We start from the raw sequence: 115343 nt of genomic DNA, 5'->3' as shown, positions 1-115343 counted from the left end.
ATCCGCCGGTGGGGAAGCCTCCCGCGGCCAATGCGGCTTCCCGGCGCGCCTCGGAGCAGCTGACGGGCATGTTCGATGCGCCCGATGACACCGTCCAGGAAGACACAGGGCTCCCGCCCGGCGTCCTCGTGCTCACCGTGCAGGACGCGGATGGGAACCCCGTCCCTCGCATCTCCGTCGACATCGACATCATGCAGAGCTCGGTGACGAAGGGCGACTCGCGCGAGCGCATCAGCCGAGAGACGGACGACGCGGGCACCGTCCGGCTCGAGAACCTCGCGATCGCCGGCGGCACGAGCTACGGCATCTCGGTCACGCGCGACGGCGGAACGTTCTCGATCCCGCATTTCGGGCTCAGCGCCGAGGCCGGAAAGCGGGCCGTGCTCCACATCTACGACGCCACGCCGAACGTGAGCGGCCTGATGGTCGGGACGCAGGGCATCGTCTACCTCCAGCTCCGGCAAGACGCGATCTCGGTGGAGCAGCTGTTCCAGGTCTTCAACCTCGGCCGCGTCGCCTGGCTGCCCAACGAGACGTTCGCGCTCCCGCGCGACTACAAGGCCTTCAACAAGACCGAAGGCATGGGCGAGGAGATGCGCTTCGACGAGGTGAAGGGCACCGGCGCGGCGCTGCGCGGCACCGTGAGCCCTGGCCGGCACGAAGGGCAGTTCCGCTGGCAGGTCCCGCTCCATGGCGAAGAGCGCCAGACGATCCGCATCGAGCTGCCGCCGCGCATCGCCCAGATGCGGGTGATGGCCGAGGCGTCGAGGTCGATGACGCTGAACGTCGCCGGCTTCCCCGCGGCCCAGCGCACCCAGAACCGGGACGGGAAGAAGATCCTGATCACCGAGATGCAGGGCACCCGCATGGAGGGCGGGATGAAGGTCATCGAGATCACGCTCGGCGGTCTGCCGACGCCGGGCGTGGGCCGGTGGATCGCGCTGGTGCTGGCCGGCGCGACCGTGATCGGCGGGGCCGCGCTCAACCTGGTCCGGCGGCGCGACCAGGACCGCGGGCCCGACGACGAGGAGCGGCGGGAGCTGCTCGAGGCGCGCAACGCGCTCCTCGACGAGTTCGTCGAGCTCGAGCGCGCGCGGAAGCGGGGCGACGTCGGCCCGAAGACGTACGATCGCGTCCGTGCGGCGCTCCTCGACGCGCTCGCGCGCATCGTGGCCATGATCGAGGCCAGGCCGGCGCGCGGGAAGGCCGCTGGCGCGCGCGGGAAGGTTGCTGGCGCGCTCAAGGCCGACGCCGCCGGATCGCCGCGCTCCTGAGGGGTGGGGGCAGCACCGGACGTCGGGCGGATGCCGCGGTGGAAGGCCGGCCTCGCCGCGGGCGCGGCCCTCCTGATCGGCGCCATCGTCGCGCTCGCGCTCCATCGCGCGGAGCCGCCGGCGCGCTGCGCGCCGGGGATGGTCGCGCTCGGCCCGCGGTGTTGCGGCGAAGGCCAGCGCCTCGACGACGCCGGCCGCTGCGCAGGCGCGCCGGCGCGATGCAGCGCCGGCCTCACGGTGACGGCCGCTGGCTGCGTCGCGCCGGGCGCGGCCGTCCGCATCGCCGCCGGGACGCTGCGCCTCGGGCCAAGCGACTGGGAGGCGCAGGGCATCGTCGACCCGCGCGCTGTGTTCGTCCCGGCGTTCTCGCTCGACGCGTTCGAGATCACCGAGCAGCGCTACGCCGCTTGCGTCGAGGCCGGCGCGTGCGCCCCGCTCCCGCTGCGCGGCGAGCCCGGGGTCCCCGTCACGGGCGCCACCCTGGCCGAGTCGGCTCGGTATTGCGCCTTCGCGGGCGGGGCGCTCCCCTCGCGCGATCAGCTCGCCTTCGCCGCGGCGGGCGACGCGGGCCGGCGGTACCCGTGGGGAGACACCGGCGCGGTCTGCCGGCGCGCCGCCTTTGGCCTGCGCGCGGGCCCGTGCGGCTGGGGCGCGACGGGCCCCGAGCTCGCCGGCTCGCGCCCCGACGGCGCCGCCGTGCACGCGGGCGGTCGGGTGTTCGATCTGGCCGGCAATGTTGCCGAGTGGGCGGCCCCTGATCCGCTCGAGGGCGAGTTCTCTGGAACTCACGGCGGATCCTGGATGGATGGGGCCGCGGCGGCGCTCCGCACCTGGAATCGTCGCCTTGTCCCGGTATCCACCCGAGCGCCGGATCTCGGCTTCCGGTGTGTCTATCCACCGTAGCGCTCGCAGGCGCGCCCCGCTCGGCGGCGGGCGGGTGGGGGAGGGGATGGCGGACAAGATCACCCCGCTTTCCGACCGCAAAACAATCCGGAAACGCGCTCCGGCGGCGCCGGATGGAGTTAGAGTCCCAAGTCCCAATGGCTGTCGCGCTTCTCTCGATCGGGACCGAGCTCACCCGCGGCGAGATCATCAACACCAACGAGGCCTGGCTCGCTGCCGAGCTCACCGCAGCGGGCTTCACGGTCAGCGAGTCCAGCACCGTCGACGATGACGTCGATCGCATCGTCGCCGCGGTCCGCCGGCTCGCGAGCGCGCACCGGCTGGTGATCGCCACCGGCGGCCTCGGCCCCACGACCGACGACCTCACCGCGCGGGCCGCGGCGCGCGCGATGGGCACCGACCTCGTGCGCGACGAGAGCACGCTGCTCGCCATTCGCCGGCGCGTCGAGAGCCGGGGCAAGACGATGAACGCGGGCCACGAGAAGCAGGCCGAGGTCCCCGCCGGGTCGGAGATCCTCCCGAACTCCGCCGGCAGCGCGCCCGGCTTCGGCATCCACCTGGGCGAGTCCACCGTGTTCTTCCTCCCGGGTGTGCCGCGGGAGATGAAGAGCATGTTCGCCGAGCAGGTGCTGCCGCGCGTGCGGCCGGCCGCGCCGAACAACACCTTTCAGGTCCGCCTCCGCACCTACGGCCTTCCCGAGTCCACGCTGGGCGAGCTCCTGAAGGGCGTGGAGGAGGCCTATCCCGGCATCACGCTCGGCTACCGCGTTCACTACCCGGAGGTCGACGTGAAGGTCCACGCCCGCGCCGCCACGCAGTCGATGGCGCACGACCTGGCCCTGAAGGCGACGGCCGATGTCCGTGGGCGGCTCGGCACCGCCGTGTACGGGGAGGGGGGCGACGCCTTCCCGGAGATGGTGGGGCGCTCCGTGCGCGCCCGTGGCTGGAGGCTCGCCGTGTCGGAGTCGTGCACGGGCGGCCTGATCTCCCACCTGCTCACCAGTTATCCGGCGAGCGACTACCTGGTTGGCGCCGCGGTCACCTACGCGAACAGCGCCAAGACGCGGCTGCTAGGCGTCGCGGAGGACACCCTGCGCGGCCACGGCGCCGTGTCGGCCGAGGTCGCCGCCGAGATGGCGCAGGGCGTCCGCCGCCTCTGCGAGGTCGACGTCGCCATCTCCGTGACGGGCATCGCCGGCCCGACGGGCGGCACGGCGACCAAGCCGGTGGGCCTCTGTTACTGGGCTGTGTCGCACCCCGGCGGCCTCGTCGTGCGCGACCGCGTGTTCTCGGGGGATCGCGAGGAGGTCCAGCTCGGCGCCGCCTACGCCGTCCTGGACCTCCTCCGCCGCATCGCCGGCAATCTCCCTGAGCGCTCTCCCTGAGCGCTGACGCTGGCCGAGCGCTGACGCTGGCTGGCGAGCGTCAGTTCGGCGCTGCGCGCGTGAAGGTGAGCCCGCCGGCCCCGCGCTCGATCCGCACCGTGTCTCCCTGCTTGAACTCGCCGGCGAGGATCCGCTTCGCGAGCTCGTCCTCGATGCTCCGCTGGATGGCGCGCTTCAGCGGCCTCGCGCCGTACTGCGGATCCCACCCCTGCTCGATGAGGTAGCCCTTCGCCTCCGACGAGATGGTGAAGAGCAGCCCGCGTCGATCCAGGCGCTTTCGCAGCAGATCGAGCTGGATATCGACGATCTGCTCCATCTGCTCGCGCGCCAGCCGCCGGAACACGATGAGATCGTCGAGGCGATTCAAGAACTCCGGGCGGAAGTGCTTCCGCACCTCCTCGATGACGGCCCTCCTCACGAGCTCGGCCTTCTCGTCCGCCGGCAGGTTCGCTCGCTCCTCGATCGCCGCGGCCGCCGGCGTCCCGAGGTTCGATGTCAGGATGATGATCGTGTTCTTGAAATCGACCGTGTGCCCCTGGCCGTCGGTCAGGCGTCCGTCATCCAGCACCTGGAGGAGCGTGTTCCAGATGTCCGGGTGGGCCTTCTCGATCTCGTCGAACAGCACCACGCTGTAGGGCCTCCGGCGCACCGGCTCCGTGAGCTGGCCTCCCTCCTCGTAGCCGACGTAGCCGGGCGGCGCGCCGATCAGCCGGGCCACCGCGTGGCGCTCCCCGTACTCGCTCATATCGAGCCGCACCATGGCCCGCTCGTCGTCGAAGAGGATCTCGGCGAGCGCGCGCGCGAGCTCGGTCTTGCCAACGCCGGTCGGCCCGAGGAACAAAAACGATCCGATCGGCCTGCGCTCGTCGCCGAGCCCGGCCCTCGAGCGCCGGATGGCGTTCGACACAGCGCGGAGCGCGTCCTCCTGCCCGACGACGCGCCGGCGCAGCTCCTCCTCGAGGCGCAGCAGCTTCTGCATCTCGCTCTCGAGCATCTTGGAGACGGGGATCCCGGTCCATTTCGAGACGACCGCGGCGATGTCCTCGTCGGTGACCTCCTCCTTCAGGTAGCTCTGCTTCGACTGCACCTGGGAGAGGGTGGCGCGGATCGACTCGAGCTTCTTCTCGATCTCCGGGATCTTGCCGTAATGGATCTCCGCGGCGCGCCCGAGGTCGCCCGCGCGCTTCAGCCGCTCCTCCTCGAGCCGGAGCTCCTCGATCTGCGGCTTGAGCCGGCGCAGCTCGGAGATGAGCTCCTTCTCGCGCATCCACTGCGCCCGCATCGCGTCGCGCTGCCCCTGGAGATCGGCGATCTCGCGCCGCACCTCGTCGAGGCGGACCTTGCTCGCCTTGTCGCTCTCGCGCTTGAGCGCCTGTTCTTCCATCTGCAGCTTGAGCAGATCGCGCTCGACCTGATCGATCGGCGTGGGCAGGCTGTCGATCTCCATACGGATCTTCGAAGCCGCCTCGTCGACCAGATCGATCGCCTTGTCGGGCAAGAAGCGCTCGGTGATGTACCGGTTCGACAGGACGGCGGCCCCGACGAGCGCCGCGTCCTGGATGCGGATCCCGTGGTGGACCTCGTACTTCTCCTTGAGGCCTCGCAGGATGGCGATCGTGTCCTCGACGCTCGGCTGCGTGACGAGCACCTGCTGGAACCGCCGCTCCAGCGCCGCGTCCTTCTCGATCCGCTTGCGGTACTCGTCGAGCGTGGTCGCGCCGATGCACCGGAGCTCGCCGCGCGCGAGCGCCGGCTTCAGCATGTTGGCCGCGTCCATGGCGCCCTCGGCCGCGCCGGCGCCCACCAGCGTGTGGAGCTCGTCGATGAACAGGATGATGCGGCCGTTCGAGCCCTCGATCTCCTTGAGCACGGCCTTCAGCCGGTCCTCGAACTCCCCGCGGAACTTCGAGCCTGCGACCATGGCGGCGAGATCGAGCGCCGCGATGGTCTTGTCCTTGAGCGACTCCGGCACGTCGCCCGCGACGATGCGCTGCGCGATGCCCTCGACGATCGCCGTCTTGCCGACGCCGGGCTCGCCGATGAGCACCGGATTGTTCTTGGTGCGCCGCGAGAGCACCTGGATGACGCGCCGGATCTCCTCGTCTCGGCCGATCACCGGATCGATCTTGCCCTGTCGAGCGAGCTTCGTGAGATCCCGTGTGTACTTCTCGAGCGCCTGGAACTTCCCCTCCGGGTCCCGGTCCGTCACGCGCTGATTGCCGCGCACGGCCGCGAGCGACGAGAGGAGCTTGTCGTACGAGAGCCCCGCTCGCTCGAAGATCGATTGGATCTCCTTGTCGGCCTTGATGCCGGCGAGCAGGACGTGCTCTGTCGAGATGTACTCGTCCTTGAGCGCCTTCGCCTCGTCTTCGGCCTTCTGCAGGACCGTGAGCGCGCGCCTCGACAGGTTCGGCTCGGCGCCGCCGCTGACGCGAGGGTAGGTGTCGATCTTCGCGTCGAGGAGGCGCAGCACGCCTGCCGGATCGGCGCCTGCCTTCTGCACCAGAGGCGCGCCGACGCCGCCGTCCTGGCTGACGATCGCCCGCACAAGGTGCTCGGGATAGAGCTCGGGGTTTCCCCGACGGCTGCCGAAATCGACAGCGTCTCGTATGGCCTCTTGGGCCTTCGTCGTCATTCGGTCGATTTTCATGGCCCCTCGAAGCTAAGGCGGGTGCCCCGCCTAGCAAGGGGACAGCCAGGCAAGCGGCTTGCCGCGCCGCACGCCCGGGCGCGGAGCCGGGGCCGCCGCGCGGGGCGCCGCGGGGCGCGCAGACGCCGCGCCGGGCGCGCAGGAGCCGCGCGCCGGCGACGCGGGAGACGCGGGCTCAGATATCGAGGTTCTTCACGTTGAGCGCGTTCTGCTCGATGAAGTTGCGCCGCGGCTCGACCTGATCCCCCATCAGGATCGTGAAGAGCTCGTCCGTCTTCACCGCATCGTCGATGCGGACCTGGAGGAGAGTCCGGGCGTCCGGGTTCATCGTCGTCTCCCAGAGCTCGTCGGCGTTCATCTCGCCGAGGCCCTTGTAACGGCTGATCGAGATGCCCTTCTTGCCGCGCTCCTCGATGTACTCGACGAGCGCCTCCCCGTTCTCGATGGTCTCCTCGCCGCTCGAGGTGCGCGCCCGGTACGGGGGCGCGCCGATGGACCGGAGATCCTGCTCGATCGACCAGGCTTCCTGGTACTCCGGCGAGTTCACGAGATCCCAGTCGATGACGCTCTTTCGCGCGCTCGCGCCCGGGCGCGGCACGACCTCGATCCGGCTCGTCCCGTGCTCCGTGTCCCGGGGCGTCGACAGCGTGAGCGGGAACAGGTCCGGATAGCGCTGCTTCAGGTAGGCGCGGAGCTCGTCGGCGGCCTCGGCGACCTTCTTGGTCTCGCGCAGATCGTCGCGCCCGAGCCCGCTGGACCGCAGCAGCGCCGCCACGATCCGCGCGTCACAGCGCTTGTCGATGTTGGAGAGCACGGCGCGGAACCGCTTCAGCCGCTGCGCCAGCCGGTAGAGCGGCTGGCCCGCGATGCCCGTCTGGGCGCCGCTGGCGACGATCTCGAGCCCGTCCACGGCGTTGCCCACGAGGAACTCGTCCAGGGCGCCCTGGTCCTTCAGGTACAGGTCCCGCTTGCCCTTGCGCACGCGGTAGAGCGGCGGCTGCGCGATGAAAAGGTACCCCTTCTCCATGATCTCCGGCATCTGCCGGAAGAAGAAGGTCAGCAGCAGCGTGCGGATGTGGGAGCCGTCGACGTCGGCGTCCGTCATCAGGATGATCTTCTGGTAGCGGAGCTTGTCGATCTCGAAGCCGCCGGCGTCGTTGATCCCGCAGCCGAGGGCGGTGATCAGCGTGCCGACCTCGGCGGAGCTCAGCATGCGGTCGAGCCGCGCGCGCTCGACGTTCAGGATCTTCCCCTTCAGCGGGAGGATCGCCTGGAAGTGCCGGTCGCGCCCCATCTTGGCGCTGCCGCCGGCGCTCTCGCCCTCGACGATGTAGATCTCGCTCTTCTCCGGGTCCTTGGACTGGCAGTCGGCCAGCTTGCCCGAGAGCGAGGTCACGTCGAGCGAGCCCTTGCGGATCACCTCGCGCGCCTTGCGGGCCGCCTCGCGCGCCTTCGCGGCGACGACCGCCTTCTCGATGATCTTCTTCGCGCTCTGGGGGTTCTCCTCGAAGTACTGCCCGAGCTTGTCGCTGACGGCGGCCTCGACGATGCCCTTGACCTCGCTCGACACGAGCTTGGATTTCGTCTGCGAGTCGAACGACGGGTCCGGGTGCTTGATGCTGAGCACGCACGTCAGGCCCTCGCGCGCGTCCTCGCCCTGAAGGCCCTGCTTCAGCTCCTTGAAGAGGTTGTGCGCGCTCCCGTAGTTGTTGATCGTCTTCGTGAGCGCGGCGCGGAGCCCGGTGAGGTGGGTGCCGCCGTCCTTGTTGTGGACGTTGTTCGTGTAACAGAAGATGGCTTCCGTATAGGAGCCATTCCACTGCAGCGCGACCTCCACGCCGACCGGCGGAGCCGCGCTGCCGCGGCCGTTCGCGCCGTCGCCCGTGGCGCCGACCTCGTGCTGCGACACGAAGCTGATCACGTCGTCGTGAATCGGCTCCTTGGTCTTGTTAAGCAGCGACACGAACTCGGAGATGCCCCCCTTGTACTCGTAGATCTCCGCTCTCCCGTCGGGGCGCTGGTCGTGGAGGTGGATGATGAGCCCGGCGTTCAGGAACGCGAGCTCGCGCAGGCGGCTCGCGAGGATGTCGAAGCTGAACTCGACCGTGCTGAAGACGACCGGATCGGGCTTGAAGGTGAGCTTCGTCCCCGTCTTGTCCGTCACGCCGATCCCCTTGAGCGGCGCCTTCGGCACGCCCCGGGCGTACTCCTGAAACCAGAGCTTTCCTTCGCGCTTGATCTCGAGCTTCAGCCACTCGGAGACGGCGTTCACGGCGCTCACGCCGACGCCGTGCAGGCCCGCAGAGACCTTGTAGCTGGAGTTGTCGAACTTGCCGCCGGCGTGGAGGACGGTCATGACGACCTCTGCCGCGCTCACGCCCTTGGCGTGCATTCCGACAGGGATCCCGCGGCCGTTGTCCTCGATCGACACCGAGCCGTCGAAGTGGACGGTGACCCTGATCTCCGTGCAGGCGCCGGCGAGGTGCTCGTCGACCGCGTTGTCGACGGCCTCCCAGACCAGGTGGTGGAGCCCCGATCCGTCGTGCACATCGCCGATGTACATGCCGGGTCGCTTTCGCACCGCTTCAAGGCCTTCGAGCGCCGTGATGCTGTGGGCGTCATACGACGCCTTGGTGAGGTCGGTCGGCTGGCTCAGGGTGGGTTCCGTCATCTCGGTCCTGGTGGCGCGCCCGCCGCCTCTCACCGGGGGCGCAGAGCGGCGGAGGCCGCTCGGATTGCCGGAGTTCTTGCAGTGGAGGGGCCGGCTCGATGGCAGCTCGTCTGGTGAGATCCGGGCGCCGCGGCCGCGGCGTCGGATCGACTCCGGGGCCATGAGCGTTCACGCGCGGACCGCTCGTCGATGCCCCGTAAAGACTGCGGAAATGTAGCCGAAATCAGGGGCTCGGGCAAGCGTTTCGCCGGGTCCGGAAGGCTCGTAACACCGTATTTTCGGTGCCCGTCGCGGGCGCGTCCGAAGCATCCCAACTCGCGCGCTCCGGGGCCGGGATCAACGCGTTTGACGGCGGTCGCGGCGCGGTCGGCGGACGTTCGTCCATCGCGCGCGCCATGCGCCGCGCGCCGCGGCGTCCGGCAGCCGGCGCGCCCCCGACGAACGTCAGCCGACCGCGCCGCCTTCGACGTGGAAATCGCGCCGCTCCGAGGAAGGTACGCCCGGCGTGACGATGAGATCGCGCCGCGTGGTCGTCAGGAATACCTGTCCGCGCGCCATTCCGAGGAACATGAACAGCGCCGCGGTCCGGTCGGGATCGAGCTCGCTCGACACATCGTCGAGCAAAAGAATGGGTTCTACGCCCCGGACGGAAGCGATGGCAGCGGTCTCTGCTGCTTTGAGCGCGAGCGTGAGGGCCCTGTGCTGGCCCTGGGAGGCGACGACGCGGGCGGGGTGGCCGTCGAGCTCGAGCAGCAGGTCGTCTCGGTGGGGGCCGTAGCCCGCGCTCGGCCGGTGCGCGTCGCGGCGGCGCTGCTCCCGCAGCGCCTCGCGCGCCTGCTCGGCGTCGCCGCCGCCGCCCGGCGCGTACCGAGCGGCCAGGGTCAGGTCGGGCGCGGCGATGCGGGCGAAGGCGTGCGTGAGCTCCGGCGCCAGCGCCTGGACGGCGGCCTCGCGGGCGCGGGTCAGCGCCGCGCCATGGAGGGCGCAGAGCGCCTCGAACGCGTCGAGCTCGGCGCTCGCCTGGGCCGGCGCGCCCCCGCCGCGGTGGAGCAGCTCGTGGCGCGCGCGGAGCGCCTGCGCGTAGCGGGCCCGGTGGTCGGCGCTCTGCGGGTCCATGAAGAGCGCCAGGCGATCGAGCAGCGTGCGCCGCGCGCTCGCGGGCCCGGTGGACAGCGCGAGCTCCTCCGCGTGGAACGCGACGACCGGCGATCGCGTCGCGAAGCTCGCCAGGCTCGGGGGCCGGTTGCCGTCGATGCGCACGACGCACCGCTTGTGCTCCACGGCGGCCGTCTGCTCGCGCGCGAGCGGCTGCAGCGCGCCCCGGCGCTCGACGAAGCGCGCCCGCGCGCTCGCGATGGGGGCGCCGTGGCGGACCAGCTCGGCCAGCCGGTGGGTGCGGAAGCTCCTCGAGGTCGCGGCGAAGTAGATCGCCTCGAGCAGGCTCGTCTTGCCCTGCCCGTTGTTGCCCGCGATCACGTTGATGCGCGGCGCGGGCTCGACGTCGACGCGGCCGAGGTTCCGGAACTCGCGGATGTGGAGCCGCTCGAGGAGGAGGCTCGGGGAGGGCCCCTCCCGCTCGTCGGGGGGCGCGCTCAAATCCGCATCGGCATGATGACGGCGACGTAGCTCTGCTGGTTCGACTCGCTGCCGGGCCGGATCACGGCGGGGTCGAGCTCGCCGGAGATGCCGAGGATGACCTCCTCGTCGTCGATCGAGGCGAGCACGTCGAGGAAGTACTTCGCGTTGAAGCCGATGGTGACCTCGGGGCCGCTGTAGTCGACGGCCACCTCGTCGAAGCCGGCGCCGGTGTCGGGGCTCTCGCTGGTGATCCGGAGCGTCCCCGGCGCGATCGACAGCTTGACGCCGCCGGTGCGGTCGTTGGCGGCGAGCGCGATGGCGCGCAGGGCCTCGGCGAACGCGACGCGGGGGGCGCGGACCGAGCGCTCGGTGACGGACGGGATGACCTGCTGGTAGGGCGGGAACTGCGCGTCGACGAGCTTCACCGAGAACTGCATCCCGGCGATGTTGAAGAAGGCGTTCGGCCCGCTCTGGGTGATGGCGACCATCGGGGTCTCCTTCTCGGCGCGCGCCTCCTCGGCGAGGCGGCGGAGCTCCGTGATCGCCTTGAGCGGGATGAGCATGGTGGCCGTCGCGGAGCTGCCCGACACGGTCGCCTCCATCTTGGAGAGGCGATGGCCGTCGGTCGTCACCATCCTGACCCGATCGCCGGCCCACTCGAACAGGGCGCTGTTCACGTGGGCGCGGGTCTCGTCGGTGGAGATCGAGAAGTGGGTCCGGGTGATCAGCAGCGCGAGCTGCTCGACGGGGAGCTCCAGCGAGGGCGCGTCCACCGCCGGGGCGGGCAGCTGCGGAAACTCCGAGCCGGGGAGGCCGGGGAGCGTGTAGCGCCGGGGCGATCCCACGGCCTTGAGCGACGTGTGCGCGCCCTCGGTGGTGGTGATCTGGATCGGGCCATCGGGCATGGCCTTCACGCGCTCCAGCAGGTCCCTGGCCGGGACGGCGACGGTGCCGCCGGTCTTGATGTCCGCGTGGGTCTGGCCGGTGACGCCGAGGTACAGGTCGGTCGCGGCGACGCGGACCGCGTTGCCCTCGGCGGCGAGCAGGACGTTGGCGAGCGCGGGCATCGCGCTCTTCTTGTCCGCCACGCCTTGGCAGCGCGCGACGAGGCGAAGCAGATCTTTCTTGGGGATCACAAGGTCCATAGCCGACTCCGGAGCCGCTCCCTTTAGCAGGGTTATCGCCCGGGGGTGCGCTGGAAATGAGGGCTCGCGTGACCTTGCGCAACGCCTCTTCTTTCCATGAAATAGATAGATAAAGACATCGTCTTCGTCGTAGGCGCTGTGGAGGGCGGGGATAACTCAGAATGCGCAACGAATCCAATGAGTTAGAAGCGGACGCCCTGGGGTAAATGGACCGTCCTCAGGGGTAGGTGGACAGGGGAGAGCTGGCCGATGGCCGATCTCCCCCGTTTTGCCCCCAGGGTTGCCGGCGGGGTTATCCCCAAGGATCCCCCAGGGGGCGTGCGGGGTGATGTGGAACCGAGCGTCGCCTGCGTGCTCTTCCCCGATGCGCTGTGCAGTTCCGAGCAGCACCTGGATGGAGTATTTCAAATTGTACGGACTTGAGTTCGGTGCGGTGCATCCACTGCGGTAGCCACCACGATCTCGCGGTGGTCGTATGTCCGGCGACCGGGCTGCTCGTGGCTCCGAGCGATCCGCCGTCCTCCCGCGCGAGCGCTCGCGCTGGCGTGGCTCCGTTGCAGCCGATCCATCGGCCACCGGCGCATCCTGCCTCGAGGGTGGCGCCACCGTTGCTGCGGTGGCCGGCGGGTGTGGCGCCGGGCTCATCGGTACGTGGCGCGCTGGCGCCAGGCGCGGAGCCGCGTGCCTTCGCGTCACGCGCTCCGTCGTCTGCCGCGGCGGGCTCGCGGACGCCGGCGTGGCCCGGGGGCCGCGGCGTGAGCCCGACCTCTTCCGGGCGCTCGCTGCTCGGCCACGTGATCGGCGACAAGTACGCGGTCACCGCCATCATCGGGGAGGGCGGCATGGGCGCGGTGTACGAGGCGGAGCACCTCCAGATCGGGCGGCTGGTCGCTGTCAAGGTGATGCATCCGCGGGAGACCCAGAAGCGCGAGGCCATCTCGAGGCTGGAGCACGAGGCGCGGGTCGCTGGGCGGATCGGTCATCCCAACATCTGTGAAGTGTACGATATGGGGTGGCTCCCTGACGGCAGTCCCTACCTCGTGATGGAACGTCTCCACGGGGAGACGCTGGCGCAGCGGATCGAGCGCTGTGGTGTCGTTCCGCCGAACGAGCTCGTCGACATCATGCTTCAGGTGCTCTCGGCGCTGGTGACGGCACATGATCGCGGGGTCGTCCACCGTGATCTGAAGCCGGAGAACATCTTCCTCTCGGAGCGCGCCGGCATGTTGCCGGTGGCCAAGCTGCTCGATTTCGGCATCTCCCAGGCCTCGGGCATGGATGGGTCGATGACGGATCCGACCCGCACCGGCATGGTGATGGGCACGCCGTTTTACATGGCGCCCGAGCAGGCACGGGGGGACGTGGAGCTTGACCGCCGGCTCGATCTATGGGCTGCGGGCGTGATCCTGTACGAGGCGCTGACGGGCCAGCGCCCGTTCGTGGCCCGCAATCACAACGCGTTGCTCGTCCAGATCCTCACGCTGTGGCACCGGCCGATGACGGAGCTCGATCCGACGATTCCGCCCGGCCTCTCGCGCCTCGTGGATCGCGCTCTGGCGAAGGCGCGGGATGAACGATTCCAGAGCGCGCGGGAGTTCCTGGAAGGGCTGCGGCGGTTCAAGAACCAGGTGCCTGTGTCACAGAAGCGCCGGCTGGAGCGCGCTGCCGTTCAGAAGTTCGTCGACGAACAGGCCGGCGGCGGCGCTGTGTGTGGACCGAGCGAGCCGGTCGCGGAGACGGATGACGGGCAGCCTCGAGACGATGAGTCGGAAGATCGACCGACGATTCCCTCGCTGAGCCCGCTCGAAGCGGAGGCGGAGCTCTCCGACGATTCCGAGGCGACTGTCGTTGATCCGCCGGCGTTCCCGGAGGACATCACCGCGGTCGTTCAGGGCGAGGGTCGCGCTCGAGGCGGCGACAAGGGCTGACGGGAACGCGAGCGCAGGAGCGAGGTGAGCGCTGTGAGGACGATCGAGCGCGTGGTGGCCCGTGGCGTCGTGAAGACCTACGGGGCGACGGCGGCATTGCGTGGGGTGAACGCGACGATCGAGGCAGGGCGATTGACGCTCATCGAGGGGGCGAACGGGTCGGGCAAGTCGACGCTGCTCGGGATCCTCGGGACCGTGATCCGTCCCACGTCGGGCGCGGTGGACTACGAGCCGCTGGGCGACGATGTCGGGACGGCGCGCGGCACCATCGGCTGGCTGTCCCACGAATCGCTGGCGTACCCGGACCTCTCCGGTCGGCAGAACGTTGAGCTGGCGGCCGGCTTCCACGGGCTCGACGCGCACGAGGCGTGGCGTCATGCGGAGGAGCGCTTCGAGCTCGGGAGCTTTGCGCTAAGGCCGCTCCGCACGTGTTCGCGCGGCCAGCGGCAACGAATCGCGCTCGCGAGGGCCCTGGTGCACCAGCCTTCGCTGGTGCTGCTGGATGAGCCGACCACGGGCCTGGACCGCGCGGGGGTGGCGCGGCTGCTCGCGGTGGTGGACGCGGAGGTGGCGCGAGGCGCCGCGGTGGTCGTGGTGTCCCACGAGCCAGAGGTCTTCCGGGAGCGAGCGGCCGCCCGTCTGGTGCTGGAGCGGGGTCGCGTCGTCACCGGCGCTTCCTGACGGGTCGGGCCGGTACTTCGGAAGGCCTGCGAGCCCGCCGAGCGGATCTCCTCGACCGGAGCTCAGGCCTCGAGCACCGATCACGTTGAAACCCGGAGAATTTTCACAGGGAGGCGAGGAGGCAGGGAGGAAGAAGAAAATGAACTTCTCCCTCTCGCCGTCTCTCGCTCCCCGCCTCCCCGCCTCCCTGTGAAATTCCTGTTCTTTTCTGGGGTTCAACCCCGGTCTCGGGGCTGGCCATCCCTCGAACGCGATGACGTCCCGCTACGAAAGTGCGAGGCGCACCAGGGCGAGCTGGGCTGCGGCGAGCGATGCCGGCGCGGTCGGGGCGGAGCGCGGCATCACGACGGCGCCGGAGGCAATGCCGAGCGCAGCGAGCTCCCCCGCGTTCGTGCCGGTCGATGCGTCGGGCATCGCCGGCGGGTTCAGCACGATCAAGGCCGGCGGAAGACCAGGGGCGAGCACGCGGAGGGCGAGCGTGCAGCAAGCGATCTCGTGAAGGATGCCCAGCCTGTCGAGGCCGACCAGGACGACGGCACCGGGAGAGAGCGCGCGCACGAGATCTGCGTTCGTCAGTCCTGGTCCGAGCGGGGAGAGGAGCGCGCCGGCGCTCTCCACGATCGCGAGGGGAGCGGACTGCCTGTCGACCCACGCGGTGGCGACGTCCAGCGAGATGGCGCGTCCGCAACGGCGCGCTGCCAGGTGAGGGGAGAGCGGTTCAGCGAAGCGGTAGGGTGCTGGCTCGGGCTGGACCGAGCTGACGAGCGCCAGCTGCTCGGCGTCGGTCGTCGAGGTGCCGTCGATGCCCGATTCGATGGGTTTCAGGCCGCAGACCTTGTCACCGCGAGCTGCCAGCGCTGCGACCAGCGCGACCGACACGTGCGTCTTGCCCACCCCGGTCCCGGTTCCGACCACGGCGACCCGGATCCGTCCTGTTTCACGTGAAACAGGATCTCCTCTCATCGCATTGCCTCCCGGAATCCTGCGAGGGCACGCTCGACGTCCGACTCGGAGAGCGACGCGTTCGCCACGATGCGGAGCCGCGACGTACCTGCAGGCACCGTCGGCGGCCGGATCGCCTGGACGAGGACGCCCTCGCTCGCGAGGCGCCGAGACATCTCCACCGCGGCCCCCGGCGACTTCAGAAGCCAGGGGAGGATCGGGCCCGAGGAGCCAGGAAGCAGCTCGGCTCCCAGCGCCAGCAGACCGGAGCGAAGCCGGCGGGTGATCCTCGCCAGGCGCGCCCGAGCCGGGTCGTCCGCGGCGGCGCGGCGGACCCGCTCCACCGCAGCGAGCGCCACCACGGGGCTGATGCCGGTCGAGTAAACGAAGCTCCTGGCGCGGTTCCACAGGTAGGTCCGCAAGGTCGACGAGCCAGCGACGAAGGCGCCGTGGAGCCCGAGCGACTTGCCGAGCGTGCCGATGAGCGCGTCGGGGCGAACCCCGGCCTCGGCGCAGAGGCCGGCCCCGCGCGGTCCGAAGACACCGAGGGCGTGCGCCTCGTCCACGATCAACGCGGCATCGTGACGATCGCAGAGCTCACGGAGGCGGTGGAGGTCGGGGGTGTCGCCATCCATGCTGAAGAGCGATTCGGTCACCACCCACCGGCGGCGCGCGCCCCTGGCCCGCACGAGGGCGCTCTCGACCGCCTCCACGTCGACATGGCCCACCACCTCGACCGTCGCCCCCGAGAGACGACATCCGTCGATGAGCGACGCGTGGTTCAGCGCGTCCGACACCACGACGTCTCCCGGCCTGGCCAGCGCAGCGACGGTGCCGACGTTCGCCGCATACCCCGAGGAGAACAGCAGCGCCGCTTCCACGCTCAGCCAGGCGGCGATCTCCCTCTCGGCCATCAGGTGGGCCTCGTGGGTCCCGCTCACCAGGCGGGACGCCCCCGCACCACTCGCGGTCCCGACCTCGGAAGGCAACGCGAGCCCGGCGTAGCCGAGGTAGTCGTTGGAGCAAAGGACCAGCAGCCGGTCGGAAGCCGGGGCAGCAGGGGGTGTGCGCAGCAAGCCCGCGCGCTCCATCTCGGAGAGCTCGTCCTGGAGATGGCGAAGGGCGCTCACGCCTCCAGGCGTGGGGTCGAGGGCCTGGAAAGCTTCATCCATGGGTGCAGGCATGCCATCTCCAGTCAGCGGCAGGGCCGCTCAGCGGGATCCCGCCAGGTACGGGCGCTCCAGCTCAGCGCGTGCTGTCGTTCGCTCCGCTGGACGAGGGCGACTCGGGACCGGCGCCGAGGACCGCGTCGACCCGCTGCAGGATACGGCCAAATGCGTCCCGCGCGCGCCCCGCGATGACCGACGCCCGGGTCCGCTCCTGCTCGAGATCGTGCGCGAGCGCGATGGCGGCGAGCAACATGGCCTGGGGGGTCACGGCGCGGCCGGCGGGCACAACGGTAGCGAGCTTCTGATCGACGACCGCGGCGAGCCGCTGGAGCTCTTCGTCGCTCGCAGACGTCACCACGCGGTAGGTCTGACCTCCTACCCGCAGCTGCACTGTGCGTCGCGCCATGGCCCCCGGACGCTACCATGAACGCTAGCGGGCGCGCAGGGCGGGCTGCGCGGTGCGAACGGAGGGACTCACCGGCGACGGACGCAACGCACGCGACACACGCGATGCAGCGAAGACGAGCTCCGGAGAGCCCCACGCAGGGCGGAAGCGCCGTGCAGCCGAATTCAGGCGCGCTCCCCGCCGGCGCCCTGTAGCATCGTTCCATCATGGCCACCGCGGGCCGCCCAGCTGCCTTGGTTGCCGCGCTCCTCGGAGCCGTTCTCCTCCACGGCACAGCCCGCGCCGAGCCCCAGGCGAGCGCAGGCGTCACCGTTGGCCTGGCCGGCGTCGGCCTCGATCGCCAGCTGTGGGACTCCACGGTCTTCCACCTCGGGCTGCGCGGGGATGTCCTGTTCGGCCGCGCTGCCAACGACGACTTCGGCGTCGGTCCCTACGCCGAGGTGCTCACCCACGCGTTCGACGAGATCCAGACCGGCGCGGGCGTCTCCGTGCTCGCGCCCATCCACGACTCGTTCCCTCTGGTCCTCTCCACCGGCGCCTACGGCCGGTGGAGCGACGACGCCCGCGGCGTGGAGCCAGGGATCGCCGCCACCATCTTCTGGGGCGGACGCAGCTACAACTTCCACTCGCGCTACGGGATGAGCACAGGGCTGCTCGCCCAGGGGCGGTTCGGGCTCGGCGGCTCGAAGGAGACGGCGGTCGTCCTCGCGGCGCAGCTCGATCTCGCGCTGCTCGCCCTTCCGTTCGTCTACCTCTTCGAGGCTGCGAAAGGGCCGTCGCCCGAAGCAGCCCCCGTGCACCGCGCCCGACCGGCGCGGTGACGGCGGCTCGGGCCGGGGCCTGCGGGGAGCGCTCTACAGGCCGAAGCTGGCGATGTGATCGGCGCAGGGCTGACCGAGGTCACGACAGTCCTGAGGGCCCCGGGCGCCAGGGCAGGTGCCCTCGAGCTCCTTGGCGTCCTCGCACTCCTCGTTCGCGGAGCTGGAGCAGCAGTCCAGCGGAGACGTGTCGACGCACCGGCTGCAGCCGAAGCAGACCCGGACGGGGTAGGTCCACTCCGTGGTCTCGACCTCCTGGCCGCCCAGCGTCCTGCCGCGCAGCACCACCGTCGCCCACACCTGGATATCGCGCCGGAGCTGCGCGGCCTGCCCGCGCAAGGTGTCCATCGTGGCGCCGTCGATCAGGAGGACCTCGGCGCAGTTGTAGCCCGGGTCGCCGGACGAACCCGGGTCGACCGTGCCGGTGATCGGAACGACGTAGCCCGGCGTCACGTCGTTGCCCTCGATGTCGACGACACGGACCTCGGCCTCGTAGAGCTGGACGCGGGACGTCTCCGTCCGGAGGACGTCGGGGTCGCCGCGCTGCACGATCTGGTTGCCCACCAGGAGCATCGCGCTGTGGCTGCCCGCATAGGCCGAGTCCACCGCGTCCTCGGTCCAGAACGGTTCACCGGGGCCGCAGCTCACGGTGCAGTCCCCCGTCTCCGCCATCCGCATGCGGATGAACAGGCTGCTCTCATTGTCGGCGCATGCAGACCCGAGCAGGCCACCCGACGTCGCGAGCAGCGCGAGCGCGCACAACCTCCTCGCGAGGCCGGGCGTTGCGTTCACGGACCCTTCTCCTTCATCAGTCATGTCCAACGCCTCCACCGCGGAAATGAACATCGGCAGCGAACAACGAGCGCCGCGGATGCAAGTCGACCTGCCGGATCGTACTGCGCGAGCCGACCCACGGCCGGGGCGAAAAGAGTAGCGGGTCAGGCCGCCAACCGGCAAATTCGCGATGGCCGTCGCCGTCCGAAGAGCGACATCACCGCGCCTCGCGGGAACCACGCGTGAGCTCCAGATACGCTACGATGCCGCCGGCCAGATGAGCAAACCCGAGGAGAGCGGCGCCGTCGGCGAGTGGAGTCGCCTCGCGATCACCGAGCGCGCCGAAGGCGTCCGCATCTCGGTCCAGGTGCGCCCGAGGTCGTCGCGCTCGGCCATCGTCGGGGTGCGCGAGGGCGCGCTCGACGTGGCGTTGACCGCGCCGCCCGTGGAGGGCGCCGCCAACGCGGAGCTCGTCAAGCTGCTCTCGCGCGCGCTCGACGTGCGTCAGAGCGATGTCCAGATCGCCCTCGGCGCGAGCGGCAGGAGCAAGGTCGTCGCCGTCCGTGGGCTCAAGGAAGCCGAGGCGCGAGAGCGGCTCGCCGGGGCGAAGCGATGAAGGAAAACGTCGTCCGGTTCGAGAAGTGGGAAGGTCTTGGCAACGACTTCATCCTGGTCGAGGCGGTCCCGATGACCGCCGAGGCGGCGCGGCGCCTCTGTGACAGGCGGTTCGGCATCGGCGCCGACGGCGTGCTCGTGATCGAGCGCGAGCAGCCGCGCATGCAGGTCTGGAACGCCGACGGGAGCCGCCCCGAGATGTGCGGCAACGGGATCCGCTGCGTCGCGGCCTACCTCGTCTCCCGCGGGACCCCCCAGAAGGCGCTCACCATCGCGACCGACGCCGGCGACAAGCGGTGCGAGGTCACGCGGGCGGGCGATCGCTTCGACGTGCTCGTCGGCATGGGCCAGGCCCGCATGGGCGAGACGCTCGTCGTCACAGCGCTCGGCGCGGAGCACCGGTTCGCCTGCGTCGACGTCGGCAACCCGCACGCGGTGACGTTCGATCCCTACACGGAGGACGCGATCGACGAGCTCGGGCCGATCGTCGCGACAACGCCGGCCGAGGGCGTCAACGTCGAGTTCTGCCGCGTTCGACCGGCCGACCACGGCGAGGCTGCGCGCATCGACGTGACCGTCTGGGAGCGCGGGGTGGGCCGCACGCTGGCGTGCGGCACGGGCGCCTGCGCCGTGGCGGCCGCCGCGTGCGCGCAGGGCCGCGCGCCGTACGGGGCGCCTCTCCGCGTGGCGCTGCCGGGCGGCTCGCTGCGCATCACCGTCGCCCCCGGATCCCTGGAGCTGCTCATGCAAGGCCCGGCGCGCCGGGCGTTCTCGGGCGAGGTGGTGATCGCGTGACCGCCTCGCTCGAGGGGGTCTGGGGTCCTGGCCGGGCGCCGGCCCACGAGTTCTCGCTCAAGGTGCTCGCCGTCATCGCGGACGAGGCGACCCGCACGCTGTTCTCGCGGGTCATCACGTCCGATGAGCTGATGCTCGCCGGCGATCTCGCCGAGGGGATCGTCCTCGCCGAGACCGCCGCGCCCGACGTCGCCTTCATCGATGTCGGGCTCGGGGACGGGGCCGGCCTCGCCATGGTCCACCACCTGAAAGCCCTCGCCTCCGAGGCCACCGTCTTCGCGCTGGCGACGAGGGCGGAGCTCGAGGCGGGCGCCCATGCGGTCGCGCTCGGCGGCGCCGGGCTCTTCCTGCTGCCGCTCGGCGGGGACGAGGTGCTGAACGCCGTCGGCTCGGTGCGCCTGCGCTTCGCCGAGCGGGCTCTCCGGATGCAGCTCGAGCAGGAAGCCGCGCGCAGCGCGCGCGCTGCCGGGTGGATCGCCCGCGTGGCCGAGCTCGCCGATGCGCGCGACCGCAACGCGGCGGCCCAGCAGCTCGCCGAGGTGTTCGTCGAGGCGACGGGCGCGGCGGCGGCCGCCGTCTACCTGGCCGCCGGAGAGCGCTCCAGCGAGCTGGTCCGCGCCGCGGCGATGGGGCCGCTCGACCGCGCGCCCGCCTACGGGACCGAGACCGACATCCTCGATTTCGCCCGGCGCGAGCAGCTCATCGTCGTCCCGCTGGCGCTCCGCAAGCTCGCCGCGGGGCATCTCGTTCTCCAGAAGGAGCCCGGCCGCAGCTCCGCGTTCCCTTCGGTCAGGCGCCCGGACAGCGCGGCCTCGACCCCGCGGCGCGCCCCGCTCCTCGACGGCCTCGTCAAGCTGCTCGCCACGCAGGCGACGACGGCGCTCGCCCTCCTCGGCGAGCGCGAACGCTCGGCGGGCGGCGCTGCGATGAAGGATCCGGCGTCGAGCGCCTACTCGTTCGCCTACTACGTCGACGTCGCCGGCCGGGAGATCGACAAGGCCAGGCGGTACGGCCGCCGGTTCACGATCGCGACCATCGTGATCGAGCCGGATGCGGCGGCCGCGCCGGAGCGCCCAGGCGACCTCGCCTTCTGGAGGACCACGCCGGCGCCCCCGGCGAACACGCACAACCCGGGTCAGGTCGTCGAGCACCTGCTCCGCGCCGTGCGCGACACCGACATCCTGGCCCGCGTCGACGAGAACGAGTTCCACCTGCTCATGCCCGAGACGGCCGCCCTGGAGGCCCACGCCTGCCATCGGCGGATGCTCTCGCACGTCGCCGAGAGCGAGAAGCGGGCCGGGTACCTGCCGAAGGGGCTGCTCGTCGGGGTCGCCACCTTCCCCCATGACGGCCAGAGCCTCGCGCAGCTGCTCCGCATCGCCCGGCGGCGCGCCGACGCCACCAAGTCCTCGATCGTCCACCGCGTCCCTCAGGACCGGCGGAGCATCGGCGAGATCGTCAGCCTCCTCGTCCGGGAGCCCCCCGCGCCCGGCGGAGCTTCCGCCATCTCGGCGCCGCGCGCGCTCGATCTGCCGGTGTCCGATACGATCCTGCTCGCGACGTCGGTCGTCAGGAACGCGCTCCGCGGGGGCGCCGTGTTCCTGCTCGTCGCGCACCACGACGGGCTGAGCCTGGGAGCGCAGGTCAAGGCGCAGCTGGCCTCGCCGCGCGACGACGTGGTGGTGCACACCGTCGACCTCCGCTCCTCGCCAGGGTGCGACGACATCGAGGCGCTCTGCGTCCTCGCGGAGCACGGCGCGTATGCCCTGGTAGGGCGCAATCAGGGGGGGTTCGTGAAGGGTATCCACGCCGCCGATCCGCTGCTCGCGGACTTCCTCGCCGAGCGGCTCGGCCGCGCGGCCGGGCTGCGGGTCTTCGGCTGACTCGGAGGGCGCCGTTCCAGTGTCTCGCAGGGTGCTGCTGGTTGATTCGGACGTGGACGCGCTCGGCGCGCTCGCGTCGGCGCTCAGGGCGCGTGGTCTCACCGTGACCAACGCGAACGGCGCGTTTGAAGCCGTGGAGCAGGCGTTCAAGCGCCGGCCCGACGTCGTGCTCGCCGCCAGGGTGCTCGACGAGGACAACGCGCTCGCGGACGCGTTCGCCGCCGTCCCCGACCTCGCCGATACCCCGATCCTCTTCCTCGTCGACGGCGCCGAGGGCGAGCTGGGCTTCGACGAGGTCCTGCGGGGCGACGTCGATCACATCGTCTCGCGGATCACCGAGGCGTCGCCGCGCGGCTCCAAGCCGACGGTGCCGCAGGAGATCCGCGGCGACCTCCAGCAGGTCCCGCTCGTCGACCTGCTCCAGCTGCTCGCGATGAACCGCCGGAGCGGCACCCTCGGCATCACCACGCCGACCGGGGCAGGGGAGCTGCGGCTCCTGGCAGGGGAGGTGATCGACGCCGTCTACCGCCGCCTCGAGGGGGAGAAGGCGCTTTACCGGCTGCTCGGCGAGCGGGACGGGCACTTCGCGTTCTCACCCGGCGAACCGGCGAGCGTGCGCCGCATCATGGCGCCGACCTCGCGTCTCCTGATGGAAGCGCTCCGCCAGGTCGACGAGGTCCAGCGCCGGCGATCCGAGCTCGCGCCGGCCGGTGAGGCCTTCCTGGTGACCGAGCCCGCGAGCGACGACCTCGACCTGTCCCCGCTCCCGGACCACGAGACGTTCAGCGTCGACGCGACCTTCGGCGACAGCGCCGCGGCGGACCGAGGGAGCGCCGCGCCCCCGGCGAGCGCCATGACCTCGCTGCCCGACTTCACCGCCGCGCCGATGCCGGCGAGCGACGTGAAGGGCAACCGCGGCGGGTCGATGCCGCCGCCGCCCACGCTCCGCGCCGCGGAGCCGGCCGCGTTCAGGCTCGAGGCGCTGCGCACCCCGACGACCTCGCCGCCGGCGCCCCTCGGGGAGCCGGCGGAGCGCGCGGCCGTGGCCGAGAAGCTGACGGCGCTGCTCCAGATGCCGCACAACCTCGACGAGCTGCTCGACGAGATCAGCGGGCCGGATCTCCTGATCCTCGAGGTCCTGATGGAGCTCACGGCCTCCGGGAAGATCCGCCGCATCTCGCTCGCCGACCTCACGACGCCGTTCGCGCCGTCGGAGCACCTTCCCGTCCTCCGGTCCCTGGTGACCCGCCTGGCCCGGCCCGGCTTCGCGCCGCCGCCCCACCTCGTCATCGCCGCCAGCACGCGCCGCATGGCGACGCTCTCTCATGCGGTCCGCCGCATCGGGGACGCCATCGTCCCCGCCGAGCCTCCGCCGCAGGCGGCGATCCCGAGGCCGCTCGGCGTCATCCGGCTCGGCGACGGCGTCGAGCTCGCGCTGGTCGGCCTCCCCATCGAGGAGAGCTTCGCGCCAGCCTGGCCGCTCGCCCTGCACGGCGCGGCCGCGGTCGTCCGGCTCGGCGACGGCGGTGAGGACGCGCTGGCGGCGCACTGCGAGGCCCTGGAGCTCCTGCTGCTCGACGCAGAGGCCATGATGGGGCCGCTCGATCTCGCCTCGCCGGGACAGATCACATTGCTCGTCCGCGCCGCGCTCGAGGCCGCCGCGGGCGTCTGACCGGCCGACAAAAACGTCGCTTCAGAACGGATCTTCCGGGTTTCTCGCCTCGGAAACAGGCGTTCGACGCGGTGGCTCACGGCGTTGCGAGGGCAGGTTTCTGCTATCGTCGCACACGCCTCGCTTCAGCAGTTCGGCGAGGAGAGGAGCGCGATCGTGCTTATCGGAGTCCCCAAGGAGATCAAGACACGTGAGTACCGCGTCGGCATGACGCCCGCGGGAGTCCGGGCCCTGGTCGGGCACGGGCACAAGGTCCTCGTGGAGTCCGGCGCCGGCGAAGGCAGCGGGATCTCCGACGAAGCCTACGGACGCGCGGGCGCCCTCATCGCGCGATCGGCAGCGGAAGCGTGGAGCGCCGACATGGTCGTGAAGGTGAAGGAGCCGCTCCCCGCAGAGTACGGCCACTTTCGCCCGGGTCTCCTCCTCTATACCTACCTGCACCTGGCCGCCGAGCCGGATCTCACGCGGGAGCTCGCCAGGCGAGGCGTGACCGGCATCGCGTACGAGACCATCCAGCACGAGGACGGCTCGCTGCCGCTGCTGCGGCCCATGAGCGAGGTGGCCGGCAGGATGGCCGTTCAGGTCGGCGCCTCGTGCCTGGAGAAAGAGCGGGGCGGCAAGGGCGTGCTCCTCGGCGGCGTGCCGGGGACGCGGCGCGGCCGCGTGGCGATCCTCGGCGGCGGCGTTGTCGGCCGGAACGCGGCGACCATCGCGGTCGGGATGGGGGCGCAGGTCACCGTGCTCGATGTCCGCGCCGAGACGATGAGCTACCTCGAAGACGTGTTCGGGGGCGCGATCGAGACGCTCTACTCCAACGCGGAGAACATCGAGATGGTGTGCGAGCGCGCCGATCTCGTGGTCGGCGCGGTGCTCGTGCCCGGCGCCAAGGCGCCCCAGCTCGTGACCGAGGAGCACATCCGCCGCATGGAGAGAGGGACGGTCGTCGTCGACGTCGCCGTGGATCAGGGCGGGTGCATCGCGACCTGCCGCCCGACGACCCACGACAACCCGACCTACGAGGTGCACGGGGTCGTCCACTACTGCGTCACCAACATGCCGGGCGCTGTCTCGCACACGAGCACCTGGGCGCTCACGAACACGACGATCGGCTACGCGGTGGCGATCGCCAACCAGGGCATCGTCGCCGCGGCCAAGGCCGACAGGTCCGTCGCCCTCGGCATCAACACCCACGGCGGCCACGTGACCTACGGCCCCGTCGCGGCGGCCCACCGGCTGGAGTACGTGCCGGTCGAACGCGCGCTCGGCTGACCGGGAGCGCGACCTCGTGGCAGCCAAAAAGAAGAAGAAAATCGCGATCATCGGCGGTGACGGCATCGGCCCGTCCGTCATCGTCGAGGCGAAGCTCCTGCTCGAGGTCTACCAGGAGCGGGCAGGGCTGCCGATCGACCTCTGGGAGCTCGATCTCGGCGCCGACCGGTACCTGCGCGACGGGACGACCTTCCCGAACCAGATCCAGATCGCCATCCAGCGCGAGTGCTCGGCGGTGCTGCTCGGCGCCCTGGGTGATCCCCGCGTGCCCAACCTGGAGCACGCGCGCGACATCCTCTTTGGCATGCGCTTCGGCTACGACCTCTACGCCAATGTGAGGCCCGTCCGCGCGCTGTCGGACCGGCTGGTGCCGCTCAAAGGCCGCACGGCGAAGGACATCGACTTCGTTGTGTTCCGCGAGAACACCGAGGGGATCTACGTCGGGATGGGCGGGCAGTTCAAGCGCGGCACCCCCGACGAGGTCGCGATCAACGAGGACGTGAATACGAGGAAGGGCGTCGAGCGGATCATCCGCGCGGCGTTCGACTACGCGCGCGCGAACGGCCGGACGCGGGTCACGATGGCGGACAAGTCGAACGCGATGCGGCACGCGCACGAGCTCTGGCTGCGCGTCTTCCACGAGGTGCGCGCCCAGTATCCGGAGATCCAGTCGAACCACGTCTACGTGGACGCCCTCTGCCTGTACGTCATCCAGGATCCGTCGCAATTCCAGGTGATCGTGACGAACAACCTGTTCGGCGACATCGTGACCGATCTCGGCGCGGCGCTGCAGGGGGGGCTCGGCATGGCGGCGAGCGCGAACGTGCACGCGTCCGATCCGGCGCGGGTCGCGCTGTTCGAGCCGGTGCACGGGTCGGCGCCGCCGCTCGCCGGCAAGGACATCGCGAACCCGTTCGCGGCGATGCTCACCGCGGGGCTGCTGCTCGCTCACCTCGGGTGGCCCGAGGAAGAGCGCCGCATCGAGCGCTGGGTCTCCCAGGCGCTCGACGAGGGGATGTGCACGGTCGATGTGGGCGGCACGCTCGGCACGCGCGCCGCCGCCGCATGGGTCCGGGAGCAGATCGCCGCCGAGCTGGGGCCGCCGTGAGGTGACCCGGGGGCGACGTCGCGCGGCCGGGAGCCACGGGCGCGGGGGCGCGATCGCCGAGAAGTTCGGGTGTCCGATCCTCCTGTGATACGGGACCGCCAATGGGCGTAGGATCGAGGGCAGTGGAGCACGCGGGGCCGCGCAGCAATCCAGCGAGCGAGGCTCGGCACGAGCGGCTGGGCGGCGCGCGCGCCGAGTTCGTGGCGAACCTGGGTCGCCGCGTGGCGGAGCTCCGCGAGATGGTCCGGCGGATCGAGGCGGAGGGCGATGCGCCGCGGCTCGTCGAGGAGCTGAAGCGGCGCCTGCACTCGCTCGGCGCGGGGGCGCGCCTCCTGCGCTTCGTGCGCGTCGCCGAGCGGCTCGCCGAAGGGGAGTCGCAGCTCGCCGCCGCGAACGGCGCGCGGCTCGGCGGCGAGGCCGCGGCGGCCCTGCGGAAGCTGCTCGAGGAGCTGCCCGCCCTGGCCTGGGGGCAGTCGGCCATGGGTGAGCAGGCGCCCGCGCGCGCCGCCGCGCCGCTCGAGCAGGCGGCGGCGCCGCCCCGCGCGCGCGCCGCCGCGGAGCAGCCGAACGCGCGCAGCGCCAGCGCGCGGCCGGAAGGCGCGGGTGCGGCCAAGGGCCAGGCCACGACGTGGATCGCGGGCGTGAGCAACGGCCGCGCGCTCGCCGCCGAGCCGCTCTCGCTCGAGGAGGAAGAGGAAGCGCGCGATTCCTCGACGCGCGGCGTGGAGCAGGCGGCCTCCGCAGAGGCGCCGGAGGCCGCGCCGGCCGCGTCGCCGGCCACGTCGATCGACGCGCCGATCACCGTCCTCGTCGTGGGCACAGCGCCGCTCGCCGAGGCGCTCGACGCGGCGAGCGCCGACGTCGGGCCGTCGTTCGAGATCGAGCGGACCGACGACGTGGCGACGGCGATCGATCTCGCGCGGGCCTTCGCTCCGGATCTGGTCCTGCTCGACGCGGACATGCCGGGCGCGCGCGGGCTGGCGGAGGCGCTTGCCGCCGATCCGCTGACCGACCTGGTCCCCGTCGTCGCCGTCGGCCGCTTCGCTCGGCCCGAGGACGCGGCCCCCTACCTGGCGCTCGGCGCCGCGCGCGCGCTGCCGAAGCCCGTGTCGCCGGACGCGCTCCGGCGCGCCGCAGCGGAGGCAGCGGTGGCCTGCGTTCGCGCTGAGGCCGCGCGCGCCGTGCGCGGGCCGTTCGGGGCCGTCAGCCTCGACGAGCTCGGGGCGCGCCTTGCGGAGGAGCTCCGCCGCGGCCTCTGCGACGCCGCCGAGCCGAGGAGCCGCGGGGAGAACGTGGATCTGGGCGACGGCGCCGAGGTCCTCGCGGCGCTCTGGGGCGCGGTGGCGCGCATCCGCGATCTCGTGACGATCCGCTCGCAGGGCGGCGTGCGGTTCTCGCCGAGCGGGCCGGAGGGCGCGCTGCCGCTCGCCCCGTGGATGAACGCGCCGAGCGCGCCCGAGGGCGAGCGCTCGCGGCTGCACAGCGAGATCCGCGCGAGGTCGCCGGCGCGCACGATCAGCGCGTCGAGCGCGTCGCCGGGCGACGCGGCGCTCGACGCGATGGACATCGTTGTCGCGGACGACGATCCGGCGGTGACGTGGTTCCTCGCCGGCGTGCTCCGGGCCGCGGGCGCGAACGTGCACGAGGCGCACGACGGCGCGCGGGCGCTCGACCTCGCGTACCAGACGACGCCGGACCTCGTCGTGAGCGACGTGCTGATGCCGCGGCTCGACGGCTTCGCCCTCTGCCGCGCGCTCAAGCGCGACGTCGCGCTGCGCGACGTGCCGGTCATCCTGCTCTCGTGGAAGGAGGACCTGCTCCAGCGGCTCCGCGAGCTCGGCGCCCAGGCCGACGGCTACCTCCGCAAGGAGGAGAGCGCCGCGGCCTTCGTGCAGCGGGTGCACGAGGTCCTGCGGGGCAGGCGGCGCGTCGCCGAGCGCATCGCGACGGGCGGCGAGGTCCGCGGGCGGCTCGACGGCATGACGGCGCGGACGCTGCTGTCGCTCTCGTGCGCGCGCCGGCCCGACGCGCTCGTGTCGGTCCGCGACGCCGCGTTCCTGTACGAGGTGCTGATCAAGGACGGCCGCCCCGCCGGCGCGACCCGGACGGCGCAGGACGGGACGTTCCACCGCGGCCCCTCCGTGCTCGCGGCGCTCCTCGGCGTCGGCGCCGGCCGCTTCGTCGTGGCGCCTCTGCCGGAGAGCGAGCTCGAGGCGCCGCCGCGCCCCGGGTTCGAGGGGACGCTCGCGGAGCAGCTCCTGCCCGCGATCGCGGCGGCCCGGGCCGCCCAGCGGCTGTTCCACGGGCCGGCGCTGGTGCAGGTCGAGCGCGTCGTCCTCGACCTGGAGGGGATGGGCGCGACCGCCGACGCGACGCCCGAGCCGGCGCGCTCGCTCCTCCGGGCGCTCGCCCGCGGGACGTCGCCGCGATCGGTCATCACCTCGGGGGAGTTCGCCGCGGGCCTCGTCGAGGACGTGCTGAACGACGTCGCAGCGCGCGGCGGCGTGCGCCGGGTGATCGGCCGCGAGGGAGAGGACCTGCTCGCCCCCGCCGTGGCCTACGAGGAGGAGACGCTCCGCGGCGTGCGGCGCGTCCCGGAGCGGGCCGCCCCGGTCGCGGCGCTGCCGCCGGAGCTCGCCGGCGACGCCGCCGCCGCGTCGTCGCGCGCCTCGGTCGAGCTCACCGACGATCAGCTCACGGTGGTGCCCGGCTCGGTGGCGCCGCGATCGGCCATGCCGGCGCGCGGCTCGGCGGCGCCGAGCGCTGCGGTGTCGGTGCCCGGCCCGGCGGTGTCGGTGCCCGGCCCGGCGGTGTCGGTGTCCGGCCCGGCGGTGTCGGCGCCGGAGTCGTTGGCGTCCGTCTCCGTGCTGTCCGTGGACGCCGAGGACGAGGAAACGGCGTTCGCGAGCGCGCGCGGCAAGGAAGACGCGAGGGCGCTCGCGAGCGCGCTGGCCAACCCCCGGGTCCCGAGCGATCTCGCCGAGCTGCGAGGCGACGCGAGCAGCCCGCGCCCGGCGTGGACCTCCCAGCTCGAGGCCGCCGTGCTGGCGGGCGTGACGCCGGCCGTGCCCGGCGTGGCCCCGGCGCCCCGCGCGCCGGAGGCCACGCTGCCCGCGCTCGAGTACCCGAAGCCCGAGCGGCTGCTGACGCTGGGCTCGCTCCCGCCGCCGCCCGTCGTCGAGGCGCCGGCGCCGGCGCCCGCGGCGCTCCAGGTCCCCGCGGCGCTCCAGGTCCCCGCGGCGCCGCCCGCCGCGCGGCTCGCGGCCCCCGCGCCCGCGCCCGCGATCGACGAGTCGCCCACGCCGCGCCGCGTGCGCCGCCCGTCGGCCTACGTGCCGACGCCGCAGCCGCCCGCCCGCGACAACCGCATGACGATGTGGGTCCTCTTCGCGGTGGCGGCGTTCGTCTTCGCGGTGGCCGCGCGGCTGTCGCGCGATCACGAGCTGCAGAGCGCCCCGCCGCCCTCCGACCAGCCGAGCCCGCCGGCCGCGGAGCCCGCGGCCGCAGCCCCGCCCGGCGCTGCCGCGCCGGCCGCCGCCGGCTCGTCGAGCGTGGTCGCGGCGGCGGCGGTCGCCGCCACGCCGGCCCCGGCTGCCGCCGGGCCGATCGGCGAGTCGACGTCGAACCCCGTGCTCCCCGAGGATCTGCCGCTGACCGCCGGGCACAAGGTGCCCGAGGGGCAGGGCATGCTGGAGGTGATCGCCGGCGCGGGCGACACGCTCTTCGTGGACGGGCGGAAGGTCGGCACCGGCAGCGTCAAGCTGCCGCTGGCGCCCAAGGACGGCGTCTACGAGATCCGGGCGAAGCTCCGGGACGAGGAGCGCGTGCGCTTCGCGGTCGTCAAGGCCGGCCGCCTCACCCGGCTCCGCATCGCGCCGCCGTGGCGGCGCTGATCGGCGAGCGGCGCCGGGCTGCGTGTCGCGCCGCCGTGGCGGCGCTGAGCGCCGCGCGTCACGCCGGCGGACTCTCGACCGCGGGAGCGGCCTTGACCTTCTTCGGCCCCTGCGTGCTCTTCTTGAAGAACCGCCCGGGCCAGTCCTTCGGCAGCCTCCGCTCTTCCGCCCGCTGGATCAGCAGGCCGTAGCGCGCGCGCCGCGCGGCGTTGATGTCGTCCACGAACCGGACGATCTCTCGCACGCGTTGATCGGCGGTCGCGGCGGCGGCGCGCCGCCGCTCCTCGACCGCGGCGTCGCCCCGGGTGATGTCCCCTTCGAGCCGGGCGCCGAGCGCCTGGAGGGCGGGCTCGCCCTCGGTCTTGAGCGATGCCGGCCACGCGCGCACGACCTCGATCTCGCTCTCCAGCCCGAGGCGCACGATCTCGTGGCGCGCCTTCTTGAAGTAGCGCTTGCGCTGCGGCGCGTCCCGATCGCGGAAGGTCCGGAGCAGCTCGTTGTCGAGCTCGTCGACGGTGTCGTCGAGCAGGTCGTCCTCGGCGTCGATGCCCGCCTGCGCGACGATCTCGGCGCGCCATGCGCTCCGCTGTCCGGTGTTCACCTGAGCCCAGCGCTCCACGAGCGCGCCGGCCTCCGAGGCGAGGTCGCTCGCGTTCCTGTCCTTGAGCAGCCGCGCTTCCTCGTAGACCAGGACGCTCCAGATGAGATCGAGGGAGTCGTCGTAATGGATGGTGTTGATGGCCATGGTTCCCCTCTCGTTGTTCCTTCGAGCCTTCGAGCGCCGCCGGTGAAGGGCCGACGAGCGTCGAGGATCGTGGAGGCTAAGAAGGGCGAGCGAGCTCGTCAATGTAACGCGGCGGCCTCGGGAGCGATGTCGGCGGCCGAGCAAGCTTCCGACGCGGCGTCGGGGGCGATGCCGGCGTCTGGGCGGGCGCCCGGTGGGGTGTCGGGGGCGATGTCGGCGGCTGCGAGGGCTTCCGGCGGGGCGTCGGGAGCGATGTTGGTAGCTGCGAGGGTTTCTGACGCGGCGTCGGGAGCGATGTTGGTAGCTGCGAGGGTCTCTGACGGGGCGTCGGGAGCGGTGTGCCTGAAGCTTGGCCGCGTGCTCCGCCGCGTGGAGCGGCGTCGTCGCCGGCCGATCCGTTGCCTCAGGCCGCTGCGGTTGCCAGCGCCGGGAGCCGCGCCGTCGATGCATCGTTGGCGAGCGGATTCGAGGTGTCGAGGCCGCGCCGCGACGCCCGCCGAGCTGACGGGAGCGACCCTCCCCGGTATGTTCCCCATGGATGCAGATCGTGGCGCGCTGTCCGCTGAAGGCCGCTTCCCTCCTGTGGCATCCGCGGGCGGGGGCTACCGCGCTGACCCTCCTCTGCAAGGCGACCTTTGCGCTCCGGTCAGGCAGATCGCGGCTGGCCGCAGAGCAGGATGCGCTGTCGACGCTCGATACCTACGCGGACGATGCGCGCACCATCCTGATCACCGCGAGCGACATGTGCCCCTTCAAGCGGCGGGCGGACGTCCTCTTTCACGGCCACGCGTACGCGCCGAGCGGGCACCAGGCCCCCTCGATCGTCGTGCGGCTCATCGTCGGCAAGCTCGACAAGTCGATCGAGGTCCAGGCGGACAGGGGATGGAACGGACAGCAGCTGTGGTCCGTGGTCAACTTCAGGCCCGTCGCACCGAGCTCGCCCCTGCGCGCGGCGCTGCTCGGGCGACACGCGAAGGCATGGGATCCACAGACGTGGAATACACGGCCGCTGCCGGATGACTTCGACGGCGCGTTCTTCAATGCAGCACCAGTGGACCAGCAGATCCCGGAGCTCACAGGCGACGAGATCATCGTGCTCGAGCACCTCTCGCCCGTCCATCCACGGCTCGTGACGCGCCTTTCGAGGATCGTCCCGCGAGCGAGCGTGCAGCGGGAGAACAAGGACCTGGAGCTGGTGCGGTTGCGCTGCGACACGTTGAGCATCGACGGCGACAGGGGCGTCGCGTCGCTGGTCTTTCGCGGGCTGGTGCCGCTCTCGCATCCAGACGAGCCGGGGCTCGTCACCATCACGACGGAGGCGGAGAAGGACCCTAAGGAGGAAGGGAACATCGACCCCCGCGCGAACGACGCCCGCTCGAGCAAGGAGCAGCCAGGGACGATGGCCTTCACGGCCAGTCAGCTCGTCGGAGCGGCGAAGCCGGCGCTTCCGTTCGTCTCCGGTGCGCCCGCGCCGGAGATCGAGCGGGGGTCCACGGCACCGCTCGAGGATCCTGCCGTGATGTACCGCATTGGCACGGGCACGGGTCCGCTGAGCCCGACGCTCATCCGAGGCGCCCTGCCGTTCCATCCCTCATTCCCGGAAAAACCGGGCACGCCACCTGCTCCTCCCGGGTCGCTGAGCTCCGTCGCGGCGCTCGAGCTCGAGCCGGAGCTCGCCCGGATGGGCGCCGCTGCGCCCGAGGCAGAGATCGAGCGCGAGGCGCCCATCGACATCCCTCCGCCGCCGATGTTCGGCCCGCTGCCCGTGCCGGCGAGACCTGCTCCGGGCGAGGCGGCCGCCGGCGTGCTCCCCGCGGCAGCCGCCGCGGAGAGCACGCCGGCGGCCGTGGCGGAGGACAGGGAGGCTTCTGCGCCGGAGCCGCCACCGTTCGAGCTGTCGATCGAGCAGGTCGCCGCGATAGCGGCGGAGATCGCCGAGCGCAGGCAGGACCAGGCCGTGGTGTTGGACGCGCACGGACTGCATGAGCCCGGGTGGAGCGAGAACCAGCAGCGCTGGACAGCGGCGATCGAGGAGCAGGCGTCGCGCGGATCGCACGCGCTGCGAGCGGCGTACGACGCGGCGTACGTGGCCCAGGTGGAGCAGTTCCGAGGAGCGATCACCCCGGAGGAGTACGCGAGGATCCTCCTCGCGCTCGATCGACGGTGCACGGACGAGACGCTGGATGCGCTCAAAATCCAGCGTCCCGCGTTGATGCCGATCGTCCGGCTGTGGACGAGGGCGCTGGCCAGGGACGCGGCGCTCGCGGACGCGGTCACGGACGCGTTGCGAGCGGCGCAGCGCGCCTAGAGCGACAAACGGGTTGAAACCCCAGAAAAGAACAGGAATTTGAACCGCCAAGCGCGCCAAGGACGCCAAGATTGTGTTTTGTTCTTGGCGTCCTTGGCGCCTTGGCGGCTCATTTCTCGCTCGATCAACGTGATCGGTGTCCTAGGAGCAGGCGTCATCGACGTGCGATGGGCGACCCACGAGGGGCCGGAAGTGCCACATCGAGGAACGGGTCGTGCCCGCTCGTGCCCTGAGCGACGGCGCTGCGAGCGTCGCGAACGCCGGCTCCACGGCGAGGAACTGTGCTAGAGACGCACGAGCGTCGTCGCCGGCGTGCCGCGCCGGCGCGGCGGTCGAGCTCTCAAGGGGGATATCCTGATGGATGCAGTCAGGCCTGACGAGCCTACACGCGAGATCGTCGAGCTCACGGGGCGGTAGCGGCTGGTCGTCGTGCGACAACCGGAGGGCGACGTCGTCCGGTTCCTGAGCCCGAGCGGCGCGGTCACGCTGTCCGTCTCTCTCACCGAAGACGGACCGGTGCTGCGCTTCGAGGGGGCGTCGCTCGTCCTGCAGGCGGCCGGCAGCCTCGCGATCGAAGCAGAAAAGCTGCAGCTCCACGGGCGCGCCGGTGTCTCGCTCAGCACGGACGGGGACCTGACCTTGCAGGCTACCGGAGACCTCCACAGCGAGGCGCGCATTCAGAACGTCACTGCCACCCTCGGCGACGTCAACGTGCGCGCCAACGACGATGTCAAGCTGTCCGGAGAGCGCGTCCGGGTGAACTGCTAGCGCGGCCCGGGATGGAGCTCGTCAACCACACGGGTTTTCCGGCCGGAATCTTCCGCACCGTCATCGACGACGATCGGCTCGCGGCGTCCGTCCTGGCCCGCATCACGTTCGACGTGAGGGGGGCGCGCTCACGCCCAGCGAGGAGCAAAGCTGGATCGTGTCGGGCCCACCGTGGGAGTCTCCCTGTGGGCCGATGGACAGCGACGAAGTCTTCCACAAGGGCGGCGTCGATGTCTTTCTCTTCGGCCACGCGCGGGCGCCGCGCGGTCGGGAAGTCTCCCAGATGGAGGTGAAGATCGCCGTCGGAGACTGGAGCCGCACCATCCGCGTGATCGGTGACCGGGTGTGGCGGCGGAGCGGCGACCAGCTCAGGCCCAGCGCCCCGATGCCTTTTCTCGAGATGCCCCTCACGCTGGCGCACGCGTTCGGCGGCAAGGACGAGTGGGATGGATTGAGCGTCGGATATCCCGAAAACGAACAAGGAAAGGGGTATTACCTGGAGGAGGACCACGCCGAAGGGGGGCCGCTCCCGAACCTCGAGGAGCCGGACGCGCTCATCGCGGCGTGGACCGACCGCCCTGAGCCCGTCGGCCTGGGCGCGTGCCCGATCACGTCCGGCCAGCGTCTTCGTAACGGGCTGGGATTCGACGACGAAGGGAGGATCACGGAGCTGCGTCCCACGCTCTTCAACGCTGCCTTTCCGAGCATGATCCTCCCCAGCGCACGTCCCGGCGATCCCGTGCGGGTCGACGGCGTGCTCATCGAGGGCCCGCTCGCGTTCCAGATCCCCGACGCAGCGCCGCGCGTCCGCCTCACCTTCGGCGACGAGGTCATCGAGCGGCCGCTCGCGATCGATCAGATCGGCATCGACGCGGATCGCTATCGGGTCTTCATCGCGTACCGCTACCCGTTCCGGTACGTCATCCACCCGCTGCAGCGCCGTCGCTGCGAGCTCTTCGGACACCCATCCACAGTGCCCGCGAAGGGATAGGCGAGCCCGTGCAGTTCAACGTCCTGAAGCACTACCATCCCATGATCGCCATCCCGTGGCTGGAGATGCATCAGGCCGTCTTCCCACCCGTGCTGGCCCCGGTCCCGAAGGTCCCTCACGTCGCCGCCGCGGTCCTGTGCTGGGGCCCGTGGGGAGCCCTGACGGGGAAGCGGAACGATACGGAGATCAGCGCTTCGGGCGGGAAAATGATGAGCCAGGGCACCGACATCGGTCCCCTGATCCCTCACTACAACCTCACCCCGCCCGCACCGCCGAACTCGCTCCTCGTGGTCATCATCCCTTTGAGCGGCTCGAAGTCCCATTTCGGCGCGCACGGCCATGTTGCCCCCCAAGGACCCGTTGCGTTCGCATGCCTGAAGGTGCTCAACCTCAACCTCAACTGTGCCGGGCCTGCCTGGCCTCCGCTGCCTTCTGGCGTCGTTCCCGCCTTCAACACGCACACCGTGGGCGTCACGGTCGGTGATCTCGTCGCGGGCGCGCTCCACATGGGCGTGGACCTCCTGATCCAGTTCGGGCTGAATCGGTTGTTCGCCCGCCCCGCCATCGGCAATTTTTTCGAGAACGTTGCGGAGAGAGCGCTCGGGCCGGGGCTAAGGGCGCTTGGCTACGGAAACGTGCAGGCGCTCATCGAGTACGCGATTCCGGGGCTCGGCCGGCTGGGAAGGTACGTCGGCTCGGCGGCCGAAGAGTTTCTGTTCAACCTGCCAGGAAGCCTCGTCGCGGTGGGCATCGGCAGCCCGCTCGGGTACTCGCCTGGATGGTCGCCTGTCGGAGGGTGGTTTGGGGGGAAGGTGGATGCGGGACACAGCGCCGTTCAGCAGGCGGTGGACAACTACTTCAATTCGCCGGCCGTGGAGCAGCATCCGTCTCAAGGCCCGGCCTCTGCTCAGCCGCCAGGCCCCGCGCAGGCACCGCTCAAGCCATCGCCATCCGAGCCGGGGGACTACCCCACCCCAGGTGACCCGACCATGCCGGACGACGGCACCAGGACCGCATAGATGGAGATCATGGCCGCGCCGTCACCCGTGGTGCGCCAGATGTCGGGCACCGATCCCGAAGGACGCAACATCCTCGCCGTGCTCTTCAAGGTGACGTACACCCTGACGAGCGAGGGGCGCGTCCATCGGGCCCGAGAGCAGGCTCCTCTGACGCTGCCGGTCGTGAATGACCCGGAGAACAAGAGCCTGCTCGCCGCCGATACCGACCTGTACCCGCACAAGCTCGCCACCGACGTCGTCCTCAAGGGACACGCGTACGCCTACGAGGATCCCCGGTCGTTCGATGTCTCGCTCGGCGTCGAGGGCGTCCGCAAGACCATCCGTGTCGTCGGGGACCGGCGATGCACGCTGAGCAGCACCGGGCAGATCCTCTTCTCCCCACCTGAGCCGGTGACCCGAGTCCCGCTGCGGTACGATCGTGCCTACGGGGGACAGGACAGGGCGGCGACGGCAAGGTACGGTAACCCTTTTGACGGGCTGCGACCCTTCCTTTCGCGCGAGCTCGCCTCCCTGGAGGCGAATCCCTACGACTACCCGCGGAACCCGGCGGGCCGAGGGTATCTTATCGAGCCGACGCCCGCCGCGATCGAGCGGCTGGAGCTCCCCAACCTGGAGGACCCGCTCGATCCGCTCACGCCGGAGCGTCTGGTGTGTGGACACGTCGAACACTGGCCGAGCATGCCGCTGCCCCAGGCCATGGACTGGGTAGGCCTCGGCTGGTTTCCCAGGCTCGCCTACTTCGGCGTCGTCCCGGAGCACAAGCCGTTTGCCGGGCTCGTCGCCGAGGCGGCTCGCGGATACGCGCCCGCGGACATCCTCCAGGAGAAGCCGATAGCCGAGAAGTTCGATTTTCGTTGCGCCAGCGGAGCCTCGCTCGGCCTCCAGCTCCCATACCTGACGGGCGGAGAACAGGTCGAGCTCATCAACCTCCATCCGAGACGCCCGCGGCTCATGTTTCGCCTTCCCGCGGAACGCCCGAAGATCTGGACGGATGGCCGCAAAGGCAAGCTCAATGAGACCAACCCGGTCATTCACACGGTGCTCATCGAGCCGGATGAGGGGAGGGTCTCGGTGTTGTGGAGGGGCTCGGCGCCCGCGCTTCGCCCCTACCTGCCTGACGAGCTCGAGAAGATGCCCCTTCGCGTCGAGATCCCGTAGTCTATCACGACGTGGACAGCCCGAGGGCCTTCGCGAGGGCGATCCGCGCGCGTTCGTGCTCCATCTCCCCCCGGCGTAGCTCGGGGATGACCGGCAGCGCGGCGCCCGTCGCGGTCCGCAGGACGAGACGTCTGCCCGTTGGCTGAGCGTGAGCGCGCGGGACGTACCAATTCGGCGCAGGTCTCTGTTCGATCTCGACCTCGGTGAGGTCGGGCGGAACCTCTAGCTCGTGCACGCGCAGCGGGAGGCCGAGGACCGTTCGCGTCACGCGCAACCGCAAGCCCTCGCTCGGGCTGTCGTACGCTTGGACCCGATACGCGCCTGGTGAGCGCGCGGCGGCGCTCGTCCCGGGCTGTTCGCTCGGGTTCTCGCGAACCTCGATGCGATACCCCCCGAGATCGCGACAGTCGTGGACGACGATGGTTATCGTGAGACCCAGCGCTAGAACCCCCCACAACGCTATCCATGCTACTTTCCAGTACGAAGGGAGCACCTCGATCAGCAGGGTGGAGCCATCCTGGCCTTGCAGGAACCGCTGGATTCGCTCGGTGTTGAGCCGCGCTTGCTCGACCGTCGTGCTGCCGAAGCCCGTCTCCTGCCCGTGCACGTCCACGAGCACCGTGTATCCACCGACGACGCCCGAGCCCTTCGTGGCGTGCACGTCACGGTATCTCACCGCACGCACGGCATCTGCATCGAAGCGCTCGCTGCGCGGGGGAAGCAGGGGGGAGATCCACCGCCTCTCGCACGTCGCCACCTCGCCGGGTGGACGCACGCACTGGAGCGTCTCGGTTCGAGCCTCGTAGACGGCGTCCCAGAGCATAGCGAACGCCAACAGCGCGAAGCCCAGCACGAAGGGCACGTTCCGGAAACGCCCCTCGAACGGACCGTAATGGATCTTGGCCACAAGCTCGCCAGCTCGGGTGTTCGTGGTCATCGCGAGCCCTCAGTTGACCTTCACGACGTCGCCGGTGATGGTGACCGAGCCGCCCGAGACCTTGATGAGCGGGCCGCTCACCTCGACCCCCCTCCGCTGATCTTGATCTCGGCGCCGCCGGTCGAGAGCACGATCTCGCTCGCGTTGATCTTGACGCTCGTCCCGTTCAGCTCGAACGCCGGCGTGTCGATCGTCGCCGCGCTGCTGGCGCTCACCGCCAGGTTCGCCGACTTCAGCGACTGCTTGCCCGTCGCGCCGATCTCCTGCGTCGGCGCGGTGATCTTCTGGCTCGCCGACGAGCTGAGCACTTGAGCCCCGGTCGCGTCCACCGTCTGGCCGCCGCCGACCTTCACCGTCTGGTTCGCGCCGACGGTGACCGACTCGCTCCCGGCCACGACCTCCGAGTTGTCGCCGCCGACCGTCGTGCGGCGGTTCGAGCCGGTGCTCTCGCTGCGGTCCGTGCCGACCTTGGAGTCGCTGTTGTTGTCGACCTTCTCGCTCCTGTCGTTGCCCGCGTGGGAGCTCCAGTTGTACGGCGTGTGCATCTTGATCTGCTCCTGGCCTGCCGTGTCGTCGAACGTGAGCTCGTTGAAGGCCCCTGTCGCCGGGCTCGACATGGTCTTGAAGGTGCTCACCGTCTTCGCTCCGCCCGGCGGCATGTTCCGGCCGTTGTAGACTCGCCCCACGACGATCGGCCGATCGGGGTCGCCCTCGTCGAAATCGACGATCACCTCCACGCCCACGCGCGGGTGCCAGACGCCGCCCTCCCCGGCGCCGGCGAAGACCTGGCTGACCCGGACCCAGCAGGACGTCGGCTCCTTGGCGTGACGGTCTGTCTCGTTATCCCAGTGGAACTTCACCCGCACGCACCCGATCTCCGCCCCAGGAGGACCGCCGACGTTGATCTCGGCGCCCTGGGCGTCAGGCTCGGCCGTAACGAAGGCTGTCTGGGTGCCGTGAATGCCGGGCTTCGGGGTGACGCGGGCCGGGCGGAAGCGGGACTCGGCGACGGCGCCCTCCTTGCCGCGGCGGGCGCACTCGAATGTGGCAGCATACGGCCCATCGAGCGCGGCGTTCTGCGGGAGGGCAGAGCGCGCGGAGGGCGCCAGGACGCCCTCCTGGCGGGCGCGGACGTCGAGCTGGGTCACGAGGTACTCCCCCGCATGGCGAGGCTTGAGGCTCTCCAGCGCAAAGATGGATCCGGCCGCGAGGACGCGGCAGGGGCCCTCGCCGACACCGTAGCTGGCCTCGACACCGAGGCGATCCAGGCGAGCGGCGGGGAGCGGGCGGCCTTGATCGGGGGTGTCAGGGTAACGGCCGGGATAGGCATGATCGACGAGCTCGGCCGCGCCAGGTCTGGCGGGCGCGGCGACGGCCATGTCGAGGGCGGGGTTCTTCCAGTTGTAGTCGGCGAGCGAAACCTTGCGGGGGCGGAGGCGGGCGCCGAGCTTCATGCCGGTGACGGCGCGGCCAGCGATGTTGGGGCCGAGGCGAGCGAACGGATCGAGGCGGGCGCGGCCCGCGTCGGAGTCGGAGAGGACCAGGAGGCAGACGCCATGGCCGTGCTCGAAGTGGTACGCGATACCCTCCTCTTCGAGGAGACGCGCGACGAAGGCGAGGTCGCTCTCGTTGTACTGGACGCAATAGGGGCGGGCCGCGACCTGATCGATGCGCGAGGTGTCGACGACGCGCCAGGCAAAGAGCTCGCGGGCCGGGCTGAAGGCATGCTCGACGTCGGCGGCCGGTGCTGTGGCGCCGTCGTCACGGCGGAGCTGGGGGTCGCCCTGGAGGACAGCGTCGATGATCTGGCGGGTGGTCTTCTCGAGGAACACGCGGCAGCGCGTGCGGTACGCGGCGCGCGCGAGCGGGGGGACGAGGACGACGCGGTAGAGCGTGCCGTCCTGGACCGAGCCGAGCTCCTCGGCCTCCGCGACGATGCCGTGGACGAGGCGGACGGGGGGCTCGGCGCCCGTGACGATGCGCAAGGTGGCCCGCGCCTGGATGAGCTCCTCGGGATCGACGTCGGGCGCCGGCTCGCGCGCGAAGAGGATGATCTCATAGCGGTAGGGGCGCGAGATGGCCTCGGTGCCGCGGAGCTCGACGACCTGGAGGTGAGCCCAGGCGCCGATCGCCTCGAGGCACCTTCCCATGCGAACGCGAAATCGACTTCGCTCATGCTCTCCTCGCTCGTCGGCCGCTCAGGCGGCGCGCCAGGCGGCAGGGTGCGCGGCCGCACCTCGCGAGGAGAACGGTACACGTCCTCCGCTGCAGCGTCTCGGGCGCTGCCTGGACGGCGTGGTACCAGGCGCCCAGCCTCGGCGTGCGCCTGCCCAGACCCGGCAGGGTCCCATGCTCGGCCGCGCGAACGACACCACCGGCGGCCCGATGACACCGGCCGCCCAGGACTCCCGCTCGTGGTAGAGCACGCCCCGTGCGCGCCCGCGTGATCCGAACCCGCCGTCCCTCCTTCGCGCTCGCGCTCGCCTCCCTCGCCGCCGCGCTCCTCTCCGGTTGCGACGGGTGCGAGACGTCGACCCGCGATCTGCCTCCGGACGCCCCGGCCGCGGCGTCCGCGAGCCCGGAGGCGACGCCTCCGCCGCCGGCGCGCGACGCCGTGCACCTCATCGACGAGCTGCCGAGCTGCGATCTCGAGCACCGAGGGCTCCTGTTCGATACCGGCGCGGGCTCGCTCATCGGCCGCTTCGCGTGGCAAGGGACCGTGCCCACCGGCATCCAGGCCGTCGAGCACAATGGATCCACCTGGGCGCGGATCTCGCAGCGGCAGATCAAGCTCACGTTCGTCCTGCCGTCCGCGAGCCCCATCTTCGTGTCCGCCCGGGCCGTCGGGCTCACCTCCAGGTACGCCACCGTCTCCCTGGACGACCAGCCGCTCGGAACGCTCCGCCTCCAGCGCGACCAGATCCGCATCGCCTCGACCCCGACCACCACGCTCCCCGCCGACCCCGGCCTGCACACCCTCACGCTCCAGTTCTCCGGCCGGCTCCGCGAGGGGGAGGCGTTCGCCGACGTCGACTGGGTGCGCGTGGGCATCCCGGACGAGGACCCGGCCACGTACGGCCCCCCGACCCTGCGCGACGTCGTCACGCCCGCCGCCGCGCTGTCGGGCGTCCCCCACCGGTCCATCGCGCTGCGCGCGCCGGGCGCGGTCCGCTGCGCCTTTCGCCCCTCCAGGGTGACCCGCCTCCACACCTCCATCGGCGCGCTGGGCTCGGGAGACGGCGACGCCGAGATCCGCGTCCTCCGCGACGGCCAGGAGCCCCTCGTGATCCATCGCGCCCACGTCGAGGGCGGCGACAAGGCGACCTGGACCGACGTCGAGCTGCCGCTCGCGCCCTTCGCCGGGTCCCTCATCTCCCTCGAGCTCCGCGCCGCCGCCGCGGCCCGCGGCGGACGCATCCTCTTCGGCGACCCCGTCCTCGCCGGATCGCCGGAGCCGCCGCCGTCCGTGCCCCGAGCGCGCGCCGTCGTGATCGTCGCCCTGAACGGGGTCGAGCGGCCCGATCTGCCCCCCTGGAGCGGTCGTCCGGAGCCGCACCTCGCCACGCTCTCGGAGCTCGCGACCTCGGCGACGACGTTCGATCACCACCGCGGGCCGAGCACGGTCGTGTCCGCCGTGGCCGCGTCGCTGCTCACCGGTCTTCCGCCGCCAGCCCACACCGTCGCCGACGCCGGGGCCCGCCTCCCCGCCCGCATCACGACCATCGGCGCCATCGCGAGCGACAGCAGCATCCGCACCGGGTTCTTCACCGGCGTCCCCACCACGTTCCGGGCGTTCGGCTTCGGACCCGGCTGGTCCCGGGTCCTCGAGCACCCCCCGACGAGCGGCGAGCCGGCCACCACCCCGATCGACGCCGCCGCCACCTGGATCAACGAGACCCTCCGCCAGGACGCGTCCAACCGCCTCCTCGCGTTCGTCCACGCGCGCGGTGGACATCCGCCCTGGGAGGTCAGCCCGAAGGAGCTGAACGCCCTCAAGCCCGCCGAGTACGCCGGCCCCGTCGAGCCGCGCCGCGCCGCCCAGGTGCTGGCCAGGCTGAGGGGCCGGCGCCGCGATGTGCTCAGCCCCGAGGATCGCGACCGGATCCGCGACCTCTTCTCCATCGCCCTCGCCGGCCAGGACCGCGCCCTCGGCAACCTCATCGGGACCCTCAAGGCCGCCGGCCTGTGGGACGAGACCCTCTTCATCGTGACCGGCGATCTGGCCAGCGGGCGCTCCGACGCCGTGCTCTACGGCGAGGGCATGGAGCTCCAGGAGCCCGTCCTGACGCTCCCGCTTTATGTCCACTTTCCCGGTGATCTGTACGCCGGCCAGCGCATCGCCGCCCCGACCGAGATCATCGACGTCGCGCGCACGGCGAACGCCGCCCTCGGCCTCTCGTTCGCCCGCAAGCCGCTCGGGAAGGATCTGGCGGCGGTCGCCTCCGGCCTCGAGGGCGTCGAGCGCGGCCCCCAGATCGCCGCCCTCGGCGATCGTTACTCCACCCGCTGGGGCAACCTCGTGCTTTCGGGTCGACTCGGCGTCCCCCCCTTTCTCTGCGACCTCGACGTGGACCCGACCTGCGCCTTCAACCGTCGCGAGGTGATGCCCCTCGCCACCGTGTCGCTCTTCCGGCGCACCGTGACGTTCGACCTGTCCGTGCGCGCGCCCGCGGCGCAACGGGAGCCGGCCACGATCGACGCGGAAACGGCGGCCGTGCTCAACGTATGGGGCGCGAACTGAGGCCCGCGCGATCGACCTGCGCCCGCGAGCCGAGGAGAGCCCGCTGACGGCGCCCGGCGGCGCGCCGGCGCCCTGCGCGGGCGAAGGCGTCCGCGACATCGCGCAGGCCGCGCGCGATCACGCGCCAGCGGCGCCATGACGCCTCGCTGCGGGGCAGCACGCCCCGCAGCGCGCGCGCCGCGACGCCCCCGCGCGGGTTGGCCGATCGACGTACGCCCGCGCCCGCGCGTGCGCGTCGTGCGCTCGCTTCGCGCGCCCCTCTCGCCTGGCATGCTTCGCGCAAACCCGCAGACCGCACAGGCCAAGCGCCTCGACGGCGCTTCATCTTTCCGTGAGAGGAGTCCCCGCATGAAGGCGACCGACCTATTGAAGGAGCATCACCAGGAAGTCGAAGAGCTCTTCGAGCGCATGTCGCAGGCCGACAGCGACGAGATCAGCGCGCTCCGCGACGAGCTCGTGGCGACCCTCGTGAGCCACTCGGCCATCGAGGAGGAGCTCTTCTACCCCGAGAGCCGGGGGGCGCTCGGCGCCTCCCCCCTGATCCCGACCTCGTACGAGGAGCACGCGCTCGTCGACGTCATGTTGCAGAAATTGCTCAGCACCGAGCCGGGTGACGAAACCTTTCACGCCAGGCTCGGCGTGCTGAAGGAGCTCGTGCAGCACCACGTCGAGGAGGAGGAGAAGGAGCTCTTCCCCCAGGTCGAGAGCGCCATGGGCGCCGCGCGCCTCGAGGAGCTCGGCGGCCGCCTGGAGGCGCGCTTCGGCCAGGTGCGCGCGAGCGACGTGGAGGCGCTCCTCGCCCGGAACGTCGCGAAGAGCATGCCCGCCGCCACCGGCGGCCGCCGCGCGCGCGCGGCGAAGCCGTCGGCGCGCAAGGCGGCGGCCAAGCGTCCACCCGCCAAGCGCGCGCCGAAGCGCGCGTCGACGCAGCGCGCCGAGCCGGCGCGGGGCGCGCAGAAGGGGCGCCGCGCCACCGCGACCGGACGGAAGAAGACAGCGGCCACGGCGCCCGCGAAGACCGGGCGAGCCGCGCCCGCGCGCAAGGCGAGCCGACCGGCGAAGACCAGCCGCACGGGCCGCAAGGGCGGTCGCGCGAGCAACGCCCCCGCGCGCTGAGGCGTCGCACGTCAGTCAGCGCACATCGCGCACGCTGCCGCAGATCAGCGGCGCGAGGTCCGGCCGGAGGGGACGGCGGGCCTCGCGCCGCCGTCGAGATCGAACAGCGGAAGCGTGCCGCCGGCCTTCGGGGCAGCGGCCTTCGGGGCGGCGGCCTCCGCCGCGAGCTCCTGCAGCAGGGTGGGGTCGTCGTGCGCGACCGAGTTGACCCGCGGTGAGACGGCGCGCGCCGCGAGGGCGCCGCGAGGCGCCGGCCGGAGCAGCGCCTCGGCCCGATCCGCGTCCGCGCCGTCGCCGAGGCCGAGCCAGAGGTCGACGTCCCCGGGGCCCAGCAGGACCGGCATGCGGTCGTGGATCGGCGCGACGTCGGCGTTCGCCTCGGTGGTCAGGATCGTGAACCGGACGTCGGGCTCCCCCGTGTCGGGGTCCTTCGCCGGCTGGTACAGCCCCGCCAGGCGGAGCAGCCCGCCCTCCGCGGGGTGGAACCAGGTGGGCCGCCGCGCGCCCTTGGGCCCGGTCCACTCGTAGAAGCCGTCCGCCGGCACCACACAGCGGCGCGCCGCGAACGCCTCGCGGAACGTCGGCTTCGCCCGCGCGCTCTCGGCGCGCGCGTTGGCCAGGAGCGAAGGCCCGGCGCCGCCCCTGGCGAAACGCGCCATGAAGCCCCAGGTCGCCGCCACCAGCGCGCGCCGGCCGTCCCGCGCGCGCAGCACCGGGTGGACGGTCGCAGGTGCGATGTTGAAACGAGGCCGAAACCTCGCCGCCATCTCCGGATCAGCGGCAATCGACCGAGCCGAGCCGCTGCCTGCTCGGCCGGCGCCAGAGGAGGACTCGAGCAGCGCGATGAGGGTCGCAAAGTCCGGCACGGCGAGGGTGAAGCGCGCGCACATAGGACTAGATTAGCGGCTTCGGGGCGCCTACAAGGGCGCTCCGGACGTTGGAGGAGGCCGCATGGTCGACAGCTTTGGCACCAAGAGCACGCTGACGGTTCAAGCCGAAACATACACCTACTACAAGCTCACCTCGCTGGCGCAAGGCGGCGCGTCGATCGAGAAGCTCCCCTTCTCGCTCCGCATCCTCCTGGAGAACCTCCTCCGTCACGAGGACGGGCGCGTCGTGCGCAAGGACCACGTGGAGGCCGTCCTCAACTGGGACCCGAAGGCCCGCCCCTCGCAGGAGATCGCGTTCCACCCCGCGCGCGTGCTGCTCCAGGACTTCACCGGCGTGCCCGCCGTCGTTGATCTCGCCGCCATGCGCGAGGCGCTCGCGAAGCTCGGCGGCGACTCGCTCAAGATCAACCCGCTCCAGCCCGTCGACCTCGTGATCGACCACTCGGTCCAGGTCGACAAGTTTGCGTCCTCGACGGCCGTGAAGGTGAACGCGGCGCTCGAGTTCGAGCGCAACGAGGAGCGCTACGCGTTCCTCCGGTGGGGAGCGCAGGCGTTCACGAACTTCCGCGTGGTGCCGCCCGACCAGGGCATCTGCCACCAGATCAACCTGGAGTACCTCGCGGGCGCCGTCATGCGGCAGGGCTCGCTGGTCTACCCGGACACGCTCGTCGGGACCGACTCGCACACGACGATGATCAACGGGCTCGGGGTCGTCGGCTGGGGCGTCGGCGGCATCGAGGCCGAGGCGGCGATGCTCGGCCAGCCGCTCTCGATGCTCATCCCCGAGGTCGTGGGCTTCAAGCTCCACGGCAGCCTGCCCGAGGGGGCGACCGCGACCGATCTCGTCCTCACGGTGACGCAGATGCTGCGGCAGAAGAAGGTGGTCGGGAAATTCGTGGAGTTCTACGGCCCGGGCCTGAGCGCGCTCTCGCTCCCGGACCGCGCCACGATCGCCAACATGGCGCCCGAGTACGGCGCCACGATCGGCTTCTTCCCCGTCGACGACGAGACGATCGCGTACCTGCGCTTCACCGGCCGGCCCGCGCAGCTCGTCGCGCTCGTCGAGGCCTACTACAAGGAGCAGGGGCTGTTCCGCACGGACAGCACCCCGGACCCCGTCTTCAGCGACACCCTCTCGCTCGACCTCGGCGACGTGGTGCCGTCGATCGCCGGCCCGAAGCGGCCGCAGGACCGCGTCCCGCTGCGCGACGCGAAGCGCACCTTCCGCGCCTCGCTCCAGGGCATGCTCGAGAAGGAGTTCGCCGCGGCCGACGCGCCCGCGGTCAAGGCGTTCCTCGAGGAGGGGGCCGGCCACGCGGCCGCGCGCGCCCCCGCGCTCGAGAAGATCATGCGCCCGGCGGAGATCACCGAGGGCGACGCGCGCTACACGCTGCGCCACGGCTCGGTCGTGATCGCCGCGATCACGTCCTGCACCAACACGTCGAACCCGGCGGTCATGCTGGGCGCGGGCCTGCTCGCGAAGAAGGCCGTCGAGCGCGGGCTCACGGTGAAGCCGTGGGTGAAGACGTCGCTCGCCCCCGGGTCGAAGGTCGTCACCGACTACCTGCGCCAGGCGGGGCTCCTGCCGTACCTCGAGGCGCTCGGCTTTCACATGGTCGGCTACGGCTGCACGACCTGCATCGGCAACTCCGGGCCGCTGCCGGACGTGATCGGCGACACGATCCGCAACAATGATCTCGTCGTGGCGAGCGTGCTCTCGGGCAACCGCAACTTCGAGGGCCGCATCAACCAGCACGTGCGGATGAACTTCCTCGCCTCTCCGCCGCTCGTCGTCGCGTACGCGCTGCGCGGCGACGTCGACGCCGACCTCTTCAAGGAGCCGGTCGGCGCGGATCGCAACGGCGACCCGGTGTACCTCAAGGACATCTGGCCGAGCTCGGCCGAGGTCAGCGAGGCCATCCGGACGGCCGTGCGGCCCGAGCAGTTCCAGGTGCAGTACGAGAACGTCTTCGCCGGCGACGAGGAGTGGCAGAAGCTCGCGGTCCCGGGCGGCCAGACGTTCGTGTGGGACGAGGGCTCGACCTACGTGCGCAGGCCGCCGTTCTTCGAGGGGCTGTCGAAGGAGCCGGCGCCGCTCACCGACATCCGGGCCGCGCGCGTGCTCGCGCTGCTCGGCGACTCGGTGACGACCGACCACATCTCCCCGGCCGGCAACATCGCCAAGAACAGCCCCGCCGCGAAGTACCTGGTCGAGCACGGCGTCGCGCCCGCGGACTTCAACTCGTACGGCGCCCGCCGCGGCAACCACGAGGTGATGATGCGCGGCACGTTCGCGAACATCCGCCTCAAGAACGCCCTCCGCCCCGGCGAGGAAGGCGGGATCACGGTGCACCTGCCCGACGAGGAGAAGACCACGATCTACGACGCGGCCATGCAGTACAAGGCCGAGGGCGTGCCGCTGCTCGTGATCGCCGGCGCCGAGTACGGCACCGGGTCGTCGCGCGACTGGGCGGCCAAGGGGACGAAGCTGCTCGGCGTGCGCGCGGTCATCGCGAAGAGCTTCGAGCGCATCCACCGGTCGAACCTGGTCGGCATGGGCGTGCTCCCGCTCGAGTTCGCGCCGGGCGAGGACGCGTCCACCCTCGGGCTCACCGGGCGCGAGGTGTTCGAGATCGACGGCATCTCGAACAACCTCACGCCGGGCAAGAAGCTCAACGTCGTCGCGACAGGGGAAGGCGGGGCGAAGAAGACCTTCACCGTCACCGCGCGCATCGATACGCCGAACGAGGTCGACTACTACCAGCACGGCGGCATCCTCCAGTTCGTGCTGCGCAGCCTGGGCGCCAGCGCCTAGCGCCTCCCTGCGCGCCGCTCCCCGCCGGGCCTCTGGCGGGGAGCGCGGGGAGCGGGCCCCTCCTCGGAGCAGCGCGGCGCGTCGCGGCTGCTGACGCGCGTGCGGGCTTCGGCTAAACCCTGGGGTATGCTCGATCCTCGCCACGTCGCGGAGCACCTCGATGAGGTGCGCGCGGCGCTCGCCCTTCGCTCGCCCGCCGCCGCCGCCAGCCTCGGAGACGACTTCGCCTCCACGGTGAGCGCGAGGCGGTCCAACATCCAGGAGCTCGAGCGGTGGCAGGCGGAGCGCAACGCGGCGAACGACGCGATGGCGCGCCTCGACAAGAAATCGCCCGAGTTCGCGCAGAAGCGCGACGAGCTGAAGGCGCTGTCGACGCGGATCAAGGAGGCCGAGCAGGTCGTCTCCGAGCTCGAGAAGCGGATGACCGAGCTGCTCTCCGTCGTGCCCAACCTGCCGGACCCGTCGGTGCCCGTGGGCGCGGGGGAGGAGGGCAACGTGGTCGTCCGGGCGTGGGGCGAGAAGCCGAGCTTCTCGTTCGCGCCGAAGAACCACTGGGACATCGGCACGGCCCTCGGCCTGCTCGACTTCGAGCGCGCGGCGAAGCTCTCGGGGGCGCGCTTCACCGTGCTGATGGGCGCGGCCGCCCGCCTCGAGCGGGCGCTCATCTCGTTCATGCTCGACCTGCACACGCGCGAGCACGGCTACCTCGAGGTGCTGCCGCCCTTCCTCGTCAAGGACACGGCGCTGTTCGGCACGGGCAACCTGCCCAAGTTCGCCGACGACCTGTTCAAGACGCACAAGAGCGACCCGGAGAGGGCGTACGACCTGTACCTCATCCCGACGGCCGAGGTCCCTGTCACGAACCTCCACGCCGACGAGATCCTGGACGGGGCGTCGCTCCCGATCGCGTACGCGGCCTACACGCCGTGCTTCCGCAGCGAGGCGGGCAGCCACGGGCGCGACGTCCGCGGGCTCATCCGGCAGCACCAGTTCGACAAGGTCGAGCTCGTGCGGTTCTCGGCGCCGGAGGACTCCGCCCGCCAGCACGAGCTGCTCACCTCGCACGCGGAGGAGGTCCTGAAGCGGCTCGGCCTGCACTACCGGGTGTCGGCGCTCTGCACCGGCGATCTCGGCTTCGGCTCGCAGAAGACGTACGATCTCGAGGTGTGGCTGCCCGGCCAGGGGGTGTACCGCGAGATCTCGAGCTGCTCGAACTTCGGCGACTTCCAGGCGCGCCGCGCCCAGATCCGCTACCGGCCGGAGCCGAAGGCGAAGCCGCGGCTGGTCCACACGATGAACGGGTCGGCGCTCGCGGTGGGGCGGACGGTCATCGCGATCCTCGAGCAGTACCAGCAGGCGGACGGCACGGTGGTCGTGCCGGAGCCGCTCCGTGCGTTCATGGGCTGCGAGGTCCTCCGCGGCAGGTAACAGCGATGGCAGCGGACGAGGAAGCCAAGCGTGAGCTTCCGGAAGCGAAGAGCGCGCACAACGGGGGGGACGGCGAGCGGCGCTCGCAGGTCCCGGAGTCGCGGGGCGCGCGCGGCGGGGGGGACGGCGAGCGGCGCTCGCAGGTCCCGGAGTCGCGGGGCGCGCGCGGCGGGGGGGACGGCGAGCGGCGCTCGCAGGTCCACGGGCCGCCGACCAACGCGGAGACGTCGATGGCGCTCGCGCGCCGGCGGCTCCTCGACCTCTGCAAGCGGCACAAGGACGAGCTCATCGACGACTGGATCGAGAACGTGCTGGCGCTGCCGCCGGAGCGGGGCCGGTACACCGACCGGCCCGTGGGCGAGGTCACGGAGAACGTGCGCTCCTGGCTCGCCGCGTTCACCAGGATCCTCGAGGACGGCAGCGAGACGCTGCTCGACGAGTTCATCACGCACCTGGTCGAGCAGCGCTACGCGACCGGCTACTCCATCAGCGCCCCGCTGATCGCCGCGTCCGAGTTCCGCACCGCGGTCGCGGGCGTCCTCGACACGACGCACGACGACGCCGAGGCCGACGGCACGTCCTCGATCGACGTGCTCCGCGCCGTCGACGCGCTGCTGCTCCAGTTCGAGCACCGCTTCGCCGAGGCGTACGCCCAGCGCTCGCTGTTCGCCTCCGAGGAGCGCTACCGCGAGATCGTCGAGCTCTCGTCCGACGTGCTCGCGACGATCGACCAGGAGGGCATGCTGACGCGGCTGAACGTGCGGTTCGAGGCGCTCTTCGGGCACTCGCGGCAGGCGTGGATCGGCCGGCCGATCACCGCGCTCGCTGTCGCGGCGGACGTGCCGGCCCTGCGCACGCTCGTGCTGTCCGCGTCGCGGGCGGAGGCGCCGAGGGAGGCCACCATCCGCTGCGGGACGCGCGCCGGCCTGACCAAGGTGATGACGGTCCGGATCACGCGGCTCTACGGCGAGGACGCCTCGCTCGCGCTCATGCGCGACGTCACCGAGGAGGTCGCGCGCCGCGCGCAGATCCTCCACAGCGAGAAGCTCTCCTCGATCGGCCAGGTCGCGGCGAGCGTCGCGCACGAGCTCAACAACCCCATGGCGTGGGTGATGGCGAACCTGGAGCAGATCCGGAGCGGGGCGCACAAGCTCGTCTCGGCGGCGCGCCCGGTCGCCTCGGGCTCGTACGAGGACCTGCTGCGCGCCATCGACCTCATCGATCGCTCGTGCCACGAGGCGCTCGCCGGCGTCGAGCGGATGCGGGACATCGTGACGGACCTCAACCTCTTCTCGAGCAGCAGCGAGCGCAAGCCCGAGCGGGTCGAGCTCGTCGACGTGATCGAGCTCGCGCTGCGCATGACGGGCCCGCAGCTCAGCCAGCTCTGCCGCATCGAGCGCAGCTACGGCGAGATGCCGCCGTTCGTCGGCTATCCGGGCAAGCTCTCGCAGGTGTTCGTGAACCTGTTCATCAACGCGGCGCAGGCGATGCCGAACCGCCCCCGCGACGAGAACATGGTGCGCGTGACGACGCGCTTCGACGCCGGGGTCCACCACGTCGAGGTGGAGGACAACGCGCGCGGGATGACCCCGGAGGTCGTCGAGCGGATCTTCGACCCGTTCTTCACGACGAAGGAAGAGAGCGCGCGCCCGGGCATCGGGCTCTGGGTGTCGCGCAACATCGTCGAGGAGCAGCACGGCACGATGACGGTCTCGAGCACGCCCGGCGTCGGGACCGTCTTCACGATCCGCCTGACCGGCCTCAACCCGACGGATCTGCCCGCGCCGCGGCCGCCGCCGGAGCCGCCGCGCGCGTCGTCGCGCGGGACGATCCTGTTCGTCGACGACGAGCCGATGCTGCTCAACGCCTTCGCGCGCGCGTTCGAGGAGCGGCACGAGGTGCTCGTGGCGAAGAGCGGCCACGAGGCGCTCGACCTCCTGCGGGACCGCGGCGGCCGGATCGACGCGATCGTCTGCGATCTGCTGATGCCGCAGATGAGCGGGATGGCCCTGTACGACGAGATCGGCGAGCGGTTCCCGCAGCTCTTGCCGAAGATGGCGTTCATGTCGGGCGGCGCCTTCACGCCGAGCGCGCGGGAGTTCGTGGAGCGGGTGGACAACCCGAAGATCGCGAAGCCGATCTCGCTCGACGATCTGGAGCGGGTCATCGGCGATCTTCTCAGCGGCGGGTCGAAGCGGGGGCACTAGGCTGGAGGAGCGGGAGGCGCGATGGTGGTCGCGAAGGTGAAGACGATCGGGGAGCGGGCGAACCACGCGCGTTACCGGCCGGGGCAGCGGGGCGGCTTCTACGAGAGCTTCTTCCAGCGCGCGAACCACCCGACGAGGCCGCTGGCCTTCTGGATCCGGTACACGCTGTTCAGCCCGGCCGGGCGGCCCGAGGCCGCGGAGGGTGAGCTCTGGGCGGTCTACTTCGACGGCGAGTCGGGGCGCCACGCGGTCGCCAAGCGCGAGGTCCCGTTCGCGGGGCGCTGCTCGTTCGCCCGCGACAGCCTGTCGGTCGCCATCGACGGCGCCCGGCTGAGCCTCGGCAGGCTCACCGGCGCGGCGGGCGAGGGGGAGGACGCCATCACCTGGGACCTCGCCTACGAGGGCGGCGGCGAGCCCCTTCTGCTGCTCCCGGCGGCCCTCTACGACGCCCCGCTGCCGAAGGCGAAGGCGCTGGTCGGCGCGCCGATGGCCGTCTACAGCGGCCTCCTCCGCGTGGCTGGGCGCGCGGTGGACGTCTCGGGCTGGGTGGGCAGCCAGAACCACAACTGGGGGGCGAAACACACGGACCTGTACGCCTGGGGGCAGGTCGCCGGGTTCGACAGCCACCCGGACAGCTTCCTCGAGGTCGCCACGGCCCGGCTGAAGGTCGGACCGTTCTGGACGCCGAACATGACGCCGCTGGTCCTCCGGCACGGCGGTGAGGAGATCGCGCTCGGCTCGCTCGTCCAGTCGGTCCGCGCCGATGCCTCGTTCGACTACTTCACCTGGCGCTTCCGGACGGAGACCGATCGGCTGAGCGTCGAGGGGGAGATCTCCGCGTCCGCCGGCGATTTCGTGGGCCTGGCCTACAGGAACCCTCCTGGCGGCGTGAAGCATTGCCTGAACACGAAGATCGGGGCCTGCACCGTCACCCTGCGGCGGAAGAGCCTGGGCCGCGAGGTCGGGATCGAGACCCTGACCACGGCGCGGCGCGCGGCGTTCGAGATCCTCACGGACGACCGAGGCCATGGCGTGACGATCCGCGCCTGATCCACGCTGGACGCACCGTCCGCGGCGCTCGGCGCGGGCGGTCGGGCCGGCGCGGAGGCGGCGCGGAGGCGTGGAGCGCCGCCGCCGAGCGATGCGCTGCGCGTCCGGCGCCAGGTCGGCTAAAGAAGGTGCGGTACGTCACCGCACGAAAGGCGGACGCCATGAGTCTCAAGCACCCCCGGACCATCCTCGTTGCACTGGACAGCTCCCCCAAGGCGTCGCTCGTCCTCGCGGAGGGCGTCGATCTCGCGCAGAAGCTCGGCGGCAAGCTCGTGCTCGTGCGCGCGATCGGGCTGCACCACAGCCTGCCCGCGGAGGCGTTGAACGAGTCGCCGACCCGCGTCCCCGAGATCCTGGAGCGGAGCGACCGCGAGGAGCTCTCGCAGCTCGCGCGCGACGTGCCGCCCGAGCTCCTCGCGAACGTCGTGATCCACGTCGGCGTCGCCTGGGAGGTCATCTGCCGGACGGCGGACGAGGAGAACGCGGATCTCATCGTCATCGGGTCGCACGGCTACTCGGGCATCGACAAGGTGCTCGGCACGACGGCGGCGAAGGTCGTGAACCACACGAACCGGTCGGTGCTCGTGGTGCGCGACAAGCCGTCGGACTGACAGCGGCTCGCCTGCGTCAGCGCAGCCTGGCGATGAGCTCTTCGCTCAACGTGGGCTGATCGATCTTGCCCAGCCAAATCCGCCAGGTGGCCTTCATGAAGTCGACGCCTGCCACGGTCGCCGTCCCGCCGCCGGCGACCGTGACGGTGGTCGCCTTCGCGCGCGGGTCGTACGCGATGGTGACCTCCGCGCCCGCCTTGAGGTCTCCCTCGAACGCCGCCACGAACCTCTCGATCTTCGGCGTGTCCGTGTACCGGTTCAGCGCATAGGCCTCCCGCAGCGCCTTGACGATGCTCGCGCGGTCGACGTCGCGAAGCATCGTCCAGACGAACTTCTTCCCCGTGTCCATCTCGATGACGGCGTCCTTGGATCGGGTGGCAGGGAGCTGCTCCATGTAATGGCTGATCCGATAGACATCGATGTTGAGCACGCCGATGGTCCTCACGCGGACGCCCGTGCCGGTGAGCGTGTAGCCCGGAAAAGCAAGGAGGCTCCCGACAGCGAGGAAGACCGCCGCGAGCGCGGCGAGGAGAGCTGGAGATTTGCTTCGCGCGAGTTGCATCGGATCGACCTCCTCCGGCATCGCCGCTCCGTGCGGCGCGTCGTGTCCGGGCGCCGCGCTCCGGCGATCGCCCGTCGACGGTCGTGAGTGAGCAAGACCTGAACCACCGACAGAGGGACGTCGGGAGTCGCGGATCTCGCGAGATCTCGAGGTGTGCCCTGGAGTCAGGCAGGGACGACCCACGGATGTGTGCTCGGAGGGGGCTCGGGGCGCGGAGCGGCGGTCTTTCGCCGGTGCGAGGGCCGGCGGCGCTGATGCCGACGCCGGCTCTCCCGGAGATCTTTTCTCGGCCCGGTCCGTAGAAGCCGCGCGCTGCGGGGACCGGGAGATCGCGGCGGAGGGACGTGGGTCCCCCCGTGGGCCGCGCCATGGCTTGCGGCGGAAGGAGCTCCTCGATGCGGACGATGCTCGCTGGATTGCTGATGGGATGGGTGGCTCTGGGCTGCACGGCCAGCGCGGCGGCGCCTCCGGGCGCGACCGCCGCGGCGGTGGCGGCCGCGCCGGGCGCTGCGGCGCGGGAGGAGGCGGCGAAGCCGGTCGCCGTGGCCGCGGCCGCGGCGGAGCCGGACGAGCCCTCTGCGGCGGCGGCCGAGGCGCCGTCGTCCCGGCCGGAGCCGGCGCCCGCGGGGAGCCAGGGCGTCTGGATCGGCGCCGCGGGCGCGAGCGCGTTCGCGCTGCCGGGGACGCGCGAGACGCAGCTCGGCGTGTGGATCGACGTCCCGGCGGCGCGCGCGGCCCGCGGACAGCCGCGCGCGCCGGCGGCGGTCGTGCTGCTCGTGGACGCCTCCGGCTCGATGCAAGGGCCCAAGATGGAGAACGCCCGCGCGGCGGCGCAGGCGTTCGTCGACAGGCTCCCCGACGGCGACCTCGTCTCGGTCGCGTCGTTCGCCGACACCGCGCACGCGCGCGTCTCGCCGACGGTGCTGGGCCGGTCGACGCGGCCCGCGGTGGCGCGCGCCATCGCCGCGCTCGGCCCCGACGGCAGCACCAACCTCTTCGCTGGCCTAAAGCTCGCGGAGCAGCACGCGCTCGCCGCGCCGTCGACGCACGCCGTCCGGCGCGTGGTGCTCATCTCGGACGGCCAGGCGAACATCGGGCCTTCCTCTCCCGACATCCTCGGGGCGCTCGCCCAGCGCGGCGCCGCGCACGGGGTGCAGATCACGTCGATCGGGGTGGGGGCCGACTACGACGAGCGCACGCTCAACGCGCTCGCCATCGGCTCCAGCGGCCGGCTGTACCACCTCACCGAGGCGCGGGAGATGTCCTCCGTCCTCGAGCGCGAGCTCGCCCTGCTCCAGACGACGGCGGCGACGGGCGCGTTCGTCGAGATCGTCCCGGCGCCCGGCGTGGAGCTGCTCGACGTCCCCAACGAGCGCACCGAGCGCTCCGGGGACGCGCTCCGGGTGCTGCTCGGCACGATGTTCGGCGGGCAGCACCGCGAGATGCTCGTGCGGGCGCGGGTCACCGCGCCGGCGGCCGGCTCCCACCCGCTGGCGAGCGTGCGGCTCCACTTCCGCGACGCCGAGAGCGGCAATCTCCCGCGCGTGCAGGAGGTGGTCGCCCGCTACGACGTGACGAGCGATCCGGCCCTCGTCGCCGCGCACCAGAACGAGAAGACCCAGACGATCGCCGCGGTGATGGACGCGGGCATGATGCAGCTCGACGCGGCCCAGGAGGTGAGCGCGGGCAACTTCGGCGCGGCCGAGGCGAAGCTCGCGGCAGCGGAGGACCGGCTCCGGCAGCAGGCGGCGCGCGCCCGGTCGGACAAGGAGAAGGAGCGCGCCGTCCAGGCGGCCTCGGCGGTGGCGAGCGCGCGGAAGACCGCGCGCGCGGCCGCGGCGGCCCCGCCCTCACCCGCGGCGCGGCGCATGGAGGCGCTCGAGATGAACAGCGCCTCCCCGGTCTGGTCGGGCCGCTGATCCGGCGCCGCCGCTGATCCGGCGCCGCCGCCGGGGCGCGCCGCCGGCGCCTGCCGGTTCTAGCGCCTGCCCGTTGCTGAGGCCTGCTCGTCGCCGCTGACGCCTGCCCGTCGATGACGGGCCGTCATGGCGGGCAGGTGCGGCGTCCACCATGAGAGGGCAGGTGCGGTGTCCATCATGGGATTGAAGATGGGATGTCCATCGTGGGATGGCAGGTGCGGTGTCCACCATGAGAGGGCAGATGCGATGTCCGTCATGGGACGACCGGACGCGATGTCCATCATGGACGGGTTGACCGGCTCTGCACGACCGGCGGCATCCCGTCATGGTTGATCCATGATTCAACATTGACGATACAATCCATCATGGACTGGGAGCTGCTCCTCGCGTGGCCCTCGACAGGGGTCGGGGCCCGCGCGACATTGTTCCGGGCCCTCCGGCACGTCGCCTCCTCGTGGCCCGCTCCTCGCCATGAACCCGAACGCCTTCCCGGAGTCGCGTGCCGCCGCCGTGCGCGAGCTCTGGTCGCTCGACCCGGCCGTCACCTTCCTGAACCACGGCTCGTACGGCGCCTGCCCGCGCGCGGTGCTCGAGGCGCAGCAGCGCTACCGCGAGCAGCTCGAGCGCGAGCCCGTCCGGTTCTTCCTTCGCGAGCTGGAGCCGCTGCTCGACGCGGCCCGAGGCGCGCTCGCCTCCTTCGTCGGCGCTGACCTCGACGACCTCGTGTTCGTCCCCAACGCGACCGTCGGGGTCAACACGGTGCTGCGGTCGCTCTCGCTGCGACCCGACGACGAGCTGTGCATCACCGATCACGGGTACAACGCCTGCAACAACGCGGCCGAGGCGGTCGCGGCCCGCGCCGGCGCGCGCGTCGTTGTCGCGCCGGTGCCGTTCCCCATCGAGGCGCCCGAGCAGGTGGTCGAGGCGGTGCTCGCGCGCGTGGGGCCGCGGACGCGGCTCGTCCTCGTCGATCACGTGACGAGCCCGACGGGGCTCGTGTTCCCGGTCGCCTCGCTGATCGCCGCGCTCGCGGAGCGCGGCGTCGACGTGCTTGTCGACGGCGCGCACGCGCCCGGCATGGTGCCGCTCGATCTCCGCGCCCTCGGGGCGGCCTATTACACCGGCAACTGCCACAAATGGCTCTGTTCGCCGAAGGGCGCGGCGTTCCTCCACGTGCGGCGGGACAAGCAGGGCGCGGTCCGCCCTCTCTCCATCAGCCACGGCGCCAACTCGCCGCGCGCCGACAGGTCGCGCTTCCTGCTCGAGTTCGACTGGACCGGCACGGCCGACCCCAGCGCGGCGCTCTGCGTCGCGGACGCGCTCCGCGCCATGGGCGCGCTCGTGCCCGGCGGCTGGCCCGCGCTCCAGGCGCACAACCGGGCGACGGCGCTCGCCGCGCGCGACCTCCTGTGCGAGGCGCTCGGCTGCACGCCGCCGAGCCCCGACGCGATGATCGGCGCGCTCGCGACGGTGCCGCTCCCCGACGCGCCGTCGTCCCCGCTGCGCCTCGATCCGCTCCAGGACGCGCTGCTCGAGCGGTGGGGGATCGAGGTGCCGGTGTTCGCCTGGCCCGCGTCGCCCCGGCGGCACCTCCGGATCTCGGCCCAGATCTACAACGACAGGCCGCACTATGAGCGGCTCGCGGCCGCCCTCGCCGCGCTGCTGTAGCGGCGCGCGGCAGGCCCCGGCCCCGCGCCGCCGCTCTGCGGCCGGCCGCCGCGCGGCGCTCGCCTCTGCCTCCGGGTCGCCCCGTGCCCGTGTCGCCGCGGGATGGCGCTGGCGCCGCGGACGGCGGTCGCGCCACCGGAGGCGCGTCCAGCGCTCGCCGGAGCAGACCGCGCGCGCCCGCCGAGACGATAGGATGCGCGCTCCAAGGAGACACGATGCCACGTCGAATCCTGGTCTTGTCCTCGCTTTCCTGGCTGGCGGCGACCCTCGCGGTCGCGTCCTCCGCTGCGCAGCCCGCGACGCCTCGCCCGGCGGCTAGCCCTGCGCCCTCCGCGTCGGCGGGACCGCCTCCGGCACCTGGTGCACGGCAGCCGCCCGCAACGCCGGCGCCGGGCACACCGCAGCCGCCGGCGCCGGGCACACTGCAGCCGCCCGCGACGCCGCAGCCGCCCGCGACGCCGGCGCCGGGTGCACCGCCGTCGCCCGCGACATCGGCGCCCGGCACGCCGCAGCCCCCGGCGTCGGGCGCAGCGCCGTCGCCCGCGACATCGGCGCCCGGCACGCCGCAGCCCCCGGCGCTCGGCGCGCCCGGAGCGGGCGCACCTGAGCCGGACGCCCCGCCGCTCGCGCCGGAAGAGGCGCAAACCGCGCCGGGAGCTGCCGGGCCGCCTTCCGACGCGGCGCCGCCTGAGCGGAAGCCGGGCGCAGCGGAGGCGGGCCGCAAGGGCAGCACGCCGGCGCCCTGGGCGCTGTCCCTCTCGGACGCCGAGCTGGGGCCGCCGCCCGCGCGCGCGTCGGGCGGCAGAACCATCGACGAGGGGGCCGTCCCGCTGAGCCGGCGCGGCGCGATCGGCCTGGAGACCTCCTCGTTCACCGGCGGCGACGGCGAGGTCTCCGGGCTCGCGGTCGCCCTCTTCGCCCGCATGCCGTTCGCCCAGCACACGTTCCTCGATGTCCGACTCCCGTTCGGGCTCGCGATGTCCGAGCGCACCGACGCCGTGCTCGGCAACGTGACGCTCGGCGCCCATCACGTCGCCCGCGTCGGCCGGACGTTCTGGCTCACGGTGGGCGGCGACGTCGGGCTCGCGACGCTCTCGGGCAAGACCCACCACCACGCCAGCTACGAGCCCGTCAGCGCCAGCCGGGCGTACTGGGATCTCCACGAGTACTTCCCGAGCATCCTCCCCATCCACGGGCGCCTCGGCGCCGAGGTCCACGTCGGCTCACGGATGATCGGGCGTTTTCAGCTCGAGCCGGTCTTCTACATCCCGCTCGCCCGCAACAAGGAGTACGAGCTCGCGATCCAGCACGCCGTCGAGCTCCAGATCGGCCACGGGATCGGCGGCGGCGTGCGCGTGCAAGGGATGGCGCTGCCCACGTTCGACAACGTGAGCATCCGGCACGCCGTCGCCCGCAATCTCTATGTCCTGGCCGTCGAGCCTTTCCTCGCGATCGAGCGCGACCTCGCGTTCCTTCGGACGGGCCTGCTGCTGCCCTTCGACGAGGAGCTCGGCCCGCCGCTCGACCACACATGGGGCTTCCACTTCACCGCGGGCGTCCGCGTCGACTGAGGCCGCGGCCTGGGCAGAGCGGCGGTCACCCGCACAGGAGACGGGCCCAGATCGGCGTTTTCGGCGCGCAAGCGCACTCCTGTGCGCTGAGCACCGAAAACGTCGAGGTGGGCCCGTATCCGAAGCGGGTGACCGTCGCTCTAGGCGCCGCGCGCCCGGCTCGCTTCGCCGATCGCGTGCGTGATGTGGCCCTCCAGCTCGCCCGCGGGCAGCTGCTCGGACTCCACGACGACGAGGCGTGCCCCCGCGTCCTCCGCGAGCAGCTCGAAGGTCTTCGGCGCACGATCGTGCAAGTGGCTCGGCAAGACGATGGCCAGCGGGCGGAGGCGGACGGCCACCCCCCACGCCGAGCCCGCATCGCAGGAGCGGACGAGGAAGCGAGCCCGCGCTGCAACCCTCCGGCAACGAGCCAGAAAATGGGGGCTGCAGTCGAGCGCCAGCACCATGGGTATCCGGATCAACTGACTGCTACTAGGGGGCTCCGACATAGGACGATGCTACTCCAGCGAAGCGCGATTGCGCGTCCTCTTATCCCGCATAACCGATACAGAGCCTTCCCGAAATAAAAAACAACAAGCTCGCCAGCTCATGTAAGCAGTCACGCGTGATTTTGGTGTATTGGGTAACGTTCTGTGAGCGCAGGATAATTGAAATGAACGCTGGGAGAGGGGGAGGCGCCAGCGCACGAGAACCCCGCGGGGCCGCGCGCGAGATCGCCGAGAATCTGGCCTTTCTTGCGCTGCAACAGAAGCGCGTGATGCCCTGAGCGATCGCGCATTGATGAAATGATGCACCATGGACGGAGGACGTCTCGGCGCACACCCGTGAAAGCAACACGGCGATCGGGTGTCAGGAACGCCCGGACGGGTGAAGTCGGCGCACACGTGGTAGACGCCGCTCGGGACGTAGGTTGTGAAGGCAGCGTCCACGAGGGCGTCGCACAAGATGGCTCGTGTCCACCCCTGACGCTGCCCAGATCGCCGCGGCGGCTCCACGCCTCCAGCCCGTCGAGGCCGGTACGCCGCAAAGGAGTTGGCGAGCACACGTCATGGAGATCGTGTGTCAGCGCCACGCGGCAGGCGAGCCGCGCCAGCGCCGCCGATCGCCGCAGCGGCCCTGAACCGGTTACGTTCCTCACAGAAGCTCGGGGGCGCCACCCACCCAGCCCCCTCCGAATTGTTTCCGCCAGGTTACGGGGAGCGCCGACGACAGAGGCGACCGCCGGCGGCGCGATGGCCCCGCCGGCAGAGAACCGGACCCTCTCCGAGGCCGGCGGCTGCAGGGAAGGAGCACCGGGGAGAGGCCGAGAGAGGTGGCGGTGTCGAGCTGGCACCTGCAATAAGGTTCCAACTATATCATCTCGTGGCCCGGATAGAAGAGAACAGCGTCGGGGTCGTGATCGCAAAGGCGTCGGCCGTCGCGGTTGGGCGACGACCTCGCATCCAAGGTCGGAGTCGGCGCTGTAGCAGAGCTGTATTTTTACAGCGACGCCCTGCGAAGGGGGTTGTCCTTACTCGGCGGTCGGATAGCCGACCTGATGGGGCGATAGCGTGGATCACCCATCCTGGAGGCGGCGCGCGCCAGCAAGCGGGTGGTGCTCTGATCCCGAGAGCGCTCAGACGAGGTCGGGAGGTTAGGAAGAACACTTGCCTACCACCCGGACAATGGGGGTTTCAGGCGGACACGACCCCCCAGCTCCGGTGATGTTTCGAGGCGTGGAGACCTCGACGCGGCGCCCCAGCGCGACGGTCGTGCGGCCGCCGACGCGGGGCCCCGGGGCTCGTCCCCGGAGCGCCGGCTCGGGCGCCGAGCGGCCCGGGCCGGTGATGTGGCCGGGGCGGCGCGCTCGCGCACGGGCGGCGGCGCGAGCCGACCGCTCGCCGGCAGGACGCTGGGTCGCACATGGTATATGCCGGCCCCATGGCGCAGGTGCACGGCGGCAGGCTTGTCTCGAAGGCCCTCGCGAGACACGGGGTGACGCACCTCTTCACCCTGTGCGGCGGGCACATCCAGGCGATCTACGACGGGTGCCTGGATGACGGCATCCGGGTGGTCGACGTGCGACACGAGCAGACCGCCGGACACGCCGCCGACGGGTACGCGCGGGTGACCGGGAGGCCGGGGGTGTGCGCCGTCACCGCGGGGCCGGGCGTGACGGACGTGGTGACGGCCGTCGCCAACGCCCAGCGCGCGGGCGTCCCGATGGTCGTCCTCGGGGGCGCCGGCCCGCGCGCCCTCGCCGACATGGGCTCGCTGCAGGACATGAACCACGTCGAGCTGATGCGCCCCATCTCGAAGTGGAGCGTCTCCGTCCCCTCGACCGATCGCATCCAGGAGTACGTGGACTCGGCCTTCCGCATCGCCCAGGCGAACGTGCCAGGCCCGGTCTTCCTCGAGATGCCGCTCGACCTGCTGATGAACTACGCCGGCGACGACGCGCCCGCCACCGCGCCCGCGGCCCCGCCTCGCCCCGGCGGCGACCCGGCCGCCGTCGCGCGGGCCGCGGCCCTGCTGCGGGACGCCGAGCGGCCCATGTTCATCGTCGGGAGCCAGCTCCGGTGGTCGCCGCGGCGCGACGCGCTGCGCCGCTTCGCCGACGCGGTGAAGGCGCCCTTCTACCTGAACGGCATGGCCCGCGGCGCCCTGCCCCACGCGCACCCGGGGCTCATGAGCCGCTCGCGCCGCTTCGCGCTCTCGCAGACCGACCTCTGCGTGGTGCTCGGGACCCCCTTCGACTTCCGCCTCGAGTACGGCCGCGCCATCAGCCCGGCGGCCAAGGTCGTCCAGATCGATCTCGACGGGAGCGAGCTCGGCAAAAACCGCCGCGTCGACGTCGGGATCGACGGGGACAGCGGCGTCGTCCTGGAGCAGCTGCTCGCGGAGGTGCCCGACAAGACGGCCGCGGCGTGGCTCTCGGCCGTGCGCGAGGCCGAGGATCGATCGCGCGCGAAGATGCTGGCGGAGATCGCGAGCGACGGCGACCCGCCGAACCCGCTGCGCGTCTGCGCGGAGATCGGCAAGCGCCTCGGCAAGGACGACATCGTCATCGGCGACGGAGGGGACTTCGTGGCCACGGCCGCGAACGTGCTGAAGCTCGAGTGGCCGCAGCTCTGGATGGACCCCGGCCCGCTCGGGACCCTCGGGGTGGGACCGGGCTACGCGATGGCGGCCAAGCTGGCGCGGCCAGAGGCCAACGTGGTCCTCGTGTACGGCGACGGATCGTTCGGCTTCCACGCGCTCGAGTTCGAGGCGATGGTGCGCCAGGGCATCCCCGTCGTGAGCGTGATCGGGAACGACGCGGCCTGGACGCAGATCCGACGGGGGCAGGTGGAGCTCTACGGCGAGGGCCGCGCGCCGGCGACGTCGCTCGACTTCACCCGGTACGACCGCGTGGTCGAGGCGCTCGGCGGCTTCGGGGCCTGCGTGGAGCGCGTCGAGGAGCTCGGGCCCGCGCTGGACGAGGCGTTCCGGTGCGGCAGGCCCGCTTGCGTCAACGTGAAGATCGCGAAGAGCGACTTCCGCAAGGGCGCCATCAGCGTCTGATCCACGTGGAATTACGGTTCATCTCCCCCGACCTGCAGAGCCTCGACGAGCTCGACTCGGAGGTGCTCGCGTGCGCCCCGTTCAGCGACGCGCGGCCGGCCCACGGCGTGGCCGGCCTCTGCGACTGGCGGCTCGGCGGCCGGATCTCCGAGCTGAGGCGGCAGGGCCTGATCACCGGCGAGCTCGGCGAGGTCGTCATGATCCCGTGCAAGCCGCGCATGGCGTTCGACAAGCTCGTCCTGTTCGGCGCCGGCGAGCGCGACGCGTTCGACGAGGCGGTCTTCCGCGAGATCGTGCGCCGGATGCTCGCCACGATGGGCGGGCTCTGCACGCGCGCGGCCGTGGTGGAGCTCCCGGGGCGACACGACGGGCTCATCCCCGCCGAGCAGGCGGCCGACGCGCTCCTCGACTGCGCGGGCAGGGAGCGCGGCGACAACGTGTGGACGCTGGTGGAGCGCGCCGAGGGCAGGCAGCAGATCACCCAGCACATGATCGAACAGCGCCGCCGGGTGCGGCGGGCGCTCTAGTCACGCGGCGCGCGGCGTGGAGGGCGTCAGGCAGGCTCCTTCGGCAGGTCGACGGTGAAGGTCGCCCCCTCGCCCGGCCGGCTGTCGACCTGGATCGTCGCCCCGAGCGCGTCGGCGATCTGCCGCACGATCCACAGCCCCATGCCGAAGCCGCTGTAGTTCTCGCTGGAGACGGCGCGCTCGAAGCGCTCGAAGATGCGGGCCTGCTGCTCCGGGGCGATGCCGATGCCGCGATCCCGCACCGTCAGGCGGGCGCGGTCCGCGAGGTCCTCCAGCGCGACGTCGATGGGCTTGCCTGCGCCGTATTTGACGGCGTTCGAGAGGAGGTTCGTGACGATCTGATCGAGCCGGAGGCGATCCCACCGGCCGACGATCGAGGCGGGGGCCGACAGGTTGACGGGGCAGCCGGCAGAGCAGAGCTCCTCGCGGAACCGCTCCAGCGCCTCGTTCACCGTGGCCGCGAGATCGACGTCCTCGAGCTCGATCTGCAGGCGGCCCGCGGAGATGCGCGAGATGTCGAGCAGGTTCGTGATGAGCCGGGCGAGCCGCTCGACCTGCCGCTTGATCATCTCGAGCCGCGGCGTGGCGCGCTCGGCGGTGAGGCCGCCGCGCTTGCCGGCGCGCAGGAGGCCGTCGACCTGCAGCTGCATGGGCGTGAGCGGCGTGCGGAGCTCGTGCGAGGCGATCGTGAGGAAATCGTCGCGCGCGCGCACCGCGAGCTGCGCCTCCCGGTAGAGCCGGGCGTTGTCGACGGCCAGCGCCGCGCGCCGCGCGAGATCCTGCGCGAGGTCGAGATCGACGGCGTCGTAGCGCCGGTGCGTCGAGGCGAACGAGAGCGTGCCCAGCGTGCGGCCGCGCGCCGTCAGCGGGACCGTGAGGTGCGAGGCGAGCGAGAGCGAGCGCAGCGCCTCGTAGTGCGCCTGATCGAACGAGATCGCGCGGACGAAGGAGTCGGTCACCTTGGGGATGAGCTCCGGCTGCGCCGTGCGCAGGACCCTGCCGATGCCCCGCCCGGCAGAGTCGGCCGTGATCCTGCCGAGCAGCTCGGTCGCCATCGCCATCGACGGATCCGCGTGCGCGGTCACCTGCCGATCGATCGCGCCGGACTCGTCCTGCAGCAGGAGCACGCAGATCGAAGCGAAGTCGGGGAGCGCGACGCGGACCACGCGCCGCAGCGTCTCCTCGAAATCGAGCGACTCGCCGAGGATCTGCCCGGCGGAGACGAGGATGCGCTGCGCCTCGTGGACGCGGCGGCGCTCCGTCACGTCGCGGGTGACCTTCGCGAAGCCGCGCAGCTGCCCGGCCTCGTCGAAGAGCACGCTGATCACCTCGTTCGCCCAGTAGCGGGTGCCGTCCTTGCGGACGCGGTACCCCTCCTGGATCGAGCGGCCGGTCTCGACGGTGGAATCGAGCTCCGCGGCGGGCCTGCCGAGCTCGACGTCCTCCGGCGGGAAGAGGACCGAGCAGTGACAGCCGATGATCTCGTCGGCGCGGTAGCCGTTGATGCGCTCGGCGCCCGGGTTCCAGCTGGCGATGCGCCCGGCGGGGTCGAGCATGAAGATGGCGTAGTCCTGGACGCCCTCCACGATGAGCCGGAACCGCTCCTCGCTCTGCTTGAGGCGCCGGTCGGCGCGCGCCTCCGCCGCCTCCATCTCCCGGCGCAGGAGGAGCTCGCGCATCCTGCGGTTCTCGTCCTCGTAATGCTTCCTGCGCAGCTGGGCGCGCAGGCGCGCCTTCAGCACCGTGAGCTCGCCCGTCTTCGTCACGAAATCGTCGGCGCCGGCCGAGAGGGCGTCGAGGATCGCCTTGTGGTCATCGCGGCCGGTGAGCATCAACAGCGGGATCGGCCGCCACGAGGCGTTCGCCTTGATGCGGAGGCACGTGGCCGGGCCCGACAGACCCGGCATCACCATGTCGAGCAGAATGCCGTCGACGCGCGCCACCGTGAGCCGCGCGAGCGCCTCCTCCCCCGAGTGGGCGAGCACCGGAAAGTAGCCTTCGTCGCGCATCGCCGCCGCGACCTGGTTCAGGTACGTGGGGCTGTCGTCGACGATGAGGATGCGATGGGACGGCGTGTCCGCTGGGCGGTTCACGGGAGCCTCCGGGGCGGGCTCCTGTGAGCGAGGGGAGTCGCCAGGATGGGGCGCGCTGGGCTGGTTGAACCGGTGCAACACCCGCCGATCACCCCCCGTGGCGCCTCCACCCTCATTGGCCACCCATACAGGTTGGCATGCGTTCTCCCCCGGTCGACGCGAAAAGGCTACCTGGCCCGATGCACTTTGCGTACAGCATCCTTTTTCTACCAGCCGCCAGCCGCTCGCAACGTGGCTCCCCCCACCGTGAACCGGAATCCCCGGGGAAGCGCACACGATGCGCTCTGTGCGCTTCGAGCGCCCGGAGCCGGCAGAGAGGGGCTTCCCGCGCGACAAACCAGGGAAATGACGCTTGACACGCGGCGTGACGATCCGAGTTGCGCGTGACTCGAGCGGCCCGAGATCCGCGCTTGGCGAGTCGCGGCCTCGCGGTGGCGCGCCGGCGTGCCAGCGTCGAGGAGGGCGTGCGCGCGCGGCGAGGAGCGGAGCGCATCACCACGCCGGCTCGTCGGCGGAGCCAGGCCTGGGCGGCGCGGAAGATCGGAGACGCGCGGATCCGTCAGCCCTCGTCGATGAGCTCGATCATCGCGGCCCGGGCGGGCCCGCCCGCGGGGATCCAGCGGCAGAGCTCGTCGACGCCGACGTCATCGACCACCCGGCGGAGCTCCGCGCGCGCCGCGGCGGGCTCGCCGAGCGCGGTGAGCGCGTGCGCGCGGGTGATGCGGTAGCGCTGGCGCACCTCGGTCGGCTCTTCCCGCTCGCCATCGCGGAGGCCGACCAGGGAGAGCGCGCCCTCGACGTCGCCGGTGCGCACGAGCACCGCGGCGCGCGCTCCCCGCACGAGCGGCCGCACCGACGCCGGCGCGCGCTCCTCGTCCAGGTCCGGGAGGAGCCGCCGGGCGGACTCGATGTCGCCGGCGCAGAGCTGCCACTGGGCGAGGTTGCTCATGACGAGCATCCGAACCTGCGGAGGTATCCACTCGCGAGGCACGTCGCGCAGCGAGGCGGCCGCCTCCTTGTAGCTCCCCTCCCAGGCGAGCGACTGGCCGACGGCCTGGGCCGCAAAGGCGTAGACGCGCCGCGGATCGTCGAGCTCGGTCGGCGGCGTCAGGGCGCGCTCCGCGCGGCGCGCGGCCGGCTGCCCCGTCCGCGGGAGCCGAGGCGCCGCGGGCGCCTGGCGCGAGGATCGACCGGGCCTCCCGGCGAAGCGCCGCCGGACGGCGGCGCCGAGGAGGACCAGCAGCGCGATCGCGGCGGCGGCCGCGCAGGCGGCGCCGAGCGAGGGCGACGCATCACGCCACCGCGCGAGCGCGCCCCACGCCAGCAGCGGCGCCGCGGCGCCGGCCGCCGCGAGCAGGATGAGCCGCCGCGTCATCGGCGGGCTCCGGCGCCTATCGGCGCGGGTCTGGCTGTGCGCTTCGCTTTCATCTTCAGCGCTCCCTGAGCATTCTTCGAGGATCCGCGCTCGTCCCGCCCTTCAGCGTGTCGGCGATCGCCTGGTGGAAGCGCTCGAGCCGCTGGTCCGCCGCGTGGAACACGGTCCCCTCCGGGTACCTTCCGTCCGCGTCGGCGACGCCCGCGGCGACGCCGGTGATGATCTCGATGCCCTCCTCGACGGAGCTCACCTCGAACACGTGGAAGCGGCCGGCCTCGATCGCCGTCACGACGTCGCCCCGCAGCATGAGCGCGTCGCGGTTCGCGCTCGGGATCAGCACGCCCTGCTCGCCCGTCAGGCCCTTGGCGGCGCACAGATCGAAGAAGGCCTCGATCTTCTCGTTGATGCCGCCCACGGGCTGGATGCTCCCCTGCTGATCGATGCTGCCCGTCACGGCGAGCTCCTGCCGGATCGGGACGCCGGACAGCGCGGACAGGAGCGCGTACAGCTCGCTCGACGAGGCGCTGTCGCCCTCGATGGGCTCGTAGGTCTGCTCGAAGACGAGCGAGGCGCCGAACGAGAGCGGGCGGTGCTGGGCGAACCGGGCCGCGAGGAAGCCCGTGAGGACCAGCACGCCCTTGCTGTGGAGCGGGCCGGACATCTCGACCTCGCGCGCGATGTTCACCGGGCCCTCGCGGCCCGGGTAGACGACCGCCGTCACGCGGCAGGGGCGGCCGAACGTCTGCGGGCCGTCGGACAGGACCGAGATGGCGTTGACCTGCCCGACGCGCCGGCCGGTCACGTCGATGCGGATCGTCCCGTCCGAGAGCAGCTCATGCACGTGGTCGCGGAAATGGCTCCCGCGGCGCCGCGCTGCCTCGAGCGCCTCGTTGACCTCGGGGCCGTCGACCACCTTGCGGCCGCGGCGCTGGGCCCGGTAACCGGCCTCTGTCGCGACCTCGGCGATGAGCCCGACCTGCGCGCTCACCTTGGTCTGGCTCTCCGCGAGGCGGCCGCCGTGGAAGAGGAGCGCGGTCACGCCGTCGGCCGTGATCGGCGGGAGGCCGCGATCGTGCGCGAAGCCGGCGAGGAACGCGGGGTACGTGAGCAGCGCCTGATCGAGCGAGATCGTCGTCTCGAACCGCGCCTGCACCTTGAAGAGCTGCGAGAACTCCGGATCGGCGTCGTGCAGGTCCTGGTAGAGCTGCGGGTTCGTGACGAGGACGACCTTCACGTCGATGGGGATCGGCGGGAAGAGCAGCTCCTCGGCGGTGCCGCGGAAGTACGACGGGTTGTGCTCGGGCACGATGAACTTGCCCGCGAGGAGGCAGGCCTTGAGCTGCTCGTAGAGCGCCTCGTTCTTGAGGAGCGCGCCCGCGGGCAGGATGAGGAAGCCGCCGGCCGCCTCGTGGAGGGCGCCCGCGACGGCGAAGCCGGGCTCCGGCGGGAAGCCGGAGTCGGGCGGCGCGTGGGTGCGGCCGAACAGGGCGGTCAGCGTGGGGTAGGGGACGTCGACGACCGGGGCGCCCGAGTCGGGCGTGTGCTCCGTGAGGAGCGTCGGGACGACAACGCCGCGCGGGAGGGTGGCGCCGCCCTCCTCGCCGCGCGCCTCGTCGACGAGCAGGCGGAACTCCTTCGACACGACCGTCTCGACGTCCGCGAGGAAGGCGCTGATGTCATTGCGCCCCTCGAAGCGCGCGCGCACGGGCTGGAAGCAGGCCTTCACCCCGTCGCTGAGCAGCTGCTTCACGACGCCGCGCAGCTCGACGTCGGCCTCGTCCTGCACGGTGGCGAGCCGCATCTCGAACTCCTCGATGGAGCCGGCGATGGCGAGCAGGGCCTCGCCGTCCGGCGCGTTGGCGGCGTCCTCGATCGAGGTGATCTGCACCTCGTCCTCGCCGCGCACGAGGTCGAGGCCGAGCTCGCGCGCCGCGGCCTTGAGCTGCTCCTCGAGCCGCCGCTCCTCCGCGTTCACCCGGCGCTGGATCTTGCCGCGCGCCTGCTTGAAGCGCTCGCCCTCGGTCGCGCCGCGCAGGGCGTCGACGAGCTTCTCGTGCAGCTCCTCCATCGCCTCGACGAAGGGGCGCCCCTCGCCCGGCGGCAGCGACAGGACCGTCGGCTCGCTCGGGCGGTGCGGGTTCGGCAGGAGGAGGATGTCGTCGGGCGTGGGGCGGCTCGCCGCGATGCGCTTCGCGACGGCGCGCGCGCAGAACGTGCGGCCCGTGCCGGGCGCGCCGACGACGACGACGTGGAAGCGGGGCTGGCGGATGTCGAGGCCGAAGGCGAGCGCGGCGAGGGCGCGCTCCTGCGAGCCGATGCCCGCCGAGAGCGGCGCGACCTCCTCCGTCGTGGAGAAGCGGAAGCTCTGCGGCTCTACGATCTTGCGACACTCGCTGGGGGGCAGCTTCCGGGAGACCATGGCGGCGCACCATAGCGCCTTTCGCCGGTCGTTGGCGTGGAGCCCGCCCGGCGGGGCGCTCGCCTACGGGCGGATTTGCGCCGATTCACGTCGATTCACGTCGATTCACGTCGATTCACGTCGATTCGCGCCGGTGAGCGCGCTCTATCGGCGCAGGACCATCACCGGGCACGGGGCGCCGCTCAGCACGTCGCGGAAGACGCTGCCGTGGTGATCCTCGAGGTGCCCGTGCCAGACCAGCACCACGAGATCGCTCGCCAGCTGCTCGGCGAACCGCAGGATCTCCGCCGCCGGCTCGCCCTTGCCGAGGAAGAACCGCGTTGCGACGTCGTGAGGGCAATGACCGATCGCGCTCAGGAATCGGGCCAGGAACTCCTCGGTGAACGCGGCCCACTCGTGCTGAGGCTGATCGACGTAGAGGGGCGCCGCCATCGTGCCCGGCTCGAATGGCACCGGCGTCGAGACGGGCGGTCCGTCGTTCGTCGCCTCCTTCCGCGGCGAGGCGCAGCCGACCATCACGATGTCGAGCTCCGCGCCGAGCCTGCGGGCGAGCTCTCCGGCGGGGGTGATCGAGGCGGCCGTGCTGGGGGTGCCGTCGAGCGGAAGCAGGATGCGCCGTAGCCGAGTCGACGGTCGGTTCGTCGGGGCGATGACGACGACGACGCCGCTCATGACGGCCTCCAGCGCGCCCGCGGCGAGCCGGCCGACGCCCAGGCGCTCGTCCATGAGCTCCTCCGGCTCGGGCGCCACGACCAGGACTGCGGCGCCGCGGCTCTTCGTCGCCGACGCGAGCGCGCCCGGGGGATCCTCGCTCGCCTCGACGTGCAGCACCACGCCCCGCAGCGCCTCCGCGGCGATCCCGAGGTGAGCAGGCACCTCGCTCGCCTCGATCGGGCCTGCGCCGACGATGAGCCCGTGCAGCGGCGCGCGGAACGCGCCCGCGATGAGCCGCCCGAGCTCGAGGGCGCCGAGGTGGCCGCGGCGGCCGTGGAGCGCGACGAGCACATTCCTGCTCCGCGCGCCGCTCTCCGGCGCGGGCTCGTCGCGCTCGTCGCGCGCCCCCCCGTGCGCTCCGAGGGGCGGCTCGGCCGTCGAGGCCGGCTCGGACATCGCTCCGCGTTCGCCGAGGGTCCCATCGCGCGCAGCGCTCAGCATGTCGTGACCTCCTCCCATGGCGTGACGCGGTCACCCAGCCGCCGCGTCGCATAGCGGCGGCCCGGCTCCGCCAGCACAGCGCAGGCGGGCGTGCCCGCGTCGAGCAGGCAGATCGGCAGCGGCGCGCTCCCCTCCAGCGCGACCTCGACCGCCCCATCCTCCACGTGGATCTCGAGCGCGCGGCCTCGCCAGGTGATCGGGATCTTGAGGTGGCGCCAGCCCGGCAGGAGGTGTGGCTCGATCCCGATCGCCTCGTCCTCGTCGGGGCACGGCGGCGCGTGGGGGAGCGCCTCCGAGAGCGCGCTCCGCGGCACGCGCGTGACGCCGGCCACGCCGAACGCGACGGCTTGCCAGAGGCCGCCCATGGCGGCGATGTGCACGCCGCCCGCGGAGTTGCCCATCGTGTTGCCGAGGTCGATGTCGGCGGTCTGCTCGAAGTAGCGCTCGGCGTGGGCGTGGAGATCGAGCCGGGCGGCGACGAGCGCGTGGGCGCTGGGGCTCAGCGAGCTGCCGTGGGCGGTGCGCGGCTCGTAGTAGAGGAAGTTGTCGCGCCGGGCGCTCGCGGGCACCGCGCTCCAGAGCAGCGCGATGAGCTGCACGACGTCCGCTTGCTTCACCACCTGGCAGGCCTGCGTCCGCTCGCGCCCGAGCAAGACGTCGACCGGCGCGCTGCGCACGGCGTAGTCGGCGATGGAGAACGGCGCGAGGCCGAAGTAGCCCGCGAACTGCTCGATCAGGCCGGTCTGCGGGTCGATCCCGAGGAACATGCGGTCGGCGATGTCGCACCAGCGGTCGGGCTCGTCGGGCCGGAGGTCGAGCCGCGCGAGCACGTCCGCGCGCGCGACGTTGCGCCGGACGATCGCGGCGGCGACGCGGAGGTTGTACCGCGCCATCCAGTTCGTGAACGCGTTGTCGTCCACCGTCTCGTGGTACTCGTCCGGCCCGATCACCCGCCGGATGTGGGCGTGGCCATCCGGTCCGAGCTCGGCGCGGCTCGCCCAGAAGCGCGCCGTCTCGATCAGGATCTCGGCCCCCTCGCCGCGCTGGAAGTCGAGATCGCCGGTCGCGCGGACGTACGCGTGCACCGCGTACGCGATGTCGGCGCTGATGTGGTGCTCCTGCTCGCCGGAGAGCACCCGGACCACCTCGCCGAACGGCGTGACGACCAGCGGCGGCGTCGTCTCGTCGCCCGTGTCCGCCGACTCCCACGCGTAGAGCGCGCCCTCGTAGCCGAGCGCCTTCGCCTTGCGGCGCGCGCCGGCGAGGGTGCGGTGCCTGTAGAGGAGCAGCGCGCGGGCGGCCTCGGGGTAACAGTGCGTGTAGAACGGGACGAGGAAGGTCTCGGTATCCCAGAAGACGTGGCCGCGGTACGCCTCCCCGCTGAGCCCGCGCGCGCCGATGGAGCAGCGCGGGTCGTCCGGGTTCGCCGCGCCGATGAGGTGATACAGGGCGAACCGGAGCGCCCGCTCGATCTTGGGAGCGCCGTCGATCTCGACGTCGGCGTGGCGCCAGCGCTCCGCCCACGCCCGCGTGTGCTCGCCGAGCAGGCCGGCCGTGGTGCGGCTCGACAGCTCGGCCTGGAGCGCCTCTCCCGCCTCGCGCGGCGTGGGCGTGTCGCGCGACGTGTGCAGCGTCGTCGTCCGGAAGAGGCGGCGCGGCTCGGCGACGCGGACGCCGACGTCGCAGCGCTCGGCGATCGATCGCGCGCCTGCGGTGCGCTCGCAGCGCGCGCCCTCGAGGAGCTCGGGCGGGGACGAGCACTCCGCGGCCTGCTCCGGGAGCTCCCGCAGGTGCGAGGTCATCGCGGTCACGAGCCCGCCGTGCGTGTGCCCGACGAGGAGCAGGCTCTTCGCGCTCGCGTCCGCCGCGAAGCCGGCCCAGTGCGCCGCGCCGCTCGCGCTCTTCACGTCGCCGCTCAGGATCGCGTCGACGCGGATCGTCCCGGTGAAGTTGAGGGGGGCAATGCTGAGCGCCTCCATGAGGACGTGGCGGTTCGCGAGGGACGCCGCGTGGAGCGTGTGCAGGTGTATGAGGTGGCCTCCCTCGTCGCGCCGCAGGACCTCGCGCAGCAGCACGCCGCGCCGCATGTCGAGGGCGCGGTGGTGGTGCAGCACGCCGCTCGTCTCCGCGGAGAACGGCTCGCCCTCGATGGCGACGTTCAGCCGGCCCCAGTCGGGGGCGATGACGAGCTCCGGCACGCGGCTCACGTCGGCCGAGGGCTCGAAGGCGCCCGCGATGAACGTGGCCGGCCGCGACACCCTCGACCCCTCCGGCAGCGACGCGCGCGAGCCGAGGTAGCCGTTGGCGATCGCGAGCAGCGACTCGATCTCGTGCTCGCGCGCGACGTCGAACCCCGGCTCCTCGATGACCCACGCGGCGTCGCGGGGCGCCGCGAGCGGGCCGAGCTCACGGTCGAGATCCCGCTGGAGCGCGAGGATCTCGGACAGCCGCTGCGCGCCGGCCGTCGCGTGGACGGCGCCCGCGAGCTCCGGCGCGTCGCGGAGCCCGCGCGCCCCTCCGGCCGTCGCGCCGTCGCGCGATTCCCTCGATTCCGGCGAGATCGCGAGCCGATCGTGCGGCTCGATGCGGAGCGGCGCGATCACCTGAGCGAGCAGCGCGGCGACGGCGGAGCGCCCGTCCGGCTCCGCGCGGGCGGCGAGCGCGACCGCGGCGCCGCGGCGATCGAAGCCGTGGAGCTCCGCGCCGTCCAGCGCGCCGAGGAAGAGCCGCCTGCGGTTCTCGGCGCGCACGCCGCGAGCGAGCCGCCGCGCGAGGTGGGGCACGGCCTCGTCGGTGAAGAGCGCCACGCGCACCCCCATCGCGAGCAGCGCGTCGAGCAGCGCCGCGGCGCCGTCGACCGCCTCCCCGAGGAGGCCCGCGTCGATCGCGATGAAGCGGAAGCGGTGGTGCAGCTCGGCCGGCAGCTTGATCGCGGACGCCGGCGCGTTCGCGATGGCGGGGCTGCCCGATCCGCCTCGCGCGAGGACGGCTGGCCCGGTGGCGCTCTCTTCTGCGAGCAGCGACGACATCCTCGGCTTCTCCTGGACCCACGGGACGCGAGGAGCGTGCCGCCGCGCCTGTGCGAGCCGGGATCGGCGGGTCGCGGCGCCGGTGCGCTAGCGTTGCACGGCGCCGGTCAGGCGCTCGAGCACGACGAGGAGCCGGTCGACGTCGAAGGGCTTCGCCAGCACGCCGGCCACGGCGCCGCGGATGTTGGGCTCGTTCACGCCGGAGAGCAGGAGGACGGGCACCTCGACGCCCGCGGCGGCGAGCGCGGCGAGGAACTCCTCGCCGGTCATCTCGGGCATCACGTAGTCGAGCAGGACCGCCCGCGGTCGCGCGCCGCGGGCGAGGCGCTCGAGCGCCTCCAGCGGTCGCGTGAAGCCCTGAACCCGGTAGCCCTCGTCGGAGAGCAGGTCGAGCAGCGACTCGACGAGCGCGGGGTCGTCATCGACGACGAAGATCTCCGCGGGCGCGCGCGGCGAGGGCGAGGTGGCGGCCGGGCCGGGAGCGGGGACCGGCGAGCTCATCGTATTCCCCTGGATCGCTGGCCATTCCGGCGCATGAGGCGCGCGAAGGATACCAGACGCTCGCCGCGACCGCATGCGCAGGCCGCTCCGGGCGCATCGTTGCACCTTCCGTCACGTCCACCGTTGCGCATTCCACGTCGCGCGGATCTCCGTCGAGCTCCGAAACTCGCTCAGGACGGAGTTTTCCTCACCAATTGGGCTTGCCGCCGCGCCGCTCCTTGCAGATCGTTGAGCACCTGATACCCCTGTAAGGTTCCTCCCAGGACGACCCGAGCAGCTTGACTTGAACTGCTCACGGGTATCGAATTGTGGTCTGAAGGACACTCCAATCCCCCTGTGGTCATCATGGCGGAAACCCCTGCTAGCAAGCTGCACATCTATCTGATCGACGATCACCCCGTCGTTCGCGAAGGCTTCGCTCGAGCGCTCTCGGACGAGCCCGACATGGTCGTCGTGGGCCAGGCCGGGACGGCGGCCGATGCGCTGCGCGAGACGGCGAGCTGCAAGCCGGACGTCGTGCTCGTCGATCTCAACATCCCCGACCGGGACGGCATCGAGCTCCTCGGGGCGCTGAGAGCGCAGCTGCCGCAGGCGAAGCTCCTCGTGTTGAGCGGCTATGACGACGAGTTCCGCGTCGCCGAGGCGCTCCGCGCGGGCGCGCAGGGGTATCTCGTGAAGACCTCGAAGCTCGAGGAGGTCATCGAGGGCATCCGCCGGATCGCGACCGGGGGAGCGCCGCTCTCCTCGAGCATCGCGGGGGCCGTGGTGCGCGCGATGCGCAAGCCGGCGAGCGAGGGCTCCGGTGGTCTCGACGCGCTGACGCCGCGCGAGCGCCAGGTCCTGCGGCTGCTCGCGGCCGGCGTGTCGACGCGCGAGACGGCCGCGCGGCTGACGATCAGCCCGAAGACGGTGGAGACCCACCGCGTGCGCATCTACGCGAAGCTCGGGTGCAAGAGCGCGGTCGAGCTGACCCGCATCGCGGTCCGCACCGGGCTCATCGAGGCGTAACCGCCCGCTGTCGCGCGGGGCGCTGCCCGCTCGCTCCGCGGGTGGGGCGCTACGGTTTCCGCTCCTTTTTCGGCTTCTTCGTCGGCGCTTCCTTCTCGGTGGCCTTCGGGGCCTGGCTCGCGTGTGATCGAGCCTTCGCCTCCTCGAGCAGGCGATCGATCCGCACGCCGTCGATGGTGAGCCCGTCGATCGCGCAGCCGACGATCTCGACCTCGCGGAGGTCCGACCCCTCGAAGCGAGCGCGGCGCAGGCTCGCGTCGGACCAGCGGGTCGCGGCGGCGTCGGCGTCATTGATGCGCGCGCCGGCGAGAGAGATGTCGTCGAGCGAAGCGCCGGCGAGGGTCGCGTTGTGCAGGCGCGCGTCCCGCAGATCGACATCGTCGAGCTCGGCCTTCGCGAGCGAGACGTTGTGCAGGCGCGCGTCGCGCAGGTCGACGTCGTCGAGCTTGGCCCCCGCGAGCGAGGCGTTGTGCAGGCGCGCGTCGCGCAGGTCGACGTCGTCGAGCTCGGCCCCCGCGAGCGAGACGTTGTGCAGGCGCGCGTCGCGAAGGTCGACGTCGTCGAAGCTGGCCCCGGCGAGCGCCGATCCGTGAAACCGCGCGGGCTTCGCCGGCTGGATGCCCTCGTCTTCCGTGGCGTCCGCGCTCGGCGGCGCGATGGGGGGCTTCTTGGCCATGGGTCCATGCTAGCGCTAGGCGCAGGCCGCGCGCTCGCGCGGTCCGGAGAGCCATGAACGCACACGACGGCTTCGTGCCCCACCACGCCCTCGTCTCCGCCCCCTCCGCGGCGCCTGCCCGCTGGATGCTCGTGCTGCACGGCATCTTCGGCTCGGGCGCCAACTGGCGCACCTTCGTCCGGCGCCTCGCCGAGGCGCAATCCGCCGGGGGCGCGCCTGGCGCCGCCGCCCGGCCGTGGGGGTTCATCCTTGTCGACCTGCGGGCCCACGGCATGTCGCAGAGCCCGCCTGCACCCCACACCATCGCGGCGGCCGCAGACGATCTGCTCCGGCTGGGCGACCGCCTCGGCCTCGATATCCGCGGCGTGATGGGCCATTCGTTCGGCGGCAAGGTGGCGCTCGCCTACCTCGAGCGCCGGACGACGGGGATCGAGCGCGGCTTCATCCTCGACGCCGATCCGAGCGCGAGGCCCGCCGGTGAGAGCGGATCGGAGAGCCCCGGCGTGCTCGCGATGCTCCGCGCGATCCCGCAGCCGATCCCGTCGCGCGAGGCGTTCCTCGAGGCGGTGCACGCCGCCGGGTTCAGCCGCGGCATCGCGGACTGGCTGGCGATGAACGTCCGCCGCGAGGGCGACGGCTTTCGCATCCGGCTCGACCTCGACATCCTGGACGCGCTGCTCACCGACTATTTCGCCCGCGATCTGTGGCACGTCCTGGAGGACCCGCCGGCGCCGGCCGGCCCGGGCGTGCCGGGCGTGGAGGAGCGGCACATCCATGTCGTGCTCGGCGGCCGCTCCGCGTCGATCTCGCCGGCCTCGCGCGGCCGCTTCGAGGCGCTCGCGGCGCGTGCGCCCTGGCTCTCGGTCCACGTCCTGCCGCGCGCCGGCCACTGGCTCCATGTCGACGATCCGGAGGGCCTCTTCGACGTGATCCGGGAGGCCTTGTGATCGGGCGCCGTGGACCCCGCGCGTGCCCCTGGACCAGGCTTCCCGCCCGGCTCTTCATCCGCTATCGCCCGGAGGACCTATGCGCATCGCGTCCTGGAACGTGAACTCCATCCGCACGCGGCTCGAGCAGCTCACGAGCTGGCTGGTCCGCGCCGCGCCCGACGTCGTTTGCATGCAGGAGACGAAGGTCGAGGACGGCAGCTTCCCCGAGGCCGCGCTCTCCGAGGTGGGCTATCGCTCGGTCATCTTCGGCCAGAAGTCCTACAACGGGGTCGCGATCGCCACGCGCTTCGGCCTCTCGGTCGACGACGTGAAGAAGGGCCTCGACGGCGATGAGCAGGACGTCGCACGGCGGATGCTGGCGGCGACGATCGAGGGGATCCGGGTCATCAACGTCTACGTGCCCAACGGCCAGGCGGTGGGCACGCCGGCCTTCGCCTACAAGCTCGCGTGGCTGGAGCGCCTGCGGAGCGAGTTCGAGGCCCGCTACCGCCCGGATCAGCAGATCATGATCTGCGGTGATTTCAACGTAGCGCCCGAGGCGATCGACGTCGCCGAGCCGAAGAAGTGGGAGGGGCAGGTGCTCTTCCATCCGGACGAGCGGGCCGCGCTCGGCCGCCTGATGGAGTGGGGGCTCGTGGACGCGTTCCGCGCCTGCCACCCCGCCAAGGAGGCGTACAGCTGGTGGGATTACCGGATGGGTGCGTTCAGGCGCAACAAGGGCCTCCGCATCGATCTGGCGCTCTTGACGCGCCCGCTCGCCGCGCGGTGCACCGATGTGTCGATCGACACGCGCCCGCGCGAGCTCCAGCGCCCGTCCGATCACGCGCCGGTCGTCGTGGAGATCGCGGACGGCGAGGCGCCGGCTGGGGTCGCGCCGGGGGTCTGAGCGCGGGCGGACGTCAGCGGGGCGCGGGCGCGGGCGCGGCGATTGAGCGACCGCCCGCGGCCGCTGCGGGCGGCGTGGTCGCGGCCGCCGGCGCGGCTGAGGCGGGGGCGTTCGCGGCCGCCGGTGCGGCTGCAGCGCGCGCTCCGTCGGCCGCCGCAGGCGCCGCCGTGGAGGGCACGCCGTAGATGTCCGCCTCCGTCGCCGCGGGCGTCGCGGAGGCGCGCGGCTGCTTCGCTTCATCGGCGGCGCACGCGGGGCGGGCCAGCGACTCCTCGATGCAGGCGCCGCGCATCGACGGGGGGCACATCACGCGGATGTGGAAGTGGTCGTTGTGCAGGTCGGCGTCCCTCGGGCTCATCATCGCGGCAGCGGCCCGGGCCCGGAGGTCTGCCGGGACGCGCTTCTTCGCGGCGTGGGCGAGCAGCCGCGCCCGCAGCGCGTCGGTCACGAAGAGGTATTTGACGCCCGCTTGCCGATCCTCGAGCAGCGCCTGGACGAGCGCCCAGTTGCGCGCGTCGTCGAACCGCGCGCCGGGGAGGCCGATGGCGTTGCCCTCGTCGTCGAACGCCACGAACCGGTCCGTGCGGAGGTTCTTGCCCTTCGAGTTGATGACGTAGAAACCGACGTCGGCGTCGCGCCCCGTCTGGTGGGAGTTGTGCCCGTCGAGCGCGCCGCCCGTCCTGGCCGAGAGGTCGCCGACGAGCAGCGCGGAGTCGCCGTGCTTCTTGGCCACCTGGAAGGCGGCGCGCCGCAGGGTCTTCACGAGCACGGGCAGCCCCCATGTCCTGGCGCCCTCGCGCGTCTTGAGGTGCCTCGACGATCGGAGCCGCACGGCGCCGGTCAGCCGCCCGCGGTTGGGAGCGCCCTTCGACAGCGGCTTCCGCTCGTCGGCGTCGGCGCCTCGGCGCTCCGCGCGGGACGCGTCGTCGCGTCGCGCCGCGCGCTTCTTGCCGGCGCGTTCCTGGGCCTTCTCCTTGGATCGGGCGCCGCGCGCCGCCCGAGCTTCACCTTCGCCGTCGGCCGAGCTCCGCCGCGCGGCGCGGCGCTTGTTCTGCTGGCGCTTGCCCGGCTGCTGCTCGGCCGCGGCCGGCTGCGCGCCCGTCACGGGGGCGCCCTGGGCCGGCGCGGCGAGCGAGAGGGCGAGGAGGAGCGCGGCGATGGGGCCTCGCGACGCGAGGCAGCGCCGAGAGAGCGGGCGGAGCAGCGGCATGGCGGAGCGGACCCTACCTTGCGGCGCCGCGGACAGAGAACTTCTTTCACGGCCGGCCGGGCAAGGCGCAGCCGCGCCGCGAGCAGGAGACCAGGAGGCAGCCGCCCCGGGCCCGGCGCCGCCGCGTCGACCCAGGTGCGCCCCGGGAGGGCGTGCCGCTGGCAGGCCGTGGCCGCGCGGCAGGTGCTGGTGGACGACGGCGCGCCTCACGGGGGAGGAGCCTGGATGTGTCCCCGGCGCGCACGTCCGCCCGGGCTCTGCGGGGTGGGGCGGCCTAAAAATTGCGCATCATGTCGCTACAACGCCTTGACATATCGCCGCCGGTGCGGTTAGAAGCGTTCCGCGAGCCCCGCCGAGGGGCGCGCAGGAGCGCCCGTAGCTCAGCTGGATAGAGCGTCGGACTTCGAATCCGAAAGTCGCCTGTTCGAATCAGGCCGGGCGTGCCGGGCTCAACGGGCGACGCAAGCGTTCCGGCGAGATCCCGGGAGCCGCTCCAGGTTCAGTCGGTTTGACAATTCACTCGGGCCATTAGCTCAATTGGTAGAGCAGTGGACTCTTAATCCATTGGCTGAAGGTTCAAGTCCTTCATGGCCCACCCGAGATGGTTGAGGAAGCCAGCCCGAGAGGCTGGCTGGTACGGCTGGTACAATCGAAGGAGCCGCACCGGATAGATGCTCGAAAGCCCGACGACCCAGGGGGTGTCGGGCTTTCGGTCTTCTGAGCTTCACGGTGACGAAGGTCGCGTCGCCCGCAGGTCGCGTGCGCGGAGCGGGATGCGTGCGCCGCTCGCCTCGAACGACTGCGGCCGGTGAACGCCCGCCTCCTCTTCCGTTTCCGCTTCCGCGAGGGTGACGCCCGCCGGCCCCTCGAAGTCCGACATCGCGTGGTTCCCGATGATCGGGCAGACGCACATCCTGAGCCGCGCTTCGTCGGCGCCGGCGTCGGCGTCGGCGTTCGCGGTGCGCTTCAGCCTGACGTGGTCGGGTGGCCGTTCGCCATGCTTGCCGCTCGCCCAGAGCCCCCCGAGCTGCTCGAACATGACGCGTGCTGCGTCGCGCCCTGACTGCGGCTCGTCGGAGCTCGGCGCCGACGAGCCTTGCACACGCAAGAGCCGTAAGACCGCAGATCCACGCTTGAGCGCCTGGAACACACGTGGTACAAACCCTTGTTTGCAACTTGTCGCGTTGCGAGGGGGGATGCGGGGGCGCGGAAGCGCGACGGAGCCAGGACCGGGGAGGGTGTATGGACCGCGAAATATTGGCTGCGAGCGCTCATTCGGTCATCGCGAGGTTCCTGACCCAGCATGGCGAGCGGTGGGCGAAGGACGCAGCGGTCAAAGGCGCAGAGCCGCCGCTGCAATCGCTCCTGGAGCCTGAAAAGCCCGACTTCGTCGAGCACCTGCTCCCTTTCCGCGAGCATCCCGCCTATCAAGACCTCGACGACGAGACCAAGCGTCGCATCCTCACGTGCGGCTGGCTCATTTACAACGAGCGCATCGTCCGCGTCGAGACCGACATCGTGAGCGTCGCCTGCAACGACGCCATCGCGGGTCGCCTGCCCGGCGCTCGCACGGGCGCAGCTCGCGAGTCCATGGCCCAGGCCCTCGTCGACGAGGCGTACCACACGCTGCTCGTCGTGCGGGCCTGCCGCGTGACGAGAGAGCAACGTGGCCTCGGCGACCTCGAGATCCCGCTGGTGAGCGTCGTCCGCCGAATGCACGAGTATCAGGCGGCGTGCGACGAGCCCTGGAAACGCGATCTCGTCCAGCTCATGAGCGGAGTCGCGGTGGAGATGTCGATCAGCAGGTATCTCTCGTTGCTCTCCAACGCCACGGACATCCAGGCATTCAACCGCGTCGTGACGGCCCTGCATCGCCAGGACGAGTCAGGGCACGTGGCCCTCTTCGCGGAGCTCGCCCGCGAGGTGTTCACGGCGCTGGACTCGAGGAAGAGGGACTACGTGCGCGAGGTCCTGCCGATGCCGTGGCTCTGGTTCGCGGAGGGTGAGCTGGATATCTGGCGATCGGTCCTGCGCCAGATCGGCTTTGCTCGCGGAGAGGCGATGATGAACGATTGCGTCGCCGAGAAGTCGATGAAGGCAGGGCCGCGCGCGCTCGCCGACGCGCAGCGCTTCGCGGACTCGCTCGGCATCGACGGCGTGGCGTGGGATCGCGCCGCCGTGATGGCGGAGCGCGCCTCGCGGGGCGACGGTCAATGAGCGCGGCGCCGCGGCCCTCGTCGACGGCGGAAGGACGAGGATGAAGGATCCGCGCGAGGTCGGACCGAGCCCGCGGATCGAGCTCGATGCGCGGCCGCAAGAGGACGTCGTCGATCTCTTCTCCATCCAGGCGCGTCGCAGCGGCGATCGTATCGCCATCTCGACCGGCGATCGGCACATCACGTATCGCGAGCTCGAGGAGCGCGCCGAAGCCACGCGGCGACGGCTGGAGTCGTTCGGGTTGCCGGACGAAGCGCCCGTGGCCGTGCTCGCCGAACGATCGCCGGAGGGGCTGATCGGGACGCTGGCGGTCCTCGCGTCCGGATACGCCTATGTTCCCATCGACCCTGCTTATCCAGCGGATCGCGTTCAGTACATGCTCTCCGACAGCGGAGCCTCGATCGTCTGCGCCGCGGCGAGCAGCCGATCGCGCGCCCCCCGGGGCGTCGAGATCGTCGAGATCGCCGGTGGTGACACGCCATCGGGCCCGCTGCTGCGTCGCCCGCTGCATCGATCGAACGCGCCCGCTGCGCCGCGCTTGCTCGCGTACATCATCTACACCTCCGGCTCGACGGGGCGCCCCAAGGGGGTGATGGTGGAGCACGGAGGGCTGCTGAATCTGGTCCTCGATCACGTGAAGGCCTTCGACGTCACACAGGACGACAGGCTCCTCCTGGTCACCTCGCTCTCTTTCGACGCGTCCATGTTTCAGCTCTTCACGGCGTGGGCCACCGGCGCCTGCGTGCTCGTACCTCCGGACGAGCTCATCGCCGATCCAGAGGCGATGACGCGCTGGATCAACGCCCAAGGGGCGACGCTGCTATCGATGCCACCTGCATACCTGAACACGCTCGGCAGGAGGCCCATGCCTACGTTGCGTCTCGTCAACACCGGAGGAGACGCGGCGATCGTCGAGGACGCGCTCCACTACGCGCGCGTCTGTCGATACTTCAGCACGTATGGGCCGACCGAGGCGACGATCTGCACGTCATACTACGAGGTCCGCGACGGTGAGCAGCTCCCCGAAGGCGTCCCGCTGGGACGACCCGTCCAGAACGCCTCGATGCTCATCGTCGATCCGGATGGCAGCGTCTGTCCGCCCGGGCGCGTCGGCGAGATCTGGATCGCCGGCGCCGGCGTCGGGAGGGGTTACCTGAACCGCCCCGATCTGACGGAGGCGCGGTTCGTGCCTCATCCGACGCTCGCTGGCCAGCGCGCCTATCGCACGGGCGACCTGGGATATCGCCGCCCTGATGGCGTGTTCGTCTTCAAGGGGCGCGTCGATCGACAGGTGAAGGTGCGGGGCTTCCGTGTGGAGCCCGAAGAGATCGAGCACGTGCTCCAATCGTTCGACGGTGTGTCGCGCGCGGTGGTGGTGCCGGTTGGCGACGACGCGCGCTCGCGCCGGCTCATCGCGTGCGTGCTCGGCGGCGCCAGCCTCGATCCTTCGGCGCTCCGGCGCGCGCTCGCGCGCGAGCTGCCCGCGCACATGATCCCGAGCCGCATCATCGTCGTCGACGAGCTGCCGCGGACGCCCAACGGCAAGATCGATCTGGAGCGCATCCAGGCGCTGGACGCGCAGCGCGCGGCGCGCGTGGAGCGGCCTGCGACGCCCGTCGAGGCGGCGCTGCTCGCGCTGGTCGAAGAGGTCCTGGGCGCCCCCGCCGACCTCGAGGGCGATTTCATCAGCGCCGGCGGCGACAGCCTCACGGCCGGTCGTCTCATCGTGGAGCTGCGCGCGCGCCTCGGCCGAGAAATCCCGGTGAGGGCGCTCCTCGGCGGCGCCACGCTGCGCGACGTCGCGGGGGCGCTCTCGCAGAGCGCCTCGACGGACGTCGAGGTCCCGCAGGTCCCGCCGGCGCCGTGGTACCCCGCGTCGAACGCGGAGCGACGCTTGTGGCTGCTCGACAGGGCCGCGGGCGGGCTCTCGGCGTACAACATCTGTCACGCCTGGTGGCTCGACGGCGAGCTCGACGAGCTCGCGCTGCGGCGCGCGCTGGAGAGCGTCGTCGCGCGCCACGATGCGCTGCGCACGCGGTTCGCGCTGCGCGGCACGGAGCTCTCGCAGATCGTCGATCCCGAGCCGCGCGTCGACTGGTGCTGCGAAGACGGGGCGGGAGAGATCGAAGGAGAGGCGTTCGCCGCGCGCGCCTCGAGGCATGTGTTCGATCTGTCCGCCGGCCCTCTGGTGCGCGCGTCGCTGCTGCGCGCAGGGCCGAGGCGCCGCCTGTTCGTGCTCAACATCCACCATATCGTGTGTGATGGGTGGTCGATGGGCGTCATCGCGCGCGAGCTGCAGGACGATTATCACGCGCTCCGGAATGGAACGACGCCCTCGCTCACGCCGGCGTCGCTCCAGCTCAAAGACTTCACCGCATGGTGCCGGCGTCGCGTCGACGGCCCGGAGGGGCGCGCCGCGGCCGAGTACTGGCGATCCCAGCTCGGCGCTGGCGGCGGCCCGCGCGCGCTGGAGCTCGCCACCGATCGCCCGCGCCCGCCCCAGCTCTCGTACGCCGGGCGCGTCACCACGAGGCGCACCTCGCCCGAACAGGCGCGGCGCCTCATGCAGCTCGCCCAGCGCTGCGGCACGACGCTCTTCACCGTGCTCACCGCGCTCGTGAAGGTGCTCTTGTTCCGTGAGACGCGGCAGAGCGACATCGCCGTGGGAGCGCCGCTGGCGGTGCGCGACCACGCGGCGCTCCGCGAGCAGATCGGCTTCTATGTAAACACTGTCGTCCTGCGATCGTACGTCGACGGCGCGAAGGGCTTCGTCGAGCTCGTCGAGCAGCTCCTCGCGGCGTGCATCGAGGCGCAAGCGCACGCCATCTTCCCCTTCGACCGCGTCGTCGACGAGCTGCGACCGCCGCGCGATCCGTCGCGTGCCCCCTTCTTCGACGTGATGGTCGCCCTGCAGCGCGAGGACGACCGGACGCTCGCGCTCGACGGCATCTCCTGCGCACGCATCGACGTCCCGACTGGCACGAGCAAATTCGATCTCAGCTTCGACTTCGTGCAGTCCGACGACGGCTTGCTCATCGAGGTCGAATTCGCGACGGATCTGTTCGATGTCGATCGTGTCGAGCGCCTCACCGCCCGTCTTCTCCGGCTGATGGACGAGGTTCACCGCGATCCGACGATCCCGCTGAGCAGCTTGCCGCTCCTCCCGCCGGCGGAGCTCGCCACGATTCGCGCGCTCTCCCGGGGACCCGTGCTGCCGAGCGACGAGCCGGGCGATCTCCTCGCGCGTTTTCGAGCGGTCCTATCGACGGATCCGCTTCGAACGGCCATCGTCTGCGGAGACCAGCGCCTCGGGTATGCGGAGCTGGCTGGCTGGTCGTGTCGTATCGCGCGGTGCATCGAGGCGCGGCGGGGCGCGCCGATCGACGCGGGCGGCCCCGTCGCGGTGATGCTTGAACGCTCTGCGGCCTTCTTCGCCGTCGTGCTCGGCGTCCTGAGCATCGGCCGCGCCTACGTCCCCATCGATCCCGGGCTGCCGCCCGAGCGCGTGCGCCTCTCGCTCGACGAGTGTGCGGCCGCGGTGATCGTCACGCGCGCCGCGCTCGCCGCGGAGATCGGGATCGACACGATCACGATCCTGGACCCCTTCGCGCTGCCGGCGGCGGAGGGCGAGGTCGCCCTCGCCGCCCTCCGCGAGCCGGGGGCCGATGCGCTCGCCTATGCGATAACCACCTCAGGCTCGACAGGGCAGCCGAAGGCGGTCGGCGTCACGCGTGGAAACCTCTGGAACGCGATCGAGATGTGGCGCCACGATTATCGCCTCGATCGGCCGGTGGTCCTGCAGCTAGCGAGCTTCTGCTTCGACGTCTCCGTGGGGGACCTGGGGCGCTCGCTCCTCGCGGGCGGTACGTTGATCGTCGCCACCGACGACGAGCGGGTGAGCCCGGCCGCGCTCGTCCGGCTGATCGAGAGATACTCCGTCGATTTCGTCGAGATGACGCCCCTGATCGCCAACGCGCTCCGGCGTCACCTGGAGAGCGTCGACCAGCGATTGCCGTTCCTCCGCCTGCTCGTCGTGGGATCCGATACGTGGCGATTCAGCGATCATCACGCGCTTCGAGCCCGGATCCACGCGGACACCCGGCTCATCAACAGCTACGGCACGACGGAGACGACCATCGACAGCGCGTATTACGAGCCCGACGCGGAGTCGCGTCTCGATGAGACGGTGACAAACGGCCCTGTTCCCATCGGGCGACCGATGGCGAACGTGGAGATCCTGATACTGGACGCAGACCGGCAGCTCGTCGGCGTGGGCACGCCGGGCGAGATCCATATCGCCGGTCCGTCGGTGGCAGCGGGGTACCTCGGCCGTCCGGAGCTCACCGCCGAGCGTTTCGCGTCGAACCCTCTCCGCGCCGGCGACCGGATGTACCGAACGGGCGATCGTGGGGCATGGCGCGCCGATGGCAACATCGTCCTCCTCGGCCGCGCCGATCGGCAGACGAAGATTCGAGGTTACCGGGTCGAGCTCGAAGAGATCGAGCGGGTGATCGCGCTGCACCGGGGCGTGAGCGCGGCGGTGGTGCTCGTGATCGGGAGCGGCGCCGATGCCGAGCTCTCGGCCTTCGTGGTCGGACCGACCGCCGCCGAACTCCCGGACATCGAGGCATCGGCGCGGGCTCGCCTGCCCCATTTCATGGTCCCGGGTCGCTGGGTGGTGCTCGATGCGCTCCCGGCGAACGCGAGCGGCAAGGTGGATCGCAATGTGCTCGCGGCGATGGTCCGGGTCGAGCGTCGCCGCGAGGCGGCGGCCGCCCCGCGCACGCTCCTCGAGCAGGTCTTGCTGGACGCGTGGACGGTCGTGCTCGACGCGACGACGGAGATAGGCATCTTCGACTCCTTCTTCAGCGTGGGAGGCAACTCGATCCAGGTGATCCAGCTCGTGCTCCAGCTTCGCGAGCGCGGCGTGCGGGTGAGCGCCGCGCAGATCTTCCGCCATCCGACGATCGCCAGCTGCGCGGCCCACCTCGAGGGAGGCCGGAGCGACGAGCAGCGCCTCGACCCGCTGGCCGTGGAGGTGGACGAGGGGGCGCGCCGGCTCCTCGCGCGCGATGGGGATCTCGACTTCTACCCCGCCGTGGCGATGCAATCGCTGATGCTCGACGCAGGTCGCGCCCACGCCTCGGAAGACGCTGTTTATCACGGCTTCACCGTCTGGGAGCTCGAAGACCCCGAGCTCGACGTGGGCGCGCTGCGCGCCGCGATCCGGCGGCAGCTCGCGCGGCAGACCGCGCTCCGTGTGGCGTTCGCGCGAGGTCCCGACGGGCGCTGGCATCAGCGCGTGCGACCGGTCGACGCGGTCGTCATCGAGCAGCACGATCTGTCGCAGCTCGCGGGCGATGCGCAAGATCACGCGGTCGAGGAGATCACGCGGCGTACGATGGCGCGGGCCTTCGATTTCGATGCCGGCGAGCCCGCGTGCCGCGTGATGCTCCTCCGCAGGCGCGGCGACGCGTGCGCGCTCGTCATGGTCACCCACCACGCCGTCGATGACGGCTGGGGGGCCGTGGCGTTCGAGAACGCGGTGTGGTCGGACTACGCGGATCTACGCGCGGGCAAGCAGCTCCCTGATCCCGCGCCGCTCTCGGCGGCGCGGCAGCTCGTCGCGCTGGAGGCCGAGCGCCTGCGCGACGGCGCCGCGCGTGCTTACTGGTCGGAGGTCGCCAGGCGGCTGCCGCCGCGGCCGTACCCTGCGCCCGCGCCTGCCGCCGAGCCTGGACCGCGCTTCTCGGAGCTCTCGCGCGTGCTGCCTGCGGGCTCGTTCGTCGTCGATGCGAGCGCCTCGGTCAAGGCGATCTGCTTGAGCGCTGTTTTGCGGGCGCTCGCCGAGGACGCGAAGACCGACGTCGGCAGCGCGTGGGTCGTCACCAACGGCCGCTCGGAGCGCCTCGACGCCGCGCTCGAGGCCGCTGGGCTCTTCTGGACGCTCGTGCCCGTCGTGGCGCCGATCGGCGATCGCGCCGCCACCGCGGCCGCCGTCGACCAAGAGCTCCGCGAGGGCGAGCGCCGCGGGGCCTGGCTCTATCCGGATCTGTTCGCCGACGGCGGGGCCCGTGGTTTCCCTGTCTGCTTCAACTTCACGCACTTTCACCACGAGCGACAGCCGCCCGGCACGCTCCGCGTCCGGTCGCGCCGCGCGCGCAACGTGTGGCATTTCGCGCTGACGCTGACGGCGTCGGTCGATGCCCGATCCCGCGACGTGACGCTCCATGCGGCCTACGACGCGTGGGTGCTGTCGCGCCCGAAGGTCGCTGCGCTGCTGGAGCGGGTGGGGTGTAATCTGTCGATTTCGGGAGGTATCGTATGACGACCGTCGTGAGGTCGCTGCTTTCAGCCGACGAGGTGGCGCGCCGCGTTCAGGAGGAATACCCGCTCGAAGGCGCTCTTCGCGCGCGGCTCATGGCCGTCGGCGATAACGATACCTATCTCGTGGAGACGCCGAGCTCGCGCTATGTGTGTCGCCTGTACGTCACTCGCCCCGAGCGGGCGCGCAGCGCGCACCTGTTCGAGCTGAGCTGGGTCCGGCACCTCGCGGAGCGGGGCGTGCTCGTGTCCGCGCCGCTGACGTGCCGGGACGGCAGCTTGCTGGGGACCGTCGACGCGCCCGAGGGACCGCGCGATCTCGCGCTCTTCACGTGGGCGGACGGCGCCGAGGCCGACTGGTCGCGGGGCGATCGCCTCGCGCGGTATGGGCAGTGCATCGGCGAGATGCACCTGGCCACGCGGGGGTTCGAGACCGACCACGCACGCCCCGCGCTGGGGGTCGAGCTCCTCGTCACGAGGCCGATGGAGCGGATCGACGCGCACCTGCGCTCGCTCGGGCTCTCGCATGAGCTCGCGTGGATCGAGCAGCTGGCGAAGCGCGTCCAGCGTCGGCTGGAATCGTTGCCGCAAGATCATGCCTACGGCGTCATCCACGGGGACTGCAATGGTGAGAATCACCACGTCCTCGACGACGGCCGGGCCGTGTTCTTCGACATGGACCTCTGCGGCCCCGGGTGGTTCGCCTACGACCTCGCCGTGTATCTCTGGATCCTGCGGCGGAAGGGCGTCCCGCCGGCGGAGGCGATGGCGCGAGGCAGCGACCTGATCGCCGGCTACCGTCGCGCGCGAGAGCTCGAAGCCTGGGAGCTCGAAGCGCTGGACGATCTCGTCCTCGCGCGGCACCTGTGGGTGATGGGCGAGCACGTCGCCGATATTCCGTGCCTGGGGGCGCTCCGCGTCGGTCCCGACTACTGGCGGGCCGGGGTCGAGATGCTCGGCGGCTGGCTCCGAGAGCCCCTCGCGCCGGCGATCATCGCGTCGTCGAGGGAGAAGCGCGCATGGACGAGCGCCGGCGAGCGCGTGGTGGACGCGCGCGCGTCGCGCGCCGACGACGCCGCGCGCGCGTTCCGGTCCGAGGGCTACGTGATCCTCGACGACGTCTTCTCGACCGCCTTCGTCGACGAGCTGCGGCATGATTTCGCCGCGCTGCTGGAGGCCAAGGTCGCGCGCTACGGGCTCGTCCCTGCGGGGCGCGGGGAGCACGTCGAGCGGAACGACGGCGTGCTGAACCATTTCCGACCGGAAGGCGGGAATCACGACATCAACCGCTGGAATATGCACCTTCCGTCCCGGCGCCCCTTCCTGAACCCGGAGCTGATCGACAATGCACAGATCACCGGCGTCATCGACGCGCTGATGGGGCCCGACTGGGTGTATTACTTGATGGCGTCGGACACACCTTATCCCGACTCGGGATATCAGACGGCTCACCAGGATTTCACGCGATTCAGCGTCGCGATCAACATTCCGCTCGTCGACGTCACGGCGGACAACGGCCCGATGGAGGTCTGGCCCGGCACGCACCGCCTCGCGCGCGACGGCGGCCTGGCTCCGTTCTCCACCGACCCGCTCGCCCTCGGGGCGCAGGCGTTGCAGAGCGTGGTGCGCGAGAACGTCCCTCGCAGGCTGCTGATGCAGCGTGGCTCGGTGCTGATCCGTGATCACCGGCTGGTGCACCGCGGCACGCCGAACCTGACCCGCACCCCGCGTCACACGCTCTCGCTGTATTGTGTCGCGCCCACGGCCGTGCCGTTCCGGTTGCTCGCAGATCTGGGCGCCGTGGCAGCGTTGAAGGTGAGGCGCCTCGGCCGAGGGCACGGCGCGGCGGTCGAGCACCGCCGCCTGTTCGAGCTGGGATCGGTGCTGGGGCGCACGGTCGAAGAGTGCAGCATGAGCGATCGTGACTACCGGCGCCCCATCCCTGAGCAGCTATGGAGCCAGCTCAGCCCAGCCGCCCAGCGTCGCCTCCGTTTCGCGCGCGTCAGCGGGAGGAGCGGGCTGCTCGGCGCGGGCAGCCTCGCGGGATCTCGCCATCTGCTCGTCCACTGGGCGGAGGTCGTCACCGACGCGGCGATGCGCAAAGCCGATCTCCCCCGCGTGCCCGATTACTACCATGAGCACCGCACGTGAGCATGGCTTGTGTCCTCCTGAGCGCCTGAGCCCCCGCTCCGTCAATCGACCTTGGACAGCGCGTCGTTTCCCATGAATATCGCGTCGATGTCGACCGCGGCGAAGAGATCGCGGCACTGCGCCTCCGATGAGAAGATCGGGCTGCCGCCGCCGTTGAGCGATGTGTTGAGGAGCATCGGCAGGCCGGTTCGGCGGTGGAACGCCTCCAGCAGCGCGCGGTAGTGCGCCGGCGCATCAGCGCCGACCGTCTGGATCCGGCTCGTCCCGTCCTTGTGGACGACGGACGGGATCTCGGCTCTACGATCGGCGCGCACCGCCACCGAGCGCAGCATGTAGCGGCTCTCGCCCTCCAGCTCGAACCAGTCGGACGTGTGCTCGAGCAGAACGCTGGCGCCGTACGGCCGCCACGGCTCCCGGTGCTTCACGCGCGCGTTGAGGTGATCCTTCCCGTCGTGAAGCCGGGGGTCCATCAAGATCGAGCGCGCGCCGAGCGCGCGCGGCCCGACCTCGCCGCGCCCCTGAAACCATCCGATGATGTGACCGCGGGCCAGCAGCTCGGCGGCACGCTCGATGGTCGCGGCGGTCGGCGCCGACGCGGCCTCGTCGTCTTGCCAGTAAGGGAACCCGTCGGTCGAAAAGCGCGGCAACCCGAGCTGGATGCGGAGGAGCTCCAGACATCCCAGCGACAGCCCTCCGTCGTACGAGTGCGGCGGTACGCTGATGTGCGGGAAGCGACGGAACAGCTCCTCATTGATCACCACGTTCTGCGCGCAGCCGCCCGCATAGGCGATCTCCATGTCTCGCCGCGCGAACCGCGAGAAGTGGTCGACCGTGTGCAGCGCCATGAGGTGATGAACGGTCGTGAGCCAGCCTCGGAAGCTCGGGTTGTCGAACGAGAAGAAACCAGGCGTCTCCGCGGGGGGCCGGCCGCGCCAGGGGATGACGTCGACGGCGTCATACCAGCGCTCGCCTAGCCCGTCGAGGTCGACGGAGGCGACGAAGTCGTGGTCGATCTCGCCGTACGCCTGTGCGCCCATCACCTTTCCGGCGAGGTCGTTCTCATTGCCCGGAGTCGCGCGGAGCTCCATCAGCTCTCCGATCCTCTCGAGCAATCGACCGAAGGATCGCGTCGGGTTCTGGTGCACGAGCTCGGGCCTGAGCGACCCCGGACGGGCGATCACGGTCTTGCGCGCCTCGTGGTCGCCGCGCCCGTCGATGGCGAACCCGAGCTCGACCTGCGCGGTGTCGACCACGGGCCAGCTGCTCAGCACGTGGGCGTAGTGATGATCGACGCAGAAGGTCCGCGCGTCGCCGAACGCAGGCACCGGGAGGACCTCCTTCCAGAACTGCCCGAGCTCGCACGAGCCGAGCTGGTTGCGGTTCCCGTCGGAGAAGGCGATGGCGTCCACCGCCGGGATGCCCCAGCGCGCGCACGTCTCGCGCACGAACGAGAGCGCCGCCTGGTGATGCTTGATGCCGGTGATTCGCTCCGATTTCGCGTAGCGCAGCTCCCCGTCCGCCCAGAGGGACAGGTTGCTGTCGTGGAGCCCGACGTAGATGCCGAGGAGTCTCATGAGTCACCTTTCGAAGCGGCGCGAGGCGGCGGGGAGGGATGGAATCGGAGAGGGCACGCGCCCCGTCCGGAGGAGAGCGGGCGAGCGCTCGACCAGCGGGCCAACTCCAGCGCCAGGACGGCCTCCCGGAGCTCGCTGGACGGGAATCGAACGCGCAGCGGATCGGCCGTCGGTTCGTCGCTGGGCATCAAGGAGAAGCGCCGATAGAAGCCACCCATGATGGCGTAATCCCATGTGCGGGTCCGGGAGATGAGCCCTCGCAGGGCCGATGCGGTGATGAGCGAGCACATCGTCGCGTGGGGGCTCGTTCCTCGCGCGACGCGCGGCCGCCCCGGGGTGAAATCGACGAGCCAGCTCAGGCGCTCCTCGGGGAACACCACGTCGATTTGCTGCAGCTCCCGCCGCTCGCGATGCGGGCGCCACAAGGTCGGATCGGCCGACTCCAGAAAGCGCGGGAGATCGACCCCGAGCTCCTGCTCCACCGCGCGCCGGAGCTCGGCGGCGGGGAGCGCGTCGGGGTTCGGATCGACGAGGCGGCCGTCGAAGTCGACGGGTACGAAGCGGAGCTCGCCCCCGGCGGGCGCGAGCGACGCCACGAAGGGCGAGTGGCCGCGGAGCACGCGCGTCGACCCGGAAGAGATCTCGATGACGTCGCCGGGATCCATCGGGTGCGCCGCCACCGTGCCCGATTGAAAGCTGCGCTCGACATCGGCGCAGAACCGCTCGCGCGAGACGGGGAAGACGACGCGATTCAACCACGCGGACGCGCCGCGATAGCGAAAGCCGTTCGACCCCGGGACGACCGCGCGCGGCGCGATCCGCGCGATGTGGGCGAGCAGCTCGGCGTAGGGCCGGCTCGGGAAGTCGATGGGCGTGTTCCACTGGAAGCTGACCTCGTGCATGGGCTGCCATGCCGCGAAGAGCACGTCGATCCACGGCACGGCGGACCTCACGGCCTCGATCGTGGGCGCGTCCAGGTTCGTATCGACCACGTTCCAGCAGGTGCCGGTGGGATCGTTCACGACGAGCCCGAACTCCTCGAGGGGCGCTCGGGAGGCCGTCGTGAGGAGCCGCGTCGACCCTGCCGAGAACGAGGTGAGCGGCGCGAGCGCGACCACATCGGAGAAGCCGAGCGCGCTCACCGCCTGCTGGACGAGCGGATCGCGCGGGATGACGACGGTCACGTCGCGCGGCAGATGCGACAGGCTACGCACGTCGAGGTGATCGAGGTGGCGATGCGAGATGACGAGGAGGTCGAACGGCGGCACCCGCTCGTGCGCGACCTCCCGGGGCGGGTGGACGTCGAACAAGCCTTCTTGATGAGGGTCCCAGAGCACTGGGTCCATCAGGATGCGACAATCTTCGGTCTCGATGAAGATCGAGGCGTGGCCGATGAGCGTGATCTTCATGTGTCCAGGCCCTCGGGCGGCGCGCCGCCGGCATCGGCTTTCCGCATCTGGAGCGCCCAGTAGGTCGCGTAGCGGCCGCGGGAGGCGAGCAGCTCCTCGTGGGATCCCGACTCGACGATGCGACCGCTCTCCATCACATGGATGGCGTCGGCGTGGCGAACGGCGGACAGACGGTGCGCGATGATCACGACGCTGCTCCCTTCGAGCGTCGCGGTCAGCGAGCGGAGCAGCTCGGCCTCGGTCACCGCGTCGAGCGCCGCGGTGACCTCATCGAGGATGACGATGGGCTTGCGATCGAGGAGCGCTCGCGCGATACCGATGCGCTGGCGCTGTCCGCCGGAGAGCTTCTGACCCTGCTCACCGACGTGCGTGTCGTATCCCTCGGGGAGCGCGGAGATGAACTCGTGTGCCCCCGCGGCGCGCGCCGCGCGGACGACGGCGTCCATCCCCGCGCCGCGCCTCCCGAAGACGATGTTCTCCCCGATGGTCCCGTTGAAGAGGAAGATCTCCTGTCCGACGTACGCGATGCAGCGACGCACATCACCGCGCCTCAGCGCGCTGACGTCTTGCTCGTCGAGGAGAATGCGGCCCGCGCCGGGCTCGTAGAAGCGGAGCAAGAGCTTGGCGATCGTGCTCTTTCCGGCGCCCGTCGTGCCGACGAAGGCGGCCGTCCGACCGGCCGGAATGGTCACCGAGACGTCCTGGAGGATGGGCACGTCGGCCCGGTACGCGAAGCGCACCGATTCGAAGCGGATCGCCCCGCGCACCTCGTCGGCGGCCAGCGGGCGCCCAGCGTCGCGATCCTCGCGTGGCGCATCGAACGCCTCGAAGACCCGGTTGACCGACGCGAGCGTCGACAGAATATGCGGGAAGTCGCGCGCGACGCTGAGCATCGGGAGGGCGAGCGAGGTGCTGAGAATGACCAGCGTGACGTAGGTGCCTGGGCTGATCTGCCCTCTCGAGGCGTGGAAACCCGCCGCGACCGCGGTGACCATCCGGAGCCCGTTGGCGGCCGCGAGCACGGCCGGGTTGTACGAGGTCAGGAGGCGGACCGCTTCGTCTTGCTCGTCGCGGAGCCGCGCGCTCGCCTCCTCGACCCACTTGCGCGCCGAGCGCTCCGCCGCGAAGGCGCGGATCGTCGAGATGCCGTCGACGTTCCCTGCGAGCACGCCGCTGAGGACGCCGACCTGCCGCCGCAGCTCGGCGAACTTCGGCCGGATGCGCCTCTCCAGCGTCTGGGCGAACCAGAGCAGCCCCGGCATCGGGACGCTGGCGAGGCCGACGAAGCCAGGATTGATGAGGAAGAAGCCGACCGTGCTGCAGCTCGCGTAGGCGATCTCGTTCCACACGGCCCACGTCGAAGAGAAGAGCAGCTCGATGCGGTTGATGTCCTCGCTCAGGAGCGTCAGGTGGTTGCCGCGGCTCGCGTCGGCGAGCTGGTCCATCTCGAGGCTCTGGACGTGCTCGTAAAGGGTCAACCGCAGATCGTGGATGACGCGGTGGGCCGCGCGCATCCAGAGGAGCTTCGAGTAGTACTCTGCGACCGAGCAGCCGGCGATCAGCGCCACGGAGGCAGCCCCCAGCTTCAGCAGATTGGGCGGCCGGGACCGAACCGGACGACCGAAGAGCATCACGCGGTCGCGGGCGATCATCGAGTCGGTGAGCGTGCCGACGAGCGCGACATAGCTGACCTGCATCGCCCGCGCGGCGACGGTCAGCGCCATCGACGCCTGGAGCGTCCGGTGGTGCGGCCGCGAGAGCGCGAGGAGCTCGCGGAGCGCATGATCGCGCTCCTTGCGCGTGGTCTCGGCGGTGTCGTCGCCCTTGTTGCGCGCCGCCGCGGCGACGGTCCCGACGAACGTCCCGAGGCCCGCGAGGACGGCGGTACGCGGGAAGATCCGGGCCGCGGCCTTGGTCGCATAGGCGGTCGCCGCGATGCCTGCGCCGATCAGGACAGTCCTGAGCGAGCCGGCCGGCGAGGATCGCGCGTTGGACCCGGCATCCTGCGACGGCGCCCCATCGGCGCTCGCGCGCAGCGCCGCCTCGATCTGCTCGCGCGCCTCCTCGGCGGAGAACCTGCTCGGGTATTTCACGCGGACGCGCCCTGTCCAGGCGCTCGCGTGCGCGTGGGTCAGCGGCGGACATCGGCGCAGCGAGGACTCGATGCGCCGCGCGAGGTCGGAGTTTCGCCACAGCCCAGGAACATCCCAGGTGCTCTCTCCAGGCCTCACGAAGTACGCCTTGACCGCATGGACCTTCGACAATCAAACGCTCCGTTCGAGTCTGGAGGATCTGCGCGAGAACGAATGCCTGCGAGGGCGACGCGCGCGCGCGGCGTCGGCGACGCGGGAGAGACCCCAGGTGCGCCGCGGCCCGCGAGCCTCGCCCACACCTCGGACCTCCATGACGATTCGCTGGCCGACGCGGAGGGTCGACGTTGCCGGAGCGTCGCGTTCGCCGTAGCCGATCGAGCGACGACCGAGCGCGCGCCTCGCCGACACGGCTACGGCGCCGCTGCGGTCGTGGTGACCGGCCTCGTCGCCGTCAATCGTCGCTCGTCGACTTCACCGCCGGCTTGGCAGCGTCGGTCCTCCGTTCCTCGTCGAGATCCCGCTTCGCGTCCTCGACCTTCTCGACGATCGAGCGGAACGCCTTCTTCGCCGCTTTCTTCACGTGACGCCTCGATGCCAGCGCCGTCAGACCACCTGCGATGAAAACAACCAAAGGTCCCATGTCATCTGCTCCTCTGCGTTGGGCTCGACGTCGGGGTGCCGTACATGACGTTCCCCAGCGTCGAGTGTTGATCTCCTAGCGGCGCGTCCGCGGCGTCGCAGCGCTTCACGCGTTCGCGCCCGCCTCGACGCCGTGTTGCGCCGGCGTCGCCACGATCTCCATCATCCCGGCGACGAGCAGCTGATCGACCAGCAGGAGCTCGCTCGGCGAGAGCTCTGCCTTGAGATCACCGTAGCGGCGCGGCTGGCGAAGGCGATCCACGAGCTGCGTCGCGGATCGAGCGCCCAGGATCCGGACGTCGTCGTCGTCCCCTTCGAGGGAAAACCGCACGCAAGGGCTGGGCGCGCCGAACCGGGGGGCGACCTCGTGCGCGTGCTCGTCGGGCGCATCCCAGTAGGGGCCGTGCGCGAACGCCCTCGGTCGCGGATCCTGGCGATCACCGGCGACCTCTACGAATGGATGCTCGAGCGTGATGCTCCGGCGCGCGACGACGCGGTGGTCGAGGCGGACGACGGTCTCGTCGGTCGGCCTCATGCGCTCCACCACCGCCATGGTCTGCCGCCACGCGCCGCTCTCGCGCAGCGCCTCGACGTCGTTGGTGCCTTTGCTGATGACCTGCAGCAGGTCGTCGTCGAGCGTGCCATTGACGAGGTGGTGGAAGGTGGCGCTGCGGAACTCGAACGTCGGCCGCGCCCCGCGCTCGCGCCAGTAAACGCTGTTCGGGTGTGCGTGCGCGATCTCGTTATACCACTGGTCGATCGCCAGCGCGAAGCCCTGCCCCTGCTTCCGGAGCATCTGATCGTAATCGCGCCAGAGATCCGCCCGCGTCGCGTCGTCGAAGGAGGCGTCGAAGGCGGCCTTCACGAGCACCGCCGCGGCGGCCGCGTGGTGCATGGCGAAGTGGACACCCGACGAGAAGAGCGGATCGACGAAGAACGCCGCGTCGCCGATCCGGATCTCCCGGTGAGACCAGCTGCACATCCAGGAGCTGATGCGTGAATAGTTCGTCGCTGTGCGGAAGTCGTCCGAGATGAGCTCGGCCTCCTGCACGAGCTCGCCCAGGAACGGCACGCGCCGCGCGGTCTCCATGAAGACGGAAGAGGACTTGTAATCGCGTTTGTCCTTCAGCGCGCGCGGGTCGGTCACCAGGCCGAGCGAATGGACGACCTCCCGCTTGCCGTTCACCGTCATCGGGATCGGGATGTACCAGAACCAGCCGTCCTCGAAGGCGAAGCTGCCGATCGGCGAGACATTGGGCTCCCGGAAGATGTTCCACTCGCCCGGCAGCGTCTGTGCGAGCCGCCCACCCCGGATGTAGTTCCAGATCGCGATGTTACGGTACGTGGACAAGAACTCGCGTGGTCCGGTGATGGAGCTTATGCTGTACCGACCCGAGGCGTTGACGAGCAGCCGGCACCGCGTCGTGCCCTTCGCGCCGAGGTCGATCTCGGTATAACCGTCGTGACGCTTCAGCGCCTCGACCGGGGCTTCTTCGAATACAGCGACGCCGCACGCCTTCGCGTGCTGCAGGACGACGTCGTCGAACTCCGCGCGATTGACGTGGAACGCCCAGCGGCGGTGGCCGTCTTGCTCGAAGGCCTTGTGCTCGAAGAAGGTCGCCCAGGGCCGAACCGCATCCCACGAGTAATATCCGCCCGCCTTCCTGACCCAGCAATCGCTCGCGAGGACGCGCTGCAAGGCGCCGCTCTCCTGGAGGGCCGAGATGACCGAAGGCACGAGAGACTCACCGATGTGTTCACGCGGGAAACGGTCGGCTTCGAAGATCGCTATCGAGAGCGAGGTCTCGCGCTTCAGGCGCGCGGCGAGCGTGGCGCCAGCAGGGCCCCCGCCGATGATCGCGACATCATAGATCTCATCGATGTACGAGTTGTTCAACGGTCTGGCTCCTCGTGCTGCCATCGAGTCGTGCTCAATGAGGTACGGTCACACTTCTCGGGGATTGAAGCGCCGGTCGGCGACGGGCGCCAGCGCGCGAGGAAAGGCGTCGAGCAGCCGATCGTTCTCGCTCGGCTCGCCGATCGTGATCCGGACGTGCCCGCGGAGCCGTCCGCTGTGGTCGTCGAGGTTGCAGACGGCGATGCTCTGCTTCGCGAGCTCCGCCACGAACGCGGTGGCGTCGCAGGGCAAACGGACCAAGAGGAAGCTCGCATCGGTCGGGTAAGGCGTCACGCCGGGCAGCGCCCGCAGCGCTTCAGCCACGCGATGCCGCTCGCGGATCAGCTGATGCACGCCCGCCGCCAGCGTCGGTGCGAGATCGGAGAGCGCCAGCCGGGCCGCCTCCTGCGAGAGCGCGCTCACGTTGAACGGAAGCCGCGCCTTGTCGACCTCGCGCCGCAGCTCGGGGTGCAGTCGAATCCAGCCCACGCGGACACCAGCGAGCCCGATCTTCGACAGGCTGCCGAGGACGGCGACGTTGGGATAACGCTCGCACCAACCCGTCAAGCTATGGCCGGCGAACGGGCCATAGACCTCGTCGATCACGTGGAGCGCGCCCGGATCGCTCTCGATGACGGCGCGCAGCCGCTCCTCCGTGAAGCAGTTGCCCGTCGGATTGTTCGGCCTCGAGTAGAAGACCAGGCTCGGTCGGTACCGTTCGAGCGCCTCGAGCATCGGCTGCGTGTCCAGGTCCCACGCTTCGTCGAGGGGAACGTCGATCGTCTCCACGCCGAAGGCGGACGTGATCGTGCGGTACATGAAGAAGGTCGGCGCGGGGCAAACCACGCAGGGCGGGCTGGGCGGCCTGCGTGGTCGCGTCAGCGCCTTTGCGAGGAGCTCGACAGCCTGATCCGATCCTGCCGTCAGGATCAGCTCATCTGCGGTGCAGCCGAGTCGCGCCGCGAGGGCCTCGCGGACGGCGCTGGATTGCGGATCGGGGTAGCGCCGGAGCGCGAGCCCTGCGAGCTGCTCTGCGAGGTGGCGGCGCGCATCGCTGGTGAGCGGCACAGGACCTTCATTGAGATCCAGCCGCACCGTGGCACCGCTCGCGGGCAACGAGATGGCCCGGAGGCGAGCGATCCTCTCGTGCAGCAGATGCAGCGGCGGCTTGAGCATTCACCCCCCGTCCACGAGCGCGTCCCGCAGGGCGGAGCGCTCATCGCTACGTGCGGACGGCACTCTAGCCGCTGTGCTCATGTCATGGAAGCGGAATCGGCGCCGACCGGTGAGCCGCGGCCGCGCACCCCGATGGGGTGCTCACCTCGCCGCCCACGCCGCGCCTCTCGTGAACGATTGTCATGCTCCGTTGAGCTGGCGGATGTAGCGTGAAAATCGAGCCGGCGTGCGCGCCGCGCGCCTCAGCTCCTCTTGACGGCGAAGCCGGCGAACGCCTGCATCACGGGCATCAGCTCCAGCCGGTTCACGTTGACGTGCTCCGGGAGCATCGCGCACCACACGACGGACTCGGCAATGTCCTCGGCCGAGAGCGGCTTCACGCCGCGGTACACGGCGGCGGCCTTCTCCTGGTCTCCCTTGAAGCGCACCACCGAGAACTCCGTCTCCGCCATGCCGGGCTCGATGTCCGTGACGCGCACCCGGCTGCCGAGGATGTCGGAGCGCAGGTTCAGCGAGAACTGCGCGACGAACGCCTTGCACGCGCCGTAGACGTTGCTCCCGGGGTACGGCGTCTCCGCGGCGACCGAGCCGATGTTGATGATGTGCCCGCGGTCGCGCGCCACCATGCCGGGCAGCAGCGCCCGGGTGCAGTAAAGCAAGCCTTTGACGTTGGTGTCGATCATCTCCTCCCAGTCGTCCAGGTTCGCCTGGTGCGCCGGCGACAGCCCGAGCGCGCCGCCTGCGTTGTTGACAAGCACGGTCACCTCGGAGAACTCGGGCGGGAGCTCGGCGATGGCCCTGTCGACCGCGCCGCGGTCGCGGACGTCCAGCCGGATCAGGTGGATCGCCGGCGCGCGCGCGCCAGCCGGGCCGGCGATGCGGCTGTCCGAGAGCTCCGCCGCGAGCGCCTCCAGGCGCTCGTAGCGGCGGGCAGCGAGGACGAGGCGCGCGCCCAGGCCGGCGAAGCGTCGGGCGATGGCGGCGCCGAAGCCGGAGGAGGCACCGGTGATGAAGACGATGGGAGGCTGAGCAGTCGTTGTGGCACTCATTGCGATGTCCTGGGCGGAGCTATATCAGCTGTGCGCGCGCCGAGCGACCTCCGGCGCCCTCGGGCCGCGCGTCCGGGCCGCCGGACATCCCCCTGGAACACCGCGGTGGCGCGGTCGTGGATGCGCTCGTCTCTCCGCCATCCGCCGATGCACATCCCACCTCGGCACGACGCTTGCTCAAATTACCACGTTGCGGCCGAGAGGCTGTGGCACCGGCCAGCCCGGACGCGACGCCCGACGGGGACAGCGGGGCCGCCGTGAAGCAGAGAGGCGATCGAGGTGGCGATATGAAGCACGTTGACATGGGACGACGGATCGGCGGCCGGCTGGGGCTCACGCTCGGTCTTCTCGCGAGCATGGCGCTCGCGGGCTGCGGCGGCCCGAGCGAGCAAACCATCAAGGGCACGCGGCTCGCGCCCGGCGCCGATGCGCACATCACCGCCGACATCGACTCCGACGCCGCGACCACACGGCTGCTGGTGAACGTCGTTCACCTCTCGCCGCCCGAGCGGATCGAGGCCGGCAGCACGCACTTCGTCGTCTGGCAGCGCCCGAGCTCCGCGTCCCCGTGGCGACGGGTCGGAGTGCTCGACTACAACGCTGAAAACCGGAGAGGCAAGCTGGCCGGGATGACCGTGCCGCACGCCGACTTCGAGCTGCTCATCACCGTCGAGAAGGAGAGCAGCCCTCGATCCCCATCGTCTGCCGCCGTCATCGGGCCGACATCGGTCGGGTAGCCAGCAGCCCCAGCCCCCAGCCTCGACGGCCTTCTACATCAAGCCTGCGCGCGCCTCCAGCGACAGCCAGCGACCCGATGCGAAGCACATCCATGTCGAGGCCAGGTCGATCCAGAAGCGCGCGGGGCCATGACACGCGCATGGAGAGGGAGAGGCCGCTCGCGGCCTCCTCTGCGAGGCCCGGGCTCAGCGCCGGAGCGCCGCCGCCGCGCGCCCCGAGACGGCCGATCCGCTCGTGACGATCGCCAACCCCAGCGCGAGCAGGGAGACGAGCGTGAGCACCAGGGGATGGATGCCGACCAGCGCCAGGATGCCGAGCACGACCGTTCCGGCGCCGACGAGCGACTGCAAGCCGGCGGCGGCCATCGCCGCCTGACGAGCGACGTGGGCGAGGTGCTGGTGCGCGCCGCGCACGTCGAGCGCGCCGAGGTCCGCGGTCGTACCGCCGCTGAGCAGCAGCGCGCCGCCAAAGATGATCACCGCGACCGACGTCAGCGCCCCGGGGGCGAGCCCGAGGAGCGCGAGGATGCCGAGCACGATGCCCGCCGCGCCGCCGACGAGCTCCGCGCCCATGCCGCCGCCGAGCTCGGCGCGCGTGTCCCACTCGACGGGCGCCGTGGTGCGCGTCAAGGCGCCGAAGCGCGAGGCGATCGCGCCCCCGTGCGCGATCAGCGCGGCGCCGAAGACGATCGTGGCGATCGAGGTGAGCTCTCCCGGCATGAACCCCGTCAGCCCGAGGATCGCGAGGACGATCGTCCCCGCGCCGCACACCACCTCGGCGAGCGAGCCGCCGAGCACGATCCGCGGCGCCTCCCGCTCCTCCTCCGCCCTGCGCCGCGCGCCCGATATCGGCGCGATCGGGCTCTCCTGCTGTGTAAACCGTTCACGTTCCTCGGGTCCTGGCATCTGCATGATTCCCCCATCCTGAGGCGTGGCCTCGCCGCGGCTACACGCCTCTGGCTTGCATGTTCTGCGCCCCGCAGCAGGTCGTCGAGGCGATCCGGGTCCACGGGCTCATCGGTCTCTCGCCGCATGTCGAACGGGCCGGAGCGCTGCTCGATCGTCGCGGCCGATGGATGACAGCGAGGCGTCGCGTCACCATGTTCCCTCGCGGTCCTCGGGCAGCGCAGACCTCATGCGCTGTCGAAAGGAGCAGCGGCGAACGCCAGGCGAGCGAGCAGGCGAGTGGCGCCGGCCGCCGGCCCGAACAGCCGCGCGGGAGCGCCCGTGAACGAACGCTCGTCCGAGGTACATGGCCAGCGTCAGGAGGAGATATGAGCATGCTGCATCTCGAGCTCAGCGAGCGCGAAGCGGATGACACAAGGACGGCCCTCTCGACCCGGCTCGTGGGGATGCGAGACGAGCTGGTCCACACCGACGATCGAGCGTACCGGGCGGACCTGAAGGCGACGATCGAGCGGCTCGAGGTGGTGCTCGGCCGCCTCGAAGCGATCGTGGCGGCGCCGGCGGCGGCGCCGTAGCTGGTCATGCCCGTGCTCATCGACGACGCGCACGCGCCGGGGCGGCCGGCGGCACGGTTCGTGGTTCACCGGGGGCATGGCAGAGCCCGCGGCGCGGCAGGGGGATGAACGCGGCGAGGAGCCCCTCTCGACGGTGCGGATCGCCCTGATCGCGTCCGTCGCCGCGCTGGGCGGCTTCCTGTTCGGGTTCGACACCGCCGTGATCAACGGCGCCGTCGGGGCGCTGGAGAGGGCATTCACAGCGCACCCGGGGACCGTGGGCCTGTCCGTGTCCTCGGCGCTGCTCGGCGCGGCTGCCGGCGCGGTGCTCGCGGGCAGGCTGGCCGACCGTTACGGCCGGACGCGGACGATGATCGCGACCTCCTTGCTGTTCGTCGTCAGCGCGGCGGGCTCGGGGGCGGCGATCTCGCCCTGGGACTTCAGCGCGTGGCGGGTGCTCGGCGGCGTGGCCATCGGCGCGGCCAGCGTCGTCGCTCCCGCCTACATCGCGGAGATCGCGCCGGCCCACCTGCGCGGCCGCCTCGGATCGCTCCAGCAGCTCGCGATCGTGCTCGGCATCTTCGCCGCCCTGCTCGGCGATTACGCCATCGCGACGTCCGCGGGCTCGGCGACGAGCCCGTTCTGGCTCGGGGCACAGGCCTGGCGATGGATGTTCTGGAGCGCCATCCCACCCGCGCTCCTCTACGGGCTCGGCGCGCTGCTGATCCCGGAGTCTCCGCGCCACCTCGTGGCGAGGGGGCGTGTGGACGAGGCGCTCGCCGTGCTCCGTGGCCTCCTCGGCGCGTCAGCAAAGGCGAAGCTCGTCGAGATCCAGAGGACGCTCTCGTCCGAGCGCCGGCCCAGGCTCGCGGATCTGCGCGGGCGCGCTGGGCTGCTCCGCATCGTCTGGATCGGCATCGGCCTCTCGGCGTTCCAGCAGCTCGTGGGCATCAACGTCATCTTCTATTACTCGAGCGTCCTCTGGCAGGCGGTCGGGTTCTCGGAGCGAAGCTCGCTCGCCATCACGGTCATCACCGGCGTCACGAACATCGTGACAACGCTCGTCGCCATCGCGACCGTCGACCGCGTCGGGCGCCGGCCGCTGCTCATCGCGGGATCCATCGGCATGACGCTGACGCTCGGCGCCATGGCGGCCGTGTTCGGCGCCGCGGGCGAGGACGCCGCGGGCAACCCCGTCCTGACGGGCGCCGCCGGCCCCGCCGCGCTGCTCGCCGCCAACCTGTATGTCTTCTGCTTCGGGGCGTCCTGGGGGCCGGTGACCTGGGTGCTGCTCGGCGAGATGTTCGAGAACCGCATCCGCGCCCTCGCCCTCTCGATCGCGGCCGCCGCGCAATGGCTGGCGAACTTCCTCGTGAGCGCGACCTTCCCCGCGCTCAAGGCGGCCGGCCTGGGCATCGCCTACGGGCTCTACACCGCCGCCGCGGCGGCCTCGCTGGTGTTCGTCGTCGCCTTCATCCCCGAGACGAAGGGCAAGGAGCTCGAGGAGATGTGATGTGCGCCCGCCCGGCGAGAGGAGATGTGCGTCAGCGAGGCGCGGCTGCCTCGAGGACCTCAGAGGGCGGCGAACTCCCGCTCGTGGATGGATCGCACCTTCTCCAGCACCCTCGGGCCATGCTCCCGGAACGGGAGATCCATCGCGCGGTCCTTCTTCAAATAGACGCCTGAGAGGTCCCGGTTCGCGCCGAACGCCGCCTCGTAAAGCCGAGAAGCCCCCTGGCTCGGGGGCGGGAACAGGAACCTCATCAGCGGCTCCACGTAAAACGGCAGCCCCGACCGCTTTCCCTTCCTCAGCGTGTTGTTGGGCCCAGGATCCACGCTCCGGATCTTGATCCCATCCCCCGCGAGCAGCGGCGCCACCTCACGCGTCCAGAGGGAGAGCGCGAGCTTGGACGTCGCGTACGGTCCGAAGAGCTGCTTGAACGACGCCGGGCGCTCCAGGGCGTCCGGGTCGAAGCGCCTCGTCATCTCGAACGCATTGGAGGACGTGTTCACGACCGTCTTCAAGTCCCCCTTCCGCAGCAGCCCTCTCAGCTCCATCGCGATGACGTACGGCACCACGGTCTGGAGCTCGAAATGCAGCTCACGGCCTTGCCTGGAGAAGGTCAGCTCCGGGGCGCTGCCGCCAGCGTTGTTGAACAGCACGTCGATCTTCTCTTCGCTCGTGGTGATCGCGCCGAGCACCCGCCTGAGGCCCTCGAAATCGGACAGATCCGCCATGTGGACACGGAGCCTCCGGCGCTCGATGCCCTCCCGGATCAGCGCATCGTCCTCGGGGAACCCCGAGCGGTTCAGCGCGATGACCTGAAAGCCCTCCGACAGCAGACGACGCGTGAGCTCGAGCCCAATACCGTGGTTTGCGCCCGTGATGAGCGCGACCCTGTCGTGTTCCATGGTGTTCCTCCGCTCGAGGCGACGGCGATGGATGGACTCCGTACCTGGGAAGGCGCGCTCCTCCGCCCGAGGTCGCTCCCATCGACGGGGAGCCGCGACAGGGAAAGAATGTGCGCCTCAGTGGCATTTGTCAAGGAGGGGCACCAGGCTGTCGAGGTCTCTCCTGGCGCCTGTCTCGAGCGGCGCGGCGCAGCGTCAGGTCCGCGCTTCGCCGCTACGGCAGCGGCAGCGTGAACTGGAAGGTCGTCTTCCCGGGCGCGCTCTCCGCCCAGATCCGCCCCCCGTGGGCCTCGACGAGCCCGCGCACGATGTAGAGCCCGAGGCCCAGCCCGGTGGCGCCTCCTGCCTTCGCCTCGCGCGTCCGGTAATAGCGGGTGAAGAGCCTCGGCACATCGTCCGGCCCGATGCCCTTCCCCTCGTTCTCGACCGCCACGGACACCTCGCCGCTCCGCCGTTCCACCGCGATCCTGATCGGCGTCTCGGGCGCGCCGTACTTGGCCGCGTTGGACAGCAGGTTGGTGAGCACCTGCTCCAGGCGCCCAGGATCGGCCAGCAGCGGCGGGACCCCGTCCTGCACCTCGACGTCGACCCGGTGCCCCCTCGTCGCGTCGGCCGTCCGCTCCACCGTCGCGCGGATGAGCGCTGGCAGATCGACCTCGACCTGCCTGAGATCCAGCCGATGCGACTCGAGGCGGGAGACGTCGAGCAGATCGTCGATCATCCGGTTGAGCTGCATCGCGCTGGCCCGGATGTGCTGCGCTCTGTCGCTGGACTGCGGCTCCGTCGCGAGCCGGGAGGCCTTGAGGAGGATCGTGGTGATCGGCTGACGCAGATCATGAGCGATGATGCTGGTCCACTCCTCGCGCATGCGCGCGAGCTCCTTCAACGCGCTGATGTCCTCGCCGGCGACGATGGCGCCCGTGATCTTCCCCGCGCCGTCGTGGATCGGCGCGGCGGCGATGAGGAAGGTTCCGAACGAGCCGTCCTCCTTGGCCACGAGGAGCTCTTCGCCGAGGATCGTCTCGCCGCGCATCGCCCGGCTCGACGGCAGCTCGTCCAGCAGGAGGGCGGTGCCGTCCGGGCGCCGCACGCGACCGACGCACTGCGCCCGCTCCTCCGCGCCCCCGGTGAGATCTCGCCCGTGCGGGTTGGCGATCAGCCGCTCCGCGCCGCTCCGATCGACGAGCAGGAGCGGGATGGGCGCGCTGTCGAAGACGGTTCGCAGCGTCCTCCGCTCGGCGTCCAGCTGCGCGAGCAGGCGCTCCCGCTCCTCCTCGGCCTGCTTGCGCGCCGTCACGTCCTCCACCTGGGCGATGTAGTGGAGGGGCTCGCCCTTCTCGTCGCGCACGACGGACGTATGGAGCACGACGTGGATGGTCGTGCCGTTCTTGTGGATGTATCGCTTGGCGAGCTGATAACGCGGGATCTCACCGCTGCGCAGCCGCTCGACCAGGCCCACGTCGGTGTCCACGTCGTCGGGGTGGGTGATGTCCTGGAAGCGGAGCTGCGAGAGCTCGTCGGCCGAGTAGCCCACGATCTCGCAGTAGACGTGGTTGACGCGGATGAACCCCCCGCCGAGCCCGACGATGGCCATGCCGATGGGCGCGTTCTCGAAGGTGAGCCGGAAGTCCTCCTCGCTCTCGCGGAGCGACTGCTCCACCTGCCTGCGCTCGGTGATGTCGCGCCCCTCGGGGATGAGCATCACGACCCTGCCACGGTCGTCGGTGATGGGCTTGATGGAGAAATCGATGAAGCGCCGCCCGGTCGCGCCGTTCACGTAGATCTCGTCTCGCACGAGCCGGCCCGCCGCGGCCTCGGCGACGGCGGCGCGGACGTGCTCCCTGTGCTCGGGGCTCCACCCCGACAGCTCCCAGAACGGACGGCCGATCGTCTCTGCCTCCGTGGCCCTGCAGAACTCGAGAGCGGCGCGGTTGTTCTCCAGGACGATGCCCTCCGGCGAGAGCAGGCCGATGAACTGGAGCGCCCCGTCGAAGATCGCCCGAAAGCGCTCCTCTCTCTCCCGGAGCGCCCTCTCCAGGTGACTCGCGCGTCGGAGCTCCTGGGCCATGCGGTCCGAGGTCCGTGCGCCCCCCCGGCGCGCGAGGGCGCTGTCCAGGCCGATCGCGAAGAGCGCGGCGAGCGCGCCGAGATCGACGTCGGCGCAAGGGTAAGGGCGGGGCAGGCAAAACGAGAGGACGCCAAGGCAGCGATCGCGGACGCAGAGGGGCATCGAGACCGCGCTCTGTGCGCCGGTCCGCGCGCAGAGATCTCGCGTCATGGACGGATCCGGATCGAGCGAGCGCGCATCGCTCATCACCTGAACCCGACCCGAGCTCGCCGCCCATTCATCGAGCAGCGGCGCGCCCCGCGCCACCCGCGCGAGGCAGAGGCAAATGTCGGCGGGCACGTGGCGGTGGGAATGGAGCCCGAGCTCGCCGGTGTCCTCGGAGGTCAGGAGCAGGTAGGCAGCGCGAGCGCCGAGCTCCATCGCCTGGTCCAGCAGGAGCGCAGCGAGCTCGTCGAGATCGGCCACGCGCGCGATGCGGGGCGCCGCGCGCGCCATGAGCTCGCCCGGCGCCGGGTAAACCTCGCGGCGAGCGCATGGGGTGAGAGAGGCCGTGCAGGCGACCTCCTCGTCGCGGCCGATCGACGCCTCGATCTCTTCTGCCGATACCGTGGCCCCCACCGGAATCGACCGATTGTTGCACGAGAGCGGCGCCGCCTGAAGGGGCGACGCGGTCAGGTCCCTCGGCATGGCTTCCTCGGATGCCGATCTGTTCCTGCTCGCCAGGGAGAGGAGCGCCGGCGCCGCGTCCGGCGCGCGCTCCCTGAGCGGCGCCGCCTCACGGCATCCCGAGCAGCCCGCTCCCCTGGTAGACGACGAGCGCCGCGACGTACGCCGCCGCGTAGGTGTAGGCGAGGACGAACGCGGGCCAGCGCCACGACTTCGTCTCGCGCCGGATCGCCGCCACGGTGCTCATGCACTGGCACGCCAGGACGAAGAACGCGAGCAGCGCGAGCCCGGTGCGCGACGAGTACGCGAGCGCCCCGTCCGGGCGCCTCGCCTCGCGGATCTGCTCGGCGAGCGGCGCGGGCTCGTCGTCGGCGTCCTCGACGCCGAAGATGACCCCCATCGTCCCGACCATGACCTCGCGCGCGCCGAACGAGCCGATGAGGCCGACGTTGATGCGCCAGTCGAACCCGAGCGGCGCGGTCACCGGCTCGAGCGCGCGCCCCACGCTGCCGGCGATGCTCGCCTCGAGCGACGTCGCCTCGAGCGACGCCGCCGCGCTCTCGGCCGCGGCGGCCGGGGGCTGCTCGGGCGCGGCGCCCGGCATGGGGACCTTCAGGAGCACCCACAGCACGGCCGAGACGGCCAGGATCACGGTCCCGACGTCGCGCGTGAACCGCCACGCCGCCTGGCCCGCCTTGCGGACCACGAGCCGCGGCTCGGGGCTGCGGTACGCCGGCATCTCGAGCACCATCGGGAGCGAGCGCCCGCGGGTCGCCGTGCGCCGCAGCACGAGCGAGGCGACGAGCCCGGAGAAGATGCCGGCGACGTAGAGCGCGACGAAGAGCAGCGCCTGCACCCAGGCGCCGTGGGCCGCGAAGAAGGTCGTCAGGAGGAGCGCGTAGGTCGGGATCCGCGCCGAGCAGGCCATGAGCGGCAGGACGAGGATCGCCGTGAGCCGCTCGCGCGGGTCGCGCAGGATGCGCGTGGCGTGCACGGCGGGCACCGCGCACGCGTGCCCCATCAGCAGCGGGAGGAACGCCCGGCCGCTGAGCCCCATCAGCTGGAGCAGGCGGTCGACGAGGAAGGCGCCGCGCGCGAGGTACCCGCTCGCCTCGAGCAGCTCCATGGCGATCGTGAGGATCACGATCTGCGGCATGAAGGCGAGCACCGTCCCCGCCCCGCCGAGCAGGCCGTCGACGACGAACGAGGCGGCGAGCCCCCCGCCGAGGGCGCGGGACACGAGGCTGCCGAGCTCGCCGATCGCCGCGTCGAGCGCCTCGGTGACCGGGGTGGCCACGAGGAACACGGCGGCGAAGAGGAGCGCCATGAGCCCGAGGAACAGCACCGGGCCGGCCGCCGGGTGGAGCAGCACGGCGTCGGCGCGCGCGGTGAACGTCCTCCGCCGCTCCGCGGCGGCGTCGTGGCGCGGCGGCTCGACGTACGCGGCGCGCGCCACCTCATCCGGATCCCACGCCGCGGCGCCGGGGGGCTTCACGGCGCCCGACGCGATCGCGTCGAGCCGCGCGGCCGCCGCGTCGAGCACCACGCCCCGCGCGGCCGGGTCCCTCGCGCTCACGAGCAGCACGGGCAGGCCGATGGCGCGCTCGAGGGCGCCGAGGTCGAGCCCGCGCCCCTCGCCCTCGAGCACGTCGCGCTGCGTGGCGACGACGAGCGGGGCGAGCCCGCGCCGCACGAGCTCACGCGTGAGCCGCAGGCCGAGCGCGAGCTGCGTGGCGTCCACCACCTGGACGACGAGGCGCGGCCGCTCGCCCTCGCCGGTGCGGTCGAGGAAGCGGCGCGCGACGCCCTCGTCCGTCGCCGGATCGACGACGGCCTCGATCGAGTAAAGCCCAGGGAGATCCGCGACCGTCGCCACGGCCCCGCCCGCGAGGCGGACGTCGGCCGTGAGGATGTCGACCGTGATCCCCGGGAAGTTGCCGACGTGCGCGCTGCCGCCGGTCAGCCGGTTGAACAGCGACGATTTGCCCGAGTTCGGCCGCCCGAGCAGCGCGATGAGCGGCCGCCCTGTCGACGCCGGGAGGCGCTCCGTGCCTGCATGGCAGTGCGAGGCGGTCATCCGACCCGCCGCTGCGAGGGCAGGGGCGCCACCAGGATCGAGCGCGCGAGCGTCGCGTTGATCGCGAGCTCCCCGCCCGACCCGGTGCGCACGTGGAGCGGCCCGCCGAACGCCGCGCGCCGGATCGACGTGAGCGTCTGGCCGGGGCCGAGCCCCATCGCCCCGAGCCACCCGGCGAGCTCGGCGTCGAGGCCGACCTCGACAACGATCACGCGCTCACCGGCGCGCACCTCCGAGAGCGGACCCGCGGGAGCTGCGGCGCCGGCGTCGTGCGCCGGGGCATCGCGGCCGGTCGAGTCCACGTCGGAGAAGGTCACGTCAAGTTGGGGAGGAACGCTGAAAACCATGGGCCCCGTCAGATTTTGAAAATCAATTTCAAATCTGATACCATTGTGAACGGTCTCGACCGGGATGTCGAGCGTCTCTCGACCAGCTGCCGTGGAGGCTGGCCGCTCTGGCGTGGCTGCGACGCCTGTTCTCCTGTTCCTGCCCGGGTGGCCAACCCTTCCAGGTCCTGTAGATGGCCGCGGCGGAGCCTCGGCCAGAGCGATGGCGGTCCGCGGATTGTCCTCCACGGGCCCCTTCTACCATGGGTGCGCGGCGCGAGCGCCTCACGGTCCTCCGTGGCAGGCCCGCCGCTGCTCGGGGTGTAATGAACCCCGATGGCTGCGTCTCCGAAGGTGAGCGGCCCGCGGGTCGCCGAAAGGGAGACGCCATGAAAGAGACCATGCTCCAGGTGGACGGGATGAGCTGCCCGTCCTGCGTCCGCCACATCGACAGCGCGCTTCGCGAGCTCGGCGGCGGCGTGGCCAAGGTCGACGTGCGCCTGCGCGAGGGCACCGTCGTGGTGCAGCACGATCCAGCGAGCGCGCCCGTGGACGCCCTCGTCGAGGCCGTGCGCGGGGCCGGCTACGGCGTGCGCCCGCGCGCCGCCTGAATGCACGCAGCGCCCGCGGCGCGTGACCTCACTCCTGTCGGCGCATCGCGCCACGAGATCTCCCACGCCGCGATCGGCGCTGCGGTGTAACTTTACCGATTAACTCAAGCGGGCCAGCTCACCCATGTGGCCGCCTCCGCGAGCCCCGAAGCGCGATCGTCCGCTCAAACATCGCGGATCAGCAACGCCCTTCAAGGCGCTGGACAATGAACCGATTAAGTGGTTTCCTGTCCGCTCTTCCCGCGTGCCTCGGGCCATGTCGTAGGAGTCGTTGGTGAGCCCCTGTCCGCGGTTTCTTGGTTTCTTCATTCTCGTGGGCCCGCGGACGGAATAGGTCCTCTCCTCGCCGTGGGCTCCTCCCAGGCCTGGCCATGCGGGGCGCGACTGGCGCGCTGCCCGCGGTGATGCGCGGCGCGCAGGACCTGGTCGACCTGCAGAACGAGAAGGGTTCACCGTGCGGTCGCGCAGGGTCGAAGCCGGACGTCGCCAGGTCCAATCAGGGGAGAGGCAGAAGGAGATCACGATGCGCGTTCTTCACGGGTCGGTGGCTGGTTGGACCGGAGCAGCCCTCATGGCGCTGGGCCTCTCCGCGGGATGCGGAGACGGCGCGGACGACCCGCAGGGCTCGGGGCAGGAGACGACGACCGGAGCGGGGGGCGGCGCATCGGGCGCGGGCGGGGGCGCCACCGGAGCCACGTCCGGCGCCGACGGCACCACGTCGAGCAGCGGCGTCACGTCCGGCGCCGGCGGCGCCAGCTCGAGCAGCGGCGCGAGCGCGGGCAGCGGGGCCACGTCCGGCGCCGGCGGCGCCACCTCGACTAGCGGGGCCACGTCCGGCGCTGGCGGCGCCACCTCGGGCGCGGGCGCCGGCGGGGGTGACCAGGAGTCGACGGGGTTCTCGGTGCGCGGCCGTTTCCTCTACGACCGCTGCGGAGAGAAGGTGCTGCTCCGGGGCGTCAACGAGATGGTCGTGTGGCTGTCGTCGGGGCCCGACGGCCTGCCGGAGTTCGCGGAGATCGCGAAGACCGGCGCCAACGCGGTGCGGATCGTCTGGCTCGCCACGGAGTCCTCGGCGGGGCTCGATCAGGCCATCACGAACGCGCTCGCGCAGAAGCTCATTCCGATCGTCGAGCTCCACGACGCCACGGGGAAATGGGATCTCCTGCCGAGCCTCGTCGACTACTGGACGAGAGCGGATGTCGTCGCCGTGATCAAGAAGCACGAGCAGAGCTTGCTCGTCAACATCGGCAACGAGGTCGGGGACCAGGTCGACAACGCGGCGTGGGAGGCGGGCTACAAGCAGGCCATCACCCGGATGCGCGGCGCCGGCATCACGGTCCCGCTCGTGATCGACGCCTCCAAGTGGGGGCAGAACATCGACCAGCTCCAGGCCGTCGGCCCCGCGCTCGTCAAGCACGACCCGAACATCCTGCTCAGCGTCCACATGTGGTGGACGGACGGCAGCGCGGCCACGATCACGAAAGAGCTGCAGGAGTCCGTGGCGCTGAACCTGCCTTTGATGGTCGGCGAGTTCGCGCAGCACGCCGTGTACGAGTGCGGCAAGCACCCGTTCGATTACAAGGCGCTCCTGGCCAGGAGCGTCGAGCTCGAGGTGGGGTGGCTCGCCTGGTCGTGGGGCGCCGTCAAGAACAGCGACTGTCAGAGCGACGGGCCGTTCGACATGACGACCAACGGGACCTTCGCGGGGCTCACCGGCTGGGGCCGCGAGGTCGCGGTGACCGACCCGAACAGCATCCAGAACACCTCGGTGCGCCCGCGCTCGATCGAGACCGGATCGTGCAGGTAATGGCGTGACGACGCGGCTTCGTCGCAGGCGGCGACGGTCACGTGAGACTCGAACACGCCTTCGAAGCCCGTGCCACGCAGCTCGGCGGCGAGCTCGAGAAAAGGCAAGAGTCGCATATTGACGACATACTTCGAGCTCCGGAGCTCGGCCAATGTGCGCTCGAAGCCGTCCGGGATCCACACAGGGTCCCAGCCGTAGCCCTGCTCGCCGCGCGGTTCCTTGGCGACGCTCCCGGAGTTTTCACCTGCGAAGAGCTCAGCCCGGCAGTCCGGCCTGTGGAGTTCAGGAAATCGTGACCAGGGCGAGGTCGGAGAATTCGCCTGAGACCGGCGTATTCGGAGCTTTTGGGGAGACTCAGCCGCCGCAGGCGAGGGGGATCGTCAATCTCCACATGTCGTTGAGCAGCACTGGCGCGAACTCCGCGGTCGCTCCCCCGAAGAGGTAGAGCTCGTAAGCCGTGGCGGTCCTCCGAGTGAAGTAGAACTGGCCGAACCTCGGGGCCGGCGCGGGTCCCGTCATCGCGGTGTCCACGCGGGTCCAGGTCCCTGTGTGGAGATCGAAGTACCAGACATCGGACAGGGTGGTACCGTCGAACTGGCTGCCCCCGAACAGCCAGATGCGGTCGTTGTGCTCATCGGCGATCAGCTTCGCGTTGTCGCGGTGGCCCGGTCCGGCGGCCTCGTCGAAGACGAGCTGATCCCAGGTCTCCGTGTCGATGTCGAACCACCAGAGGTCGCCGAGGTAGTTCTCCGGCGTGAACAGGCCGGTCCCGTTCACGGCGTCGTTCGTGTATCCCCCATAGACGAGCAGGGCGTTCCAGCCCTGGGAGTAGACGAGCGGATGGTGGGCTCGAGCGCGCGGCGCGGGTGAGCCGGTCGCGACCTGCTTCCAGCCGTTCTTGTAGCGGACCAGGTTGTGCTGGAGGCCGTCAGGGCGGTTGATGAAGGCTGGCAGCGTCGACGACGAGCCCGAGAAGGCGTACGCGACGGTCTTGTGTTTCCCCTTCTTTCGCACGGCGACCGCCTCCGTGGAGCGGTTGGCGCGCCCGATCTCGGCCGCGCTCTGCGCGATCTGCGTCCACCCGTGCACCGGATCGAACCGGAACGTGTCCTGGTGCGTGAGGTCGAGCCCGCGCCGGAAAGGACCTCTCCCGCCGGAGACGATCAGCGCGTCCTCCTCGGCGACGCACCACATCATCGACTCGGCCCTGGCGGACGGCCCGCCTGGGTACTGGCCGAGGTCGTACCAGGTCAGCGTGTCGACGTCGAAGGCGCTGAAATCGGCCACGGGCTCGTCATCCGGGTAGGTCCCGTTCAACCCACCGAAGATGTAGAAGATGCCCTGGTGATAGGCGCTCGCGCCGTCCCAGATGGCGTCGGGGATGGCGCCGCCCTGCGGAATCTCGGTCCAGTAGGGCAAATTCGATTGAGCGGCGCTCGGGCGGATACCGGCGAGCAAGAGCACGAGTGAGAAAGAAGCGATGAGCACGATCCGAAGCAGAACCCTGCATCTCATCCGAGCGACCTCCTTGATCCAGGAAACGGCGGGCGCGCGCCCGGCGCATCGCGAGCGTACAGGAGAAGTATCTCGTCGATGCATGGATAAGTGGCTGATACAGCGTCACTTTTCCGGGAGGTAGGCGGATCGCGCAAGGTTCTCCATGGTAACCAGCGCGTGCAGCGTGGCTGTACGGTGGGACGGTGATCCCGCGACTCCCTTGGCCGCGCGCGATGCGGCGGCGCAGGGGGCCCCGTGGGGCCGCACCGGGCCTGGGGAGCTCGCCGTGACCGATCCGTCGCCTCGGGCGGCCGTGGTCGCCTCGCTCGCCAGCACCCTGAGCCGCGCCGTCGCCCTCGGGATGACGTGGCGGCCCGGGTCGTCCACGAGGCGATCGGACGGCTGCTCGGGCTGCCGGTGGCGCCGCGCGCCGAGGCGCGTGCGGCGCGGTCAAGAGCGGCGCGGTGACCGTCGTGCAACGCACGTCCGGCGACATGCGGCTCAATCCGCATCTGCACGTGGTCTTCCTCGACGGGGCTTATCACGAAGACGGCACCGAGCTCGTGTGGAACGAACTCGGTCACCTGCGAACGCGCGAGGTCGGTCAGGTCCTAGAGCACGCCGGGCGGATGCTCCATTCCCTCCGGCGGCACGGGCATCTCGACATCGAGCACGACGTCGAGGAGGACGACGAGCCCGAGGCAGCGCTCTGTGCCTCCGCCGTCTCGGGACGAGAGCCGCGCCACACGTCGTCGCCCCGCGATGGCTCCGCGGGCTCTCGCCGTCTTCTCCGAGCGCGCTCGCGTACGACAAGCCGCTGTGCGTTGCGCTCGACGGCTTCACCTTGCACGCAGCGACGCGCCCCGGTGCGCACCATGCCGCGGCGAGGGAGGCGCTGCTGCGTTACGTGCTGCGACCCCCGATCGCAAAGGAGCGCGTCGAGCCGCAGCAGGACGGCCTGGTGCGGCTCTCGCTCAAGCGCGCCTTCGCTGACGGGACTGTCGCGGTGGACATGGATCCGCTCTCGCTCCTGTGCCGCCTCGCGGCCAGCGTCCCGCCGCCGCGCTTTCACACCGTCAAGTACGCTGGCGTGCTCGCCTCGGCAAGTCGCCCACGTTGGCGCGCAAGCGCATCGGATCGCGCCCTGCGAAGCCACAAGAGCCTACGAAGGCGGACGATGACGCCGCTCCGAAACGCAAGCGTGGCGGCTATCGACCGTGGGCCGAGATCTTGCGCCGCACATTTGCGATCGATGTCCTCGAGTGCCCAGCTTGCAAGGGGCGGATGAAGCTCGTCGCCATGGTGACCGAGCCAAGGAACATCGCCCGCTTCCTCTCCGCGGGGGACGCCGTGGGCCGCCCGAGGGCGGCGGCGCCGGCGGCGACGCGGGCCGCGCAGCCGGCGGCGCGGGCCGCGCAGCCGCCGCGCGCGCGGGGGTGAGCGGGACCGAACCAGAAATTCCCAGTCGGCTCGCAGGGTTCCTGGCCGGCTCGGGGATGCTCGCCACTGCGCTTGAAGTCGTCAACCGTGCCAGTCGGCGGCACGGGCGAGAACGATCGCCGAGCGTCTGCCGATCGGTCGGCGATGCCGAAGGCATCGGCCACGCGGTCCGAGTCAGCACAAAAATCGACGTGGAGAAGTATTCGCCCACCGATCGGTTGACGAACAGCCCGGACCACTGTGTGCTGCCTCTCCCGGAACCTGACGGCCAGCCCGCCGTGCTACGCACGGGGGAAGGAGCCCGTCGATGATGACCAGCATCGGGACGGCCTGCGCCGATTTCGGTCGACAAACGCACGATTCCGGCGGGGGCAGCGCGCGGCGCGGGTGCTGTTCGCCGACCGAACGGCGGGCTGCTCTCGTGGCCGTGGGGTGGCCGTAGCGTTGACGTGGCATTGACGTAGCAGGCGTCTCGATACCCCTCCACGGCAGCGCGCTCCACGTGGTTTCGCGGGTCTATGCGCCCTTTCCGGCCGTTCTGGGGCGGTGTATTTGGTACGACGCCAGCGCGCTCACGCGCTCGCCGGCGTCCACCTCGACGCCCGCTGGCCGCTCCGCGGTCGGCCCCGAGCCTCGCGCTGGAGGAGCTCGGCGGCGCCGGCCACGAGCTCGCCGGCGCTGAGGTGCGGGGCTGCACGCGGGGTCGATCTCCGATGGGAGAGGTTCGGCCACCTGCTTCCTAAGAAGCTAGCCGACGAGGCTCGGCTTGTCGCGGACGACCGACGTCGGCAGACGCCGTGATCAGGGCGTCGGAACTCTCGCCTCGTCCGGTGCTCGACCTCGCGCGGCGTTGACATCGGCTGACCGGACCCTCCGCCCGATATGCATCGCATTTTACATAACATTTCGAACAGCTCCTCTCCGGTGGCTCGGACCCTGACTTTTCGCCGCCGGCTGAACTCGACCTCATCGTAAGCGCATCGAACCGCGGCCTTCGAAGCCAGAGAAGCCTGGGAAGGCGGACGACGAGCCAAGCGCTCAACGGACTGGCGCCGCCATGGCGGCGATCGGTGATCGCGCGAGCGGCTGCCTCGCCCACGCGTGAAATGACGCGACTGCAAAGCGGCACGGAATCCGCCATGGCGAGCTCCCGTGTCGAACCGGTGCGAGACAGGCGCTCGAAGCCGGAACGAGCGGGCAGAGCTGCCTATCCCGCGGCACCTCACGTCACCTGCGTATGCGCCGCGAAAGCCAGAGGACACCGTTCTCCACGTCCTTGTTCGGGATCACCTGGAAAGCTTTCTCGCTCACGCTCGCGAGACGTACGACCGAGGGTTGCCGCTGCCGGCGTCGCGACAGCGATCGGGCGCATTTCATCCAAGAGATCGCGAAGGCCCAAAAGCGTCGCGCCGGCGTGCTTTCAACGTCGAGGCGGCGGTGCGCATCGAGGGCTACGACGACGAGGGGCGCGAGCGGCTCGTCCGGTATTGCGCGCGTCCCTGCTTCGCTTTGGAGCGGCTCAGCATCCTCCGCGACGGTCGGGTGGCCTATCAGGTGAAATACCCGCGGCGAAAAGGAACGCATCGGGTGATGACGCCGATTGTGTTTTTCGCGAGGCTCGCCGCGCTGGTGCGGCCGCCGCGCCATCCGCTGGTGCGCTACCACGGTGTGCTCGCGCCGCATGCGAAGCAACGCAGCCTCGTGGATGGGCTCCTTCTGGCGACGTCGCCTCGCGTCGAATGGGCGAAGCTTTTGCGGCGGACTTACGCAGTAGATGTTCTCGCGTGCCCGCGATGCAGCGGGCGGATGCGACTCATGGCCGCGATCACGGACAAGGCGACGGCGAGGAAGATCTTGAGCCACCTCGGTCTGGTCGCCGAGCCGCTGGAGTGCCGCGCGCGGTACCCGGCGGACCCCGCGTGACGAAACTGAAAGGGGAGGGACGCTGCTCGACGACGTGGCCGGGGGGGAGGTCTGCCCTGAGGTGCGTGCGCCGGCCATCACGACGCGCCGCGAACCGCGACGGCGGCCGTTTGGACGAGCTCAGTAGTGTACAGCTATACGGTAGGATGCCTTCCGCTTGGTGCGACGTCGCGGTAATCGCAGGCGTTTCACGAGTGGAAGGCCTGTCTGATCGCATAAGGCCCGTTCTGTCGATAAGCTCGTACAGTCGGACTGCACGAGTCAGGAACGGCTCCGAGAATCTTGACTTTGCGGAACGCGTTTGCTTGTCCTATCCGCCAAAGCGCTTGACGACGCTGAGCGGCTGGGCGAGGAC

At 71.3% G+C, this 115343-nt stretch carries 80 protein-coding genes, 2 tRNA genes and 3 pseudogenes (1 of these 85 cut by a window edge); 47 read left to right on the top strand and 38 right to left on the bottom strand.

Going from position 1 to position 115343, the window contains the following annotated elements; translation table 11 throughout:
• From WMF44_RS43805 to WMF44_RS43795, 3 genes are all read left to right on the top strand, one after another.
• Nucleotides 1–1274, top strand: partial view of a carboxypeptidase-like regulatory domain-containing protein gene (locus WMF44_RS43805; RefSeq protein WP_437295983.1) — the 3' portion only. 313 nt of this gene lie to the left of the window's left edge; the window shows 1274 of its 1587 coding nt (coding positions 314–1587); its start codon lies beyond the left edge, outside the window; the stop codon is at nucleotides 1272–1274.
• 30 nt (nucleotides 1275–1304) lie between these two features.
• On the top strand, nucleotides 1305–2177 hold the full coding sequence (locus WMF44_RS43800; protein ID WP_437295982.1) for a formylglycine-generating enzyme family protein: 873 nt from the start codon (nucleotides 1305–1307) through the stop codon (nucleotides 2175–2177).
• A 137-nt stretch (nucleotides 2178–2314) separates the two neighbouring features.
• On the top strand, nucleotides 2315–3562 hold the full coding sequence (locus WMF44_RS43795; RefSeq protein WP_437295981.1) for a CinA family nicotinamide mononucleotide deamidase-related protein: 1248 nt from the start codon (nucleotides 2315–2317) through the stop codon (nucleotides 3560–3562).
• A 40-nt stretch (nucleotides 3563–3602) separates the two neighbouring features.
• Here the strand turns inward: WMF44_RS43795 and clpB are convergent, their stop codons facing one another.
• The 4 genes from clpB to dnaN form a co-directional block, all read right to left on the bottom strand.
• Nucleotides 3603–6212: an ATP-dependent chaperone ClpB gene (gene clpB, locus WMF44_RS43790; protein ID WP_437295980.1), complete on the bottom strand. Its 2610-nt coding sequence runs from the start codon at nucleotides 6210–6212 to the stop codon at nucleotides 3603–3605.
• Nucleotides 6213–6387: 175 nt separating this feature from the next.
• Nucleotides 6388–8883 (bottom strand): DNA topoisomerase (ATP-hydrolyzing) subunit B, encoded by a 2496-nt coding sequence (gene gyrB, locus WMF44_RS43785; protein WP_437295979.1) that lies wholly within the window; start codon nucleotides 8881–8883, stop codon nucleotides 6388–6390.
• Nucleotides 8884–9327: 444 nt separating this feature from the next.
• A complete protein-coding gene (gene recF / locus WMF44_RS43780; protein ID WP_437295978.1) occupies nucleotides 9328–10479 on the bottom strand; it encodes a DNA replication/repair protein RecF in 1152 nt (383 codons plus the stop codon).
• A complete protein-coding gene (dnaN, locus tag WMF44_RS43775; protein WP_012240773.1) occupies nucleotides 10476–11606 on the bottom strand; it encodes a DNA polymerase III subunit beta in 1131 nt (376 codons plus the stop codon). The genes recF and dnaN overlap by 4 nt, the downstream gene beginning before the upstream one ends.
• Nucleotides 11607–12361: 755 nt before the next feature.
• Here dnaN and WMF44_RS43770 point away from each other — a divergent pair.
• Nucleotides 12362–13534: a serine/threonine-protein kinase gene (locus tag WMF44_RS43770; protein ID WP_437295977.1), complete on the top strand. Its 1173-nt coding sequence runs from the start codon at nucleotides 12362–12364 to the stop codon at nucleotides 13532–13534.
• 24 nt (nucleotides 13535–13558) lie between these two features.
• Complete coding sequence (locus WMF44_RS43765) at nucleotides 13559–14215, top strand: ATP-binding cassette domain-containing protein (protein WP_437295976.1); 657 nt, start codon at nucleotides 13559–13561, stop codon at nucleotides 14213–14215.
• Between the two features lie 264 nt (nucleotides 14216–14479).
• Here WMF44_RS43765 and bioD read toward each other — a convergent pair whose 3' ends face one another.
• From bioD to zapA, 3 genes are all read right to left on the bottom strand, one after another.
• Entirely contained in the window at nucleotides 14480–15130 is a 651-nt protein-coding gene (gene bioD, locus WMF44_RS43760; protein ID WP_437295975.1) for a dethiobiotin synthase, read from the bottom strand.
• A gap of 44 nt (nucleotides 15131–15174) precedes the next feature.
• Nucleotides 15175–16329, bottom strand: a complete 1155-nt coding sequence (locus WMF44_RS43755; RefSeq protein WP_437295974.1) for an aminotransferase class I/II-fold pyridoxal phosphate-dependent enzyme — start codon at nucleotides 16327–16329, stop codon at nucleotides 15175–15177.
• Nucleotides 16330–16402: 73 nt separating this feature from the next.
• Entirely contained in the window at nucleotides 16403–16732 is a 330-nt protein-coding gene (gene zapA, locus WMF44_RS43750) for a cell division protein ZapA (protein WP_012240768.1), read from the bottom strand.
• 206 nt (nucleotides 16733–16938) lie between these two features.
• Here zapA and WMF44_RS43745 point away from each other — a divergent pair, with 206 nt between their 5' ends.
• On the top strand, nucleotides 16939–17553 hold the full coding sequence (locus WMF44_RS43745) for a hypothetical protein (protein ID WP_437295973.1): 615 nt from the start codon (nucleotides 16939–16941) through the stop codon (nucleotides 17551–17553).
• Nucleotides 17554–17586: 33 nt separating this feature from the next.
• Here WMF44_RS43745 and WMF44_RS43740 read toward each other — a convergent pair whose 3' ends face one another.
• Complete coding sequence (locus WMF44_RS43740) at nucleotides 17587–18342, bottom strand: hypothetical protein (protein ID WP_437295972.1); 756 nt, start codon at nucleotides 18340–18342, stop codon at nucleotides 17587–17589.
• Between the two features lie 259 nt (nucleotides 18343–18601).
• On the opposite strand from WMF44_RS43740, the gene WMF44_RS43735 reads away from it, so the two are divergent.
• From WMF44_RS43735 to WMF44_RS43705, 7 genes are all read left to right on the top strand, one after another.
• Nucleotides 18602–18940, top strand: a complete 339-nt coding sequence (locus WMF44_RS43735; RefSeq protein WP_437295971.1) for a DUF167 domain-containing protein — start codon at nucleotides 18602–18604, stop codon at nucleotides 18938–18940.
• The gene (gene dapF, locus WMF44_RS43730; RefSeq protein WP_437295970.1) at nucleotides 18937–19734 is read left to right on the top strand and encodes a diaminopimelate epimerase; all 798 of its coding nucleotides are present in this window, start codon (nucleotides 18937–18939) and stop codon (nucleotides 19732–19734) included. Before WMF44_RS43735 ends, dapF begins: the two co-directional genes overlap by 4 nt.
• Nucleotides 19731–21617, top strand: a complete 1887-nt coding sequence (locus WMF44_RS43725) for a diguanylate cyclase domain-containing protein (RefSeq protein WP_437295969.1) — start codon at nucleotides 19731–19733, stop codon at nucleotides 21615–21617. The genes dapF and WMF44_RS43725 overlap by 4 nt, the downstream gene beginning before the upstream one ends.
• A gap of 31 nt (nucleotides 21618–21648) precedes the next feature.
• On the top strand, nucleotides 21649–23289 hold the full coding sequence (locus WMF44_RS43720) for a DUF4388 domain-containing protein (RefSeq protein WP_437295968.1): 1641 nt from the start codon (nucleotides 21649–21651) through the stop codon (nucleotides 23287–23289).
• Nucleotides 23290–23445: 156 nt separating this feature from the next.
• On the top strand, nucleotides 23446–24558 hold the full coding sequence (gene ald / locus WMF44_RS43715; RefSeq protein WP_437295967.1) for an alanine dehydrogenase: 1113 nt from the start codon (nucleotides 23446–23448) through the stop codon (nucleotides 24556–24558).
• Nucleotides 24559–24574: 16 nt separating this feature from the next.
• Nucleotides 24575–25666, top strand: coding sequence for an isocitrate/isopropylmalate dehydrogenase family protein (locus WMF44_RS43710; RefSeq protein ID WP_437295966.1), 1092 nt, complete (start codon nucleotides 24575–24577; stop codon nucleotides 25664–25666).
• Nucleotides 25667–25767: 101 nt separating this feature from the next.
• Nucleotides 25768–29559: a response regulator gene (locus WMF44_RS43705; protein WP_437295965.1), complete on the top strand. Its 3792-nt coding sequence runs from the start codon at nucleotides 25768–25770 to the stop codon at nucleotides 29557–29559.
• A gap of 58 nt (nucleotides 29560–29617) precedes the next feature.
• Here WMF44_RS43705 and WMF44_RS43700 read toward each other — a convergent pair whose 3' ends face one another.
• Nucleotides 29618–30304, bottom strand: a complete 687-nt coding sequence (locus WMF44_RS43700) for a hypothetical protein (RefSeq protein ID WP_437295964.1) — start codon at nucleotides 30302–30304, stop codon at nucleotides 29618–29620.
• Nucleotides 30305–30842: 538 nt separating this feature from the next.
• On the opposite strand from WMF44_RS43700, the gene WMF44_RS43695 reads away from it, so the two are divergent.
• The 5 genes and pseudogenes from WMF44_RS43695 (at nucleotide 30843) to WMF44_RS43675 (ending at nucleotide 36548) form a co-directional block, all read left to right on the top strand.
• Entirely contained in the window at nucleotides 30843–32612 is a 1770-nt protein-coding gene (locus WMF44_RS43695; protein ID WP_437295963.1) for a DUF2169 family type VI secretion system accessory protein, read from the top strand.
• A gap of 429 nt (nucleotides 32613–33041) precedes the next feature.
• Nucleotides 33042–33380: a hypothetical protein gene (locus WMF44_RS43690; protein ID WP_437295962.1), complete on the top strand. Its 339-nt coding sequence runs from the start codon at nucleotides 33042–33044 to the stop codon at nucleotides 33378–33380.
• A gap of 133 nt (nucleotides 33381–33513) precedes the next feature.
• Nucleotides 33514–34371 (top strand): annotated as a pseudogene (locus WMF44_RS43685) (DUF2169 family type VI secretion system accessory protein); the annotation flags it as partial.
• 8 nt (nucleotides 34372–34379) lie between these two features.
• The gene (locus WMF44_RS43680; RefSeq protein ID WP_437295961.1) at nucleotides 34380–35390 is read left to right on the top strand and encodes a hypothetical protein; all 1011 of its coding nucleotides are present in this window, start codon (nucleotides 34380–34382) and stop codon (nucleotides 35388–35390) included.
• Between the two features lie 9 nt (nucleotides 35391–35399).
• Nucleotides 35400–36548 (top strand): DUF2169 family type VI secretion system accessory protein, encoded by a 1149-nt coding sequence (locus WMF44_RS43675; protein ID WP_437295960.1) that lies wholly within the window; start codon nucleotides 35400–35402, stop codon nucleotides 36546–36548.
• Nucleotides 36549–36552: 4 nt separating this feature from the next.
• Here WMF44_RS43675 and WMF44_RS43670 read toward each other — a convergent pair whose 3' ends face one another.
• On the bottom strand, nucleotides 36553–37401 hold the full coding sequence (locus tag WMF44_RS43670) for a hypothetical protein (RefSeq protein ID WP_437295959.1): 849 nt from the start codon (nucleotides 37399–37401) through the stop codon (nucleotides 36553–36555).
• A gap of 161 nt (nucleotides 37402–37562) precedes the next feature.
• Nucleotides 37563–39635, bottom strand: a complete 2073-nt coding sequence (locus WMF44_RS43665; RefSeq protein WP_437295958.1) for a type VI secretion system Vgr family protein — start codon at nucleotides 39633–39635, stop codon at nucleotides 37563–37565.
• Nucleotides 39636–39916: 281 nt separating this feature from the next.
• Here WMF44_RS43665 and WMF44_RS43660 point away from each other — a divergent pair, with 281 nt between their 5' ends.
• A complete protein-coding gene (locus tag WMF44_RS43660) occupies nucleotides 39917–42226 on the top strand; it encodes a sulfatase-like hydrolase/transferase (protein ID WP_437295957.1) in 2310 nt (769 codons plus the stop codon).
• Nucleotides 42227–42574: 348 nt separating this feature from the next.
• A complete protein-coding gene (locus WMF44_RS43655) occupies nucleotides 42575–43342 on the top strand; it encodes a hemerythrin domain-containing protein (RefSeq protein WP_437295956.1) in 768 nt (255 codons plus the stop codon).
• A 44-nt stretch (nucleotides 43343–43386) separates the two neighbouring features.
• Here WMF44_RS43655 and WMF44_RS43650 read toward each other — a convergent pair whose 3' ends face one another.
• Nucleotides 43387–44232 (bottom strand): SOS response-associated peptidase, encoded by an 846-nt coding sequence (locus WMF44_RS43650; protein WP_437295955.1) that lies wholly within the window; start codon nucleotides 44230–44232, stop codon nucleotides 43387–43389.
• Nucleotides 44233–44293: 61 nt separating this feature from the next.
• Between WMF44_RS43650 and acnA the strand changes: the two genes are divergently transcribed.
• From acnA to WMF44_RS43625, 5 genes are all read left to right on the top strand, one after another.
• Nucleotides 44294–47047 carry an aconitate hydratase AcnA gene (gene acnA, locus WMF44_RS43645; protein WP_437295954.1) on the top strand — a complete coding sequence of 918 codons (2754 nt, stop codon included), beginning with the start codon at nucleotides 44294–44296 and terminating at the stop codon, nucleotides 47045–47047.
• A 126-nt stretch (nucleotides 47048–47173) separates the two neighbouring features.
• Entirely contained in the window at nucleotides 47174–48475 is a 1302-nt protein-coding gene (gene serS / locus WMF44_RS43640; RefSeq protein WP_437295953.1) for a serine--tRNA ligase, read from the top strand.
• Between the two features lie 5 nt (nucleotides 48476–48480).
• The gene (locus WMF44_RS43635) at nucleotides 48481–50682 is read left to right on the top strand and encodes an ATP-binding protein (RefSeq protein WP_437295952.1); all 2202 of its coding nucleotides are present in this window, start codon (nucleotides 48481–48483) and stop codon (nucleotides 50680–50682) included.
• 21 nt (nucleotides 50683–50703) lie between these two features.
• On the top strand, nucleotides 50704–51732 hold the full coding sequence (locus WMF44_RS43630; protein WP_437295951.1) for a hypothetical protein: 1029 nt from the start codon (nucleotides 50704–50706) through the stop codon (nucleotides 51730–51732).
• A gap of 161 nt (nucleotides 51733–51893) precedes the next feature.
• A complete protein-coding gene (locus WMF44_RS43625) occupies nucleotides 51894–52343 on the top strand; it encodes a universal stress protein (protein ID WP_437295950.1) in 450 nt (149 codons plus the stop codon).
• Nucleotides 52344–52359: 16 nt separating this feature from the next.
• Here the strand turns inward: WMF44_RS43625 and WMF44_RS43620 are convergent, their stop codons facing one another.
• The gene (locus tag WMF44_RS43620) at nucleotides 52360–52905 is read right to left on the bottom strand and encodes a chalcone isomerase family protein (protein ID WP_437295949.1); all 546 of its coding nucleotides are present in this window, start codon (nucleotides 52903–52905) and stop codon (nucleotides 52360–52362) included.
• Between the two features lie 395 nt (nucleotides 52906–53300).
• Here WMF44_RS43620 and WMF44_RS43615 point away from each other — a divergent pair, with 395 nt between their 5' ends.
• From WMF44_RS43615 to WMF44_RS43605, 3 genes are all read left to right on the top strand, one after another.
• A complete protein-coding gene (locus tag WMF44_RS43615; protein ID WP_437295948.1) occupies nucleotides 53301–54824 on the top strand; it encodes a vWA domain-containing protein in 1524 nt (507 codons plus the stop codon).
• A gap of 471 nt (nucleotides 54825–55295) precedes the next feature.
• Entirely contained in the window at nucleotides 55296–56492 is a 1197-nt protein-coding gene (locus WMF44_RS43610) for an aminotransferase class V-fold PLP-dependent enzyme (protein WP_437295947.1), read from the top strand.
• Between the two features lie 215 nt (nucleotides 56493–56707).
• Nucleotides 56708–58063 (top strand): hypothetical protein, encoded by a 1356-nt coding sequence (locus WMF44_RS43605; RefSeq protein WP_437295946.1) that lies wholly within the window; start codon nucleotides 56708–56710, stop codon nucleotides 58061–58063.
• 140 nt (nucleotides 58064–58203) lie between these two features.
• On the opposite strand, the gene WMF44_RS43600 is transcribed toward WMF44_RS43605, so the two are convergent.
• On the bottom strand, nucleotides 58204–58524 hold the full coding sequence (locus WMF44_RS43600) for a hypothetical protein (RefSeq protein WP_437295945.1): 321 nt from the start codon (nucleotides 58522–58524) through the stop codon (nucleotides 58204–58206).
• A gap of 1459 nt (nucleotides 58525–59983) precedes the next feature.
• Between WMF44_RS43600 and WMF44_RS43595 the strand changes: the two genes are divergently transcribed.
• Entirely contained in the window at nucleotides 59984–61606 is a 1623-nt protein-coding gene (locus WMF44_RS43595; RefSeq protein WP_437295944.1) for a thiamine pyrophosphate-binding protein, read from the top strand.
• A 5-nt stretch (nucleotides 61607–61611) separates the two neighbouring features.
• Complete coding sequence (locus WMF44_RS43590; protein ID WP_437295943.1) at nucleotides 61612–62133, top strand: M17 family peptidase N-terminal domain-containing protein; 522 nt, start codon at nucleotides 61612–61614, stop codon at nucleotides 62131–62133.
• A gap of 26 nt (nucleotides 62134–62159) precedes the next feature.
• Here the strand turns inward: WMF44_RS43590 and WMF44_RS43585 are convergent, their stop codons facing one another.
• The 6 genes from WMF44_RS43585 to WMF44_RS43560 form a co-directional block, all read right to left on the bottom strand.
• On the bottom strand, nucleotides 62160–64226 hold the full coding sequence (locus WMF44_RS43585; RefSeq protein ID WP_437295942.1) for an ATP-binding protein: 2067 nt from the start codon (nucleotides 64224–64226) through the stop codon (nucleotides 62160–62162).
• A 559-nt stretch (nucleotides 64227–64785) separates the two neighbouring features.
• Complete coding sequence (locus WMF44_RS43580) at nucleotides 64786–65601, bottom strand: hypothetical protein (protein WP_437295941.1); 816 nt, start codon at nucleotides 65599–65601, stop codon at nucleotides 64786–64788.
• A 55-nt stretch (nucleotides 65602–65656) separates the two neighbouring features.
• Nucleotides 65657–68020 (bottom strand): AAA family ATPase, encoded by a 2364-nt coding sequence (locus WMF44_RS43575; protein WP_437295940.1) that lies wholly within the window; start codon nucleotides 68018–68020, stop codon nucleotides 65657–65659.
• Between the two features lie 144 nt (nucleotides 68021–68164).
• On the bottom strand, nucleotides 68165–69175 hold the full coding sequence (locus WMF44_RS43570) for a universal stress protein (RefSeq protein WP_437295939.1): 1011 nt from the start codon (nucleotides 69173–69175) through the stop codon (nucleotides 68165–68167).
• Nucleotides 69169–72204: a glycoside hydrolase family 65 protein gene (locus tag WMF44_RS43565; protein ID WP_437295938.1), complete on the bottom strand. Its 3036-nt coding sequence runs from the start codon at nucleotides 72202–72204 to the stop codon at nucleotides 69169–69171. The genes WMF44_RS43570 and WMF44_RS43565 overlap by 7 nt, the downstream gene beginning before the upstream one ends.
• Before the next feature lie 87 nt (nucleotides 72205–72291).
• Nucleotides 72292–72705, bottom strand: coding sequence for a response regulator (locus WMF44_RS43560; protein WP_437295937.1), 414 nt, complete (start codon nucleotides 72703–72705; stop codon nucleotides 72292–72294).
• A 345-nt stretch (nucleotides 72706–73050) separates the two neighbouring features.
• Here WMF44_RS43560 and WMF44_RS43555 point away from each other — a divergent pair, with 345 nt between their 5' ends.
• Nucleotides 73051–73713, top strand: coding sequence for a response regulator (locus WMF44_RS43555; protein WP_044970202.1), 663 nt, complete (start codon nucleotides 73051–73053; stop codon nucleotides 73711–73713).
• Between the two features lie 49 nt (nucleotides 73714–73762).
• Here the strand turns inward: WMF44_RS43555 and WMF44_RS43550 are convergent, their stop codons facing one another.
• Nucleotides 73763–74389 (bottom strand): pentapeptide repeat-containing protein, encoded by a 627-nt coding sequence (locus tag WMF44_RS43550; protein ID WP_437295936.1) that lies wholly within the window; start codon nucleotides 74387–74389, stop codon nucleotides 73763–73765.
• A gap of 53 nt (nucleotides 74390–74442) precedes the next feature.
• Here WMF44_RS43550 and WMF44_RS43545 point away from each other — a divergent pair, with 53 nt between their 5' ends.
• Together WMF44_RS43545 and xth are read left to right on the top strand one after the other, a co-directional pair.
• Complete coding sequence (locus tag WMF44_RS43545; RefSeq protein WP_437295935.1) at nucleotides 74443–75336, top strand: alpha/beta fold hydrolase; 894 nt, start codon at nucleotides 74443–74445, stop codon at nucleotides 75334–75336.
• A gap of 79 nt (nucleotides 75337–75415) precedes the next feature.
• Entirely contained in the window at nucleotides 75416–76225 is an 810-nt protein-coding gene (gene xth, locus WMF44_RS43540) for an exodeoxyribonuclease III (RefSeq protein WP_437295934.1), read from the top strand.
• Nucleotides 76226–76238: 13 nt separating this feature from the next.
• Here the strand turns inward: xth and WMF44_RS43535 are convergent, their stop codons facing one another.
• The gene (locus WMF44_RS43535) at nucleotides 76239–77435 is read right to left on the bottom strand and encodes a penicillin-insensitive murein endopeptidase (RefSeq protein ID WP_437295933.1); all 1197 of its coding nucleotides are present in this window, start codon (nucleotides 77433–77435) and stop codon (nucleotides 76239–76241) included.
• 369 nt (nucleotides 77436–77804) lie between these two features.
• On the opposite strand from WMF44_RS43535, the gene WMF44_RS43530 reads away from it, so the two are divergent.
• Nucleotides 77805–77878: transfer RNA gene (locus tag WMF44_RS43530), tRNA-Arg, on the top strand.
• A gap of 79 nt (nucleotides 77879–77957) precedes the next feature.
• Nucleotides 77958–78030, top strand: a tRNA-Lys gene (locus WMF44_RS43525).
• 129 nt (nucleotides 78031–78159) lie between these two features.
• Here the strand turns inward: WMF44_RS43525 and WMF44_RS43520 are convergent.
• The gene (locus WMF44_RS43520; RefSeq protein WP_437295932.1) at nucleotides 78160–78474 is read right to left on the bottom strand and encodes a hypothetical protein; all 315 of its coding nucleotides are present in this window, start codon (nucleotides 78472–78474) and stop codon (nucleotides 78160–78162) included.
• A gap of 203 nt (nucleotides 78475–78677) precedes the next feature.
• Here WMF44_RS43520 and WMF44_RS43515 point away from each other — a divergent pair, with 203 nt between their 5' ends.
• Genes WMF44_RS43515 through WMF44_RS43505 form a run of 3 tightly spaced genes read left to right on the top strand, consistent with a single transcriptional unit; the run spans nucleotide 78678 to nucleotide 88127 of the window.
• Complete coding sequence (locus WMF44_RS43515; protein WP_437295931.1) at nucleotides 78678–79652, top strand: diiron oxygenase; 975 nt, start codon at nucleotides 78678–78680, stop codon at nucleotides 79650–79652.
• Between the two features lie 40 nt (nucleotides 79653–79692).
• Nucleotides 79693–85980, top strand: coding sequence for an amino acid adenylation domain-containing protein (locus WMF44_RS43510; protein WP_437295930.1), 6288 nt, complete (start codon nucleotides 79693–79695; stop codon nucleotides 85978–85980).
• Nucleotides 85977–88127 (top strand): phosphotransferase, encoded by a 2151-nt coding sequence (locus WMF44_RS43505; protein WP_437295929.1) that lies wholly within the window; start codon nucleotides 85977–85979, stop codon nucleotides 88125–88127. The genes WMF44_RS43510 and WMF44_RS43505 overlap by 4 nt, the downstream gene beginning before the upstream one ends.
• Nucleotides 88128–88168: 41 nt before the next feature.
• Here WMF44_RS43505 and WMF44_RS43500 read toward each other — a convergent pair whose 3' ends face one another.
• The 7 genes from WMF44_RS43500 to WMF44_RS43470 form a co-directional block, all read right to left on the bottom strand.
• The gene (locus tag WMF44_RS43500) at nucleotides 88169–89701 is read right to left on the bottom strand and encodes a carbamoyltransferase C-terminal domain-containing protein (protein WP_437295928.1); all 1533 of its coding nucleotides are present in this window, start codon (nucleotides 89699–89701) and stop codon (nucleotides 88169–88171) included.
• On the bottom strand, nucleotides 89698–91110 hold the full coding sequence (locus WMF44_RS43495; protein ID WP_437295927.1) for an MBL fold metallo-hydrolase: 1413 nt from the start codon (nucleotides 91108–91110) through the stop codon (nucleotides 89698–89700). The genes WMF44_RS43500 and WMF44_RS43495 overlap by 4 nt, the downstream gene beginning before the upstream one ends.
• The gene (locus WMF44_RS43490; protein WP_437295926.1) at nucleotides 91107–93374 is read right to left on the bottom strand and encodes an ABC transporter ATP-binding protein; all 2268 of its coding nucleotides are present in this window, start codon (nucleotides 93372–93374) and stop codon (nucleotides 91107–91109) included. The genes WMF44_RS43495 and WMF44_RS43490 overlap by 4 nt, the downstream gene beginning before the upstream one ends.
• 280 nt (nucleotides 93375–93654) lie before the next feature.
• On the bottom strand, nucleotides 93655–93783 hold the full coding sequence (locus tag WMF44_RS43485; protein ID WP_437295925.1) for a hypothetical protein: 129 nt from the start codon (nucleotides 93781–93783) through the stop codon (nucleotides 93655–93657).
• Between the two features lie 165 nt (nucleotides 93784–93948).
• Nucleotides 93949–95739, bottom strand: coding sequence for an NAD(P)/FAD-dependent oxidoreductase (locus tag WMF44_RS43480; protein WP_437295924.1), 1791 nt, complete (start codon nucleotides 95737–95739; stop codon nucleotides 93949–93951).
• A 48-nt stretch (nucleotides 95740–95787) separates the two neighbouring features.
• A complete protein-coding gene (locus WMF44_RS43475; RefSeq protein WP_437295923.1) occupies nucleotides 95788–96915 on the bottom strand; it encodes a pyridoxal phosphate-dependent aminotransferase in 1128 nt (375 codons plus the stop codon).
• A 242-nt stretch (nucleotides 96916–97157) separates the two neighbouring features.
• On the bottom strand, nucleotides 97158–97964 hold the full coding sequence (locus tag WMF44_RS43470; RefSeq protein ID WP_437295922.1) for an SDR family oxidoreductase: 807 nt from the start codon (nucleotides 97962–97964) through the stop codon (nucleotides 97158–97160).
• A 287-nt stretch (nucleotides 97965–98251) separates the two neighbouring features.
• Between WMF44_RS43470 and WMF44_RS43465 the strand changes: the two genes are divergently transcribed.
• Nucleotides 98252–98701, top strand: coding sequence for a hypothetical protein (locus WMF44_RS43465; RefSeq protein WP_437295921.1), 450 nt, complete (start codon nucleotides 98252–98254; stop codon nucleotides 98699–98701).
• A gap of 186 nt (nucleotides 98702–98887) precedes the next feature.
• Here WMF44_RS43465 and WMF44_RS43460 read toward each other — a convergent pair whose 3' ends face one another.
• The gene (locus WMF44_RS43460; RefSeq protein WP_437295920.1) at nucleotides 98888–99613 is read right to left on the bottom strand and encodes a hypothetical protein; all 726 of its coding nucleotides are present in this window, start codon (nucleotides 99611–99613) and stop codon (nucleotides 98888–98890) included.
• 362 nt (nucleotides 99614–99975) lie between these two features.
• On the opposite strand from WMF44_RS43460, the gene WMF44_RS43455 reads away from it, so the two are divergent.
• Complete coding sequence (locus tag WMF44_RS43455) at nucleotides 99976–100182, top strand: hypothetical protein (RefSeq protein ID WP_437295919.1); 207 nt, start codon at nucleotides 99976–99978, stop codon at nucleotides 100180–100182.
• A gap of 76 nt (nucleotides 100183–100258) precedes the next feature.
• A complete protein-coding gene (locus WMF44_RS43450) occupies nucleotides 100259–101674 on the top strand; it encodes a sugar porter family MFS transporter (protein WP_437295918.1) in 1416 nt (471 codons plus the stop codon).
• A gap of 59 nt (nucleotides 101675–101733) precedes the next feature.
• On the opposite strand, the gene WMF44_RS43445 is transcribed toward WMF44_RS43450, so the two are convergent.
• The 4 genes from WMF44_RS43445 to WMF44_RS43430 all read right to left on the bottom strand — a co-directional run bounded on the left by WMF44_RS43445 (nucleotide 101734) and on the right by WMF44_RS43430 (nucleotide 107701).
• Nucleotides 101734–102573: an SDR family NAD(P)-dependent oxidoreductase gene (locus WMF44_RS43445; protein ID WP_437295917.1), complete on the bottom strand. Its 840-nt coding sequence runs from the start codon at nucleotides 102571–102573 to the stop codon at nucleotides 101734–101736.
• A gap of 214 nt (nucleotides 102574–102787) precedes the next feature.
• Nucleotides 102788–105328: a PAS domain S-box protein gene (locus tag WMF44_RS43440; protein ID WP_437295916.1), complete on the bottom strand. Its 2541-nt coding sequence runs from the start codon at nucleotides 105326–105328 to the stop codon at nucleotides 102788–102790.
• 88 nt (nucleotides 105329–105416) lie between these two features.
• Nucleotides 105417–107384: a ferrous iron transporter B gene (gene feoB, locus WMF44_RS43435; RefSeq protein ID WP_437295915.1), complete on the bottom strand. Its 1968-nt coding sequence runs from the start codon at nucleotides 107382–107384 to the stop codon at nucleotides 105417–105419.
• Nucleotides 107381–107701 (bottom strand): FeoA family protein, encoded by a 321-nt coding sequence (locus WMF44_RS43430; RefSeq protein ID WP_437295914.1) that lies wholly within the window; start codon nucleotides 107699–107701, stop codon nucleotides 107381–107383. The genes feoB and WMF44_RS43430 overlap by 4 nt, the downstream gene beginning before the upstream one ends.
• A 398-nt stretch (nucleotides 107702–108099) precedes the next feature.
• Here WMF44_RS43430 and WMF44_RS43425 point away from each other — a divergent pair, with 398 nt between their 5' ends.
• Nucleotides 108100–108321 carry a heavy-metal-associated domain-containing protein gene (locus WMF44_RS43425; protein WP_437295913.1) on the top strand — a complete coding sequence of 74 codons (222 nt, stop codon included), beginning with the start codon at nucleotides 108100–108102 and terminating at the stop codon, nucleotides 108319–108321.
• Between the two features lie 523 nt (nucleotides 108322–108844).
• Nucleotides 108845–110128 (top strand): cellulase family glycosylhydrolase, encoded by a 1284-nt coding sequence (locus WMF44_RS43420; RefSeq protein WP_437295912.1) that lies wholly within the window; start codon nucleotides 108845–108847, stop codon nucleotides 110126–110128.
• A gap of 143 nt (nucleotides 110129–110271) precedes the next feature.
• On the opposite strand, the pseudogene WMF44_RS43415 reads toward WMF44_RS43420, so the two are convergent.
• Both WMF44_RS43415 and WMF44_RS43410 read right to left on the bottom strand, forming a co-directional pair.
• Nucleotides 110272–110463: pseudogene (locus WMF44_RS43415) on the bottom strand (non-canonical purine NTP pyrophosphatase); the annotation flags it as partial.
• Between the two features lie 19 nt (nucleotides 110464–110482).
• Nucleotides 110483–111643 carry a Kelch repeat-containing protein gene (locus tag WMF44_RS43410; RefSeq protein WP_437295911.1) on the bottom strand — a complete coding sequence of 387 codons (1161 nt, stop codon included), beginning with the start codon at nucleotides 111641–111643 and terminating at the stop codon, nucleotides 110483–110485.
• Between the two features lie 476 nt (nucleotides 111644–112119).
• Here WMF44_RS43410 and WMF44_RS43405 point away from each other — a divergent pair.
• A pseudogene (locus WMF44_RS43405) lies at nucleotides 112120–112218 on the top strand (hypothetical protein); the annotation flags it as partial.
• 18 nt (nucleotides 112219–112236) lie between these two features.
• Here WMF44_RS43405 and WMF44_RS43400 read toward each other — a convergent pair.
• Nucleotides 112237–112371: a hypothetical protein gene (locus WMF44_RS43400; RefSeq protein WP_437295910.1), complete on the bottom strand. Its 135-nt coding sequence runs from the start codon at nucleotides 112369–112371 to the stop codon at nucleotides 112237–112239.
• Nucleotides 112372–112469: 98 nt separating this feature from the next.
• Here WMF44_RS43400 and WMF44_RS43395 point away from each other — a divergent pair, with 98 nt between their 5' ends.
• From WMF44_RS43395 to WMF44_RS43385, 3 genes are all read left to right on the top strand, one after another.
• The gene (locus WMF44_RS43395; RefSeq protein WP_437295909.1) at nucleotides 112470–112913 is read left to right on the top strand and encodes a transposase; all 444 of its coding nucleotides are present in this window, start codon (nucleotides 112470–112472) and stop codon (nucleotides 112911–112913) included.
• The gene (locus tag WMF44_RS43390) at nucleotides 112856–113065 is read left to right on the top strand and encodes a hypothetical protein (RefSeq protein ID WP_437301707.1); all 210 of its coding nucleotides are present in this window, start codon (nucleotides 112856–112858) and stop codon (nucleotides 113063–113065) included. Before WMF44_RS43395 ends, WMF44_RS43390 begins: the two co-directional genes overlap by 58 nt.
• 1335 nt (nucleotides 113066–114400) lie before the next feature.
• On the top strand, nucleotides 114401–114988 hold the full coding sequence (locus tag WMF44_RS43385) for a transposase (RefSeq protein ID WP_437295908.1): 588 nt from the start codon (nucleotides 114401–114403) through the stop codon (nucleotides 114986–114988).
• The last annotated feature ends 355 nt before the right edge of the window (nucleotides 114989–115343 follow it).

The sequence above is a fragment of the Sorangium sp. So ce426 genome (genome assembly GCF_051475585.1).
Taxonomy (GTDB): domain Bacteria; phylum Myxococcota_A; class Polyangia; order Polyangiales; family Polyangiaceae; genus Sorangium; species Sorangium cellulosum_B.
This window is presented reverse-complemented; position numbering and strand designations above follow the sequence as displayed.

Bases quoted from the DNA above. Each gene is read 5' to 3' on its own strand.
- WMF44_RS43795 (WP_437295981.1), top strand. From the start codon at position 2,315: ATGGCTGTCGCGCTTCTCTCGATCGGGACCGAGCTCACCCGCGGCGAG.
- feoB (WP_437295915.1), bottom strand. From the start codon at position 107,384: ATGACCGCCTCGCACTGCCATGCAGGCACGGAGCGCCTCCCGGCGTCG.
- WMF44_RS43495 (WP_437295927.1), bottom strand. From the start codon at position 91,110: ATGAAGATCACGCTCATCGGCCACGCCTCGATCTTCATCGAGACCGAA.
- WMF44_RS43755 (WP_437295974.1), bottom strand. From the start codon at position 16,329: ATGGATGAAGCTTTCCAGGCCCTCGACCCCACGCCTGGAGGCGTGAGC.
- WMF44_RS43560 (WP_437295937.1), bottom strand. From the start codon at position 72,705: ATGAGCTCGCCGGTCCCCGCTCCCGGCCCGGCCGCCACCTCGCCCTCG.
- WMF44_RS43635 (WP_437295952.1), top strand. From the start codon at position 48,481: ATGGCAGCGGACGAGGAAGCCAAGCGTGAGCTTCCGGAAGCGAAGAGC.
- WMF44_RS43450 (WP_437295918.1), top strand. From the start codon at position 100,259: ATGGCAGAGCCCGCGGCGCGGCAGGGGGATGAACGCGGCGAGGAGCCC.
- WMF44_RS43520 (WP_437295932.1), bottom strand. From the start codon at position 78,474: ATGTTCGAGCAGCTCGGGGGGCTCTGGGCGAGCGGCAAGCATGGCGAA.
- WMF44_RS43470 (WP_437295922.1), bottom strand. From the start codon at position 97,964: ATGAGTGCCACAACGACTGCTCAGCCTCCCATCGTCTTCATCACCGGT.
- WMF44_RS43510 (WP_437295930.1), top strand. From the start codon at position 79,693: ATGAAGGATCCGCGCGAGGTCGGACCGAGCCCGCGGATCGAGCTCGAT.
- WMF44_RS43420 (WP_437295912.1), top strand. From the start codon at position 108,845: ATGCGCGTTCTTCACGGGTCGGTGGCTGGTTGGACCGGAGCAGCCCTC.
- WMF44_RS43425 (WP_437295913.1), top strand. From the start codon at position 108,100: ATGAAAGAGACCATGCTCCAGGTGGACGGGATGAGCTGCCCGTCCTGC.
- WMF44_RS43535 (WP_437295933.1), bottom strand. From the start codon at position 77,435: ATGCCGCTGCTCCGCCCGCTCTCTCGGCGCTGCCTCGCGTCGCGAGGC.
- WMF44_RS43650 (WP_437295955.1), bottom strand. From the start codon at position 44,232: ATGTGCGCGCGCTTCACCCTCGCCGTGCCGGACTTTGCGACCCTCATC.
- WMF44_RS43595 (WP_437295944.1), top strand. From the start codon at position 59,984: ATGGCGCAGGTGCACGGCGGCAGGCTTGTCTCGAAGGCCCTCGCGAGA.
- WMF44_RS43800 (WP_437295982.1), top strand. From the start codon at position 1,305: ATGCCGCGGTGGAAGGCCGGCCTCGCCGCGGGCGCGGCCCTCCTGATC.
- acnA (WP_437295954.1), top strand. From the start codon at position 44,294: ATGGTCGACAGCTTTGGCACCAAGAGCACGCTGACGGTTCAAGCCGAA.
- WMF44_RS43580 (WP_437295941.1), bottom strand. From the start codon at position 65,601: ATGACGCGGCGGCTCATCCTGCTCGCGGCGGCCGGCGCCGCGGCGCCG.
- WMF44_RS43570 (WP_437295939.1), bottom strand. From the start codon at position 69,175: ATGCTGAGCGCTGCGCGCGATGGGACCCTCGGCGAACGCGGAGCGATG.
- WMF44_RS43555 (WP_044970202.1), top strand. From the start codon at position 73,051: ATGGCGGAAACCCCTGCTAGCAAGCTGCACATCTATCTGATCGACGAT.
- WMF44_RS43615 (WP_437295948.1), top strand. From the start codon at position 53,301: ATGCGGACGATGCTCGCTGGATTGCTGATGGGATGGGTGGCTCTGGGC.
- WMF44_RS43735 (WP_437295971.1), top strand. From the start codon at position 18,602: ATGAGCAAACCCGAGGAGAGCGGCGCCGTCGGCGAGTGGAGTCGCCTC.
- clpB (WP_437295980.1), bottom strand. From the start codon at position 6,212: ATGAAAATCGACCGAATGACGACGAAGGCCCAAGAGGCCATACGAGAC.
- WMF44_RS43410 (WP_437295911.1), bottom strand. From the start codon at position 111,643: ATGAGATGCAGGGTTCTGCTTCGGATCGTGCTCATCGCTTCTTTCTCA.
- dapF (WP_437295970.1), top strand. From the start codon at position 18,937: ATGAAGGAAAACGTCGTCCGGTTCGAGAAGTGGGAAGGTCTTGGCAAC.
- WMF44_RS43620 (WP_437295949.1), bottom strand. From the start codon at position 52,905: ATGCAACTCGCGCGAAGCAAATCTCCAGCTCTCCTCGCCGCGCTCGCG.
- WMF44_RS43700 (WP_437295964.1), bottom strand. From the start codon at position 30,304: ATGGCCATCAACACCATCCATTACGACGACTCCCTCGATCTCATCTGG.
- WMF44_RS43440 (WP_437295916.1), bottom strand. From the start codon at position 105,328: ATGCCGAGGGACCTGACCGCGTCGCCCCTTCAGGCGGCGCCGCTCTCG.
- zapA (WP_012240768.1), bottom strand. From the start codon at position 16,732: ATGGCGCGACGCACAGTGCAGCTGCGGGTAGGAGGTCAGACCTACCGC.
- WMF44_RS43745 (WP_437295973.1), top strand. From the start codon at position 16,939: ATGGCCACCGCGGGCCGCCCAGCTGCCTTGGTTGCCGCGCTCCTCGGA.
- serS (WP_437295953.1), top strand. From the start codon at position 47,174: ATGCTCGATCCTCGCCACGTCGCGGAGCACCTCGATGAGGTGCGCGCG.
- WMF44_RS43505 (WP_437295929.1), top strand. From the start codon at position 85,977: ATGACGACCGTCGTGAGGTCGCTGCTTTCAGCCGACGAGGTGGCGCGC.
- dnaN (WP_012240773.1), bottom strand. From the start codon at position 11,606: ATGGACCTTGTGATCCCCAAGAAAGATCTGCTTCGCCTCGTCGCGCGC.
- WMF44_RS43655 (WP_437295956.1), top strand. From the start codon at position 42,575: ATGAAGGCGACCGACCTATTGAAGGAGCATCACCAGGAAGTCGAAGAG.
- WMF44_RS43500 (WP_437295928.1), bottom strand. From the start codon at position 89,701: ATGAGACTCCTCGGCATCTACGTCGGGCTCCACGACAGCAACCTGTCC.
- WMF44_RS43565 (WP_437295938.1), bottom strand. From the start codon at position 72,204: ATGTCGTCGCTGCTCGCAGAAGAGAGCGCCACCGGGCCAGCCGTCCTC.
- WMF44_RS43550 (WP_437295936.1), bottom strand. From the start codon at position 74,389: ATGGCCAAGAAGCCCCCCATCGCGCCGCCGAGCGCGGACGCCACGGAA.
- WMF44_RS43445 (WP_437295917.1), bottom strand. From the start codon at position 102,573: ATGGAACACGACAGGGTCGCGCTCATCACGGGCGCAAACCACGGTATT.
- WMF44_RS43455 (WP_437295919.1), top strand. From the start codon at position 99,976: ATGAGCATGCTGCATCTCGAGCTCAGCGAGCGCGAAGCGGATGACACA.
- WMF44_RS43475 (WP_437295923.1), bottom strand. From the start codon at position 96,915: ATGCTCAAGCCGCCGCTGCATCTGCTGCACGAGAGGATCGCTCGCCTC.
- WMF44_RS43465 (WP_437295921.1), top strand. From the start codon at position 98,252: ATGAAGCACGTTGACATGGGACGACGGATCGGCGGCCGGCTGGGGCTC.
- WMF44_RS43630 (WP_437295951.1), top strand. From the start codon at position 50,704: ATGGTGGTCGCGAAGGTGAAGACGATCGGGGAGCGGGCGAACCACGCG.
- WMF44_RS43695 (WP_437295963.1), top strand. From the start codon at position 30,843: ATGCAGATCGTGGCGCGCTGTCCGCTGAAGGCCGCTTCCCTCCTGTGG.
- WMF44_RS43575 (WP_437295940.1), bottom strand. From the start codon at position 68,020: ATGGTCTCCCGGAAGCTGCCCCCCAGCGAGTGTCGCAAGATCGTAGAG.
- WMF44_RS43515 (WP_437295931.1), top strand. From the start codon at position 78,678: ATGGACCGCGAAATATTGGCTGCGAGCGCTCATTCGGTCATCGCGAGG.
- WMF44_RS43605 (WP_437295946.1), top strand. From the start codon at position 56,708: ATGCCACGTCGAATCCTGGTCTTGTCCTCGCTTTCCTGGCTGGCGGCG.
- WMF44_RS43705 (WP_437295965.1), top strand. From the start codon at position 25,768: ATGGGCGTAGGATCGAGGGCAGTGGAGCACGCGGGGCCGCGCAGCAAT.
- xth (WP_437295934.1), top strand. From the start codon at position 75,416: ATGCGCATCGCGTCCTGGAACGTGAACTCCATCCGCACGCGGCTCGAG.
- WMF44_RS43610 (WP_437295947.1), top strand. From the start codon at position 55,296: ATGAACCCGAACGCCTTCCCGGAGTCGCGTGCCGCCGCCGTGCGCGAG.
- WMF44_RS43625 (WP_437295950.1), top strand. From the start codon at position 51,894: ATGAGTCTCAAGCACCCCCGGACCATCCTCGTTGCACTGGACAGCTCC.
- WMF44_RS43675 (WP_437295960.1), top strand. From the start codon at position 35,400: ATGGCCGCGCCGTCACCCGTGGTGCGCCAGATGTCGGGCACCGATCCC.
- WMF44_RS43665 (WP_437295958.1), bottom strand. From the start codon at position 39,635: ATGGGAAGGTGCCTCGAGGCGATCGGCGCCTGGGCTCACCTCCAGGTC.
- WMF44_RS43545 (WP_437295935.1), top strand. From the start codon at position 74,443: ATGAACGCACACGACGGCTTCGTGCCCCACCACGCCCTCGTCTCCGCC.
- WMF44_RS43460 (WP_437295920.1), bottom strand. From the start codon at position 99,613: ATGCAGATGCCAGGACCCGAGGAACGTGAACGGTTTACACAGCAGGAG.
- gyrB (WP_437295979.1), bottom strand. From the start codon at position 8,883: ATGACGGAACCCACCCTGAGCCAGCCGACCGACCTCACCAAGGCGTCG.